The following is a 92,730-nucleotide window of genomic DNA, read 5'->3' as shown; positions in this document are numbered from 1 at the left end:
CCGCGACCCCCGGCGTGACAGGCCGGTATTCTAACCAACTGAACTACCGCTCCGCGTAGCTGCCTGAGCTGTCTTGCGACTGCTCTGTGACAACGAGGGCGCATTATAAAGAGGCCCTCGTTTATGTCAACGATTTTCCCAAACTTTTTTCAGATTTGCCTGAATCGCCACTTACATGGCATCAACCATTGCATCCTTGCCCTGGGCGGTCTTGCGGTATTCAATCGGTGTCATGCCAGACCAGCGCTTGAACGCCCGATAAAACGTACTGGGTTCTGAAAAGCCGGTCAGGTAGACAATTTCATCAATGGATTCATCGGTGGTGGCCAGTAGCTGCCGTGCAAGACGGTAGCGGAAATCCGCCAATACCTGATTAAAACTGGTTTCGGCTTCGGTCAGCCGGGTTCGCAGGGTCCGGGGCTTGATCCCCAAACGCTCAGCCACGGCATCAAGCGTGACTTCGCCGCTATCGAGCAATTCCGCGATGATGCGCTCCACCTGGCCAACAATATCCTTCTTCTCGAGCCGGGCCACCTGCTCACTGGCGAATCGTTCATGCAGGGCCAACAGTTCGGGTTCCGCATGAGGCGATGCATGGGACAGCAATTCGGCGGGGAAATAAAGCCGGTTCTCCTCAGCACCGAACACCACCTCACACCCCAACACCTCACGAACATGGTCCTGACCCTGCTCCCGATCATGCTCGAACTCAATCCGGGATGGGTAGAAATTGCCGTCGGTAATGGATTTGAAAAAGGTTATCAGGCCTTGAACAAAACACTCATTGAAGTGCTTGAGACGGCGAACATCGTCTGAGGCGGTGTCCAGAACCATACAGGCTTCATCGCCAGCCACGAAAAAATCCGTGTTGGCGGCATCGCTGAGCAAGCGCTGATAATTCTGGGCGCGGCGCAAGCCCTCGCCGAACGTCGGACTGCTCAGGAACAGGTATTCCAGTACCTGCCCCTTGTAGGCGGGGAGCAATGGCCCAAGGTGCAAACCAACATCGGGGTCACCGGATACATCCTCCACCGCCTGCCAGAAATAGAGCTGGGCGCTGTGGGGAGTCCTTAGCTGATCCGTGTATACGTACTGCTCGTTAACGCCAAGGCGGCTGAAGATGGCGTCGGTATCAATACCTCTTCGCTTCATCGCCTCGTATATCAGGCGCAGCATCACGCCTGCATCACGTAGTTCCTGCATAGTATCCCGCTTTTTTATTTATTGGTTACTACTTTGACCCGCCGGACAGGGCCCGGAGCACGCCAGGTCAATGCCAGATCTGGCCGGGTTTGCCAGACTTTCGTCGTACATTAGAGCATATCAGGCCACATACGCACAGTTGTACCAGAAATTGGCAACGCCCAATATAAAATCACATTGCCATCAAGACATGCACATGGATGCCGGCCCCGGGGCCGACCAAGGAGAACGCTACGATGTCCGCGCCACTGGTTTATCACCACACGCCCCCTGCCCTCTTGCCTCTGTACGGTAAGGCACTGCTGCCGAAATCCGGAAAGAACGACCCGGAAGCGGTGCAGATTCCGAGGCTGGAGGCCAGTCTTCTGGGCGTTACAACGGACATTCCCGCACTCCGCGATTATATGAAAGTCTGCAGTTTTCAGCCGGGAACCCGCCTGCCAGTGACCTGGCCACATATCCTGGCGTTCCCCCTGCAGCTTAAACTGCTCACCGAACCCGCATTCCCGCTGCCGTTGCTGGGGTTGGTCCATCTGCGAAACAGCATCACCCAGCATCGCCCTCTGGCCTCAGGCGAAAATCTGGATCTCAAGGTTATCCTCGACAACCAGAAACGCACCGACCGGGGCCTGGAATTTGACCTGGTTACGGAAGCGAGAGCCTCAGGACGCCTGATCTGGGAGGAAGTCAGTACCAACCTGTTCCGGATAACCAACGGCCCTGGTAAAACCAGCACCAAACCGAAACCGGAGCTGGAAACCTACCCATTCTCCGAAGCGATCAAGGCCCCGGAAAACCTGGGCCGGCAATACGCCAAAGTCTCGGGGGATCGAAACCCGATCCACATGCACGCCCTGAGCGCCAGAGCCTTCGGCTTTCCACGGGCCATTGCCCATGGCATGTGGAGCAAAGCACGGGCATTGGCGCTGCTGGAGAATCAGAAGGGCTGGAAGGATGGCCCTGTGCGGGCCAGTTGCCAGTTCAAGAAACCCCTGCTGCTGCCGGGAAACGCGATGCTGAACTGGCAGACAGGAGAGGATGGCTGGGATTTCCAGTTACTGAATGCGAAAGGCGATGCCCCGCATCTGACCGGGCGCATCGACTGGCTGTAGCGCTTATTCCTCCGGAGCGCAGAGCCCTCCTTCGGCTCCGGAAACAGGCAGGGTGAACCAGAAACAAGCGCCGCCGTCGTCCGGTCGTTCGTATCCGATTTCGCCGCCCTGGGCCTGAATCAGGGAGCGGCAGGTGGCCAATCCGATACCCATACCCTCGTCCTTGGTGGTATGAAACGGATGAAACAGTTTCTCTTCGGCCTCTTCGGCGACTCCGATGCCATGGTCCCGCACCTGAACCCGGACACAGTGGTCGCCACAACGGCGGGCACTCACTTCAACCGGCGTTGCCGCGCCGGCACTGCGGGTGGCTTCCAGGGCATTGCGTATCAGGTTCAGGGCGACCTGCTGCACCTGTATGGGGTCGGCCAGCACATCCGGCAGCGAATCCTCTACCTGTACCTCGATGCCACCTTCGTTGTTGCGCATGTCGACTTCGGCAAACTGGCGGGTATCCTCCAGCAAACCGGGAACCGAGAGTATTTCCTTACCGGTGGCGGGTTTTTTCATGAATCGCCGGATCCGGCGGATGATTTCGCTGGCGCGATGGGACTGAGCCTCGACCTTGTCCAGGGTTTCCTGCAGCAAACCCAGGTCGGGTTGCTCCTTGCCCATCATACGCTTGGCCACTCGGGCGTAATTGGTGATTGCCGTCAGTGGCTGATTGACTTCATGGGCAAATCCCGCCGCCATCTCGCCCATGGTGCTCAAACGGGAGGTGTGGGCCAGCTGATCCCGCTGCTCCTGAACCATGGCCCGGGCATCCTCCAGTGCCTGCTCGTTTTCCAGCTCGGTGGTGATATCCCGGAACACCACCACCGCGCCGTGGAGTTCTTCGTCATCCAGCTTTGGCGTTGAGCGATACTCCGCGGGGAAACCGGAACCGTCGGCCCGTAGCATACGGATATCGCGCTGGTTCTCGGCCACGCCTTGCCGGCAGGTAGCCATTACCGGCAGGTTGTCTTCCGAATCTGACGCGGTGGAAAAATGCAGATCAAAAAAGCTCTTGCCGATCAGGTCTTCAACCGGGCAGCCCATGATCATGCCCGCAGCGGGATTGGCGAATTCAATGATGCCATTCTCGTCGAGGCCGTAGATGCCCTCGCTGATGGAATTGAGAATCCGGGCCTGATCACCCTGGAGTTCGCGGTTCCGGGCCTGCAATTCACGCTCAAGGCGAATCACCTGGGCATGGGTTTTCACCCGCGCAATCACTTCCTGGGACTGAAACGGCTTGGAAATGTAATCCGCGCCGCCAAGAGAAAAACCTTTTACCTTGGCCTGCAGATCATCCAGTGCCGACAGAAACACCACCGCACAGTCGGCCGTTTGCGGGTCGGCTTTCAGGCGCTCGCAAACCTCATAGCCATCCATTTCCGGCATCATGATATCCAGAAGGATGACTTCAGGGTGGTGCCGGTGGGCAAGGTCCAGTGCTTTCTCGCCTTCGTTGGCGATCAGCAAACGGTAGCCTTTGTCTTTCAGGGTCTCGTAGAGGACCTTCAGGTTCTGCGGGTTGTCGTCCACCAACAGAACCGTCACCTCGGAGTTCTCACTGACAGTTTCAGTCATAGAAATACGGCCGGTTAAAAACGTTCGGACATGATGACGGTGCCGGCCGTCCTAGTCGATAAGGTCCTTTACGGACAGGACCATACGTACCAGATGGGCCAGGGAATGAGTGCCCATTTTGTGCATTACGCGGGAACGGTGAATCTCCACGGTACGCTGGCTGATTTCCAGCTCAATGGCAATGACCTTGTTGGCCTGGCCGGCAATCATGCGGTCCATGATTTCCCGCTCGCGGGGCGTCAGGCTCTTCACCCGGCGGATGATTTCCTGTTTTTCGTCCAGGGATTTACGCTGTTCCTGATCCTGCTCCAGGGCCGCCTCGATCTTCTCCAGCAGGGCCTCTTCACGGTAGGGCTTCTGGATGAAATCCACGGCGCCCTCTTTCATGGCGTCCACCGCCATCGGCACATCGCCATGGCCGGTCACAAAGATGATGGGCAGGATCGAATGCTTGTCGTTAAGCTTCTTCTGAAGCTCCATGCCATCCATCCCGGGCATACGGATATCCAGCACGATGCAGCCGGCCATCTTGTCGGAATAGTCCTTCAGAAAGGCATTGGCGCTTTCGTAGGTTTTCACCGGCTTGCTATCGGATTTCAGCAACAACTCCAGTGAATCACGAACGGCTTCATCGTCCTCTACCACGTACACAGTTTGCTGGATCTCAGTCATGGATCTGTACTCTCCTGTCCGTTTTATTATGGTGCCGGTCAGTGAATGGACGGATCTTTATGATCGTCCCGGGCGTGCTCCTGACGCTCATGCTCGCGCATTTTTTCGAGCCGTTGCTGAATAATGCCAAAAACACTCTGCTTGGGGTACCTGCCTTTCTCATCGGCTTTGCCCGCCGGCTTGCCCAGCAACAGTGTAATCGCCTCTTCCACCCGGGCAACCGGGTACACGGCAAACCGCCCTGCCCGGGCCGCCTGCACCACTTCGCTGTCCAACATCAGGTTCTGGACATTGGTGGTTGGAATGATGACACCCTGGCTGCCGGTCAGACCACCTTTAAGCTCACAGGTGGCATAGAAGCCTTCCACCTTTTCGTTCACACCACCAATCGGCTGAACCTCGCCAAACTGATTAACAGAGCCGGTAATGGCCAGATCCTGCCGCACCGGAATGCCGGACAAGGCCGAAATCAGCGCACAGAGTTCCGCCAATGAGGCACTGTCGCCATCCACCTCGCCATAGTTTTGCTCAAAGGTCAGGCTGGCAGACAGGTGCATGGGATCGTTCACGGCAAAATGAGAGGCCAGCCAGGAACTCAGAATCATCACGCCCTTGGAGTGGATATTGCCGCCCAGCTTCACATCGCGCTCAATGTCCATAACTCCGCCATCTCCATAGTAGCAGCTTGCGGTCACACGATTGGACAAACCAAACTCGAAGCCACCGGTGGACAATACCGAAAGCGCGTTTACCTGACCTACGCAGGTGCCCGTGGTGGTCACCAGAGTGGAACCGTCCCGGATGGAATCATAGAACTGATCACGGATGCGACTGCTGCGGTAACGGGCGCTCTCCAGCGCACGTTCCACATGTACCTCAGAAATCAGCTTGGCACCAGCCTGGCGGGCCCAGAAATCCGACTCTCGCAACAGGTTGGCAATGTCGGCGGCATGCAACGACAGCCTGTCCTGATGGTCGGCCATGCGGGCACTATGCTCGATAATGCGAGCCACCGCCTTGTTGGTGCAATGCAACAGCTTCTTCTCGACCACAAGGCTGGAGATGAACTTGGCGTACAGCAACTGGCTCTCTTCGGTGCGGTACATCTCGTTTTCGAAATCCGCCGTTACCCGGAACAGCTCGGCAAACTCGGAATCGTATTCCTGCAGCAGCATCCAGGTTTCCCGATCGCCGAACAACACAATCTTGACGTTCAGGGGAACCGCCTCCGGCTCGATGGAAATGGTGCCGGAGAGGGTCAGCTCCCGCTCCAGGGAGTTGATCTGGATCGATTTTGATCGCAATGCGCGCTTCAGACCATCCCATACGAACGGCTGCTCCAGCACCTTGATGGCGTCCATCAGCAGATAGCCACCGTTGGCCCTGTGCAGGCTTCCGGCCCGAATCAGAGAGAAGTCGGTAAAGACCGTGCCCTTGTAGGTCACGTTTTCCACATAGCCGAACAGATTGTGATAGGTGGGATTATCTTCCACCACCACCGGTACTTCATTGGTTTTCTGATGCACCAGCACATTGATGAGGTAGCGCCGGGGCATTCTCTTGTCCAGTGCGGCCCAGGCAATGGCCGCCTGCTCCTCGTCGTCTTCCAGGAAGATATCCAGGTTATCCACCAGGTCTTTGCGAACGGCCTCCAGGTAAGTAACCACATCGGGCTGTTCACGATATTTCTCTACCAGCTCGTCAATCTGATGGCCGGAAATACCCTCCAGGGTCTCCTGGTTCAGAGCCTGCTGTTTGTCGGCATATTCCTGTTCCCAGTCCGCCATCTTCCGCAACGCCTGGCGCAGCTTCTTCTCGAGCTTGTTGATCGAGTCCTCAAACTTGTCCCGCTGCTCCTCGGTCAGAGCCTGGAAGCTTTCCGCGGTGTGAGGCTCGTCGCCATTCATGGCGACCAGGCGATAGCCACCGGGGGTGGTTACCGTCAGGCTTACCTTTTTCCGCTTGGCCTGGGCAGCCACTTTGGCCAGCTCATCTTCCTGCCTCTTGCCGTAATCATTCTTCAACTGCTCCGAGCGTTCCAGAAAGCTGTCGCTGTCAAAAGTCTGGGGGATCGTTTTCACCAGCCGGGTCATCAGCTTTTCCATGTCCTGCTTCAGCTGGGTCCCCATACCTCCCGGCAGCTGCAACAGCTTGGGATTACGCGGTTCCTCGAAGTTGGCGACATAACACCAGTCATGGCTTTGCTGCAGCGTGTCCACATGATGCTCAAGGTAACGCAGCATCATCGTTCGCTTGCCCAGCCCATTCCGACCCACGGCATAGACGTTGTAGCCGCCATGGGGCATGGCCAGGGCAAAGCGCACGGCCTCCTGGGCACGGTTCTGGCCCACGATTTCGGCCAGGGGCTCAAGTTGCCTTGTGGTCTTGAATGGCAGGTCTTTGAGGACGCAGGCTTTATACAGCTGATGCAGGGGCAGAGACTTCAAATTGGCTTCCCGTAACGGTCAGTTTTGTCGGATTTCAGGCCCGCCATTGTAGTGCCTGGGGCCGGGTCTGTCGCGTACCTCGTCCGGTTTTATCGAAAGGGGCCAGAGCCGACCGCAAGTGCCAACTTGGTCACAAATCCGGCCGTGGTCATTTTTCATGCAAGCCGTCGATTACTACACTTCATCTCCCGGACGGAATCCGGCCACAACAAGTACAAGACACGTGATGACTGAAAACATGACGAATAATTCCGCAGATCGCCGCATCAAGGATCGTTTTCCGGCGTCCTGCCTGAGGGTTCAACTGCGTGAGCGCGGTTTCTTCGGCCGTGGCAAACAGCCTGTGGCAGTTACCTGCCTGGACATGAACCGCTATGGTATGGCGGTTCTCTGCCCACGACCGGTGGATGTAGGTGTGCGACTGTTTCTTGATATCGAGGGCAAGTACATCAGTGAATCCCGGGTCGGCGCCCGGGTTATCGCCTGCCAGCCCTACCAGGCGGGATATCGGGTCAGTCTGCAGTTTGCCTATTGCCTGGACAAAAATGCCTACTCACGAACGATGGACAACGCACTGTCCCGTATTGAAGGCTTCTACAACCGCTACGCCAGTTGATCAAATCAGGCCGGCGTCAAGACTGGCCGCCACTGCCATACCCAACTCGTAACACTGCTCTTCAAACTCGGGCCGGAATTCACCCCGGCATACCAGTGCATCCTGCACCAGCTTCCAGCGCAGCCCTGTGGTTATGGTCTCAATAGCTCGGCGGGTCCCGGTACCATCATGGCCGGCACGGATATAAAAGGCAAAAGGCAGGCCCTGGGTTTTCTCCAGGCAGGGATAGTAGCTGCGGTCGAAAAAGTCTTTCAGGGCGCCAGACATGTAGCCGAGGTTTTCCGTGGTGCCCAGGATGATGGCGTCGCATGCGAGGATGTCTTCGGGGCCAGCTTCGAGAGGCGCCTTTACCACCACCTCTACCGCTTCGATGTCCGGATTACGAGCGCCATTTTCGATGGCGCTCCGTAATCTCAGGGTATTCGGAGACGGGGCATGAGCCACAATCAGCAGTCGCTTCATGTCACGCCTCCCTATCTTTCTCTTTTTAGAATTTATAGCAGTTCGCCATTGGCTTCAGCAGGAGCCTCCGCCGTCTCTTTCTTGACCGGCTTGGGCATCAGCTTGTCACGCACTTTAGCCTCGATTTCATTGGCGATATCCAGGTTCTCTTCCAGGAACTTACAAGCGTTTGCTTTGCCCTGGCCGATCTTGTCGCCGTTATAGGCGTACCAGGCGCCGGATTTGTCCACAAAGCCTTCTTTCACGCCCATGTCGAGCACTTCCGCCATGTGGTAGATGCCCTTGCCGTACATGATCTGGAACTCCGCCTGCCGGAACGGAGGCGACACCTTGTTCTTGACGACTTTTACGCGGGTTTCGTTGCCCACCACCTCGTCGCCGTCTTTCACCGAACCGATACGGCGAATATCCAGACGCACAGAGGAATAGAATTTCAGGGCGTTACCACCGGTGGTGGTCTCGGGGCTACCGAACATAACACCAATCTTCATACGGATCTGGTTGATGAACACCATCAGGCAATTGGCGTGCTTCACATTACCGGTAAGCTTGCGCAGTGCCTGTGACATCAGGCGAGCCTGAAGACCCACGTGGCTGTCGCCCATCTCGCCTTCGATTTCCGCTTTCGGGGTCAGGGCCGCTACCGAATCGACTATGATCACGTCCACCGCGTTCGAGCGCACGAGCATGTCGGCAATTTCCAGCGCCTGCTCACCGGTATCCGGCTGGGAAACCAGCAGCTCATCAACGTTAACACCCAGCTTTTCCGCATAAACCGGGTCCAGTGCGTGCTCGGCATCCACAAAGGCACAGGTTTTACCCTGTTTTTGCGCTTCCGCGATAACCTGCAGAGTCAGCGTGGTTTTACCGGAGCTCTCCGGGCCGTAAATCTCAACGATCCGGCCGTAAGGAAGACCACCAATGCCCAGAGCAACATCCAGCCCAAGGGAGCCGGTGGATACGGCAGGAATCGCCTCACGGGGCTGGTCGCCCATCTTCATTACAGCACCTTTACCGAACTGACGTTCGATCTGGCTCAACGCTGCGCCGAGTGCTTTCTTGCGGTTATCTTCCATTCTTGCAAACCCTCGTTACCAGGGCCGCTCAACCTTGTTGGCCAAAGCGGCAGAATCCGGAGAAAACCTGAATAGCCATCCAGTGTTTTCCTGTATATTTGAACAGTATTAAAACATATGGCCAGAAGGAGACCAACCCCCGGAAAGGTGAAAATCCTCACAGGGTTTCGACAAATCCGGTAACTCCTTCTAATACATACAAAACCGACTGCCGGCGCACCTGATCCCGATCGCCATCGAAATGCGCTACCCGGGCTTCGGTGTTGTCAGCCCGGCTGCCCCAGGCAAACCAGACCGTACCAACCGGCTTGTCTGCACTACCCCCACCCGGCCCGGCAACACCGCTGATAGCGACGGCAATATCCACGCCTGTGGCACGTATGGCACCTGTCACCATCTGTCGCACCACCGGTTCACTGACCGCCCCGCACTGCTCCAGAGTATCAGCCTGTACGCCAAGGATGGCCTGCTTCGCGGCGTTACTGTAGGTCACCAGACCCGCCATAACATAGGCGGACGAACCCGCCCGGTCAGTCAGCACCTTGGCCACCCAGCCACCGGTGCAGCTTTCAGCGGTAGCGATGGTCATCCGCCTGCGCTCAAGCGCCGCCGCCAGCGCGTCACCAGCCTTGGCCAATTGTCCGTCGGTCACATTCATACGGTTCTCCCGTTTCCTGTAATGCCCGTCGCCATTCTCAGGCTCCGGGAAAACTGTCAACAAATCCGCGATCAATGCGGTCTTTCCACTTCCAGACCCAGGCGCCCGAAAACGTCAAGGGGCCATAACTACCAATCGCCGTGCAGTCTCCCGCCGCCAACAGGTACAACGAAAACCTGCGCGGATAGAAACGCACCAACGGTTTACCCGATATCGCAGCCGCAAGATTGCGGGCCAGTATCGGCCCGGCACGAACCGCGTGTACCCCGGAACGGTCCAGCCGTTGGTCAACCCGGCTACAGGCATCTCCGGCCACAAACACATTGTGGTGAGACGTGCTGCGATGGCTGGCGTCTACCCTGACAAAACCGGCTTCGTCTACGGCCAGGCCGCTGGCTTCCAGAAAGGGCAGAGCCCTGCCACCGGTAGATACCAGAACCGCATCGGCCCGCATTCGTCGCCCACCAGCCAACCGGACCCCATCAACCACCGGTTCGCCATACTCCTCAACAATCTCGACACCGCAGCGCATCAGCGCCCGCCGCACCAGGCGGCGAAAGCGGGGACGAAAGCCCGGCACTACACCATTGCTGCCGGCCACCAGAACAACGCCCGCCTGGTCGCAGTCCGCTGATCGCCGGGCCAGGGCCATAGCGATCTCCGCACCTCCAGCGCCTCCACCAAGAACAACAATGCGCGGGCGCGCTCTGGCGCGCAGGGATCTTTCGGTTGCCGGCCAGTCTTCAGCAAATCGTTCGACGGGCTTAACACCGAGGATCATGCTGTCCGGCTCGTTCAGCACGGCACTGTCACTGGCCGATCCAACATCGACAGAGAGCAGATCGTAGGGCACCCGTTCACCACTTGCCAACACGACCTCCTGCTCGGCTGCCCGCAATTCAACAGCCCGATCGAGCACCAGCCTGCCACCGGCGGCGATCACCGTGGGCTCGACCAGGACACGACACTGATCGAGGCGATAGTGCCCGGCCAGCCAGCCCGGGATCATCCCGGAGTAGTACTGCCACCGGGACGGTGACACCACCACCAGCTCCGTTTCCGGCAACGGCTCGCGCGCGAACTGACGCAACGCCACCATGTGAGCGTGGCCGGCACCCAGCAAAACCAGTCGTTTCATAACCTCATCTCCCGCCTGCCATGCTCACCACCCCGAGCTCTGATATGCTCCTCTCAGGAGGCCACCAAAACCCATGTTGCGACACCCAATACGCGAAGAAGATCCCCGGCTCGCAATCATCGTCCCCGTTCTCAACGAGATCGAGGGTATCGAACCGCTGCTGAGCCACCTGGAAACCTGGCGTCAGCGGGGCGCCGAAATCATTGTGGTGGATGGCGGCAGCGACGACAAATCGGACAGTCTCATTGAAGCAAGGGGGGTTCCCCTGATCCGCTCTGCCCGCGGACGCGCAACCCAGATGAATGCTGGAGCCCGCACCAGCCAATCGCCTTTCCTGATGTTCCTGCACGCGGACACCCGGCTGCCGGAGCATGCGGACACGCAAGTGATGACTCACCTGGCACGCTCAGAAACCAGCTGGGGCCGTTTTGATGTTTGTATCGACGGCCGCTCCGGCCTGTTGCCGATCGTTGGCGCCATGATGAACCTGCGCTCGAGACTGACCGGCATCGCCACCGGCGATCAGGCCCTGTTTATGACTCGAACCCTGTTCGAGCAGGTCGGAGGCTTTCCGGAACAACCACTGATGGAAGATGTGGAAATCTGCAAACGCCTGAAACACATCACGCCCCCGGTGTGTCTGAGGGACAGAGTGGTCACCTCCGGCCGGCGCTGGGACCAGCGCGGCGGCTGGCGGACGATCTTTTTAATGTGGCAGTTGCGCTGGGCCTATTGGCGCGGCGTTCCCGCAGACCAACTGGCAGCCCGTTACCGATGAACCAGACACGTATTATTGTTATCGCCAAAGAACCCCGGCCCGGGAAGGTAAAAACCCGCCTGATCCCGGCGCTGGGCGAGGCCGGTGCCGCCCGGCTGGCAGACCGCATGCTGCGGCACACTCTGGCGCAGGCCCTCGACGCCAATATCGGCCCGGTGGAGCTCTGTGTCAGCCCGGATCCTGCGGCAGATTACTGGCAACAGTTGGACCCTGGTGACCGAGCCATCCTGTCTTCCCAGGCCGAAGGTGACCTGGGCCATCGCATGGCGGAAGCCGCCAGACATGCCCTGACAGCCGGCTTACCGGTGATCCTGATCGGAACGGACTGCCCGGATCTTGACGCCAACCGACTGAGGCAAATGGCCGGCGACCTCCTGAACCACGATGCCTGCCTGTGCCCGGTCGCCGACGGCGGCTATGCCCTGCTGGGGCTCCGGCGTTTCAGCCCGGCCCTCTTCACGGATATACCCTGGAGTACCGAACAGGTGGCCGCCATCACCCGACAGCGTCTGGCGGCCCTGGGGTGGCGGCTGGCGGAGAGCGAAACCCTGAACGACGTCGACGAACCGGCTGACCTGCAAAGGCTGGCGACAGACTATCCCGGACTGATGATGCCCTGAGTGACTGACCGGCTGCCGACACCTCCGGACCGTGGTACCATCGCGGGTTTTGGTATCCCGAACGGCGTGCCACCACCCTTGCCGATGTTTACCCGGAAGAATTGAGGAACTATGACGGACCTGTCCAAGCACACCCCGATGATGCAGCAGTACCTGAAAATCAAGGGAGAACACCCGAACGAGATGGTGTTCTACCGCATGGGGGACTTCTACGAGCTGTTTTACGACGACGCTAAAAAAGCCGCAGAATTGCTGGACATTACCCTGACCGCACGTGGCCATTCCGGAGGTAATCCGATTCCCATGGCAGGGGTACCCTTCCATTCGGCCGAAGGCTACATTGCCCGCATGGTTCGCGCGGGCCAGTCCATCGCTATCTGCGAGCAGATTGGTGATCCTGCCACCAGCAAGGGCCCGGTGGAACGCAAGGTCGTGCGCATTGTCACTCCCGGTACGCTGAGTGACGAGGCCTTTCTGGAAGACCGCCGCGATAACCTGCTGGCAGCCATCTACCATCACAAAGAGCAGTTCGGTTTTGCCTCACTGGATATTTCCAGTGGCCGGTTCGCAGTGTCGGAACTGGAGAGCCTTGAAGCCCTGCAGGGTGAGCTTCAGCGCCTGCGACCCGCTGAAATCCTGATCAGCGAAGATTTTCCCTATACCGAGATCCTTGAGGGTTTCACCGGCGTACGCCGCCAGGGCCCCTGGCTGTTTGAATCGGACACCGCCCTCCGGGTGATCACCCAGCAGTTGCAGGTACGCGATCTCACCGGCTTTGGCTGCGAAGACCTGACCCTGGCCGTTTGCGCTGCCGGCTGCCTGTTGCAATACGCCAAGGAGACCCAGCGCACGGCGCTGCCACATATCCGCAAACTGACCCGCGAACGCCGGGAAGACGCCGTGATACTGGATGCCGCCAGCCGCCGGAATCTGGAAATCGACACCAACCTGATGGGTGGCCAACAACACACCCTGGCCTGGGTGATGGACCGCACCGCCACTGCCATGGGAGCCCGGGAGCTCCGACGCTGGCTGAATCGTCCACTTCGGGATGTTGAGCGCGTGCGCCAGCGCCAGCAGGCAGTATCTGCACTGCTGGACGGTTTCCACTACGAGCCAGTGCACGATCTACTGAAACGGGTGGGTGATATCGAACGGATTCTGGCCCGGGTTGCCCTGCGTTCTGCCCGCCCCAGGGACCTTGCGCGCCTGCGCGACGCTTTTCATGCCCTGCCAGAACTGCAGGAGGCACTGAAACCGGTCAACTCACACCATGTCGTGAAACTGGCCACCGTCATCGGTGAATACCCGGAACTGGCCAACCTGCTGGAACGCGCCATCATCGACAACCCGCCGGTGGTGATTCGTGATGGCGGCGTGATTGCCGAAGGCTTCGACGAAGAATTGGATGAACTCCGCAACATCAGTGAAAACGCCGGCCAGTATCTGCTGGATGTGGAAACCCGGGAGCGTGAACGCACCGGCATTTCCACCCTGAAAGTGGGTTACAACCGGGTGCACGGCTACTATATCGAGATCAGCCGGGCCCAGTCTGAGCAGGCGCCGGTGGACTATATCCGCCGCCAGACCCTGAAAAACGCCGAACGCTTCATCACCCCGGAACTGAAAGAGTTTGAGGACAAGGCACTGAGCGCCAAAAGCCGTGCCCTGGCCCGGGAAAAAGGCCTGTACGACGACGTCCTGGAAACCGTGGCCGAACAGTTGGCCCCGCTGCAGGACGCCGCCCAGGCCCTGGCCGAACTCGACGTACTGAGCAACTTCGCCGAACGAGCCACGTCCCTGCGCTTCACCGCGCCGGAATTTACCGACCAGCCAGGATTTGATGTGGAGGAAGGTCGGCACCCGGTGGTGGAGCAGCTGCTCGACGAGCCGTTTGTGCCCAACAACCTATTGATGGATACCAAACGCCGCATGCTGGTGATCACCGGCCCGAACATGGGCGGTAAGTCCACCTACATGCGCCAGGCCGCCCTGATTGCCCTGTTGGCCTACACCGGCAGTTTCGTGCCCGCCAACCGCGCCGTGCTTGGCCCGGTGGACAGGATCTTCACTCGCATGGGCTCCTCGGATGACATAGCCGGTGGCCGCTCCACCTTCATGGTGGAAATGACCGAAACCGCCAATATCCTGCACAATGCCACCGAACACAGCCTGGTGTTGATGGATGAAGTGGGCCGCGGCACCAGCACCTTCGATGGCCTTTCGCTGGCCTGGGCCACGGCCGAGCACCTGGCGAAGAACATCCGGTGTTATACCCTGTTCGCCACCCACTACTTCGAACTGACCCAGTTGGCCGATGACCTCGACCATGCGGTTAACGTGCACCTGACCGCCACCGAGCACGACGACTCCATCGTGTTTCTGCACAATGTGCACGATGGCCCGGCAAGCCAGAGTTACGGGCTGCAGGTGGCAAAACTGGCCGGTGTACCCCAGGATGTGATCCGCAACGCCAAAACCCAGCTGGCGCATCTGGAAGGTCTGGAAGCAGGCAGCAACCCGTCGCCGGCGCCCGTGAGCGTTAATGAGCCGAAACCGGCTACGCCATCTGCGGCTAAGACCGCCAGTGTGGATGCAGTGTACCAGGGCGACATGTTTGCCGTGGCCGAGCCGAGTGAAGTGGAACAGGCTCTGGAGAAGCTCGATCTGGACGGCATTACCCCAAGAGACGCCCTGAACCAGCTTTATGAACTCAAGGAGTTACTGGCAAAATAACAGCATTCTGCGCCAAACTTGATCTGGGTAATAACGATATAGCAGGCCAACGCTTGCGGCAGTGTGGGGGGCTCCCTACAATATCGCTCCAAATTATAAACGGGGCCGGGTAACTGACAGGCTCCTGATGAGACTGAATCTTCTACGAACCAGGGATCTGACTATGGCGTTTATCGTTACTGATAACTGCATCAAGTGTAAATACACCGACTGCGTGGAAGTCTGCCCCGTGGACTGCTTCTACGAAGGCCCCAACTTTCTGGTCATCGACCCGGACGAGTGCATTGACTGCGCCCTGTGCGAGCCAGAGTGCCCGGCCGAGGCCATCTTCTCGGAAGACGAGCTGCCGGCAGGCCAGGAAGCCTTTGTTGAAATCAACGCAGAGCTGGCCGGCAAGTGGCCCAACATCACTGAAAAGAAAGACCCGCTGCCAGATGCCGAAGAGTGGGACGGTAAGCCCGACAAACTCAAGTACCTGGAGCGCTGAGGCCAGGCCGCGCGCAAACGAAAAAGGCCGGAGGCATCACCTCCGGCCTTTTTTGATTGGCCCTGATGCGTTTCAGCCAGCGACCGCCAGCAGCTTTTTCGTCGCTGCCGAACGATAGAACGGTTCCAGCCTGCGCCGCAACAGCGCTTCCAGATAGCCCTCCTGCCGGAGCAGATCCACCAGCGGCAAGCCCACCGCTTCAAGTTCCGTGACAATCACTTCCCGCGTGACGCCGATATCCGCGAGCAGGTTCATCACTGGTTGGTTACCATAACGGGCATACAATCCCTCCACTACTGCCTGAACACAGCCCTCAAAATACGGTGTCTGGCGGAAATGCAGCCAGAAGTCATAGCCCAGCACCACAAATTCCTGCAGCTGAACATCACCCAGTCCGTCCTGCAGATCCTCGATGGTTCGGTCTTCGAGAGACACCCAGGCCGCCATGACTGTGTCACGCAGTTCGTCATCACTCAAAGCCTTGTGCAGGAACTGCTCACTTCGGGCAATCAGGCTCGGCAGGCTGTCCGAAAGCCAGGCCTTGATGCGGCGTTCAAAGGTCTCATCCAGTCCCGGCACGGCCTTGTTAGCCATTTTCTTGCCGAATTTCATCATCGAGCCCACCCCGGGTACTGAGCGGGTAATCAGATTATCCTCGTAGAGGTAGTTCACCAGGCCGTGATAGACCACATTCGACACCAGCTCCTGATAAACCGGGTGCGCCATAATCTCACTGATCACCCGTTCCCGCTGGTGGCGCAACTCCAGGGCTTCCTCAACAAACGCACTGGCCTGCTCCCGGGACAGAATATCGCCCAGCCTGGTCTGGCTCTGAACCGGGGCCTTCAACACTTCGGTTGCCAGGTCCGCTGCCAGCTCCGGAATGCCGGCATCCAGCTCCATGCTCACCACCACCCGCCGGATCAGGCCCATAATCTGCTCGGCACTAACCACACGCTCCAGGGTCACGCTATTGGCATACTCCAGCAGTTCGTCCACTTCCTGATGCAGGAACTTTTTCAGTTTGGCGCCTTTCAGGGCATTCAGCTCGTGCCGAACGTGGGCTTCAAGTAATTGGTCCGCCAGGGTTGAGGTGGTCTCGGTCATAAGCCTGTTTTCCTTTGCCAGGTTTTCTTGTCTGGCAAAGAGGCTAACACGTTCCGGCGTATGGCGGGTTTGCCCGAACTACACCATCAGGCGTGATACAGGGCCAGTCTGGCGACCGGCCCGTTCGATTTACTGAAAATCACTGAACTCGTGAGGCTCGGCGCCCAAAGCCAGGCAGATACTGCCCGGCCCCACATAAATGGCACTGGTAATACCCATCTGGGACAACAACAGCTCAACGCCGTTCTGCTCACACGCGTCCCGAAGGCGATTCAGGCCCGGCAGATCCTCGATCTCGGTCCAGCTCAGGCCACAGGAAAGGCTGACATACGGCGTCAGCAAACCCGCTTCCACCCGGGCGACCGCGTAATTCATCACCTTCTCCACAGCCATGTCGAAGTTACGGGTCTTGGCAACCGGTTTGCCTTCCACACCCTGCCCGAAAATCACCGGGATGATGTTCAGCGCCTTACCCAGGAAAGCCGCCACCGCAGACACGCTTTTGTCACCTCGGCGCCGGGCGCGTTCACGGATGTAATGCAGATCCCGGGGAATGACACAGGTGTAGATTTTGTCGGTGAAGGTTTCCACTTCATGGCGAAGCGCATTCTTCGATACTTTCTGCCCAATCAGCTTCAGCGTGTGAGCCGCCAGCAGCCCCTGGCCGGCAAATATCTGTTTGCTGTCGATCACCCGCATGGAAAATTTGCCATCCCGGCCTGCAGCCTTGCGCGCCTCTTCATAATGCGCCATCACAGAGTTCATGGCTTCAGATGCGTTCTGGTAAATCAGGCTCCGGCTGCGGGTAACAGTTTCGCAGATGGCGACATCAAATTCGGTGACAATTTTTTCCATGAAAAGATCATGAATCTGCTCGGCGCTGAACGCCTCCGTTTCCGCCTGGTGCCCCTTATCGAGCAGGCCGCTCTGATAGAACTCCTGGGTACGGACAGGATCGTGGTTATCGATGTAGGTCTGGCCATCAATTATGGCCGTGACGGGCAGCACAAACAGGTCGTGTTTGCGGGCGAATTCATAGGGTAGATCACAGGCGCTATCAACGATCAGACCAACTCGCATGCTGAATGTCTCCGGGTTCGGGCGCGTCCTCTGGCGGGTACGCCCTTTCTTATGATTATTTTGCAGCGCCCCAGTGTTACACAGGCTGATGAAAATTTCAGCAACCCGGGAACCGGATCAGGCTTCCAGCTCCCTCAGATTGGCTTCCAGCAAACCGCGATTGTCCTGCTGCCACGGATGAAAATCCCGCCGGAAATAGGCCAGAAAATCCGGCAGGCACTTGCGCAGAACCCCCGGCTTGCCCCACAGGAAATTCAGCCCGCCCAACCAGGTTCTCAGGCTCCAGAGCTTGCCGTCGGTTTTCAGAAGGCTGCAGGTATTAAGGAAGGTGTAGCGGAAGAAATTCCAGGTTACGAACAGGAACACGATCCGGCGAAGCTTGTCGTTGCCAATACAGGCACGGTATACGTCGAAAGCCACCGACTTGTGTTCGGTTTCCTCAATGGCATGCCAGCGCCACAGCCTCTTCATGGTTGGAGTCGCCCCTTCCATCCACTCCGGGTGACTGAGAATTGCGTTGGCCAGAACGGCCGTGTAGTGCTCAGCACCACAAGTCCCGGCCAGCTGCCGACTCGGCGGCAGGCGCCCGACCCACTCCATATGTTTGCGGAACCGTTCGTCCAGGGCATCAATATCGTAGCCCCGGGCTTTCAGAGCCTCGTTGTATTCCTTGTGCTCGCGGCTATGCAGAGCCTCCTGGCCGATAAAGCCCTTGATCTCCTCCTTCAACTTGGGATCGGTAATCTGATCCCGGTAGAGCCGGACTGCGTTGATAAACTGTTGCTCGCCATCCGGAAACTGCAGGGACAAGGCATTGAAAAAGGCCGTTCGAAAGGCATCGTTACCATGCCAGAGCGTTCTCAGTTCGGTACGAACATCAAACCGCAGGTGCCGGGGTTTGACCGTGACACCATCGGGGGTGGAGCTGATCGTCATGGCAGCCTCCTGTGGTCTGTTTGTTGTTATCGGGAGTTTGACTGCGGATGATTTTTAATCAACGGGATCAGTTTACCCCCACGTAACTGCAAACCGGAAGGCATACCTCAAGAAAAAAAGACGCTTTGTCACAATATGACAACTTGTCAGAAATCCGAACAGAAACAAAAAAGGGAGGCGCTCAGGCCTCCCAAGGACACACAGTGGGTAGATGCCGCCGCCGAACACAGCGGCATCAGGTTCAGTGCTCTTTAACCGGCTCCACGCCCGGTGCTTCCGGGTCTGGGGTAAAGCCGAGAATGTGAGTACGCTCAATCAGGAAGTACAACACCGCACCGGTGGCCAGGCCCCAGCCTGCGCCGTAGACCGCAAGTACCACACCCATGGTACCGGCGATACCGCGCTCGGTGTTGTTCTCCAGCTGTTCCAGACCCACCATCAGGCAGATATAGCCGGTCAGCAGCAGTGTCAGCGACAGCGCAATCGGCAGCACCGGCTGGAAGAAGCTCACCAGCGGCAGCACAAACAGTGCGATAAAGCCTGTAATCCAGAAGGTGCCACCACCGCTGTAGATGGAATCCATGGCATTACGGCCGTACTTGTAGCGCTCGGCCATGGTGGCGGTCACCGCCGTCCAGATCGGGCCAGCCAGGCCAGGGTATGGCGCGAAGAATGCGTGGCCGCCGTTACGGATAGCGGTCACCAGGTGCACACGGTCCACGCTGTTGTCGATGTCTTCGTCTTTGCGCAGGTGGTCGACACGATTCATCAGGGACTGACCCACCACGATGTCACCGAAGGCAATGACGTAGGCAATGACTGCGGTCGGAATCGCATACAGAAATACATTCAGATCCGGGAAACCAACGCTAAACGGCAGGTAGTTCCACAACTGGTCGAACGCCGGCTTGGTGATCCCCCACTCCACGTTCGGCACATCGTATTCGCCGGTGGCAAAGCCCACCAGAATGGCCACCACCATGCCCGGCACCATGCCGTAGTTGGCAATCTTGCGGGCCAGCACGTTCTTGTCGACAAAGCCTTTGAACGAGACCGAGAACATCAGATACAGACACACCAGACCACCCACGATCAGGGAGATCGGCGTGTTGGCCAGGCGGCCGCCGGCCTCGATTTCACCCATCAATGCCGCAATACCGGCACCAATAATGATACCGCCCTTCATCGAGCGCGGAATCCAGTTAACCAGTTTGCTGCCCAGACGGGTCACGCCCAGAATCAGAAAGATCAGGAACACCAGGAACTGCAATGCAAACAGCGCCTGGATGGCCTCAGGGCCGGGTTCATAATCGGAAAGGAACAGCAGCACCACCGGAATACCCGGGGTAATCCAGCCGGGCACCAGAGGCACACCCAGCAAGGCTGGCAGCATAAAGCCGATACCGCAGATCACCACGTAAGCCAGGGCCACGTCGTAGGGAACACCGAGATATTTTTCCAGCAGCGGAATCATGGCCAGACTGACCACAAACATGATCAACGCCTGCACCATCTCCGCGAATTCCCAGCGGTAATGGACAAACGGCAGTCGGACTTTAAAGGGACCAGCAGGCCAGTACGGCTGCTCTTCACCATTCTTTCTGTGGAACATTTGCATAACGATACCTCCAGACACCGTATTTCAGATGCCAGCCTGTGTTGTTTTTGTGGAGAGGTTGGCTGCGCCAGCGGCGCAGCCGTTCAAGGAATCAGTTCAGCTCTTTGGCCTGGTCCCTCAGTACGAACTTCTGGATTTTGCCCGTTGAGGTCTTTGGCAGGTCGGTGAAGACCACGGTCTTCGGCACCTTGAACCGGGCCAGATGCTCCCGGCAAAAGTTGATGATGTCTTCCTCGGAGACATCGCCGGCCTCCGGTTTCAGGGTAACGAAGGCACAGGGTGTTTCGCCCCATTTTTCGTCCGGACGGGCCACCACCGCCGCTTCCATCACCGCCGGGTGACGATACAGCGTGTCTTCCACTTCGATGGTGGAAATGTTCTCACCCCCGGAAATAATGATGTCTTTCAGACGATCCTTGATTTCCATGTAACCGTCTTCGTGCCAGACCGCCAGGTCTCCGGTGTGGAACCAGCCGCCCCGGAAGGCTTCTTCGGTGGCTTTGGGATTCTTCAGGTAGCCCTTCATTACGGTGTTGCCGCGCAGGAAGATCTCACCGATGGTTTTACCGTCTTTGGGGACCGGCTGCATGGTGTTGGGATCCGCCACCATGGTGCCGCCCAGCGTGTGGTAACGCACACCCTGGCGGGCCTTGATCTTGGCGCGATCATGCAGGGGCAGTTCGTCCCACTCGGATTTCCAGGCACACACGGTGACCGGGCCATAGACTTCGGTCAGGCCATACACGTGAGTGACCTTGATGCCCATCTCTTCAATGGAACCAATCACCTGGGCGGGGGGCGCCGCGCCGGCAGTCATGGATTTCACTTCGTGGTCGATGCCCGCCTTGGCTTCCGGTGAGGCATTCAGCAAGGCATTGAGGACGATCGGGGCACCACACATGTGGGTAACCTGATGGTCACGAATCAGCTGCAGGATTTTCTCCGGGTCTACCCGGCGCAGGCACACGTGGGTACCGGCCATGGCGGTAATGGTCCAGGGGAAACACCAGCCATTGCAGTGGAACATCGGCAGCGTCCACAGGTACACCGGGTGCATGTCCATGGACCACACCGTCTGGTTGCCCAGCGCGTTGATGTAGGCACCGCGGTGGTGGTACACCACGCCTTTGGGATTACCGGTGGTGCCGGAAGTGTAGTTCAGGGAAATGGCATCCCACTCATTTTCCGGGAAACTCCACTGGAACTGCGGGTCCCCTTCCTGCAGGAAGGCCTCGTAATCCAGGTCGCTGACCTGAACGCCCTCACCATATTCCGGGTCATCCACGTCAATCACCAGCGGCTTGTGCTCCAGATGGCGCACCGCATCCTTGATCACCTGACCGAACTCCCGGTCAGCAATCACCACCTTGGCTTCGCCATGCTCCAGCATGAAGGCGATGGCTTCGGCATCCAGGCGAACGTTCAGGGTATTGAGCACGGCACCGATCATAGGGATGCCGAAATGGCACTCCACCATGGCCGGAATGTTCGGCAGCATCACGGCAACGGTGTCGCCCCGGCCGATTCCACGGCCTTTCAGGGCCGATGCCAGGCGCAGACAGCGGTCGTAGGTTTCAGCCCAGGTGCGGCGGATAGCTCCGTGAATGATGGCCGGGTAATCCGGATACACACTGGCCGTGCGCTCGATAAAATCTATGGGGGATTGAACAGCGTAGTTCGCGTCCCGGGGCTCTAGGCCCTGGTCAAAAATCGACGTCATTGGCGTGGTCCTCTAACTCGGATGTTGTTCTTATGGCGTATTCAGAAGAATCGCTAAAGCAGCTATACTCAGCATTGCCGAAAATGGTAGACCACAGCAAAACTACTAGAAACTCTACCATGGTATTATGGGAATACTTCTATAAAACATGACAGATCCCAACAATTCTCGACAAATCAATCTCCTACTGGACAGCGACCCGCAACCCACGCTGATTCTGGCAGCCGACGCAACGGTATCCGACTGCAACCGTACCACCCGTGAGTTGCTCACTATCAGTAAAGCACCTACACCAGATGCTTTGTTACCGGTAAACACTCAGGCGCTGGTGCAGGCGGCCATCGGCCAGGGCCGGGCCATTGAGGATGTGGAGTCACGGTTCAGTGATCGAATCGTTCTGTGGAGCTTTATTCCCCTGCCAGAGGGCACGCAGGTTCTGGTGCGCGGGCGCGATGCCACCAACGACATTCGGGATCAGGAGCAGGCGGTCCGCTCCAACCGGCTTTACCGCCTGATCACTGAAAACACCACCGACCTGATCTCTCGCCATGCCCCGGATGGCCGTTTTATCGACGCCACGCCCGCTTCCTGGCGGCTGCTGGGATACTGGCCCGAAGAGCTGCGCGGCAAAGCCCTGGAAGACGTTTTCCAGGGGGAGAATCTGGCCGAAGAGCTGGCACAAACCCGCCACCGCCTGCGGGAAGACGGCTACGCCACCCTCACTCTGGAACTCCATCACCGGGACGGCAGCCACCGCTGGTTCGAGATTGCCAGCCGAGCCATCCGCGAGACATACACCGGTGCCGTAGTTGAAGTGATCAGTGTCTCCCGTGATATTACCGCCCGGGTAGAATCGGAAGAGCAGAACCGACGTCTGGCAGACGAGCTGGCCCATACCGCGCGCCTGGCCACCCTGGGCGAGCTCGCCTCGAGCATTGCTCATGAGATGAACCAGCCGCTGGCCTCCATCGTCAATTTCGCCAGCGCCAGCCAGCGTTTTCTCAAGGAAGCCGATAAACACCCGGACCGTCTCCTGAAAGTGGACGATGGTCTGCAGAAGATCGTGCATCATGCCAACCGGGCCTCAGAGGTCATCAAACGGCTGCGAGCTTTCCTGCGCAAGGGCCAGAAGCGCATGGCACCGGTCTCGCTCAATGCCGTTATCAGCGACGTAGTGAAACAGTGCCAGTGGGAAGCTGAGAAAAACGGGGTCCGGTTACAGGAGTATCTGGCCGCCGATTCTCCCGTGATTACCGCAGACCCGGTTCTGCTGGAGCAAGTGTTGATCAACCTGGTCCGTAACGGCATAGAAGCCAATGTCGAAGCCCGTGGCGAAACCGGCCGGCTGTCCTATATCGTGGTGACCACCTGCATAAACGATCAGCGCGAAACCCTGATCCAGGTCACCGACGAGGGCACGGGCCTGGATGACGAAGGCATACGCCAGATGTTTCAGCCGTTTTTCACCAGCAAACCCAAAGGCCTGGGGCTCGGGCTTTCCATGAGCCGTTCGATTATCGAAGGTTTTGGCGGCTTTCTCGACGCCATACCCGCCGAAACCGGCGGGCTGTCATTGATCTGTCGATTCCCGCCTAACCAGCACCGACTCGCCCCAAATCGCACCGCAGATTTCGCACATCCGCCAGGAGAAAAACCCTGATGCCAGACACGCACAACACGGTCTACGTGGTCGACGACGACGCCGGCATGCTTGAATCCACCCAGTGGCTACTGGAATCAGTGGGGCTGAAGGTGAAAGCCTACAGCGATGGCCGCCAGTTTCTGGATGCGGTGGAAGACCAGCGCCCTGGCTGCGTGGTTCTGGATATCCGTATGCCGGGGCTGGGGGGGTTGAACGTACAGGAAGAGTTGCAGAAACGAGGCCTGGACGTGCCGATCATCTTTGTTTCCGGCCACGCCGACGTGCCCATTGTGGTACGGGCCTTCAAGTCCGGGGCTTTTGACTTCATCGAAAAACCATTCAACGAACAATTGTTGCTGGACAGTGTGCAACAAGCCCTTCAGGACGCCGACGATCCTGTACCAAACGCAACGCCTGCTGCCAGTACCGAAGCATTGATTGCCAGCATGACCCGCCGGGAAAAGGATGTATTCCTGCCCCTGGCCCAGGGTTACACCAGCAAGGAAATTGCCGAGCAACTGGATGTCAGCGTCAAGACCATCGACCTGTACCGGGCCCGGGTGATGAAGCGCCTTGGTGCAGAGCGTCTGCCAGACGTGACCGGCCTGGCCATTGCCGCGGGTCTGTTGAACCCGCTCGAACTCAGGCAGCCCGCTCAGCCAGAATGACGCTGGACTTCGTGGGCCAGGGAGCCAAGTCGTATCACCGCGGTCTCCAGCCGGTCTGTCCAGGGATTGCCACCGTTCAGTCGCAGGCAGTTCTCGAACTTGTTGGTGGTTGAGAACATCAGCCCCGGTGCCACGTTGATGTTTTCGGCCCGGGCGCGCCGATACACTTCAGTACCGGACACACCGTCCGGCAGCTGCACCCAGAGCACAAACCCTCCCTGTGGCCGGCTGACCGCCGTGCCCTCCGGGAACGACCGGGCCACGGACGAACGCAGCCGTTCGGTCGCCTCACGGTAGTGTTGGCGGGCAGCGCGCAAATAACGATCGTAACCACCCTGCTCCAGAAAATGCGCCACCGCCAGCTGAGGAATGGACGAGGTTGCCAGGTTGACAAAATATTTGTGCTGGCGGGCACTGGCCATGTGTCGGCCGGGGATCATCCAGCCCAGTCTCAGGCCCGGTGAAATGGTTTTGGAGAAGGAACTGCAGTAGATCACGTTGTCTGCACGATCAAAAGCCTTGGCCGGCCGCGGGCGCTCACCCGTGTGGTACAGATCGCCATAGATATCGTCTTCAATCAACGGCACATTGGCGGCCGCCAGCATGGCCACCAGTTGTTGCTTGCGCTCGTCCGTCATCCTGGCACCCATAGGATTACTGTGATTCGGCACCACCACGCAGGCTTTCAGAGGCCACTGCTCCAGGGCCAGCTGAAGCCCCTCCAGGCTGATACCATCGGAGGGATGGGTCGGAATCTCAATCACCCGGAGCCCCACCACTTCCAGCGCCTGCAGGATTCCCGGAAAGGAAGGCGATTCCACGGCCACAATGTCGCCGGGCTGGGTGACCGCTCGCAGGGCCAGGATGATGGCCTCCTGGGCACCGTTGGTGGCTAGTACATCGTCTGGCGAGATCGGCACGCCGAGGCTCGCCATGCGCTGGGCAATCTGCCGGCGAAAGGATTCCTTGCCGGGGAAGGCGTAGTCCAGGGTTTCCAGGCCCCGCCGGGCAGCCCACAGGGTGCTCTGCTGGATCTGCCGCAGCGGCAGGTAATCCGGGTGTGGTATGGCGGTTGCCAACGGCACCATGCGCTTCTGCTCGTCCGCGCACAGATCCAGTGTCATTTCCCGGGCAGACACCGGCAGCGGCTGGCTGCGTTGTTCCGACATTCTGGGTTCCGGCACGTCCCTGGCAGGCAACCTTACGAAATAGCCACTACGCTCCCTGGCCTGCAGATAGCCACGGGCTTCCAGCGTCTGGTGGGCCTGAAGCACCGTGGAAATGCTGACACCAAACTGACGGCTGAGCACCCGAACCCCGGGCAAACGCTCACCCTCCCGGTAAACGCCATCACGGATCAGCCCCTGCAGCTGATCTGCTACCTGGTTATAAAGCACACCCATGGTCTTCTCCCTGTTTGCAGTGGCCAATCGAGGTCTATTGCAGCAGATCCGGCGCCAATTCAGGCAGTACAGATTGGCTACTTTTCGGCCAGCACAGTTCAGATTATAGATCATCTGTACCGATTCAATGCCTGGTTAACTGAATCTGTTATGGCAACACGGATAAGCGAACAATAGAGCCATCCACTGAAGAAGGAGTTTCACCATGGCACAGGTACAGAAAACCGACGAGCGCTTTAAACAACAACCGGATAGATCCAGAGCCAGTCAGAAAGACCTGTTCAACCTTGCCGGAGCAGGCGCTACGACAGGCAACGGTCATCACCTCAAAACCATACAAGGCCTGGCCCGGGATGGCATCCGGGTAATCCCGGCCGGCCACAACCACTGGATTCTCACCGGCAACCGCCCGCTGCCGGAAGTCCACTGCTACAGTGAGCAGGAATTACAGCGCTTCGCCCGTTCGCGAGCCAGACATTATCTGACCAACTCCAACAGGGAGAACCTATGAACACCACACCGATTTATCAGGTCGATGCCTTTACCAACACCCTGTTCGGCGGTAATCCGGCAGCCGTTATGCCGCTGGACCAATGGCTGCCAGACGAGCGGATGCAGGCAATCGCACTGGAGAACAACCTGTCGGAAACCGCGTTTCTGGTGCCGTTGCCAGAGTCTGACCCGGCGGATTTCCACATCCGCTGGTTCACCCCTGCGGTGGAAGTACCGCTGTGCGGCCATGCCACACTGGCCTCGGCGTGGGTGGTGTTCAACCGGCTGAGCTGGTCGGCCGACACCGTGCATTTTCACTCCAGAAGTGGTCCATTGGCCGTTACCCGCCGGGCAGAAGGCTGGCTGGAACTGGATTTCCCGAATCTGCCTTTCGAGCACAGGCCAACGCCGGCGCTGATTCTGGAGGCTTTGCCCGGGGCGCCGGCCGAGTCTTTCTACGTGCCTAACGACACCAATGACATGGTGGTGCTGGGCTCCGAAGACGAGGTGCGGACCGCAACTCCGGATAACCGCAAACTGGCCGAGCTGGGCAACCAGGGCCTGATTGTGACCGCCCCGGGAACGGACTGCGATTTTGTCAGCCGCTATTTCGCTCCCGGCGCCGGTATCGACGAGGACCCCGTGACCGGCTCCATCCACAGTGTGTTGGTGCCCTACTGGGCTGAGAAGCTTGGTAAAACCGAACTCAGGGCTCGCCAGGTTTCTGCCCGCGGCGGCGAACTGCGCTGCGAGCTCCGGGGCGAGCGGGTGGCCATTTCTGGCCAGGCAGCCTTCTACATGGAAGGCTCCGTTCACCTGCCGTGAGGCTGGTATACTGCCCGGCGTTCTTCACCAACGGCGGGTAGTATCATGGCAGGTTCATCCTCAGCGTATGACGTAATCATCATCGGCGCCGGCGCAGCAGGGCTGATGTGTGCGGCAACCGCCGGCTACCGGGGCCGGCGTGTGCTGGTACTGGACCATGCCAACAAACCGGGCAAGAAGATCCTGATGTCCGGCGGCGGGCGCTGCAATTTCACCAACCTGAACAGCACACCCACCAACTTCCTCTCGGATAATCCCCATTACTGTATCTCGGCGTTGAAGCGGTACACGCCCCAGGATTTCCTCGAACTGGTGGATCGACACGGCGTCGAGTACGAGGAGAAAGCGCCCGGTCAGTTGTTCTGCCGGGACAGCGCCAGAGACGTCCTCAATGTTCTGCTGACCGAATGTGAATGGGCGGGCGCGGAGATCCGGCTGAAGACCCAGATTCAGAAGGTACGGGAAGCGAACGGTGGCTATCAGGTTATGACTGGCAGCGGCGTGCTGAGCTGCGAATCTCTTGTGGTTGCCTGCGGCGGCCTGTCCATTCCCACCATGGGCGCGACCGGATTCGGCTATGAGCTTGCCAGAACATTCGGGTTGAACATTCTGCCGACCCGGGCCGGGCTGGTGCCCTTTACCCTGCAACCGGAGCTGAAACAGCAACTGGCACCACTCTCGGGCATCAGTTGCCCGGTGGATGCCCACTGCCACAACCAGCACTTCCGCGAGCCCATGCTGGTGACGCACCGGGGACTGAGTGGCCCGGCCATGTTGCAGGTGTCCAGTTACTGGAGGCCGGGGGATGAGGTGCACATCAACCTGTTACCCGACCAACCAATTCGGGAGGACCTGCTGGCACTTCGAAAGCAAAAGCCGCAATCCACTCTGGCGCAGTATCTCAACCAGCATCTGCCCAAACGTTTCGCCCAGGCATTTAATGAACTTCAGGGCTGGCAGGGCCCACTGCAAGGCTGCAGCAATCAGGACATCGAGCAGATTGCCGACACTCTGGGCAACTGGACGGTGAAACCGGCCGGCACCGAGGGTTATCGAACCGCAGAAGTGACCTTGGGCGGAGTTGATACACGCCAACTCTCTTCCAAAACCATGGCGGTTCTGGATCGGCCGAATCTGTTCTTTATTGGCGAAGTGGTGGACGTGACCGGGCACCTGGGTGGTCACAATTTCCAGTGGGCCTGGGCGTCTGGTGTCACTGCCGGCAACGAGGCCTGAGCGCCGCTACAGGTACTTCTCGATAGGCAGCCAAGACAGCATCCGCGACATGGCCCGGCGCCAGAAACCCACCTCCGGCTCGTGCTGCACCTCCTGCCCTTCTGACCGCCAGACCAGCTCATCCTGGCCATTCAGCTCAACCCCCCAGCTGTTCCGGGGCTCCATAGCGTAACGGATATCGTCCGCCACGGCACCGGCGAGCTCCGGGCTTTTGATCACCAGCACCGTCTCGCCATTGAGATAAATGGAACGCAGATTCACGTTAAAGGACCCGATAAACAGGGTTTCCCGATCAAACACCACCGCTTTGGAATGAAGGCTTACCTCACCGCCTTCACAGGCTGCACTGGCGGCCACCCAACGTTGGCATGCAGGGGCATCCGGTCGTAATTCGTGTAGCTCAATACCCTGCTCCAACATCGCCCGGCGCCACCGTGCGTATCCGGAGTGGTTGGTAACCAGATCATTGGTGGCCAGCGAATTGGTCAGGGCGGCAACCTGTAAACGACCTCTGCCAATGTCGCTCATGGCACTGAGCTGATGGTCAGTCAGGATCAGATACGCCGATTCAATAAGGATCTCGGACCGGGCACCGTCCACCAGGTCATACAGGGTTTGCGCGGTTCGCTGGGGAGCCTCTGCGGGGGCATCCGGGTCTTCGGGAGGCGGATCAAACACCAGTTCGGCGGGTGCGGAAACGGTGTTGGCAAACAAGGTCTCCAGATAGGTTCTTGCCGTTTGCCGGTTTCCTGGGGGCTCGATCTGGTAATGCCGCGAGGCGGCAGATTCAATCAGGACGCTGAGCTTCGGTTGTGCCTGTTCAGGCTTGGGATAAAGCTCTACCAGCGGCAAGGTCCAGGGACTGTCCCAGTAGGCCTCAAAATTGGCGGTCATGTCCTCCGCCAACGGCCCCAGCACCAGAACATCGCGGTCCCGGAAGTTCAGTGTCGGATGCTGATCGAAGTACTCATCCCCGATGTTCCTGCCCCCGGCAATACCCACAAGACCATCCACCACAAAGGTTTTGTTGTGCATGCGCCGGTTGATGCGATCAAAGTCAGTGATAAACGAGAGCCAGCGACCGAATCCATCCCGGGACCGGGATGGATTGAATATACGCACACGGATATTGGCATGGGCATCCAGCAGGGCGAACAGGGATTCCTTGCCAGCAACATTAATGTCATCCAGCAGCAGGCGAATCACCACTCCGCGATCCGCGGCCGCAACCAAGCGGCTGGCCAGGTAGCGGCCGCTGTCATCGTCGTTCCAGATGTAATACTGGGCGTCGATGCGCTGGCTGGCAGTCTCGATCAGTGCGGCCCGGGCCAGAAAGGCATCCTGGCCTGTGTTCAGCAGTTTTACCGCCGGCAACCCGGCGCCGACCCGCTCTTCGCTCTGTGCCTGCAGAAAAGCGTCTGGCTCCGAGGCGACCGGTATTGCCGGCCCGTGTTCCATCGGCTTGATCCCTCCTGCACAGCCAGCAAGGACAACCAGGGATATCAGGGTCAATAACCTTCTGATCATCGGGTTCCCTTCTCGGCTGCCTTTGAGCAATGGTTGCTCCTTATCTGAGAATAACCAGCGGCTTGTGCGCGGTTTTCAGCATGGTGGTTGTTGTACTGCCCACCAGAAACTGGCGGATTCGCGAGTGGCCGTAAGCGCCCATCACCAGAATGTCGATGCCGTGCTCTTCCTGATAGGCGTGCAGCGTGGGCTCCACATCGCCAGCGCGGATAGCCAGCGTGATCTCAACACCGAGGCCTTCCAGCATTTTTTCCGCTTTTTTCAGTTGCTCCCAACGATCGGCCGTGTCGGCTCCAACCATCACCAGGTGCAAAGGCATGCCCCGTAACACCGGGCTGGCCGCAATCATCTCAATGCCCTTGAAGGCGGTCGCGGAACCATCAAAGGCCACCATGGCACTTTTCGGCTCGCGGTATTCATCTGGCACCAGTAGAATCGGACGATGCACACTACGGATCACGGTCTCAAGCTGGCTACCGATGTGCACATCGCGATCGGAACTGCTTTCACCGTGCAACCCCATCACAAATAGCCGGGTTTCTTTTTCCAGCGCGGTCAGAGCCTCGGCCAGGTTGTCATGGCGCTGGCGCTTGACCGTCTCGCCAATACCCGCAGTTTTTACCCTGGCCTCTGCTTCGTCCAGCATGTGGTGGCCATGCTCCAGGGCAAGCTTGGAGCGCTTACGGTCCAGCTCCGCCAGCTCATCCAGCAAATGCTCGCGGCTGCCAAGACCGATGCTGCCAGCCAGATCCGGCTCGGCCGGATACCGTTCTTCATCCAGAACATGCAGCAGCATCAGCGGCGTGTCCATGTGGCGGCTGGCCCAGGCGGCAAAGTCGCACACCGCGGGGGCAGCCCGTGAACCGTCAATACACGCCACAATTCTCAACTTGTCTGCCGTCATAGCTGCCTCGCCTTGCGCCTGATTCTGGCTGTTATTATTGCTGCGAATGTCAGAGTTTTCTTTGGTCTGAGTCATATCAGTGCCCCATCAGCTGGTCAACGGCGTCGGGCTTGTCGTGCACCCCGAAGCGGTCAACGATGGTGGCACTGGCCTCATTCAGGCCAATCACTTCCACATCCGCACCCTCACGGCGGAACTTGATCACTGCCTTGTCCAACGCGCCAACGGCGGTAATGTCCCAGAAGTGCGCGCGGCTGAGGTCTATCACAACATTGTCCACCGCTTCCTTGAAGTCAAAGGATTCCAGGAATTTTTCCGAGGAACTGAAAAACACCTGGCCCACCACGGTATAGCGACGGGTGTCTGTTGCCTCGTCCAGCTCGGAGGTCACCAGCATGTAATGGCCAACCTTGTTGGCGAAGAACAGAGCCGCCAGCAGCACACCGGCCAGTACGCCGAAAGCCAGGTTATGGGTGGCGACCACCACAATGACCGTAACCAGCATCACGATATTGGTGGACAATGGGTGCTCCCTGAGATTACGGATGGAATCCCAGCTAAAAGTACCGATGGAGACCATAATCATCACGGCCACCAGGGCGGCCATCGGAATCTGCACCAGCCACTTGTCGAGCACCAGAACCAGAATCAGCAGAAAGACACCGGCCGTGAGCGTGGATAAACGTGTGCGACCACCGGATTTCACGTTGATGATGGACTGACCGATCATCGCGCAGCCTGCCATGCCGCCCAGCAAGCCGGAACCGATATTGGCAATGCCCTGGCCCTTGCACTCGCGGTTACGGTCGCTGGTCGTGTCCGTAAGATCATCGACAATCGTCGCCGTCATCAAGGATTCCAGCAGCCCTACCACGGCAAGACCGAGTGAATAGGGCAGGATGATCATCAGGGTTTCCAGCGTCAGCGGTACGTCTGGCCACAGAAAAATCGGCAAGGTATCCGGCAACTCACCCATATCACCTACGGTACGAATATCCAGCCCCATAACCATGGAGACAATGGTCAAACCGACGATGCAAACCAGCGGAGACGGAATCAACTTGCCCACAGTGGGTATCAGCGGGAAGAGATAGATAATAGCCAGACCAGCGGCGGTCATGGCGTAGACATGCCAGGTCACATTGGTGAGTTCCGGCAACTGGGCCATAAAAATCAGGATGGCCAGAGCGTTCACGAAACCGGTCACCACTGAACGGGATACAAACCGCATCAAGCCGCCCAGTTTCAGGTAGCCGGCGGCAATCTGGATCACACCGGTCAGCAGGGTTGCCGCCAGCAGGTATTGTAGGCCATGCTCTTTGACCAGCGTCACCATCAGCAGCGCCATGGCGCCGGTGGCCGCCGAGATCATTCCCGGGCGGCCACCGACAAAGGCAATAATCACGGCAATACAGAAGGAGGCATACAAGCCCACTTTCGGGTCAACCCCGGCAATGATAGAGAAGGCAATCGCCTCCGGAATCAGTGCCAGCGCAACCACGGTTCCGGCGAGCAAGTCGCCGCGGATGTTCGAAAACCAGTTCTGCTTGAGTGCGTTTGTCATGGTCAGGGGTGTCGCTTTCAATTCCTGGGGATATCAGATCGGGGCCGCGAAGGGTACCAGAAACCGTCCTGAAAGTATGGCCAGACTGGCCATCCCGACAGACCGGGGGTGCCGCCGGGGCCGCTAATTGCCTAGAATGCGTTTAAATAATCTTTTTGGTGACAAGTACATGGATGATGTAGCAAGCCAGTTCCTAAACGCCAACCAGACCACCATCAATCTGGCCGTGGCCTTGCTGCTCGGAGCCATCATTGGCCTGGAGCGGGGCTGGGATGCCCGGGAGCAGAAATCCGGGGAACGCATTGCCGGTATCCGCACCTTCTCACTGGTCGGGCTGTTGGGCGGCATTGCCGCCGTATTGTCGGAGCAGATTACCCCCTGGGCCTTTCCGGTATTGCTACTCAGTGTAGTGGCCATGGGGCTGGTGGCCTACAGCGAGCGCCTGGAACACATCCGCAATTTCAGCATTACCGGCATGGTCGGCATGTTGCTGACCTTCTGTTTCGGCGCTGTTGCCGTGGCGGTGGATCCGGTGATCGCCACCGCTGCTGCGGTGGTCACCGCCATCATTCTGGACAACAAGGAAGAAATCCACGGCTGGGTGCACAAGCTTCAGGCCAGCGAACTCGACGCTGCCCTTAAACTGCTTTTGATCTCGGTGGTGATGCTGCCTCTGCTGCCAAACGAGGCCATGGGACCGGGTGGCGTGCTCAACCCCCGGGAAATCTGGTGGATGGTGGTGATGATCGCCTCCATCTCATTTGTCGGTTACTTTGCCATCCGGGTGGCTGGAGCCCGCAAAGGTATTCTGTTCACCAGTCTTTTTGCCGGATTGAGTTCATCTACCGCCCTGAGCCTGCACTTCGCCCGGCAATCGGCGAAGAATCCCGACTTCAGCCCGCAGTTTGCTGCCGGCATCCTGATTGCCTGCGGCACCATGTTCCCTCGGATTCTGGTTTATTGCCTGGTCATCAACAAGGCACTGCTACCCAGCCTGATCTGGCCGGTCGCCATGATGACCGCCCTCCTCTACGTGCCCGCGCTGATCATTTGGCGCCGCAACGCCCGGCAACTGCAGGTGAGCCAGCCCACCATGAACCAGAACCCGCTGGATCTCTCTTCCGCACTGGTGTTCGGTTTCTTGCTGACCGCCATTCTGTTACTGGGGGAATTCCTCAAGAATGCCTTCGGCGATGTCGGCATTTACGCCCTGGCCGCGACCTCTGGCGTTGCGGATGTCGATGCCATCACCCTGTCTCTTACCCGGATGTCCAACGATGGCCTGGGCATGGATGCAGCCGTGCTGGGGATTGTCATCGCGGCAGCGGTGAATAATCTGGTGAAATCGGGCATCGCCTGGAGTATCGGCAACCGACAAACCGGTCTGCTGGTGGCTGGCCCGATGGTGTTATCTCTGGCCGCAGGCCTGTTGGTGGCCTGGCTGCAATAAGGTATCAGCCAGCCTTACGGAAGGTCAGATTGTAGCGGGCCGAGCCGGTCACCGGGTGTTCACCGGCTTTCAGAGTCAGAACGCCGTGGTAACGCAAACGGGCCGGGCCGCCCCAGACCACCACATCACCATGTTCCAGCAGAATACGCGCGGGGCGGTCGCTGCGCTTGAGTCCACCAAACTGAAACACAATGGGCAGGCCCAGAGACACCGACACAATGGGCCAGGCAAAGTCTTTTTCGTCCTTATCCTGATGCAGTCCCATTTTGGCCCCAGGCTGATAGCGATTAATCAGGCAGGCATCCGGGTCAAAGCCGGGAAATCCCGCTTCCCGGGCTGACTTGCAGGCCAATGAGACAAAGCTTTCGGGCATGGCCGGCCACGGAAGCCCGGATAAGGGATCCTGAGGCTGGTAGCGATACCCTGTCTCGTCAGTCACCCATCCCAGGGGGCCGCAACAGGTCATGGCGGCCGACATCTGATGGCCACCCGGCGTTTTCATGTGGCGAAACGGCGCCTGTCGCGCCACCTGTTCTATATCTCGCATCAAGGCTTGCTGGTGCTTCACGGCATGGCGCCGTAGCACAACCACGCCCTCGTCAAAGGCTTCCATTGTCGGTTGATCGTTCAACCCGGAAAACAGATCTGGCGTCATAAGCCACCCGTTTATCTTCTGAAATCAGAATAACGCCCGCAGAGCGTCTACACTTAGAGAACCCTTCATCCGTCGTTGGATCCCGACGCTGTGAGACAGACAAAACCGCCACACAACAAACAGTCCGCCCGGGTATCACTGGCATTCCTGATAGCCTCTGCCATCACCCTGGGAATGCTGATACTGGCCATCACACTGGTGGCCCAGAGTTATCGGGGCATGGAACAGGCCAAGGTCACCGCTGCCGCCGCCACTGCCCGACAGCTGGCTCTAAGCGTGGACGATCGTATCAATGCCATTACCCAACCGCCGGCTACGGCGCTGGCCTTGTTGCGGCACGACCCACTCACCCAGAGTTCCACCCTTGAGCAACGACTGCAACGCCTGCCGGTGATTGCCGATGTGCTCACCAGCAGCGATATTGTCAGTGCGGTATACGCAGGCTATGACAATGGCGATTTTTTCCTGTTCCGTAAGATTCGCAGTTCGGGCTCACTCCAGTTTCCGGACGCCCCCGCAACCAGTCGCTATCTGCTGCAAAGCCTGGAATACCAGGGCAATCTGCGCGAGGGTATCTGGCAATTCTATAACAGCGACCTGGAACTGCTCGAACGCCGCTCGCTGCCGGATTACGACTATGATCCCCGCCAGCGCCCCTGGTATCAGGCAGCCAGGGCCGGAGATTCGCTCCAGCTATCAGCGCCTTATGTGTTTTTCACCACCCAGGAAACCGGGCTGACCCTGTCTCAGAGGGCCGCCAGTATCCCGGGTACCGTGCTGGGTATTGATGTCACCGTGACCGACCTGGGCTCGCAACTGGCGGAGCTGAAACAGACCGCAGGAAGCCGGCTGGCCATTGTCAGCGCTTCCGGGGAACTCCTTGCAGACGCCGACGGTAACACCGAACCCGATGCCGTGATCCGCCAGGTGCTTGAGCCGGGCACCAACCGGGAAATCCGCCGCTTTCATCAGCAGGGCCGGGACTGGTATGGCATGGCCGAGCAACTTGGAACCCTGCCCGATGAAGCACTCTCCGTAGTTGTCGCCATTCCCTCGGATGAACTGCTGGCCGATGTCTGGGCTGCCCTTGCCCGCCAGACCGCGATCGCCGGCGCCATAGCGCTTCTGCTGTTGATACTTGGCTGGTTTATGGGGCGCCAGGTGGGCAAACCCCTTGAACGCCTGACCGACCGGGTCAGCAGCCTCTCCCGCTTCCGCTTTGACACGCCAATCCGCTCGGAGTCCCATATCCGGGAAGCCTCGGAACTCAGCATTGCCCTGGATGACATGGCCCGCACCATCCGAAGCTTCCAGAACATCGCCACGGTGCTCAACCGGGGCCAGGATCTGAACCAGTTGTTACGCGACATTCTTGATCAGATCATCGCCATCGTCAGCCAGGAACGGGGCGCGATTTACCTGTACAGCAGCCATGAACATAAGCTCGACCTGGCTGTTAACCGCGGACTTGAACTGCCCGCCAGCCTGCCAGCCATCAACCAGGCGGCAGACGATAACGAGATCATTCGCCAGCTCAGAAACCACATATCCGGCCACCCGGTGTTTGCCATCCTGCGTAATCGACGCAAGAAACTCATTGGTGCATTGATCATCGAAATGGAAGTGGGCGACCACACCCATCTCAGTGATGACCTGATTGTTTTCGTGGATGAAATTGCCGGCTCCGCCGCAGTTGCCATCGAAACCCGTGAACTGATCGAAAGCCAGCAGGCCCTGCTCGATGGGTTTATCCGCCTGGTGGCCAGCGCCATTGATGCCAAGTCGCCCTACACCGGTGGTCATTGCGAGCGGGTACCCAAGCTCGCCCAGATGATCACGGAGGTGGCAGAGCAGGCATCGGAAGGGCCTTTTGCCCATTTCCGCATGAACGAAGACGAACGTTACGAATTTCACCTGGCGGCCTGGTTGCACGACTGCGGCAAGATCACCAGCCCGGAATATGTGGTCGACAAAGCCGTAAAGCTGGAAACCATCTACAACCGCATCCACGAAATCCGGGCCCGCTTTGAAATCCTGCACCGGGATGCCGAGGTCCGTTACCTTCAAGCCTGCCTGAATGGAGAAGACCCGACCGAGGCTGCCCGTTACAGAGATGAGGCCCAGGCAAAACTTCAGGCTGACTTTGGCTTCCTGGCAGACGCCAATGTGGGCAGTGAGTCCATGTCGGACGAGGATGTAGCGCGCATTCGCCAGATCGGAGCCCAGACCTGGCAACGCCATTTCAGTGACCGGCTGGGCCTCTCCGGGGATGAGCAGCAAGCCCTGGCGGATTCTCCGGAAGCGGCACTGCCCGCCACCGAGCCACTGCTGGCAGACAAACCCTGGCATATTCGCACCTGGGGCGACCGGGTGCCTCCGGTCCAGCGGGACGACCCGCGCAATCTCTGGGGCTTTGACATGAAGCTGCCTGAGTATGCCTACAACCGGGGAGAACTCCACAATCTGACCATCCAGTACGGCACCCTGACGGAAGAAGAACGCTTCCGTATCAACGAACACATCGTGCAGACCATCTGCATGCTGGATGCCCTGCCCCTGCCAGACCGTCTGGCCCGTGTGCCCCGGCTGGCCGGCACCCACCACGAGCGTGTGGACGGCAAGGGCTACCCCTTCGGCCTGAGCGGTGAGGACATGAGCATTCCCGAGAAAATCATGGCCGTGGCTGACATCTTCGAGGCGCTGACCGCCGTGGATCGCCCTTACAAGCAGGGCAAGACACTGTCTGAAGCGCTGAACATCATGGATAACATGACCAGACAGGGCCATATAGACCGGGAGGTATTCCTGCTCTTCGTGCGCTCCGGAACCTATCGGCGCTACGGTGCCCAGCACCTGAAGGCCGAGCAGATTGATGCCGTGGATGAAAGCCTGTTCATGAAGCCCTGACCAAAAACACGTATATTCTCAGGACTGTTTACTCAACGAAGGATAGAGAATGCTGTTCGCAATCATTTTTGGCGGTCTGATCGGTTATGCCTTTGGTCGATTCCCCGGCTTTCTGGTTGGCGCAGCCATTGGTGCGTTCCTGTTCCAGCGCATGAAAAGCCGACTGCTGGGCAAGCTTCAGGGGCTGCAGGCCGGTTTCATTGAATCCGTGTTCGCGGTGATGGGCGCCCTGTGCAAGGCCGATGGTGTGGTCTCACGGGATGAAATCCAGATGGCAGAGGCCATGTTCGTTCGCTTTCGCCTGAACGAATCCCAGAAAGCCATGGCCAAGGAAGCGTTCAACCGGGGTAAAGCATCGGACTTCGACCTGGACGCCGAACTCCAGCGCTTCATGCAGGCTTCCGGCCGCCAGCCGGTGCTGTTGCAGATGTTTCTGCAGGTACAGGTGTCTGCGGTTGCCGCAGACGGGCAGGTACATCCGGCCGAGCACGAAATGCTGGTTCGTATCGCCCGTGGGCTGGGGCTGCCGGAAAGTCAGGTCGACCAGCTCGAAGCTATGCTGCGTGGTGCCCATGCCGGCCAGGCGGGCGGTACCCGCAATTATTCCAGCAGCCAGCAGATCGATGATGCCTACAAGGTTCTTGGCGTCTCGCCAGAGGCCTCAGACGCCGAGATCAAGCGCGCTTACCGCAAGCTGATGAGTGAAAACCACCCGGACAAACTCGCCGGACGCGGCTTGCCCGAAAGTATGCGGGAAATGGCGGAAGAGCGAACCCGTGAAATCAGCCACGCTTACGACGTGATCAAGGAAGCGCGGAACAAAGCGTCCTGAGCCCGACAGTCAGAACCAGCGGGGCACCCGTTTGCAATAGGCCTCGTACTGTTCATCAAAACGCCTGGCCAGGGCTTTCTCTTCCTCCCTGGCCTGGCGCATGATCACCAGCACGCCAGTCACCAGGCACACCAGCGAAAACACGCTGGGCAACGCCAGAAAGAACCCCAACTGCCCCGTCATCACCGCCAGAAACAGCGGGTTCCGGCTGCGACCAAAAGGTCCATCGGTCAGAAGGTGCCCACTGCCATGCTGGTCATCAATGCCGGAACGCCAGTCCTCATGCATGTAGGCCTGCAGATAGTTCACGGCAGTGTAGGAAACCAGCAGAAGCACAGCCCCGGCCAGTAACACCGGCCAGTGGTACAGCAGGGGGAAAACGCCCAACCAGGCGTCCAGATCAACCCAGATCCTGGCCAGGCAAACCAGCAGAATCGCAGCCCGGAACAGGTTAAAGGTGTGGCGATGCCACCAGGTAGCCGTACCGACCCTGCCATAATTGATGTGAGAGAAGCCCAATCGTGAATACAGGCCGAGCGTACGGGCCGCAAACTGCAGGCCAATCATCAGGAAAAAAACGCCGAGAAAAACCCGGACAGCTGGCTCGATCAGATCCATTATTCATTCTGGTTCAGTAGGTTGGCAAACAGCTTACTGTGCTTGAGGCTTCATTGAAAGAGACACAGATCAATCCTTTGCTGCCATATTTTGCACCCATTTTGTGACGCCATACCTGAAATGACATATCGTCACGTTTAAGCCTGAGTTATGTTAGTAAGCCTCTGTTTTTGCTTTCAGGAGCCGCCATGAATCAGCCACCCAGTACCCGCTTCCATTGTTTCCGCAACGACGCGATGGCCGACAACGACGCTACTGCACTTGCTGAACGGATTCGTTCAGGCGAGGTTTCGGCGCAGGAAGTGACGGCGGCGGCGATAGAGCGGGCACAGCTGGCGGCGCCGGTGATCAATGGTGTGGTGGCTGAACGTTATCAGCCAGCGCTGACACAGAGCCAGCGACCGGGCGCCCAGACTGGCCCCTTTGCCGGTGTACCTACTTATATCAAGGACAACACAGACGTTGAGGGTTTGCCCACCGGGCACGGGTCACAGGCGGTCACGCCCCGGGTGGCGAAAAGAACCAGCCCTTTTGCCGAACAGATGCTGTCCCAGGGCTATATTTGCCTGGGCAAGTCCACACTGCCGGAATTCGGTTTTAACGCCTCAACTGAGCCCGCCCAGGGAGACCCGACACGCAACCCATGGAACCTGGACTATTCCTGTGGCGCTTCCTCCGGCGGTGCTGCCGCCCTGGTCGCAGCCGGCGTGGTGCCCATCGCCCACGCCAATGACGGTGGCGGCTCTATCCGCATACCGGCTGCCTGTTGCGGGCTGGTAGGCCTGAAACCTACACGAGGCCGAGTGGTGGATAACGATGCCGCCCGGGATTTGCCCGTCAACATCATCAGTGATGGTGTCGTCACGCGTTCAGTGCGCGATACCGCCGGCTTCCTGGCGTACGCCGAGTCCTGGTTCAAGAACCGGAATCTACCCGCCATCGGGCATGTGCAGGGCCCCTCTGGCCGACAATTGCGCATTGGCCTGGTGCTGGACTCCATCAACGGCCACCCCACCGACCCGGAAACCCGGCTAGCCGTGGAGCAGACGGCCCGCTACCTGGAAAAGCTGGGGCACATTATCGAGCCCATGGATGTGCCGGTCGCCAGCTCATTTCCGGATGACTTTGCGCTTTACTGGGGGATGCTCGCGTTCGGTGTAAAAGCCCGCGGTAAGAAGCTCTATCACCCGGATTTCGACAAATCCCGAGTGGACGGCCTGACCAATGGCCTGGACAAAATGTTCCGCCGCCAGTTCTGGCGCCTGCCCGCTGTCATCTGGCGGCTGAAACGCTCCTGGCACGACTATCAGAGGCACATGAATGATTATGACGCGGTGCTGACCCCCGTCCTGGGACATACCACACCGCCACTGGGCCATCTGAACCCCGGTGTACCTTTCGATACCCTGTTCGAACGGCTGACCCGCTATGTGAGTTTTACGCCGCTGGCCAACGCCACAGGTGCTCCGGGTATCGCCTTGCCTATGGGGGAAAGCAGCCAGCACCTGCCCATTTCGGTGCAGTTTATGGGTCGGCATGGCGATGAGCGAACGCTACTTGAAATTGCCTACGCGCTGGAAGCCAACCACCCCTGGCCCACTCTAAGCCAGGCAGCCCGGTCAAATCAGGCCTGACAGACTGCCTGGTCCTGCCCGGCCTGGGTATTTGCAATTACCCGGTTGCGGCCCTCCGCCTTGGCCTGGTAAAGCGCGTCATCGGCGCAGGCAAACAACGCTTTGGTAGCGTCCGCCCGGGCGGGCGCGCAGCTGCAAACACCGATACTGACGGTCAGATGAAGTACCTGATCGGAGACCCGGAAAGCTGTTTTCTGAATCTCCTCGCGGATTCTCTCGGCGACCCGAACGGCGCCCGCTTCCGGAGTGTCTGGCAACAGGACAACAAACTCCTCGCCGCCGTATCGCGCGGCCAGATCCTGCGGCCGGGTGACGTGACGTTTGATGCAGTCGGCGACCATTTTCAGACAATCATCGCCAACGAGATGTCCGTAGGTATCGTTAAAGCTCTTGAAGTGATCAATATCTACCACCAGCAGCGACAGCGTCTCCTCAAACCGATAGGCATGGACCACGTCAGCCTGAAATTTTTTGTCAAAGTGCCCCCGGTTTTTGAGTCCGGTAAGGGGATCCGTCGCACTCAGTTCCAGTAGTTGTTCGTTCAGGGATTCCAGGTCGCGGGTCCGCTCCTGCACCCTCTCTTCCAACAGGGCATTAGCCTCTTGCTGAACACGCAACGATTTTTCCTGGGCCAGTCGAGCTTTGCGTTCTTCACGCAATAGCTTCTGCTGGGCCGCAAATGACTTCTTCTTCTCCCGGTTCAGCCTGTCGGCCAGCGCAAGCGATAACAGAATCACGCCAAGGGCCGAGCCAACCTGAGTGGCATTCTCAGTCAGCAGGTTCCTGGGCAGCATGGTAAATTTGCTCAGCGCCAATACGATGCCCCCGAACAGCATAAAAACCCAGGCCACCGTGTAATACCGGGCAGCTGGGTCACGCTTCAACCAGCGCACCACACTCAGCATAAGCATGGTGGAGCATCCCACAAAGGCAACCACAATGGTCGGAAGAATCATCAGCCTGTAGGGAATCAGAAGGCCCGCCAGGGCAAGCAGACCGGCCGTCATGATCATCGCCATCGTCCACCGGTTCAGCCACAGGTGGTTTTTCCTTGTCACACTGATGAAGCGAATGCTGAAGGCTCCCCCGAACAGCACCACCAGATTCAGGAACACAATAATGGATTGGTCGTTCCACCAGGTCGCTTCGGGCCAGAGATACTGAAACGCCACACCGTGCAGTGACGCCAGAAAAAGTGGCATCGCCGCAATATAGCCCACGTAGTAGAGAAAACTGCGCTCTCCCACGGCCATGAAGACGAAAAGGTTGTAAAGCATCATCACCAGAACAATACCGTAGTAAATGCCCTCAAACAGGCTCCGGGCCTGCTCCGCCGAGTAGAAGGCATCCTGATCCCAGAGCGTCATGGGCACCTGCATGGAGCTGGTAGTGTCCACCCGAAGATAAACCGTTGTGGACGATTCCGGGGGCAGCACCAGCGGGACAATGAAATTGCGGTGGTGAATCGGGCGATCATAGAAGGGACGTTTGTCGCCCAGCAGCAAGGGCTCCTGCATTCGGCCGTCGACTTCCCGGTAGACTTCAACGTGGTCCAGAACCGGGTAGCCAATTTCCAGAAAATTACCGGCTTCGGATTTCAGAGTATTGGTCAGTTCAACGCGGAACCAGTAGATGTCGTCGCCATAGCCAAGACTGACGCTGTCGCTCCCGTTCCGGGTCCAGGCCTGCGCCGGCAAACCACGAACGTCTTCGATCGACCGGGCGCCCTCTTCCTTCCAGTAGTCGACGAAACGGGAGAGCTCCAGTCGCTTGGAGAACGGGCCCCATTCCACCGATTCGGCACTCGACAGCGACGGTGCCAACAAGCAACACAGCAGACTGAGTAAGACAAAGAGCCTTGGCATATGGGTCTCTGGCGTCAAGCGCCTTAGTTATTGGTTATAAGCCTACAAAGGAGTATGCACCAAGTTGAACGAAGCGTCTGCCGAGGGTACTATTTGTCGCAAATTGACATAAAAAGCTACACAAGTTGGCCTGTTCGGAAACGCTCCGCTATTGCGGCAGTGGAAGGTCGTCCCCGTCAAAAATTGCCAAAACCTGCAAGAAACTGCGCTCAGGGTGGGCCTTCAGACACAGAGGCTCATCGGTTACCGGATGTTTCAGCCGCAACTCCGTCGCCGCCAGCATCAGGCGCCCCTGACCGAAGCGCTCGGCGAAATACCGGTTGTGCCTGCCCCGACCATGGTTGGCATCACCAATGATCGGGTGGTTGATGTGTTTCATATGTCGGCGCAGCTGATGTTTCCGGCCGGTCTCCGGCTTCAGCTCCACCAGGCTGTATCGACTCGTGGGGTAACGCTCAATCGCCACCGGCAATTCGGTCGTCGCCAGCCGGCGATACCGGGTGAGCGCCTCACGAACCGGCTGCTCCTGACCTTTGAGACGTCGGTCTTCCGGCTCATCCCGGAGCGGGTGGTCGACCACCCCCTGCTCCGGTGCCCAGCCCCTGACCATCGCCAGATAGGTTTTGCTCACCCCCCCGGCCATCATCGCCAGACCAAGCGTACGCGCCGTCTCCGGATCCCGGGCAAACAACAAGACACCCGAGGTGGGACGATCCAGCCGGTGCACGGGGTAGACATGCTCACCGCCGTTCATAGCCCGGGCATACTGCAGGGCAAATTCGGTTTCGTGCTTGTCGATGGGACTGCGATGCACCAGCAATCCGGCCGGCTTGTGCACGGCCAGCAGCCAGTCGTCCCGATAAATTTCAGTAAGCGGGTTCAGCATGTAAGATAGCGGCCGATAAACAAACCAGGAGCGCTCAGCGGCCTCCTGCGGTTCGTTATTCTACTCTCACCCTCCGGATTAAAACAGGAACCCCACCCATGAACTGGTACTTCAAAAGTATCCTTAACCGGATCCTTACCATTATTGTGGTGTCCAACCTCGTGATTGCCGTTGTTGCAGGCATCTACTTTAACCGTTCTCTGGCCACCCAGAATGAGTATGATCATCTGGTGAGCAAGGAAATGGTCCAGGCACTTCAGGCCCAAGACATTCTCAGCGACTTCAAAACCCAGGTTCAGGAATGGAAAAACGTGCTGATCCGGGGCGCCGATACCGGCCAGCGTGAAAAATACTGGCAGCGTTTCCAGGCGGTGGAAGCGAATATCCAGCAACAACTGGGCGCATTGATTCCTGAACTGAATGACAACCAGGCAAAAACCCTGATGACGCAGTTCCGAACCGCTCACCAGCGTATGGGCGAAGCCTATCGCAAAGGGTTCCGTGATTTTGTCTCCTCGGGTTACGACCACAACGCAGGCGATCAGGCCGTTTCCGGCATTGACCGGGAACCATCCAAACTGATTGAAGAGGCATCCGCCAGAATCCGGGACACCGCCGTGGCTCATTCCGCCGAGCTTCGTGACGAAGCCACCAGCACCACCTGGCTGATGGGAGGATTTCTACTGGCAGCCATTATTCTCGGCACACTGGCGTGCTTGAGCGTGCTGGTTCGCTCTGTGGTTCGACCAACCCAGGAACTGATCGGCAAGCTGGATCGCATCGGCAAAGGCGATCTGACCGATCCGGTCACTCTGAAGCGCCCGGATGAGTTGGGCAAGCTGGCAGACACCGCCCGCGCCTTGCACCGGTTCCTGCAGGAAACCGGCGAAATGATGAAACACAACGCCGAAAAACTGGCAGACACCGGCGCCATGATCCGGACCAACGCCGATGCCGTGTCGTCCCACTCTGATCGGGCTCATCAGCGTATCGACCAGATCGCAACCGCCATGAACGAGATGTCCGCCACCGCTCAGGATGTTGCTCAGCATGCGGCCTCAGTGGCCAGCCAGGTCGATGAGACCACGAACCAGACCCGCCATGCCGACGAACAGATCAACGATGCCGTCAGCAGCATGAATCGCCTGACAGATCAGATCCTTAGCTCGGCCACCACAGTGGCGGAACTGGCCAAGAGTGGTCAGCGCGTGGGTGATGTGATGCGAGTCATTCGCGAGATTGCCGATCAGACCAACCTGCTGGCGCTGAACGCAGCCATCGAAGCTGCTCGGGCAGGCGAAGCCGGCCGAGGCTTTGCGGTGGTGGCCGATGAAGTGCGCAACCTGGCTGCGAAGACCCAGGAGGCCACTGTCGAGATTGATGAGATTATTGCCAGCATTCAGGGCGGCTCCCGGGATGCCACGGAATACATGCAGGCATCAGAAGTGGTGGCCCGGGAAAGCAGTGAATCGGTGGATGCCGTTCGCAAAACCCTGGAGGACATTACCCGGCGGATGGTCAGCGTGAATGATGCCACCACCCAGGTGGCCACGGCCGCCGAGGAGCAGACCAGTGTGAGCGAAGACATCAATCGCAACGTTACCGAAGTCGCTGAAATTTCCGAAGCCATGCACAGCGCTGCCGAGGATAACCTGCGCACGGTGCCGGAACTTGAAGCTATGGCCAGCAAGGCCAAAGACCTGGCGGAACGAATCCGCTACTGATTGCGCCTCGCAATGCGCCCGGCCAGCGCCCTGACCCACTGGCCGGTGCGCTCTCCCAGAACCAGCAGAGCGGGCGTCAGCAGCAATGTCAGCAGAGTCGCAAAGGCAAGGCCCCCGGCGATGGCACTGGACAGCTGGGTCCACCATTGGGTGGATGGTGCCCCCAGACCCAATGACGGCTCCAGCAGATTGACATTCACCCCCAACACCATGGGCATCAGGCCAAGAATCGTGGTGACTGCCGTCAGCAATACGGGCCGGAAACGCAGACATCCGGTCTCCAGGGCGGCCTCGTAGGCGGCTTTGCCCTCCCGCTTCATCTGGTTGAAGGTATCGATCAGGATGATGTTGTTGTTCACCACAATACCCGCCAGCGCAATAATGCCCATGCCCACCATCACTACGCCGAAAGACTGACCGGAAAACAGCAAGCCCAGCAGCACTCCGGCGGTGGACAATACAATCGCCGACAGGATCAGAAGGGTCTGGTAAAGAGAATTGAACTGGGTCACCAGAATCAGCAACATCAGGCCAACCGCAACCAGAAAAGCGGAGGTCAGGAAGTTGGCGGCCTGCTGCTGATCCTCGTTTTCGCCGGCGAAGCGCACGCTCACCCCTTCCGGTGGCTCAGGCATCTCAGCCTGCAGGGTCCGCAGCAGCTCGTCCATTCGCCTGCCCGGCGCAATATCCGATTTGATGGTGATCGTGCGCTGGCCATCAACCCGAACGATTGAGCCGGTCTTGTCGCCTGGCTCCAGGTCCACGAATTCCGACAGCGGCACCTGACCGCGAGGGGTGTTCAGTGTCTGGCGCTCCAGGTGATCCAGCTCCCGCCAGTTGTTGGGCACCCGCACCGCAATGTCCACCTCATCGCGAACATCTTCCGGCCGGTAGGTGGCCAGCACCAGGCCATTGGTTACCAGCCGAACCGCACTGCCGATGCTCAACACATCGGTACCGAATCGAGCGGCCGCCTCACGATCCACATTCAGGCGCCACTCGATCCCGGGCAAGCTCCGGTCGTCTTCAATATCGACAAAACCACCGAGTTCGCGCATGCGGTTCTCAATGCTGTCGACATAGCCATCCAGCTGTGTGCTGTCCATACTGCTGACCTGCAGCTCGATGGGCTTGCCTTCAGCCGGGCCGCCCTCCTGCTTGCGGAACTCCAGTTCAATACCGGCGATATCTGCCGTACGTTCCCGAAAGTCTTCCAGAATATCCGTGGCCGTGCGGCGGGTGTACCAGTCCGTGAACTGGAACTGCAGAACGCCGATCACATCCGGAGCCATCTGGGAGCTGGTGGTCACCATGGAGCGCGCATACAGGGCCTTTACCTCCGGCATATTCTGCAGCCGAGACTCCACTTCACGCACAATGGCATCCCGTTCCCACACCGAAAGATCGCCACGAGCCCGCACCTGAACCTGGGCCGACTCGGGCTCGACACTCGGGAAAAACTCGACACCATGGTTAAAGCGCCCATAGGCGGCGTAGATCACAACAATCACCATCAGGGTGCCGAGCAAGGTCAGGCCCGGGCGCTGCAGAAGAGCGGCCAGCACCTGTCGGTAGCCCCGCATGAAACGCCCTTCACTGGCATCCTTGTGGTGCCGGCGACCACCGCTCACGCCACCCAAAACCGGGAGAAAAACCAGCGCCATGGCCAGCGAAGCAATCAGGCAGATCAACACGGTCATCGGCAGGTATTTCATGAATTCGCCCACCACTCCGGGCCAGAACAGCAGCGGCACGAAGACCGCAAGCGTCGTCGCCGTGGAGGCAATAACCGGCCAGGCCATGCGCGAGGCTGCTTCCACCCAGGCGGCTTTGACCGGCTGCCCGTCCGACAGATTCCGGTCTGCCAGCTCAGACACCACAATGGCGCCATCCACCAGCATGCCCGCCACGAGGATCAGGCTGAACAGCACGACGATATTGAGCGTCAGGCCCATGCTCCAGATCACCAGGATGCCGGTCAGAAACGCCCCGGGGATGGTGAGCCCCACCAGCACAGCTGAGCGTGGGCCCATGGCCGCGATCACCACGATGATTACCAGCACAATGGCAGTCAGCACGTTGTTGAGCAGATCCGAGAGGATATCGCGCACTTCCTCGGACTGGTCCATGATGAAGCGGATATCGAGGGTCTCCGGCAACCGGGGCCGGGCCTCATCAATCAGGGTGCGAATCTGCTCAATGGTTTCAATAATGTTGGCGCCCGAGCGCTTGGAAACTTCCAGTACCAAGGCTGGCTCCCCGTTGATGCGGGCGAAGCCGGTCGGGTCTTTGAAGGTACGCTGCAGCATGGCCACATCACCGAAGGTAACCACAGTGTCGCCGTCTACCTTAACAGGCATCGACATCACATCTTCGATGGTTTCGATTACTCCCGGCACTTTCAGCGCCATCCGACCATTACCCGTGTCGAGTGAGCCGGCAGCCACCAGCTGGTTGTTCCGGGTAACCAGGGAGGCCAACTGATCAAAATCGATGCCGTAGCTTTCCAGCACCTGGGGATCCACCACGATCTCCAGCAGATCCTCCCTGTCGCCACCAATTTCCACCTCCAGCACTTCGGGAATGGCTTCGATGGCATCCTGAAGTCGGCGCGCAATGGTGATCAGCTCGCGTTCCGACAGCGGACCGGACAAGCCTACCGACAACACCGGAAACAGCGACACGTTGATTTCATTGACCCGGGGTTCGTCGGCTTCCTGGGGTAGCTTGCTGCGGGCGGTATCCACCTTCTCCCGGACATCCTGCAGCGCCTTGTCCGGATCGAAACCGGCGTCGAATTCAAGCATTACCGAGGCATGGCCTTCTGAGGCGGTACCCCGCATTTCCTTGATGCCTTCCAGCGAGCGCAGCTCCTGCTCCATGGGCCGGACCAGCAGGCGCTCACCGTCTTCCGGGCTGATGCCTTCAAGCGTCATCGAGACATAGATCATCGGGATGGTGACGTCCGGATTGGATTCCTTGGGAATCGCCTGGTAGGCCGCCATACCGCCCAACAGCAGGAACAGGAACAACAACAGCGTGGTGCGGCTTCGGTCCATGGCCGCGGCAATCAATGCTCGCATGACGGTCAGCCCCGCTGGTCTGAGGTGTCGACAGGGCGCACCTGTTCACCCGGCGAGACAAATCCGGCCCCTCGGGTAATCAGGCGAATCTCAGGCGGCAAGCCGGCAACCCAGGCACCGTCGGTCGAGACGCTTAGCAGCCGCACGGTCTCAAACACCACTCGATTATCGGCATCGACATACTTCACGCCGGGCCGGCCATCGTCATCCAGCCCCAGATAAGCCGGCGATATGAAGGTGGCCTGTTGTTCCGGCAGTTGAATACTCAGGCTGGCAGAGCCGCCCGCAGCCCGCTTCAATTCAGGATTCTCCACCACCACTTCCACCGCAAAACTTCGGGTGTCCGAATTGGCAGCGCTGGCCACAAAACTGACAACGCCGGCCAGCCGGGAGCCGTCCAGCAGTTGTATATCGACTGCCTGCCCCGGTTGAACCAGCGCCGCCGATTGTTGGGGGATCTGTCCGGTGGCTTTCAGGCGGTCTATCTGTACCAGCTCAAACAGGGGCGTTCCCACCTGCACCAGACTGCCTTCGTCCACTTCGCGACGATTCACAGTGGCATCAAACGGTGCGATGGGCTTGAGGTGATTCAGCGCCAGTTCAGCCGCAGCGAGTTCTGCTCGAGCCGCGGCGAGTTCACTCTGCAGACGCAATATTTCAGTTTCGGCGGCCAGATTGCTGGAACGCAGCTTCCGGGCGGCGGCCAGATCCGCTTCCAACTTGCGAATACTGGCCTGCCAGCGCTGTACCACCGTGTCCCGACCATCCATCGACAAGGTCGCAAGCACCGTACCCGCTTTCACCTGTTGCCCCAGCTGAACGTTCAGTTGCTCAACGGTGCCGTCCACCCGGGCACTGACCTGAACCGACTGCCAGGGCTCCAGCTGGCCCTGAAGTTTGAGGGCTGGCTGATAAGTCCGGGCGCTGACCGGTGTTACCTCTACCCGAGTTATGGCTACCTGTTCGGAGGCCGGCTCCTCCGGCGCCTCATCACTGGCAACTTTTACCTCACCCGTTGCCATCCAGATAACCAATAACACGATGACCAGAAGGGATAATCCCAGGGAGCTCCATTTTGCTCTTGTCATGCACCACTCGCCGTGAACAGATTCGGTTTGAGAAAGCGGAAAAACCGGCACCGGTTGAATTTCCGGAAATAAGCCCTTGCATCCGCCTGAAAACGTGGGTTAGATTCTACACACATTGTTCAACTCTATTCAGAGCAGATTGTCGATTCCATGAATCTCAACGCAGTTATGGTCCTTGTGAAGCTAGTCTTGGTGGTCGTGGTACCGTCCGGGGGCTTTTGCGTGGACAAGCGGGTGAGATAGCGACAACCTGACAACGACACCAGAAACCCCCGGCACCGCAAGGTCCCGGGGGTTTCTTTTTTGCGGCAAAGAAAAAGGGAAAAACGACCATGAACGGCTCACAGCACATTCTTGCAGCGTTCCACCGCCATAACATCAGCACGGTTTTCGGGTATCCGGGTGGCTGCATCATGCCCCTGTACGACGCGCTGGTGGATGACGTGGGTGTGGAGCATGTGCTGTGCCGCCACGAACAGGCCTGTGCCCTGGCGGCAGACGGTTACGCCCGGGCCAGTGGCCAACTGGGAGTTTGTATTGCCACCTCCGGCCCCGGCGCCACCAACCTGATCACTGGCGTTGCCAATGCCTACATGGATTCCATCCCCCTGCTGGTGATCACCGGGCAGGTCCCCTCCGGATTGATTGGTACCGACGCCTTTCAGGAAACCGACATCCTTGGCATGACCCTGGGCATCGTCAAACACAGCTACCTGGTGGATGACCCCGAAGACCTGCCGGGCATTCTGGAGGAAGCCATCGACCTGGCCCAGGCTGGCCGCCCCGGGCCGGTGTGGATTGATATTCCCAAAGATATTCTGTTGTCCGAGATTGAGGCTCCAGCCCCGGCCTGCACCGAGGCACCGCCAGCGCATTGCCCGGAGATCGGCCCGGCCCTGGCCATGCTGAGATCAGCCAGGCGGCCCCTGCTCTACAGCGGTGGTGGTGTGTCTCTGGCCGGAGCCGAAGACCGTTTTCGTACCTTTGCCGAAGTCTCGGGGCTGCCGGGCGTCGTTACCCTCAAAGGCATAGGCAACGCCGGCCGAAACAACCCGAATGATCTGGGCATGCTCGGCATGCACGGTTCCCGGGCGGCCAACAAGGCGGTTGACGAGTGCGACCTTCTGGTCGTGATCGGCGCCCGGCTGGATGACCGTGCCACCGGCAAGCTGGACGGGTTCGCGCCCAATGCCAGGATGATCCACGTTGATGCCGATGCCGCCGAGATCAACAAACTGCGGCCGGCAGACCTGTCTCTGCGTGGTGACCTGAACGCCATCCTGGCGGCATTAACCGATGCCATTGCGGCTGAGCCACTGGCCATCGACGCCTGGCAGAAACAATGCCGCACCTGGCATACCACCGGAGGCTTTCGCGCCGCAGATAACGAGGAACCGTTGGCCTCCATTACCGGCCCCGCATTCATTCGTCAGCTTTCCGGCATTACCGGCGACAACACCATCATCGCCTGCGATGTTGGCCAGCACCAGATGTGGGTTGCCCAGTACTACCAGTTCGCCCATCCACGCCACCACCTGACCAGTGGTGGTCTGGGCACCATGGGCTTCGGGCTTCCGGCGGCCATCGGCGCCCAGTTCTCGGACCGAACACGAACCGTCATCAACGTGACCGGTGATGGTTCGTTCATGATGAACGCACAGGAACTGGCCACCATACGGCGCTACAACCTGCCGTTGAAGCTGATCATTCTGGACAACCAGTGCCTGGGCATGGTTCGTCAGCAACAGGAACTGTTCTACAACAACCGCGAAAGCCAGATCGATCTGGATGACAATCCGGACTTTGTCGCCATGGCCCGGGCGTTCGATATCCCGGCCCTGCACATTGAGCGGACCGACCAGATCCGCCGCGGCATCGAAACCATTCTGGCTTACAACGGCCCGATGCTGCTGCACGTTGCCATCAGTCGTGAAGAGAACGTCTGGCCCATCGTCAAAGCCGGCGCCAGCAACAAGGAAATGATTGACGAACCCCGTAAAACGAACAGCCGCAAGGAGCAGGTAGCATGAAGCCGAATCATGAAAGCGCCAGTCAACGATATACCCTGAATTGCCGCATGAACCAGGAAGCGGCAGCTCTGGAGCGGCTGTGCCGGGTGGTGCGGGTACGCGGCTTCCGGATTTCCAGGATGGCCATGGAATCAACTGGCGACACCCTCGACATTGCCCTCACACTGGAGGGTTCCCGGCCAGTTGCTATGCTTCAATCTCAGCTGGAGAAACTGCATACCGTTGCCGGAGTTGAACTGGTCTCCGATACCATGGCACGGTCGCGATCAGCTTGAAACGACGGAGAGGGATAACGCATGACAACCGATAAACGACGCCGACACTCGGCACCGGTGGTAGACGGTATCAACAAGTCCGCCAGCCGGGCCATGCTCCGGGCGGTAGGTTTTACCGACGAGGATTTCCGCAAACCCCAGATTGGCATTGCCTCCACCTGGAGCAATCTCACCCCCTGCAACATGCACATTGACGGCCTGGCCCGGGAGGCCGCCAAGGGTGCCGACGGAGCCGGGGGCAAGAGCCTGATCTTCAACACCATCACTATCTCTGATGGCATCGCCAACGGCACCGAGGGCATGAAATATTCTCTGGTGTCGCGCGAGGTGATTGCCGATTCCATTGAGACCGTGGCCGGTTGTGAGGGCTTCGACGGACTGGTCGCCATCGGTGGCTGCGACAAGAACATGCCCGGCTGCATGATGGGCCTGGCCCGGCTGAACCGGCCCTCGGTCTTCGTTTACGGCGGCACCATCATGCCCGGCGAGAACCATACCGACATCATCTCCGTGTTTGAGGCGGTGGGCGCCCATGCCCGCGGTAACATGGAGCTGATCGAAGTCAAACAGATCGAGGAAACCGCGATTCCCGGGCCAGGCTCCTGCGGCGGCATGTACACCGCCAACACCATGGCCTCCGCCATTGAGGCCATGGGTATGAGCCTGCCAGGCAGCTCGGCCCAGAACGCCGTTTCCGACAGCAAACTGGCGGATTGCGAAGCCGCGGGCGCCGCGGTACTGAAACTGCTGGAAGCCGATATCAAGCCCTCCGACATCATGACCCGGGAAGCCTTCGAGAACGCCATCACCGTGGTGATCGCGCTGGGCGGTTCCACCAACGCCGTGCTTCACCTTCTGGGTATGGCCAGTACCGTGGGAGTGGAGCTGTCACTGGACGATTTCGTACGCATCGGCAAACAGGTACCGGTCCTGGCAGACCTTCGCCCCTCCGGCCACTACATGATGTCCGAGCTGGTGGCCATTGGTGGCATTCAACCGCTAATGAAGATGCTGCTAGACCGGGGGCTGCTGCATGGGGACTGCCTCACGGTGACCGGCAAGACCCTGGCAGAGAACCTCGAGACCGTGGTGCCCTACCCCGAAGACCAGCAGATCATCCATGCCTTCGACAACCCGATCAAAGCCGACAGCCATTTGCGCATTCTCTACGGCAACCTGGCTCCGGAAGGCTCGGTGGCGAAGATTACCGGTAAGGAAGGCACGCATTTTTCCGGTCGAGCCCGAGTGTTTCACTCTGAAGAGGAAGCCCAGGCGCGCATCCTGGACGGCACCGTGGTGGCCGGCGACGTGCTGGTGATTCGATACGAAGGCCCCAAGGGCGGGCCCGGCATGCGGGAAATGCTCAGCCCCACCTCGGCGATTATGGGTAAAGGCCTGGGCAGCGATGTAGCCTTGATTACCGACGGCCGCTTCTCCGGTGGCAGCCATGGTTTTGTGGTTGGCCATATCACACCAGAGGCCGCCGTGGGCGGGCCAATTGCGATGGTGGAAGACGGCGACACCATCACCATTGATGCCGTGAGCAACTCGATTGTGCTGGAAATCTCTGACGCGGAAATGGAAAAACGGCGCAAAGCCTGGACGCCGCCGGAACCCCGATTTACCCGGGGCGTGCTGGCCAAGTATGCCCGTGTGGTGAGTTCCGCATCTACGGGGGCCGTTACCGACTTGCCGTAGTTAGGGTTGGGCTCGCAGCCTTGTTGTTATGGGGCAGGTACGGCGGGTATGGGGTATTTTTCTTCGGGAAAAAGAACTCGCTTCGCTCAGACACCTTTTTCCTGTCAGAAAAATACCCCATACCCCCCTACCGACGTGCAGAACAGATATAGCCTTTTTGAAAGACATCACTGCGTTACCCGTAGTGCCCGTCGGCGCGGGGTGGTTGGTGGGTTTTTCGCCGGAAAAAGGTGTCTGAGCGAAGCGAGTTCTTTTTCCAAGAAAAATCCACCGGCCACCCCGCAAGCCCGCCCCGCAGCCAGAAGGCTAGGAACGAGGCAAACTCAAAGTCCGACGACTACCAGGCCTTATAAGGCAGGAACTTCCCATTCATGGTAACCACCACCCGGTCGCCCTTCGGATTCTCTTCCTTCTCAATGTCCATGGTGAAGTCAATGGCACTCATGATGCCATCCCCGAACTTCTCGTGAATCAGCGCTTTCATGGTATCGCCATACACGCCTACCACTTCATACAGGCGATAGATCAGCGGGTCTTGGGGAACAGCGCCATCCCACGCTTTTTTGGGGCAGACCTGCAGGGCTTCGGCTACCGGCTTGTCGAGGCCGAGGGTTTCGCAGAGGGCGAAAGCCTTGTCCTCGGTGAGGCTATTCATCCCGAGAGCCGCAGAGGTGGTGAACACCGGCGACAGCCCCACTGCCTCGGCAATCGCTTCCCAGGTCATGCCCTTGGCAACTTTGGCTTCAAGGATTTTTGCGGTCATCAGTTCTTTGTTCATCATGGTTGGTTCCTCTCTTCATTTTTTACGTCAGGCATTCACCGCACGAGCGGCAGTTTCGGATTTGGTTTCAGGTTCGGCCGCCGCCGGTTCCGGCTGAGCGATACCTTTGGCAGGCTCGACAACTTTCGGGCTGCCGTCTTGTTCCGGCAGGGCCGAGCCGCTTCGGTTGACCAGGAAGTCAACCAGGTAGTCCCGGGTCTTGTGGTAAGCCGGGTTCTGGAAAATGGTGGCCCGCGCCCGCGGATGCGGGATGTCCACTTTCACACTCTCGGCGATGCGAGCATTGGGGCCGTTGGACATCAGAAAGATGCGGTCGGACAGGAGAATGGCTTCATCGACATCGTGGGTGATCATGAACACGGTCTGGCGGGTTTCTTCCCAGATCTTCACCAGTTCATCCTGAATCACTCCTCGCGTAAGGGCATCCAGCGCGCCGAAGGGTTCATCCAGCAGCAGGAGTTCCGGCTGGGTAGCGAAGGCCCGGGCGATGCTCACCCGTTGGCGCATGCCACCTGAGAGCTGCGAGGGCTTGCGGTTCATGGCGTGCTCCAGGCCCACCATTTTCAGGTAGCGCTCGCTATGCTCCCTCACCTTTTCCTTGGACCAGCCGGGCCAACGGGCTTTCACCGCAAATACGATGTTGTTCAGGGCGGTTTTCCAGGGCAGCAGGCTGTAGTTCTGAAACACCACGCCGCGCTCCAGGCCCGGGCCCTTTACTTCCTTGCCGTTCATCACCACGTTGCCGGCGCTGGCTTCGTCCAGGCCAGCCAGCACGTTCAGGATGGTGGATTTGCCGCAGCCGGAGTGGCCGATGATGCAGACGAACTCGCCTTTTTCCAGGGCAAAGCGGATATCCTCGAAGACGGTCAGCTCACCGCCCTGGCCATCCGGATAGACTTTGGACAGACCATCTACTTCCAGGAATGGTTTACTCATAACAGGTCTCCGTTCGGAGGGTTGAGGCCGGCATCGGCGGCCGGTGCCGGGCCGCTCATTCTTTGTACTCCACCAGTTTCTGGGCCTTGCCCAGGGCCAGGTCCAGCAGCATTCCCACCACCCCGATCATCAGGATGGAGAAGATCACACTGGCCAGATCCAGGTTGTTCCACTCGTTCCACACGTAGTAGCCAATGCCGGTGCCGCCCACGAGCATTTCCGCCGCCACGATGACCAGCCAGGCAATACCGATGGAGATGCGCATGCCGGTCAGGATGGTGGGCGCGGCCGCCGGCAGAATCACGGTTAACGCGGTTTTGATCGGCCCCAGTTCGTGGGTTCGGGCCACATTCACCCAATCCTGCCGGACATTGGCCACACCAAAGGCGGTGTTAAGCAGCATCGGCCAGATCGAGCAGATGAAGATCACGAAGATGGCCGAGGCGTCCGAGTCCTGGATGATGAACAGGGCCAGGGGCATCCAGGCCAGCGGCGAAATCGGCCGCAAAACCTGGATGTAGGGGTTCAGGGCCTTGTACATCAGCGGAGACATACCGATCAGGAACCCCAGCGGCAAGGCGATGGCCATGGCCGCCAGGTAGCCGGTAAGTACCCGGTACACCGAATAGGCCAGCTGGATGCCGATACCCTTGTCGTTGGCGCCGGCGTCGTAGAACGGATTCGACAGCTCGGCCCAGGCCAGCTTGATCACCGCTGATGGGGGCGGTACGCGGGATTCCTGGTCAGCGCCACCCATGAGCATTTCGTATTCGCTCATTCCGGTCTGGGCTTCCGGCGGCTGGGTTGCCATTTCCCACAGCCCCAGGGCCACAATCAGGAACGACACCGACAGCAACGCCGCCCGTATGTTCAGGGAAGCCATGGTTACACCCTCCCGATCGCAAAGCTGCGGGCATACTCTTCCGCGCTGTCCGGATCAAAAGTCTTGCCCATGATGATGTGGGTCTTGTAGGTCTTGTCCGGCGCGCTGTAGCCCATCTCCTCCATGAGCTTGCCGGTTTCTCCAGCCAGGTAGACCTGCTCGGCGATGCCCTTGTAATCCACGTCGCCCTCGATGTAGCCCCAGCGCTTCATCTGGGTGAGGATCCACACACCCATGGAATGCCAGGGGAACGGATCGAAATCGATGCGATCCGGCACATTCTTCACCTCGCCCAGGCCGTCCGCGTAGTACCCGGTCAGCACCTGCTGTATTACCGGGACCGGCTGGTTCAGGTAGTTCTTGGGCGCGATGGCTTCGGAAATTTCCTTTCGGTTTTCAGGGTTGTTGGAGTATTGGGTGGCATCAATGATGGCGCGCAGCAGGGCTCCATAGGTATTCGGATTCTGAGTCGCAAACTGCTGGCTGCAGGCGAAGGCGCAGCAGGGGTGACCTTCCCAGATATCCTTGGTAAGCATGTGAATGAAGCCCACCTTCTCCCACACGGCACGCTGGTTGAACGGGTCCGGTGACAGGTAGCCATCGAGGTTACCGGCACGCAGGTTGGCCACCATCTCGGGTGGCGGAACCACTCGGATCTGCACGTCCTTGTCCGGGTCGATACCGTTCTCGGCCAGGTAGTAACGCAGCAGGAAGTTGTGCATGGAGTATTCGAACGGCACGCCGAACTTGAAGCCCTTCCACTGCTTGGGATCGCGTTTGTCCTTGTGGTCCACGTGCAGCACGATGGCCTGGCCGTTGATGTTCTCCACGGCCGGCATGATGAACGGCTCCGGTGTGGAACCGGCACCCATGGTCATGGCCAGGGGCATTGGGGTGAGCATATGGGACGCGTCGTATTCACCGGCCAGGGACTTGTCCCGGGCCACGGCCCAGCCCGCAGTCTTGGTCACGGTCACGTCCAGGCCGTAGCGCTCATAGAAGCCCATGGGGTGAGCCATAATGATCGGCGTGGCACAGGTAATGGGTACAAAGCCGACGTTCAGTTTGGTCTTCTCAAGCTTGCCGAGGGATTCCTTAACCGCAGCCTTGGCCTTGTCCATGGGGAACACGCTGCCCAGCAGCGCGGCGGCGGTGCCCGCACCCATCATTTTCATGAAGCTGCGGCGGCTGTGGTCGTTGTGGCCGAATACGGAGCGGACAACGGCGCTCTCGATGGCTCGGTCCATCATCTCTTCTGAATTCAGTGGCGCCTCCGATGCATCCTGCCTGCTGACGGAAGATTTTAGGTCCAGCGAAATTGCCGGGGCGTCCTGGCCGGGCTTACAGTCCGGGCAGCCACAGGTTTTGGCGTGGATCAGCGATTTGTCTCCATCAAACGGATTACCAAGGCTCTTTGTCGTCATGGGGCACTCTCCTGAAGTACGGGTCGTTTATGCACTCTTGCGGTGCAGTAAAGTGGTGGCTCGGCTCCCGGAGAGAATCTGCTCCCGGGCCGACAACACGTTCTGGAGGAGATATCGCAGGGTTTGTGCCAACCCCAAAAAAATATTTAACACCTTGTTTTATATTGCTTTTATTTTTCTTCGGTGCTTCCTGCCAATTACGAACTTTCGTAATTAACGATATTTCGTAGCCTCCACTACGAAATTTCAGAGTTGGCACAAGGTTTGTTCTGTCTCTGTCAGGCCAGAGAAAGGACAACCCGATGACAATCAAAGCCGCGATAACATCCACCAGTACCACCAGCTGGATTGACCACCTGCCGGAGGCGGCGCTGCTGGTGGATGCCGGGCGCGATCTCATCATCGCTGCCAACAGCGCCATGGGGCGGCTGGTCGGAACCGACAGACAGTCTCTGATTGGTACTCCCTGTACCCACCTGTTCACCGACCAGCGGCCTCAGCTCATCGCCTTTACCGAGGAAACCCTGTTTCGCAGTCATGGCTGGAGCCGGGATTTCATCCTGCAGCATCGGGATGGGCGCAACGTGGAGCTGGAGATTTCTTCCTCACGGGTGGGTGAAGCCGAATCCCAGAGCCTCCTGCTACTGCTTCGGGACCGGCGCCAGCTGCGCACCTTGCGGGAACGACACGACGCCAACCACTACCACCGGGGTGGCCTGCTGGAATGGCGGCGGGTAGAAGAACTGTTCAAGGACATGGAGCGGGAAAACCAGTTGATCCTGCACGCGGTGGGCGAAGGCATTTACGGGGTGGATGCCGAGGGACGGACGACCTTTGCCAACCCGGCAGCGGAACGCATGCTGGGCTGGCGCATTGACGAACTGATGGGAAGGGTGATTCACCGGGTGGTGCACCACTCCCACGAAGACGGCAGCATCTTCCCCCTGAAAGAATGCCCTATCTATGCCGCGTTTCGGGACGCCAGTGTAAAACGGGTTGGCGAGGACTGGTTCTGGCGCAAGGATGGCACCGGCTTTCCGGTGGAATACACCAGTACGCCCATTATAGACAATGGCCACCCGGTTGGTGCCGTGGTGGTGTTTCGCGATATCTCTGCCCGGCTTGAGACTCAGAAGGAATTGCAAAAAGCACTGGAGGAAGTGGAAACCCTGAAACACCGCCTGGAAATGGAAAACGCCTACCTTCAGGAAGAACTCAGTGCGGAATACCACTTTCACGAAATTTTAGGCCAGAGCGATGCTATCAAAGCCATCGTGCGCAGAATCGGAATGGTCGCCCCAACCGATGCCAACGTGTTGATCACCGGGGAATCCGGTACCGGCAAGGAACTCATTGCCCGGGCCATTCATCAGTCAAGCAGCCGGAGGGATCGCCCCCTGATCCGGGTAAACTGCGCAGCGATTCCCAAGGATCTGTTTGAGAGTGAGTTCTTTGGCCATGTAAAGGGTGCCTTTACCGGAGCCGTCAGTGACCGGGTTGGTCGCTTCGAGCTCGCCGATGGGGGTACCCTTTTTCTGGATGAAGTGGGCGAGATCCCACTGGAGCTCCAGGGCAAGCTGCTGCGGGTCTTGCAGGATCAACAGTTCGAACGCGTGGGGGAAAACCACACCCGAGCCGTGGACGTTCGTGTCATTGCCGCCACCAACCGCGACCTGAAAACCGAGGTCCGGGACAAAAACTTCCGGGAGGATCTGTACTTTCGCCTGAATGTGTTCCCTATTGAGTCGGTGCCGTTGCGCCGACGTATCGAGGACATTCCCATTCTCGCCCAGGAGTTTCTGAACCGGGCGTGCCAGAAATTCAACCGGCCACCGCTGGCACTCCGGGAGCGGGACGTGGAAACGCTCAAAGCTTACCCGTGGCCAGGCAATGTTCGGGAGCTGGAAAACGTTATTGAACGTCAGGTAATCACAGCCGATGGCCGGCTGGATCTGGACCTGCAGGGTCCGGATTCTGCCGCCAGACACACGCTGGAACCCATGCCGCCAGCCAGGCATTTCGACGGTGAACTGATGACAGAGCACGAACTCAGGGAGCTTGAGACAAACAACCTGAGACGAGCCCTGAAAATCAGTGGCGGCCGGGTGTTCGGCGACGATGGCGCCGCTGCGCTGCTGGGTGTCAAACCGACCACCCTGTCCTCACGCCTGAAAAAGCTGAAAATCGAACCGCGACAATTCCAGGAACGGGATCTTTAACCCGGCCACCCCGCAAGCCGCCCCAGAGCTGACAGGCTACAGGGAATATAAGCCGATCAGATCAGCTCAATAGCCACAGCCGTGGCTTCACCACCACCGATGCAGAGCGAGGCTACACCACGCTTAAGCCCACGCTGTTTCAGCGCATTGATCAGGGTGACGATGATCCGGGAGCCGGACGAGCCGATCGGATGCCCCAGCGCGCAGGCACCGCCGTGCACGTTGACCTTCTCCGCAGGAAGCTTCAGCTCATTGATCGCAGCCAGGGTGACCACGGCAAAGGCTTCGTTGATCTCGAACAGATCCACATCATCCACACTCCAGCCTGCTTTCTTCAGCACCTTTTCGATGGAACCGATAGGCGCGAGGGTGAATTCAGCCGGTAAACGGGCGTGAGTCGCATGCGCCACGATGCGGGCCTGCGGGGTCAGGCCCCGGGCATCGGCTTCGGCGGCGGAGGCCAGTACCAGCGCGGAAGCTCCATCACTGATGGAGCTGGAGTTGGCGGCGGTGACAGAACCGTCCCTGGCGAACGCGGGTTTGAGATGTGGAATTTTCTCCGGTTTGGCGTTGCCCGGCTGTTCATCGGTATCCACTTCGGTGTCACCGCCCCGGCCCGGGACCGTTACCGATACGATTTCGTCCCGGAACCAGCCGTTTTCGATGGCCGCCAGGGATTTCTGCAGGGAGCCGATGGCGAATTCATCCATGGCCTGGCGGGTGATGTCGAATTTGTCAGCCGTGCGCTGCGCGAAGACGCCCATCAGCCCACCCTCGTAGGCATCCTCCAGACCGTCCAGGAACATGCTGTCGAGTACCTGGCCATGGCCCATGCGCATGCCGGCGCGGGCTTTCGGCAACAGGTACGGTGCCTGGCTCATGTTTTCCATGCCGCCGGCGATCATGATGTTATTGGTGCCAGCTTTGATCTGGTCGTGAGCCATGATGACGGCCTGCATGCCGGAGCCGCACATTTTGTTGATGGTGGTACAACCTGAGCTGTCCGGGATACCAGAGGCCCTTGAGGCCTGGCGAGCTGGTGCCTGGCCCAGACCGCCGGGCAATACGCAGCCCATGATCACTTCCTGGATGTCTGCCGGCTGAAGGCCAGAGCGCTCAATGGCGGCCTTTATGGCGACGGCGCCCAGGTCCGGTGAACGTACCGAGCTCAGGGAGCCCATCATTCCGCCCATGGGGGTTCGGGCGGAGCCTGCTATAACGATGTCATTGTTGTTCATTGAATCTGGTCTCCATGTTGGGAGTCAGGTTCGATCAGGGGGATACCTTTCCGAGACACGCTGTGAATACATCCCTGTACGCTCGACAAAAGCCATCCATGGCTTTTGACGGTCCCGGAAAGGTATCCCCCTGCTCGAACCCCATACATTTCAGTCGCCTTCAAAAAGAATTAGCGCTGGATTCAGGAGGTACTATCTTCCGAGTACCGACCGGGCAATGATTTCCTTCATTACTTCCGACGTGCCGCCATAAATCCGCTGCACCCGGGCATCAATAAAGTTCCTGGAAATCGGGTACTCCGTGGTGTAGCCATAGCCGCCAAACAGCTGCAAACAGCCATCAGCAACACGACACTGCATCTCGGTAGCGCTGTACTTGGCCATGGACGCCGTGGGGGCATCCAATTTGCCCTCTTCGTATTCCCGGATGCACTGGTCCACAAACGCTTTGTTGATGCGGTAATCCGTTTCCATGCGGGCAATTTCGAAGCGTGTGTTCTGCAACTGGCTGAGCTTCTGGCCAAACAGCTCACGCTCCTGGGCATACTGGATGGTCATGTCCAGCGAGCCCCGGGCCGCTGCCACCCCCAGCGCTCCGATCACCAGTCGCTCACGGGGCAGTTCGCGCATCAGGTAAACGAAACCCTGTCCTTCCTCGCCCAGCAACGCCGAGGCAGGTACGCGCATGTCGGAGAAAAACAGCTCGGAGGTATCGCCAGAGTGCTGGCCAATCTTGTCCAGGTTCCGGCCTTTGCTGAATCCTGGCAGCGACGTATCCACCAGGAACAGGCTGATCCCCTTGGCTCCGGCTTTGGGGTCGGTTTTGGCGGCGACAATGACCATATCGGCGTGTTGGCCGTTGGTGATGAAAGTCTTGGAGCCGTTTAGGATGTAGTCGTCACCGTCTTTCACAGCGCTGGTGCGCATGGCCTGCAAGTCGCTGCCGGCGCCCGGCTCGGTCATGGCAATGGCGCCCACCGCCTCACCTGATACCATCTTCGGCAGCCACTGCTGTTTCTGCTGTTCATTGCCGATATGGCTGAGATAGGGCGCGACAATGTCGGAATGCACCATCACGTTGGTGGAAAGCGCACCGAATCCCAGCCGGGCAAGCTCCTCACCCACCACGACCGAGTACTGGAAGGGTGCACCGCAGCCGCCACAGTCTTCCGGCACATCGACGCACAGCATGCCTGCATCGCCCAGAGTGTTCCAAAGCTCCCGTGGCACAATGCCGCTTTTTTCCCAAGCTTCGTAATGCGGGGCCACTTCGGTTTCCAGAGCCTTGATCACAGACTCCCGGAAAAGAGCCAGTTCTTCCTGATCGACAGGGTTAGTCATATCACTCACCTGTGGTTCCCGGTTCGCTTTTGGCGAACGCCATTACAGAAACCCGCTTTTGGCAGGTTGTTTCAATGTCACTTTGGCGCCATCCGCAGGGCACAATCAAGCCGGATGACTTCGCCATTCAGAATCGGGTTGCGCACCATCTGGTCCACCATCATCCCGAACTCTTCAGGTTTACCGAGGCGTTTCGGGAAAGGCAACGTGGCTGCAAGGCTGTCCTGCACTTCCTCGGGCATACCCGCCAGCATTGGTGTCATAAACAGGCCAGGAGCAATGGTATTCACCCGAATCCCTTCACGGGCCAGCTCACGGGCCGCCTGCAGGGTCAGGGAAACCACACCACCTTTGGATGCGCTGTAAGCCGCCTGGCCAATCTGGCCTTCGTAGGCAGCAACCGAAGCGGTATTGATGATGACACCGCGCTCGCCGTCATCGTTGGGTTCCCGTTGCGCCATGTCGGCTGCCGCCAGCCGCAGAATATTGAAGGTACCAATCAGGTTGACCTGGACCACCTTACTAAAACTCTCCAGTGGCATGACGCCTTCCCGGCCCAGAATCTTCGCCGCTGGCGCAATACCCGCGCAGTTCACGGCGACACCGCAGGGGCCATGAGCCTCTCGCGCAGCAGTGACAGCAGCCTCAGCACTGTCAGCCGAGGTCACATCGCAATGCAGGAAGATGCCGCCGAGCTCAGCCGCAACCTTCTCGCCCTGTTCCTTGTTCACATCAAGAATCGCAACCTTGCAGCCAGCCGCCGCCAGAGCACGGGCAGCGCCCTCACCCAGACCGGAGGCACCGCCTGTTACAATTGCCGGCACATTCTGGAATTCCATCGGGTACTCCTTATTAACAATGATCGAAGTCTGATCCGCGGGTATCCATTCGGACCACAAAAACACTTTACGTTTACGTAAACTTTAACTAACCTTGGTGAAAAAAGGAAATCCGTCATGAGCGAAAAACGAACTTTCAGCATCAGCGAGCTTTCCCAGGAGTTCGACGTAACCACACGAAGCATCCGCTTCTACGAAGACCAGGGGCTTCTGAACCCCACCCGGCGCGGGCAGACCCGCATCTTCAGCAACAAAGACCGGGTACGCCTGAAGCTGATCCTGCGCGGCAAGCGCATGGGTTTTTCCCTGGCCCAGACCAAGGAGCTGTTCGACCTTTGGGATGAAACCCTCACCGGCAACGAAAAGCAGCTGTTGAAAATGCTCGAAATCCTGGGCGACCGGCGCGCGCACCTTGAACAACAGAAAGACGACATCGCGCAGGCGGAGATGGAAATAGACACCGCAGAAACCCGATGCCGCGAAGCCCTGGAAGAACTTCAGAAAAAGAAAGAACAACAAAGCCTGGCCACCGACTAAGGCAACAACCGGCAGCGGGCCGCTTAACGACACGCACTAGCAAGAACAAAAAAGGCAGCACACCATGAAATCCCAATACAGCGAACTCAACTTCGGCCTGGGCGAAACCCTCGACAGCCTGCGTGAACAGGTCAACCGCTTCGCCGCCGATGAAATCGCTCCCCGGGCCGAGGAAATCGACCGCACCAACGAATTCCCCATGGACCTGTGGCGCAAACTGGGCGACATGGGCCTGCTGGGTATCACCGTGAGTGAAGAATACGGCGGCTCCGACATGGGCTACCTGGCACACGTCATCGCCATGGAAGAAATCAGCCGCGCCTCCGCCAGCGTTGGCTTATCTTACGGCGCCCACTCCAACCTGTGCGTGAACCAGATCAACCGCAATGGTACCGAAGAGCAGAAACAGAAATACCTTCCCAAACTCATCACTGGCGAGCACATCGGCGCCCTGGCCATGTCTGAACCCAACGCCGGCTCCGACGTCATCTCCATGAAACTCCACGCCCGGGATGAAGGCGACCACTACGTCCTCAACGGCAACAAAATGTGGATCACCAACGGGCCAGACGCCAACACCTACGTAATCTACGCCAAAACCGACCCGCAAGGCGGCTCCAAAGGCGTCACCGCCTTCATCGTAGAACGCGACTACCCCGGCTTCAGCCGCCACCAGAAACTCGACAAACTCGGCATGCGCGGCTCCAACACCTGCGAACTGGTGTTTGAAGACTGCAAGGTTCCCAAAGAAAACGTCCTCGGTGGCGTAGGCAACGGCGCCAAAGTACTGATGAGCGGCCTCGACTACGAACGCATCGTCCTATCCGGCGGCCCCCTCGGCCTCATGCAAGCCGCCATGGACGTGGTCATCCCCTACATCCGCGAGCGTAAACAATTCGGCCAGGCCATCGGTGAATTCGAACTGGTACAGGGCAAAGTCGCCGACATGTACACCTGGATGAACACCGCGAAATCCTACGTCTACATGGTGGCCCAGTCCGCCGACCGCGGCGAAACCACCCGCAAAGACGCCGCCGGCGCCATCCTCTACTCCGCCGAAATGGCCACCAAACTGGCCCTGGACGCCATCCAGCTGCTGGGCGGCAACGGCTACATCAACGAATACCCGACCGGCCGCCTGCTGCGGGACGCGAAACTCTACGAAATCGGCGCTGGAACGTCTGAAATCCGACGGATGCTGATCGGTCGCGAGCTGTTCCTGAACAAGTAACGACGCACAGAATCCAGCTCCAATTGTACGACTAGGGACTGGAGGGGTGTCGTTCCGAAAATTTCGGAGGCCATGGATGGCCGGAGAGAAGCGCACATGGATGTGCTCGTAGCGGTTTTCGGAACGACACCCCTCCAGGCCCGTGCCCCCAACCCGAGGGACCACGGAACATGACGATACTCCAAAGCAAAATCAACCCAAGGTCCGACGAATTCCAGGCCAACCACCAGGCCATGCAACAAGCCGTCGCCGACCTCCGGGAAAAAGTCGAAAAGATCCACCAGGGCGGCGGCCCCGACTACCAGAAGCGCCACACCGACCGAGGCAAACTCCTGCCCCGCGAGCGCATCAACACCCTCATCGACGAAGGCTCCCCCTTCCTCGAAATCGGCCAGTTCGCCGCCTACAACGTCTACGACGAAGACGTCCACGCCGCCGGCGTGGTCGCCGGCATCGGCCGGGTCAGCGGTACCGAATGCATGATCATCGCCAACGACGCCACCGTAAAAGGCGGAAGCTACTACCCGCTCACCGTCAAAAAACACCTGCGGGCCCAGGAAATCGCCGAAACCAACCGCCTGCCCTGCATCTACCTGGTCGACTCCGGCGGCGCCAACCTGCCACGACAGGATGAAGTCTTCCCCGACCGGGACCACTTCGGGCGCATTTTCTACAACCAGGCCCGAATGTCTGCCGATGGTATCCCCCAGATCGCCGTCGTTATGGGCCTGTGCACCGCCGGCGGCGCCTACGTACCCGCCATGGCCGACGAATCCATCATCGTGCGCAACCAGGGCACCATCTTCCTGGCCGGCCCGCCACTGGTCAAAGCCGCCACCGGCGAAGTGGTCAGCGCCGAAGACCTGGGCGGAGCCGATGTCCATTGCAAAACCTCCGGCGTGGCCGATCACTATGCCGAAAACGACGCCCACGCCCTCGAGATCACCCGGCGCTGCATCGCCAACCTCAACCGCCGCAAACCCGTACCCGTGGAAATCCGCGAACCCAGGGCACCGCTGTATAACCCGGACGAAATCTACGGCATCGTGGGCACCGATTTGCGCAAACAGTTCGACGTACGCGACGTGATTGCCCGTATCGTCGACGGCTCCGAATTTGACGAATTCAAGCGCTACTACGGCTCCACCCTGGTGACCGGCTTCGCCCATATCCACGGCTACCCCGTGGGCATCATCGCCAACAACGGCATCCTGTTCAGCGAATCCGCCCAGAAAGGCGCGCACTTTATTGAACTGTGCTGCCAGCGCAACATCCCGCTGCTGTTCCTGCAGAACATCACCGGCTTTATGGTGGGCCAGAAATACGAAGCCGAAGGCATCGCCAAGCACGGCGCCAAGATGGTCATGGCCGTGGCCTGCGCCAACGTGCCCAAGATCACCGTGCTGATTGGCGGCAGCTACGGTGCCGGCAACTACGGCATGTGCGGCCGGGCCTACAGCCCGGACTTCCTGTGGATGTGGCCGAATGCCCGCATCTCGGTGATGGGCGGCGAACAGGCCGCCAACGTACTCGCCACAGTCAAACGTGAAGGCATGGAACGCAAAGGCCAGGACTGGAGTGCCGAAGAAGAAGCCGAATTCAAGAAACCCATTGCGAATAAATACGAACAACAGGGCCACCCCTACTACGCCAGCGCCCGCCTGTGGGACGACGGCGTGATCGACCCGGCCCAGACCCGGGAAGTGGTTGCCCTCAGCCTGTCTGCCACCCTGAACCGACCCGCCAAGCCGACGCGCTTTGGCGTGTTCCGCATGTAACCGGAGAGAACGCCATGACTAAACAGACCTCTGCCGTTCTGCTCAACTACCTGGAAGGTGGTGTTTCCGAAATCGTGCTGAACCGGCCAGACAAGCGCAACGCCTTCGACGACGCGATCATCCAGCAACTGATCAAGGCGCTGGAAGTCACGGAACGAGACGACCAAACCCGCGTTGTCCTCCTGCGCTCCGAAGGCAAACACTTCTCCGCCGGTGCCGACCTTGGCTGGATGCGCCGCATGGCAGACAACGACCACGCCGAGAACCTGAACGACTCCCGGGAACTGGCCAGGCTGATGAGCACCCTCAACCACCTGTCCAAGCCGGTGATCGGCCTGGTTCAGGGCGCAGCCTACGGTGGCGCAGTCGGCCTGGCAGCCTGCTGCGACATCGTACTGGCCACCGCAAACGCCAGCTTCTGCCTGAGTGAAGTGAAACTCGGCCTGGTTCCCGCCGTTATCAGCCCCTACGTGGTGCGGGCAATCGGCGAGCGTCAGGCCCGGCGCTATTTCATCTCCGCCGAAGTCTTCAGCGCAAAACAGGCTTGCGAATACGGGCTGGTGCACATCGTCTGTGACGACGAAGCTTCCATGCACGCCCGCTGCAACGAGCTGCTGCTACAACTGGCCGGCAATGGCCCGCAAGCCATGAGTGCCGCCAAGGACCTGGTGTTTGCTGTCAGCCACAAGCCCATCAGCGCCGATGTCATCGAAGACACCGCCCAACGCATCGCCGACATCCGTGCGGGTGAGGAAGGCCAGGAAGGGCTCAGCGCTTTCCTGAACAAACGCAAGGCCAGCTGGGTTCCGGGAGATAACACATAATGTTCAACAAAATCCTGATCGCCAACCGCGGCGAAATCGCCTGCCGGATTATCCAGACCGCCCACCGCATGGGTATCCGCTGCGTGGCAGTCTACTCAGACGCTGACGCCAACGCTCGTCATGTCGCCATGGCAGACGAGGCCTTCAACATCGGCCCGGCCGCCAGCGCTGACAGCTACCTGAAAGCCGACACCATTATCGACATTGCCAGGCAGAGTGGCGCCCAGGCCATTCACCCCGGCTACGGCTTCCTGTCTGAAAACACCGGCTTTGCCGAAGCCTGCGAAGCCAACGGCATCGTATTCATCGGCCCGCCCTCTTCGGCCATCGCCGCCATGGGCTCCAAGTCCGCCGCCAAGGCGATTATGGAAAAAGCCGGTGTGCCTCTGGTGCCGGGCTACCACGGCAAAGACCAGTCGCCGGAGCTGCTGCGGGCCGAGGCTGAGAAATGCGGCTTCCCGCTGCTGCTGAAAGCCGTTGCCGGTGGTGGTGGTAAAGGCATGCGGGTGGTGGAAACAATGGCCGACTTTGATGACGCCCTGGCCGCCGCCCAGCGGGAAGCGAGGAACGCTTTCGGCAACCCGGACATGCTGATCGAACGCTACCTGACCCAGCCACGGCATGTGGAAATCCAGGTGTTCTGCGACCATCAGGGCAGCGGCATCTACCTGGCCGAGCGGGATTGCTCGGTGCAGCGTCGCCACCAGAAAGTACTGGAAGAAGCGCCCGCACCGGGGCTGAGCGAGGCCACCCGTAAAGCCATGGGCGAGGCCGCCGTGAAAGCCGCGCAAGCCATTAACTACGTGGGCGCCGGCACCGTCGAGTTCCTGTACGACGTAGACGGCTCGTTCTTCTTCATGGAAATGAACACCCGCCTGCAGGTGGAACACCCGGTTACCGAAATGGTCACCGGGCAAGACCTGGTGGAATGGCAGCTGAAAGTGGCCTGGGGTGAGCCCCTGCCGCTGGCCCAGGAACAGGTGAAAACCCGCGGCCACGCCCTGGAAGCGCGCATCTACGCCGAAGATCCGGACCAGGACTTCCTGCCTGCCACCGGCACCCTGCGTTACCTGCGCACCCCGGAAGAATCCGCCCACGTGCGGGTGGATACCGGCGTTACCGAAGGGGACGAGATCAGCATCCACTACGACCCGATGATCGCCAAGCTCATCGTGTGGGACGAAACCCGGGAACAGGCCATCAACCGCATGGTGCAGGCCCTGGAGCAGTACCGCATTGCCGGGGTAAAAACCAACATCCGCTTCCTGCACGCCCTGGCCGATGCCGAACCCTTTCGCCAGGCCGAGCTGACCACCGGTTTCATTGATGACCACCGCGAGCTGCTGTTTCCCGCTTCCGGCCCGGATACCGGCAAGGTTCTTGTGTTGGCTGCCGGCTTTCTCCTGGAACACCGCAAGTCCCGTGAAGTGGTCAGCACAGACCCCTGGTCGCCCTTCGGCCGGCAGAACAGCTGGCGCTTGAATTCCGACTACGCCGAACCCCTGGCCCTGCAGGTGGGCGAGGAGGTGGTTGAACTAAGGGTTCTTGAGCAGGATCACGGCTATCAGATAACCCTCGGCGACAACCGCTATACCCTGCAGGCCAGCCTGCAGGACGATTACCTGCAAGCGGTCATCAATGGCCACCGCCTGTGCGTGTACGGCAACCTGCACAACGACGAACTGGTGTTGTTCCACGAAGGCAACAGCATCACCTGCAAGCTCTACCGTGAACGCTGGGAAACCGAAGACCTGGCCGGCGACGGCAGCCTCTCTGCCCCCATGAACGGTGCCATTGTGGCGGTGCAGGTGCAGGCTGGCGATAAGGTCACCGCCGGCCAGACTCTCGTAATCATGGAAGCCATGAAGATGGAGCACGCCATCAAAGCCCCGGCCGATGGCACCGTCAGCGAGGTGTTCTTTGCCCAGGGCGACCAGGTATCCGAAGGGGCGGAGTTGATCGCCATCGAGATTGAGGAGACTGAGTAATGGCCTTCCCGAAACGTGTCCGACTGGTGGAAATGAGCCCCCGGGACGGCCTGCAGAACGAACCCGGCCCGGTGATTGCTACCAGCATCAAAACCGGGCTGATCGACCGGCTGGCCGACTGCGGCCTTACCCACATCGAAGCCGCCAGCTTTGTCTCCCCCAAATGGGTGCCACAAATGGGTGATGCCGCCGAGGTCATGGCCGGCATCACTCGAAAGGCCGGCGTGCGCTACTCTGCCCTCACCCCCAACCTCAAAGGCTTCGAAAATGCCCTGGCGGCCGGAGCCTACGAAGTTGCGGTGTTCGGCGCCGCCTCCGAAAGCTTTACCCAAAAGAACATCAACTGCAGTATCGCCGAAAGCCTGGACCGCTTCGCTCCCGTGGTGGAAGCAGCCCGCAAGCACGGCATTCCGGTGCGCGGCTACGTGTCGACGGTGATGGGTTGCCCCTATGAGGGTGACATTGAGCCAGGGCAGGTCGCCAGCGTCGCCAAGGCCCTGTACGACATGGGCTGCCATGAGATTTCCCTGGGCGACACCATCGGCGTAGGCACACCGCTGAAAGCCAGGCGCATGCTGGAGGCCGTAGCCGCCCATATTCCTATGAATAAGCTGGCGGCCCACTTCCACGACACCTACGGCCAGGCCCTGGCCAATCTGTATGCGGTACTGGAAGAAGGCGTCAGCGTAATCGATGCCTCGGTGGCAGGCCTGGGCGGTTGTCCTTATGCGAAGGGCGCCTCCGGCAATGTGGCCACTGAAGACGTGCTCTACCTGTTAAATGGGCTGGGTATAGAAACCGGTGTCGACCTGGAGAAACTGGTGGCGACCGGCGGCTGGATCTGCGGCCAGCTCAAACGCCACAACGGCTCTAAAGTGGGACAGGCCATGAGCGGTTGAACGTTAAGGGCCCCGCTGCGAACCTTGCGACTAATATCGCCGATACCAGAACCATTCTGCTCCACTAAACCCGGGATCTACGCAATGCATCTTCCATTCTGGCTGACCACGGCTGTGCTCTTTCCGGTGTTGCTGTATCAGGGTATGCGCACTCGTCAAACCACGCCACGGCTGCCGGAGGCCTCCGGATCTCCGTTCGGGCAATATGGTGAGGGCGAGCCCGCCCGGTGCATCCTGGTGATTGGCGAATCCACCGCAGCCGGCGTGGGCGCCCAAACCCACGATCAGGGCCTGGCCAGCCAGCTGGCACGGGAGCTTCATAAGGGAACCGGGCAAACCATCGCCTGGCACACCTTCGGGGTTAACGGTATTCGTTTGAATGCCCTGAACCGGGCGCTGGAACAAACAGACTTACCGGAAGCCGATGTAGTTATCCTGAGCATGGGGGTAAACGACACCACCGGTTTTACACCCCGGAAACGATTCCGCCAGCAACTGCTGGACCTGAGAGAGTTGCTCCAAGCGCGGTATCCGGCACCCCTGATGCTGCTGAGTGTGCCGCCCATGCACCTGTTTACTGCCCTGCCCGCACCCTTGCGCTACGTGATGGGGTGGCGGGCCAGGCTTCTGGACAACATCTACCGGCAACTGGCCAGCGAGATGCCGCAGAACTTCCGCTACACCCGTTACCCGGTTATTGACGATACCGGGTTGTTGGCCAGCGACGGCTACCACCCCGGCATCAAAGGCTATCGGTACATTGCCGAAGCTCTCGCGCCGGAGCTGAGCCGGGGCCTCAGGGCCGATGCTTCTCCGGAGGAATAGAGTACGTCATAGTGGCATGGGCCACCGGCTCCTCCATGCCAGTGGAATAGATCGACACCTCACCCACCGCCATCGTGCGCCCTACTTTAAGCAAGGTAGCGCGGGCCCACACCGCAGCGTGGGCGGCGGGCTTGCGCATGAAGTTGATGTTGAAGTTGGTGGTCACCGCCAGTGGCACCAGGCCGATTTTGCCCAGCAGGGCGGCATACATGGCCACGTCTGCCAGCCCCATCATAACCGGGCCAGACACGGTTCCACCGGGGCGCAGATGGTCGTCGTTCACCTCCAGCTTCATCTCGGCCCAGCCATCCCCCAGTTCCTCCAGGGTGCCGTAGGCGGTACCCTGGGGAAAGTGATCTTCAAGGAAAGCCTTCAGCTCCCCGAATGTTACTTGCATGGCTCTACTGCTCAGTCCGGTTTGTAAAGCCTCAGGATACTCGAAAAGTCCAGCTGACCGTTACCCTGCCCGGCGTGCAGCTGGAACAGGTTTCGGGCCAGGGAACCCATGGGGATGGAGGCCTGGTTGGCGACCGCGTTATCAAACGCCAGCCCCAGGTCTTTGGTCATCAGGTTCACCAGGAAACCGCCCTGGTAATCCCGGGATGCCGGCACCCCTTCCATCACACCCGGCCACGGGTTGTACAGGTTCAGGGCCCAGTTGCCGCCGGAGCTCTGCTTCATGATTTCCGACAGTACCGCAGGGTCCAGGCCATTTTTGACGCCCAGAGCCAGGGCTTCGCTGGTGCCGGCCATCAGGATGGCCAGCATCATGTTGTTGCAGATCTTGGCGACCTGCCCCGCACCGTGGGGTCCCGCGTGGAAGATGTTCTTGCCCATGGCTTCCAGAACCGGCCGTGCCTTGTTGTAGGTGGCCACTTCGCCGCCGCAAATGAAGGTCAGCGTACCGGCCGTGGCACCACCTACGCCGCCGGATACCGGCGCGTCGATAAAGGCCAGGTCTTTTGCCGCGGCGGCTTCTGCCACCGCCCGGGAGGTTTCCGGGGCAATGGTGGAGGAGTCAATCACCAGGGTGCCCGCCGGCAGGGCTGCCAGCAGACCGTCTTCGCCCAGGTACACCGCTTCCACATGCTTGCCCGCCGGCAGCATGGTGATCACGCACTCGGCGCCCTGTGTCGCCGCTTTAGCGGAATCCGCAGTGCTGGCCCCTTCGGCCACCAATGCCTCGACCGCCGGTTTGGACAGGTCGAAAACCGTGACCTCATGCCCCGCCTTCAGCAGGTTGGAGGCCATGGGCCCGCCCATGTTGCCCAGACCAATAAAAGTTACCTTCGCCATCTTGCTTCTCCTTGTTTTTGTAGCAGTGCGCCGGGATTTATCAGTGCCCGGGCGCCTGGCTGAAAAATGCTTCAATCCACTCGTTGTCCAGTTCCGCCAGCGAGGCATAACGCCAGCTGGGCTGCATGTCTTTGTCGATCAGCAATGCCCGGATGCCTTCGGCAAACTCGCCCTTCTTCAGGCAGTTCACCGACATCACCAGCTCGTTATCCAGCACCTGTTTCAGGCTGTCCCGCTGGCTGCGCTGCAGGTGTTTCCAGGTCAGGGCCAGTGACGTGGGTGAGGCGCTCGCCAATCCCTTCACAGCCTTCCCCAGCCAACCCTCTCGGCCGCCCAGATCTTTCAGCTGCGCTACCACCTGCTCAAGGGAATCGCCATCGGTGGCCTGCTGGATATCATCAAAGTGATCACGAACCGGAGACGCCGGCAGCGCCTCCCGGCTTTGCTGTTCGTACTGGCGCAGTACCGAGCTGACAACACTATGGGCGCTGGAACCCTGCCAGTTGGCGGAGGCCAGGGCATCAATCACCTGCCCTTTGAGTTCGTGGCTGACGAACCGGTCTGCCATGCCCACAAACAGCGCATCGGCTGGGTTCATGCGGGTGCCGGTCAGCCCCAGAAACATTCCGGTACGCCCGGGCATGCGGTTCAGGAACCAGCCGGCGCCGATATCCGGGTACAGGCCGATGCTCACTTCCGGCATAGCCAGCTTCGAGTGCTCGGTAACCACCCGGTGGGAGGCTCCGACCATCAGGCCAATACCGCCGCCCATCACAATGCCATTGCCCCAGCACACGATGGGTTTGGGGTAGGTGTGAATCTGGTAGTCCAGCTCGTATTCTTCGGTGAAGAACCGCTCGCCTTCAGCCAGCTTTCCCGGCTCGGTCATGCTGCGGTACAGGGACACGATATCGCCACCGGCGCAGAAGGCCTTGTCGCCCTCAGCTTCCAGCCAGACCGCGCATACGCTGTCATCGTCGGCCCAGCGTTGCAGCTGCGGCTTGAGCAGGCGGATCATGTCCATAGACAGCGAATTCAGGTTACGCGGGCTGTTCAGCCTGGCGACCGCAATCCGGCCACCGCCGTTTGTGGTCCATTCTTCAAATACCATCGGTTGATCGCTCATAGCAGCCCCGGGCTTATCGGTTTTTCCATTCCGGCTTGCGCTTCTCGAGGAACGCATTCACGCCTTCTTTCTGGTCTTCGGTGTGGAACAGCTCTACGAACAGTTCCCGCTCCATGCGCCAGCCATCAGTGTGGCTGCGGCCATCACGGGCGCTCATCACCAGCTGCTTGCAGCGGGCAATGGAAGACGGGCTCTGCTTGCAGGCGCCTTCGGCTAGCTTCAGGGCGGCTTCCAGGCCTTGACCGGACGGCACCACTTCTTCCACCAGGCCAATCTGCAGCGCCTTGCTGGCATCTACCCGCTCGCCGCACAGAATCATGCGCTTGGCCCAGCCCTCGCCTACCAGCCAGGGCAGGTTTTGCGTACCGCCGGCGCAGGGCAGCAGGCCAACACCGGCTTCCGGCAGCGCCATCTGGGCGTGCTCTTCGGCAATGCGGATATCGCAGGACAACGCACATTCCAGGCCACCGCCCATGGCGTAGCCGTTAATGGCGGCAATCGACACACCCCGGAAGGCGGTCAGCGTGGCGAAGGCCTGGCCGAACTTTTGGGCCATCTCGTTGGCCCGGGCACGGTCACCGTCGGCAAAGGTTTTCAGGTCCGCCCCGGCGGAGAAGAATTTCTCACCCTGGCCGGTGACCACCAGCGCGAAGATGTTGCGGTCTGCGTTGAGGTCTTCAATGGTGGCTTCCAGAGCCGCCAGGGAGTCTGCCGTCCAGGTGTTGGCCGGGGGGTTGGCGATGGTCAGGATCGCAATGTGATCGCGCTTTTCCAGTTGAATCAGTTCGCTCATGGTAAATTCCTTTGGTTGTTCCGGTGCTGATGATTGGGGCCGGTTACTGGATGGCTTCGGCAACGCCGTCTTCCAGCATGCGGCGGGCAATAATCAGGCGCATGATTTCGTTGGTGCCCTCGAGAATCTGGTGTACCCGAAGGTCCCGCACATAGCGCTCCAGCGGGTATTCCCGAATGTAGCCGTAGCCGCCGTGCAGCTGCAGGGCTTCGTTGGCCACCTCGAAACAGGCATCGGTGGCGAAGCGCTTGGCCATGGCGCAATGCAGGGTGGCTTCCGGGTCGCCGGCATCCAGCTTGAAGGCACCCAGGCGCACCATTTGCCGGGCCGCCACCAGGTTGGTGGCCATATCCGCCAGCTTGAATTGAAGCGCCTGGAAGGCTGCCAGTGGTTTGCCGAACTGCTGGCGCTCGTGCAGGTAATTGCGCGCCCGCAGCAGCGCCGCCTGGGCGCCGCCAAGGGAGCAGGTGGCGATGTTCAGGCGACCGCCGTCCAGCCCTTTCATGGCGATGGCAAAGCCGTCACCTTCCTCACCAACGCGGTTACTGGCGGGAATGCGCACGTCTTCCAGGGTCACCATGCGGGTTGGCTGACTGTGCCACCCCATCTTTTCCTCGTTCTTACCGTAGGAAACACCCTCGGCATTGGCGGGGATCACGAAGGTGGAAATCCCCTTGGCGCCACTGTCGGCATCACCGGTGCGGGCCATCAGTACCAGCACATCGGTGGCGCCGGCGCCTGAGATAAACATCTTGCTGCCGTTGATCACATAGCTGTCGCCGTCACGAACCGCCCTGGTACGCAGGCTGGCGGCATCGGAGCCGGCCCCGGGTTCGGTCAGGCAGTAGGAGGCCAGCCATTCACCACTGGCCAGCCTGGGCACAAATTCCTGCTTCAGGTCGTCCGAGGCAAAGCTGGCCACCATCCAGGTGGCCATGTTGTGAATGGTGATGAAGGCAGCCGTGGATGGGCAGGCCATGGCCAGCTCTTCCACAATCACCGAGGTGTCCAGGCGGGACAAGCCCATGCCGCCCAGGGCTTCCGGGGTATAAATCCCCATAAAGCCCATCTCGCCGGCTTCTTTCATCACTTCCACCGGGAAGGTGTGATCCACATCCCACTGGCCGGCAAAGGGCGCCATGGTTTTCTCGGCAAAGGCCCGGGCCGCATCCCGGAACGCCAGCTGGTCTTCCGTCAGGTTGAAATCCATCGTTCAGCTCCCTTTCTCACCCTTAACGCAGTTGGATGGAGAAGTTGGCTTCAGAAGACGTTGCCTCAGAGCTGAACCAGCGGGAGGTCACGGTCTTGGTTTCGGTGTAGAAACGTACTGCCTGCTTGCCGTAAGCGTGCTGGTCGCCGTAGAAAGAACCCTTCCAGCCGGTGAAAGAGAAAAACGGCAGGGGCACCGGAATGGGAATGTTCACTCCCACCTGGCCCACATCGATCTCGTGCTGGAAGCGGCGGGCGGCGCCACCGTGGTTGGTGAAGATGGAGGTGCCGTTGCCATAGGGGCTGTTGTTGATCAGCTCAATGGCTTCGCCAAGGTCGTTCGCGTTCATGCAAGTGAGCACTGGCCCGAAAATTTCTTCTTTATAGATATCCATTTCCGGCGTCACCTCGCTGAACAGCGTGGGCCCTACCCAGTTACCGTCCGGCAGGCCATCCACGGTGCAGCCGCGACCATCCAGCATCAGTTTCGCACCCTGCGCTTCACCAGTGGCAATCAGGGCTTCGATACGCTCCTTGGCCTTACCGCTGATAACGGGGCCATAGCTGGCACCGGAGTCGTTCCAGGCACCCGGGCGCACCTTCGCCATGGCTTCCTTCAGTTCCGGGATCCACTCTTGCGCCGCGCCGACAAACACCGCCACGGAGATAGCCATGCAACGCTGACCGGCGGCACCCACAGAGGCACCCACCAGGGCATTGATCACCTGCTGCTTGTCGGCATCCGGCATGATCACCATGTGGTTCTTGGCGCCAGCAAAGCTCTGTACGCGCTTCATGTTGCGGGTACCGGTTTCGTAGATATAACGGCCGACCGGTACCGAACCCACAAAGGAAATGGCCTTGATGGCCGGATCGTTCAACAGGGTATCCACCTGCTCCTTGGCACCGTGCACCACCTGCAGAACGCCCTTGGGCGCACCGGCTTCTTCGAACAGTTCCGCCAGGCGCATCGGGGTGAGCGGATCCTGCTCGGACGGTTTCAGTACAAAGGTGTTACCGCAGGCGATGGCCATGGGGAACATCCACAGGGGAATCATGGCCGGGAAGTTGAACGGGGTAATGCCGGCGCAAACGCCCAACGGCTGGATCCACGAGTGGGTATCCACTTCCCGCGCGACGTTTTCAACGGTCTCGCCCATCATCATGGACGCCACGTTGGCGGCATGCTCTACCACTTCGATGCCGCGCCAGACATCGCCCTTGGCGTCGTCAAAGGTCTTGCCGGTTTCCTGGGACAGGATTTCGGCAATCTCGTCGTGGTGCTCTTTCAGCAGTGCCTGGTAACGCAGCATGACCCGGGCCCGCTCGGATACCGGCGTTTCCTTCCAGCTTTTGAACACTTCGCCAGCGTTGTCGATGGCCTTGCGCATTTCGTCTGCCGTGGCGCAGGGCACCTGGGCGATGACTTCGTTCGTGGCTGGGTTGGTCACGTCGATCCAGTTCTGGGTCTGGCTCTGAACAAATTCACCAGCAATAAACTGAGGTACTTTTTTCATGAGGATGGTCCCTGTTTGTTGTTGTCCGGGAGTGCCGTGGCCCGCTGAATAACGAAACGGACCTGGCGATGATTTTCCAAAAGACTAGCACGCTCCTTGCCGCCTGATGATTGACTAAGTTTCGCCCATGATGGATTATTTTTCGATGACCAGTCATCAAGACACCAAGCCATCCGCGCAAACCTCCCAGTGGCCTGTTCCTACGGACAGCGTTCGCTATGTGATTCCGGAGCCCATCGTCCGCCAACTGGCGCACCACCCACTAACCCGAGAGCTGTACCCGCTGGCCTTCGGCCATTACCGGCGGGCGGCGGGCCATCACATGCATCGGGAACACCATCGTGACAATCTTTTGATCTATTGCACCGATGGCAAGGCTTTTCTGAACGTTGCAGGCGAGCCCTATACCGTGACCGCCGGCGACCTTTTGCTGCTGCCGGCCGGCGTCAGTCACCGCTACACGGCGGACCCGGACAATCCATGGACCATTCACTGGGTGCACTACACCGGCCCGCTGGCCGAAGACTTCGGTCAGTACATGGGCTTTGATGACAGCACCCGCATCCGGCATCTGGGCAGACAGCCCCGGTTACTGGTGGATTTCAACGGCCTGCTGTCGGTACGGCAGACGGGCTTCCGGGCCCGTGGGTTGATCCACGCCAGCAATCGGCTACGACAGTTGCTGGCCGCCGTGCCCATCAACGCCGACGAAACCAGCCAGGCCCGGCAGGCCGAGCTGGACTCCCTGCACAGCTTCATGCGGGAGCATCTGGAGGAACGCCTGACCCTGAATCAGCTGGCCGAGCTTTCCGGCCTGTCGCCGGCTCACTTCGCCACCCGGTACCGGGAGCAGACCGGCACCTCGCCAATCCAGCACTTCCTGCATCTCAAAGTGGAACGGGCCTGTGAGTTGCTGGATACCACCAGCCAGAGCTTCGCCGATATCAGCAGGCAACTGGGCTATGACGATGCCTATTACTTTTCTCGACTGTTCAAAAAAGTGATGGGGAAGTCGCCCACGGATTACCGCCACACAGCGCGGCACTGAGCATCAGCGACAAGGATACGCACAAGCACCCACTCCATCCGGTAAAAATTTTGTAGCGCAGACCGTATTCTCATGATAAATATCGCGCGAATACGGTCGGATTCCCCACCACCGTTTCCAGGATAAGCCCTAAGGAGCCTCTGACGCACTCCGAATTATCTCTGCGAGCTCTAAGGGCTTCAGATGCAAGGCGCAGTTCGCAGCCAATGGCCGAAGCCCTTGGCAAGAGCTGCAACACCGCAGATGAAGCCCTTAGAGCCCGCCCTTCGGGGCCTGCAGAGCGATCCACACTCCGCGTTGCGACTTTTTGAAAGGCAACCAGCCTTCCTGCAAAGTCGCGCCTTGATTGTGAACCGCTCTGAAGGCCAGAGATAATCCGGAGTGCGCCAGAGGCTCCTTTGAGGAGTCAAAAGGCGGCACCCCGGTGTTTTCGCAAACACCTGCCACCTCCGGCCACCCTCAGCAGACCTGCACAACACCGCGTGCGTCCTGCACGTTTTGTATCCATCCCTTTTAAGTGAGGGACACCATCCAATGTTGAAGTTGTGTAAGCCACAGGCGCTTGCCGCCGCTGTTGCTATGTCTCTGGGTGCCTCTTCGGTTTTTGCAGCCGAGGAAGTGCGTGTCTACAACTGGTCTGACTACATCGCCGAGGACACCCTGGCGAAGTTCACCGAAGAAACCGGCATCAAGGTTGTCTACGACGTATATGACAGCAACGAGGTGCTGGAAGCGGCCCTGTTGTCTGGCCGTTCCGGTTATGACCTGGTGGTGCCCTCCAACCACTACGTAGCCAAGCAGATTTCTGCCAAGGCGTTCGTAGCGCTGGACCACAGCAAGCTGCCGAACATGGCCAACCTGAACCCGGATCTGATGGACGATCTGGAAAAGATTGACCCGGGCAGCCAGTTCTCCCTGCCGTACCTGTGGGGCACCAACGGCTATGGCTACAACGAAGGCCGCATCCAGGAAATCCTGGGCGACAGCGCCCCTACCGACTCCTGGGCCCTGGTGTTTGATCCGGAAGTGACCGGCAAACTGGCCGCGGGTGGCTGTGGCATTGCCATGCTGGATTCCGGCGAAGAGATGGTTCGTGCTGCAATGGCCTACATCGGCCTGGACCCGAACAGCAACAACGCCGACGACATCAAGAAAGGCGGTGAAGTGATCAAGGCCGTGCGCCCGAATATCACCTACTTCCATTCTTCCCGCTACATTGGCGACCTGGCCAACGGTGACCTGTGCGTGGCCGCCGGCTATTCCGGCGACATCCTGCAGGCCGCTGCCCGTGCTGAAGAAGCCGAAAACGGCAACGTGATCCGCTACACCATCCCCAAAGAGGGTGCGGTGCTGTGGTTTGACATGATGACCATTCCGGCCGGCGCACCGAATGTGGAAAATGCCCACAAGCTGATGAACTTCCTGATGCGCCCGGAAATCATCGCGGACGTCACCAACTACGTGTGGTACGCCAACCCGAACAAGGCGGCTGACGAGTTCGTCGACCCGGAAATCCTGAGTGACACCAGCATTTATCCCACCGAGGAAGTGCTGAAGAAACTGTACGTGATGGAAGGTCGGCCACAGGACGCCCAGCGCCTGATGACTCGCACCTGGACCAGCGTGAAATCCGGTCGCTGACGGTGGCCGTAACCAACAACACCTCCGCGCAAGCGGAGGTGCTCCTCAGCATCAAAGGCATTTCCAAGAGCTTCGACAGCACCTTGGCGGTCGACGACGTCAGCCTGGACATCCACAAGGGCGAGATCTTTGCTCTTCTGGGTGGCTCCGGCTCTGGCAAATCCACCCTGCTGCGCATGCTGGCGGGCTTCGAGACCCCGGATTCCGGCCGCATTGTGCTGGATGGTCAGGACATCACGGCCCTGCCGCCGTACCTGCGACCCACCAACATGATGTTCCAGTCCTATGCCCTGTTCCCGCACATGACCGTGGAGCAGAACATTGCTATGGGTCTGAAACAGGACAAGCTGCCGAAGAACGAAATCACCGACCGTGTGGCCGCCATGCTCAAGCTGGTGAAGATGGAGCCCTACGCGAGGCGCAAGCCGCAGCAGCTCTCAGGTGGCCAGCAGCAGCGTGTGGCCCTGGCCCGCTCGCTGGCCAAGCGCCCGAAGCTGTTGTTGCTGGACGAGCCCATGGGCGCGCTGGACAAAAAACTGCGCACGGAAATGCAGTTGGAGCTGGTAGATATCCTGGAGAAAGTGGGCGTAACCTGCCTGATGGTGACCCACGACCAGGAAGAAGCCATGACCATGGCCAGCCGCATTGCCATCATGTCTTACGGCCGGATTGCCCAGGTGGGCTCGCCGATTGATATCTACGAGAGCCCTAACAGCCGCATGACGGCGGAGTTTATCGGCTCCGTGAACATCTTTGAGGCGAACATTCTGGAAGACAATTCCGACAGCCTGTCTTTGGCCAGCGAGCTTCTGGACGCACCGGTGTTTATTGACCGGGGTGTAACCACGCCGGCGGAAACCACGGAAACCCTGATCGCCCTGCGCCCGGAGAAGATCTACCTGACGACCGAGAAGCCCGAAGGCGATAGCAACTGGAGCTGCGGCACGGTGGACAACATTGCTTACCTGGGGGACATCACGTCTTACTACGTGAAGCTCGCCAGCGGCAAGCGGGTGCAGGCCACCATGGCCAACGTGGAGCGCCGGGGCGAGCGGCCCACCTGGGGTGACCGGGTGTATGTGTCCTGGGAAGCTTCCAGTCCTATCCTGCTCTGGAACTGACGCCATGACCACAGAAACCTCCGACAAGGCCCCTGCTGCGGCGAAGGGCAGCGTTGCGCGGTGCTCGCAAACTCGCCTACCAAGAAGGTATGTCTCCTTTGCTGCGCTCCGTGCGCCTCGCCCTTCATCCACATCAGGAACCTTGTCAGAGGTTCCTGGAAAATTGATAACCCCCTTCGCCGAGCGGGTGCGGGCAGTGGTATTCCATCGGCGAGTTGTGTTCGGGGTACCCTTCGCCTGGTTGCTGCTGTTCTTCCTGCTGCCGTTTGCGCTGGTGCTGAAGATCAGCCTGACCTCGGCGGTGATGGCTATTCCGCCCTACGAGCCGGTGTTCCGATGGGTGGAGAATACCCTGTCGGTGGTGGTGAACTTTGGCAATTACCTGTTCCTGGCCTCCGACAGCCTCTACATTGCCGCCTATTGGGGCTCGGTGAAAACCGCGTTTCTGGCCACCTTGTTCTGCCTGCTGATCGGCTACCCCATGGCCTATGCCATGGCCCGCGCGCCGAAGCACTGGCAACTGGTGTTCCTGCTGATGGTGATGCTGCCGTCCTGGACCTCGTTCCTGATTCGGGTTTATGCCTGGATGGGCATACTCGGTAACCAGGGCCTGCTCAACAGCTTCCTGCTGTGGCTGGGCGTAATCGAATCGCCGCTGAAAATGCTGAACACCAACTTCGCGGTGATTCTGGGAATCGTCTATGCCTACCTGCCGTTCATGATCCTGCCCATCTACACCAATCTGGTGAAGCTGGACATACGCCTGCTGGAAGCGGCGTCGGATCTGGGCTGCCGCAGCCTGACCACCTTCTGGTCCGTTACCCTGCCGTTGTCCAGGGCCGGAATCCTGGCCGGCTCCATGCTGGTGTTCATTCCAGCCGTGGGCGAATTCGTGATTCCGGAACTGCTGGGTGGTCCGGATACCCTGATGATCGGAAAGGTGCTCTGGGAAGAGTTCTTCAACAACCGAGACTGGCCGGTGGCCTCTGCGCTGGCAATCGTGATGCTGGCGCTGCTGCTGGTACCCATTGTGTTGTTCCACCGCTTCCAGGCCCGGGAGATGGAAAAGAATGGTTAGGTTAAAAGCCCCCGGTTTCTCGAAGACCATGCTGATGCTGGGCATGCTGTTCCTGTATCTGCCCATGGTGGTGCTGATCGTATACTCGTTCAACGCCTCACGGTTGGTATCGGTATGGGCCGGGTTCTCCACCAAATGGTACGGCGCCCTGCTCGCCAACGAACAGATCCTGTCGGCGGTGTGGATGAGCCTGCGCATTGCCTTCTATTCCGCCAGCATGGCGGTGTGTTTGGGCACCCTGTGCGCGTTCGTGATCACCCGGTTCAAAAAGATGCGCGGGCGCACGTTGCTGTCCAGCATGATCACCGCCCCTCTGGTAATGCCAGAGGTGATCACCGGCCTGTCATTGTTGCTGCTGTTTGTGCAAATGGCCCAACTGATCGGCTGGCCGACGGATCGTGGCATGGCCACCATCTGGATTGCCCATACCACCTTCTGCAGCGCCTACGTGGCTGTGGTGGTGAGTGCCCGCCTGAGAGAAGTGGATCGTTCCATTGAGGAAGCCGCCATGGATCTGGGCTGCACGCCGCTGAAAACCTTCTTTGTGATCACGTTGCCGGTGATTGCGCCGGCGCTGGTTTCGGGCTGGTTGCTGGCGTTTACCCTGTCGCTGGACGACCTGGTAATTGCCAGCTTTGTGTCTGGCCCGGGAGCCACCACCTTGCCGATGGTGGTGTTCTCCTCCGTTCGGATGGGAGTGTCACCGGAGATCAACGCGCTGGCGACTCTGATTATCGCGGCGGTGTCTGTGATTGCGTTTATCGCCTGGCTCTGGATGCGACGGGCAGAGAAACGAAGACTCAGACCACGCTAGATTTGTGGCGACTCGATAGTATGTGGTGCAACCCATCACACTCCACCATCGGGTCGTCACAGTTCACCACAATGTCGGAACGGGCAATCACATAACCCCTGCCAGTGATACTGTTTTTGACCACCTGATACTCGCCCTCGGTTTCTACCGTGGTGAATTCACCGATAAAACCGGTGTCTCGAAGGGAAACGGTTTCCAGTTTATCGCCCGGCTGGATTCGGCCTTCGTAGTTCATCAACGCAAGCCTGGCCGAGGTGCCGGTACCGGTAGTACTACGACAGATCACGCCGGGATGGACGTAGGTGGCCGATCGTGAGCGGAAATAGCCATCGGCCACTTTTTCTTCCGGCCCCATAAAGTGCAGAAATGGCAAAGGCCCGACATCACCCAGGGTGTAGTGGGAAAATCCACGGGCAGCCTGAATGGCCTCGACAATGGCATGCGCGGTGCGGGCCAGCTCCCGTTCCTCGTCAAGGGTCAGGTCAAAGCCCAGCGATTTTGCATCCACCAGGGCGTAGAAACCGCCACTATAGGCCACACTGTAGCCAACCTCGCCAATGCCCGGCACGTTAATACTGGCATTGTAGGTGTGGATGTAGCTCGGCAAGCCCTCGCAGGTGACCGCTTCTACCACGCCGTCATGAACAATAGCCTCAATGTTCACGAGACCCGCCGGCGATTCCAGCATGAAATGTTGCTTGCCCTCCTGCTTTGGCACTATGCCAGCCTCGAGGACCGCCGTCGCCGTACATATGGTGTTGGAACCCGAATAGATGGGATATCCCATCACCTCCATAATAATGTATCCAGCCGCCGCCCTGGGATCGGTGGCGGGGACCAGCAAATCCACGGACATTTCGGGAATGCCATAGGGCTCCTCCAGCAGGAGTTTGCGCAAGCCGTCAGCATCGTCCCGGAGGTACTCCATCTGCGCCCGCACGGTGTCGCCGGGCAACAGGTCAATGCCGCCGGTAACAATGCGGCTGAAATCACCACCGGCGTGAGTGTCCATCAACTGAATGGTCAGTTCCGGTTTCATCAGTCCGCCTCCACCTCGTAGGGTTGCCCGTGCTCCTGCCACTGGGCATCGGGAACAATCACGATTTTTCCCAGGTAATTACTGCCTCGGTTCACGAAGTACTCCTCCGCGCGGTGCAACTCAGACAGCCGGAAAGCACCGTGCAACACAGGCTTTAAATCACCACTCCGGATCCATCTCATCAGCTGCTCTGCCTCTTCCCGGGTACCATGGGACACACCGAAAATCTGCACCTGGTACAGATAGATGCGGGTCCAGAGAATTTCGCTGATGTTGCCGCCACTGGCCCCGGCAATACTCAGCCTCGGATAGGTGCTCCGGACATTCATGTCAAAAATCATGGCGTCGATGAAACGGTCCGTCATGTCGCCGCCCACCAGGTCCATGACCGCGTCCAGCGGCTTGCCTCCGGTTTCCGCCTTCACCCGATCGACAAAGCTATCCATGTCGGTTCTGTCGAGAACGGCCTCGGCGCCAAGCTCCAGCAATGGATCAGCCTTGTCCTTCTGGCTCAGGGCATAGGGAATGGCACCAATAATCCGGCAGAGCTGAATCAGCGCCGTACCCACGCCACCGCTGGCACCGGTAACCAGCACGCGTTCACCAGCCTGAATATTGGCGGAGGTAAGCATGTGGTAGGCAGTCTGATAGGAACACATGCCCATGGATGCGAGCTCGGCGTCGGCCAGGTCCGGATTGGGAATGTGATGGAACTGATCGGACGGTAAAGCGACATACTCGGCGTATCCGCCATCTGCGCCATGCCCGTAATAATCCGGCGTGAGATTGATGTCTGTGCGGTTGTCCGCATAGATGTTGAAGTCCAACAAGCCGCGTTCGCCGATACGCTGTTCACTGACACCCGCGCCCACAGCAACAATACGACCGACAATATCGGCCCCCTGAATGCGCGGGAACGTGAGCGTAGGCTTGCCGCCCATCTGGAACGACGTCATTTCCCCTTTTTTAGTGGGATATAGCCCCTCACGGGCTTTGCGGTCTGTGTTGTTCTTGGCGGTGGCAGTTACCTGAACCAGCACCTCGCCTTCCCTCGGCTGAGGTACCGGTACATCCTGATACATGAGCTGATCAATTCCGCCATGGCCTTTCAGAACCATCGCCTTCATTGAGGACGGGATCATCGGCAACAGACCCTCCTGTTCTGGTGAATAAACTACCCAGACAGAATAGGAAAGATCACCGGGTGTGTCAGGGCCTGTTACGGATATCCATTAGACTCAACCGGTTTACCGAGCGATTACCCGATAAACCGGCCTTAATCGCGGAATCTGCTTGAGGACCACCTGGATAACCGTCATCAAGGGCACAGCAAGGAGAACCCCCACTGGCCCCCACAACCAGCCCCAGAAGAAGATCGAAACAAAGATGATCACGGGGTTGATGGCCATCCGGAAACCATGAATCCAGGGCTCAAGGAAAAATCCGACAATCGTGGTGAGCACAATGAAGCTGATCGGCGCAAGCACCATCATCCAGAGCACGTCCAGGGAAATGGCGGAGACTATGGCCAACAGGGTGATGGTAAGCATGTTACCAAGGTACGGAATAAACCGGGCAAGGCCTGCAATCAGGCCCCAGACGGCCGGGTCTGGCAGGCCGATGGCCCAACAGATCAGGCCGGTCAACACGCCGACAGACGTATTGGACAACCCCAGTACCGCCAGATACTGCGCTATCTGATGCTGGGAATCGTGGGTGATCCTCAGCACTGTCTTGCGCTGGGACCGGGGCAACTGCTTGACGAAGTTGCGAATCAACCGGTCGCCACTGACCAAAAGGAAATAGGTTAATGCCAGTGCCAGCGCCAGCCCGGCAATGCCGTTCCGAGCCTTGGACATCAACTGACTGCGCCAGGAGTCGGTTTGCAATACCACCGTGGTGGGTTTGGTGCCCTGATCTTTGGAAAGCTCCTCAACCGATTTTTCGACCTGCTCGGCAGACTGACTGACCTTGTCGATCTGGCGCATGATCTCACTTTCCCCCACCAACAGGCGAGACAGCCCCTCCGGTGCTTTCTGGGCCCACTCCAGAGCTGGCGTGGCGACCGCGGCACCCAGCCCCAGTATTCCGGCAAGGACCGCCAGCACCAGAACCAATGCGGATACCACACGCGGTATGCGCCAGCGCAAGTAAGCCTTTTTAACCAGAGGCGCCAGTAACAGGCTGGTCAGTACCGCCAGGATGATCGGGAGAACAATCTGATGAGCAATATACAGGGTGTATAGAATACCAAGGATGAACAACCCGTAGATTGGCGTGGAGAGATCCGCGAACGATCGCGAACCTGTGCCATTCGTTTGCGGGGATTCTGTCTTCTGGTCATCCATGGGCTGTTTTACCTTGTCGGAGTGCCGCTCAGGACACAGGAGTTTCGCCAGCTCAACAATCTGGCGATGAGCAACACAGTGTAGCGTTTACAGGAAGCACCCGCATTATCAAACAATTACCAAGTGCATTTGAGGAAATTGAACCATCCACGCACAGCACACCGTATACCTCCAGAATAACTAGCTGACAGCGGAGAACCCATGGCACCGCGCTACGATACCCTGTTCTACGATGGCTCCTGCCCCCTGTGCGCGCGTGAGATACGCACCCTGCGAAGACTGCAGACCGGCAACCTGATCTTTGCGGATATTCACGAACAAAACCCGAGCAACCAGCAACTCCCTTCCCGGGAGCAACTGCTTCGGCGATTGCATCTGATGAGCTGGACCGGGGAGTGGGTAACGGGATTGCACGCCAATGTGCGAGCCTGGTCGCACACCCGTTTTGGCTGGTTGTTCAAGCCACTGTTATGGCCGGTGATTCACCCGATTGCCAGCCGGATTTATGAAACCTGGGCCGACAAACGGTATGAGCGTAAATACGCTTGTGCGATGGGCCACGAAAACTCGTACCCACCGGGAACCTGAGGCAAATAGGCTGCTAGCTGGCCAGCTTGGGCAGGAATGAGGTATCCACCCAATAGCGCTTGAGATTGGCCTCATCGACCAGCACGGGCACTGTTTCCTGTTGAATATGATTGCTCGGATCGAACCACAGGTTATCGCTTCGGAATACGTGAAGCTCACCGGTTTGCGGGTGCTGCCACTGGCAGACAATGCGGAACGGGTTACGACCGTTCACGGTCAGACTGGTGTTTTGCTCAACCGACGAAAATATTGCGAGCACCTCGGTGCCGTGATCTTTCAGGTAAGCCTGTGAGCGGCTCTTCTTCCAACCAAACAACAGCATCCCGCCGCCAATGGCGCCAAACACGAGCCCCATACCTCCAAGAATCATGGGCAGCCCCCACAGGGAGAAGAAACTGTTGATTCGAGCACTCTCCGGAGCCGACGGCTCGTAAAACACAGACACACGCTCGCCGCGACTGAACGACGGCGGATTTGAGCCGGAGCGCGACCGGAACTCGATCTCCCGACCACGGATATCCTCGAAAACGACCACCGGATAATAGGTTGTCGAATCGCTGGAGCGAGAGCGCTCCAGATCAATGACCGTGCCCGTGGCTTCCGTAGCTCGCTCGATAAATGACACTGTACTGCTGTAACTCATCACCGCACCAACAAGCATACCGGCGCCAATGAGTGTGAAGACGTATTTGAGGATATTCAGGGTTTTCAATGGTTCAATCCTTGTGTTTTGGGGTCTCTTTCCTTAAGCCAGCTGACCAATTTCGGCGCCTTCGGGAACGAGAGAAGGCATTTGGGGCTCACGCCCCTTCAAGATATTTGCCAAACGCCGCTCTCGTACCTTGTGAACGGAGGGATCAAACCTGAGTACCTTGAGGGGCACCGGGTCACCCTCCCGCAACTTGTCGAATGTTGCCAGCTTACTCAGATAGAAGGCCCCGCTGTGATTTTGGCCATCAAACTGAAAATCAAACTCAATCAGAAGGTTACACTGATAATGCCCTTCCCCCTGTGGCTCATTTCGATGGTCGTATTCCTGATGAAACTGACAATCCGCTTCTTTTTTGGTCAGTACGCCGTCCACCTCTACACCGTGCTTCCGTAGCAAGGCCTGGCCGTATAGGTAGCTGGTACCCGAGTAAGTCATGACGATAGCAAGCAGAAACAACCCAGCGCCCATCAATGCGAAGAAACCTCCCGCAATCATGGCCCCCCAGTCGCCAAAATCGACGTAGAAAATGCCACCACCCACAGCAGTGGTGATTATTCCTACGCACAGCATCGTTAGCATAGTGCCGAGGTCAGTTTTTATTGCTGACCACAGGAGCGGCCAATCAATGTGGTTTTTTCTGAGCACTTTTCTGGCTCTGAGAGGTTAGTTAATGGGTTGAAGCTGGTTATCAACGCAGCGAACGATTGGCTCTTCTGAGACAAGACCTACCGGGGAAGAGTTTTGCGCATTCTTTCATGAAGCTCGTCCAGCTCCTTCTGTTTTTGCGCCATGTAGTCTTCTTCGATATCGATCAGTCGGGATGTTGGGCCGTTAGGATCCAGGCGTTCTTGGACGACTTCAGGCCAATGTTTCCTTGACCTCTTTCGATCAACCCTTTGTATGAATTCCATACCCAATGCAACCGGAAACAAAAGATAGGAACCAATCCATTCGATAACCGTGCTTCCCGAAATTCCATTGCCTTCCTTTCTCTCCTGGCCTAAAAAAGTTCTCGAATCCAGAATCAAATCGAGAAATGAAATTTGCCCAGATTCCAACGTTTCCTCAATGAACCGGCTCCTGGATTCCGTCCTTCGTCCGGTCTCATCAAACCAAGGGCCAATGGTCATGAAACAACGCAGATATTCCCATATACCAACCAGCGTTGACAGCCGCTTACCTGCAGAAATACCCGACAGGTTCAGTGCAACTCGGTTGCGGGGATCTCCAAATTTTTGAAGAATAATCTCCAGGTTTCCATGGACAATAGATCCGGAGTATTGATTAACCATTCTATATTCATAGGCAACGGCCTCTATGCCTTCCCATACTGCATGGTAAAGCTCTCCTTTAAGATCATAATAGATCTCCTGTGTGCGCCTATTGAATACTATTGGTAGCGACGGCGGGCGAGTGCACTCCCAAGCCGCCGGCATTAGTATCCCCAGAATTGAACACAGCAAAAGCCACCAATCTGAACTCAAAGCGTTTCCAAACCCAATGATCAGGAGAAAAAGTACTACACCGTACCCACCTACAAGAAAACCAAAGCCAGTGAGCATGCCTTTACTCTCGGCACTGCCCGTTCTCAAAGCCAGATAGATCTCATTTTGCGCCTCAATAAGACTCGGCTTGGATGGCGAATGACCACTGCTAGCACCACTGTTTAATACCCGAGCACTCGATGAGCTCCCTATCTTATTAACTATCGAATCAAATAGTTTTTTTGCATCCTCAATCACCAGATATCAACCTCTATCGGAGGCATTTCAAGACCAGGCTGAGGGCGGTATATCAATTGTCCTTCCAGCCCAAATATCTGATCATCGTTGTGGTAGATACGCCTATAAGTAGCGGTTGAAGCCGCATTGTGAATTCTCGTGCCCTCATGAATTGAAAAATCAGCACCTGACCACACAACGGCTTTTCGATTCGGCTGTAAAATTCGTTCCTTTTCCTCTGAATCAAATACTGTTCTCAGTTTCTCCTCCAGCCATGCCAAGGATCGGTATCCAACACCATTTCTTAACTCATTTCCTGTAAATTCGATCATGTCGGGCTCGAGTCTTTTCTGTCCAACCAACTCCAATATCAACCAACAATCCTGAATATGCGTTTCATGCGGGTTTAACCGAGGCACTCTCTCAAGCCTGAATTTAACCGGAAAAACAACCACATACAGCCGCCCCATTTCGTTCCTGTAATTACCAGCCCAAGCAGCAGGTTTTACACCAAAACGAGTATTTGCTAGCCAACGTTCGATCGGTGTGTTTTCAAGATGATAGCGCGCAACCAATCCACCAATTAAAGATGCGGTTAAACCAAGTGACAATGCAGTAAACCATCCTCCCAGTCTAGACAATCCTCTAACTGCAGAAGCAGTTTGCAGACCTAACGCTACAGCTCTAGCTTCTCTATATGCCCTGAAAGCTCGTACCCCTAACGCCAGCTGTCCTGAAGAAATACCAACCAAACCAACTTCAACGGCGGCGGTATCAAAATCTCCGGCGCGATAAGACTCAACCGCCTGCACGCCAAAAATAACAATATCGAAGGCTGCGGTAAGAGCAGAAGCAAATGCCGCGGCAGCTCCAACACCATGACTTAGTGCCTCGGGATTAATAGATCTTGACAATCCCTCCCTCCAATTCAGCTCTGCAATCTTATGTTGCAGCGACATAAACGCTGCGGCAAAGCCGGTTACACCACCAAACGCTCTAGCAAAACCTTGCAAATCACGGTCGGCACCAACACCCAAGGCACTGTTTGCAGAGACCATGTTAATTCCAGTCAAAACAACCAAAACTGATCGCAACGGGGCCTTGACCAATCCATCCATCAGACCATAGGGATTACCGTTATAGTATTTTCCCGAATTGGCAGCAATTGCCCGAATAACAGGTACGCTAGGCACCTCAGCATGCAATTGACTGCGAGGTATGTTGCTATTTACTCCTTCTCGCGCCGCCTCACTCAGCCACTGATTCGATTGAACAGCACTTACACTTTCCACCGCCAAGGACTGCCCTGTTCGTGCCAATCCAGACACCAAAAAACCACTGCCTAAAAGTGAGATTCGGTGCGGGAATCCTCTCAATTCAACTGCGGCTGCAGGCGAAATTGCGTTGAAAAGTATTTGTGTCGGCACAGCCGATGGAATTGGTGCCCGCCCCACTAAACCCGACACCTTAGAGTTTATGGCGGCAACGACAGCCGTGGCAGCTTTGGATAGGTCTTCAACAGAATCGTTAGCCATATCGCCAATTGATACTAGCTTCTCGACGTCGCCGAGTGATACACGCTCTCTTATCCCAAGCAACGCATTCCAGAACCAGCGAGTCCCCTCCCCCTGAACTGCGGCTAGGCGGCCGATAGCCCCGGCCCCTTTACTAAAATAAGATGGACCAAGCAAAGCAAGTCCGAATTTTTCCTGCAGAATGGTGTGATGATCTTCTTTAGCCAGATCCAGGCTCTCGCATGAACTTGCGAGGGTTTCAGGGCCATTCGCACATTCGAGGGTATCCATCCATAGGACCCAGGAATCAAGGAGCCCAGCAACAACGTCTTCAAAATGTGACTGAGACTCATCCGATTCCCGCCACACTCTCTGTAATTTCGGCAGATCTACAAGTTCAGGAAGTTTCGCTTCAAGCTGGCGATCAGTCTCATAAAGGTCCTTGATCGTCTTCGCCAAACTCCACTCTCCACCGAATCTGGCTCTTAACCTCTCCTGATTATCGTGAGTCAGACGAACCAATGCGGCCAGATCTTCGGTAACGCCCCATGGATCGTCCACTATCCCCATCACGCGCTGGTCAAATCGCCGGGTAGAACGCTCCAACCGAGGCCAGTGGGGAATGGTTGGGGCCAGGCCAGTCCAGTCAAACTCCTCAATGGAGGTAACTTCTGGCAAGGCATAAAAGGTCTTTTCATCAAGCAACTGAGTGTTCGGTGAACCTCCTGGCACAATCCTGCGCATAAACTTGCTGCGCTGACCCGGTTCATTCACAATCATTTCGAAATGAGCGTCAGACCATTGATTCTCACTCCAGGCGACATCAGCAGGTTCACCAGAGGGTAAAGACAAGTAGACATTGCCGCGATTATCAACAACCTCTCCACCTCGGGTCGTCTCCTGAAGCAGGGAATCATTAACCGAATACTCGATTAACCTCCCTTCGAACTCGCTCCAGACATACAGCCAGCCATCTCTCAGAAATCGAGGAACGAGCCCAAGATTCCGATCCTGAAGATCAGTATAGCGATCAATATTAGGAAACAGGTCCGGCAAATCGGGCAATTCCAGCCCAGCTAAGAGCTCCCCCTCATAGCGCATAGGGCCAATGGCGTATCGAAGGGGTAGAAAAGCCGTCATGAGTGGGCAAGTTGCGCAATAAGTCATAACACGTCCCTGTGTTGGTGATCCGCAGAAGAATCCAGAGCGGCCAGCAAATCCAAGCTAAATTGAAAACATGGGGCCACCAGATTAGACGCGAATTGTCCTTCCTTTTGTTCGTCACTCGTTCTGGAAGGTGAAGGGCGATACTGAGTCATCGATCCATCACTTGAACGGAAAAAGATGCTGTTAATGCCAGACCAAAAATGAGCGGGTAAACGGCCGTCAACTCCAGCTAGTCTCGACACTACCTTGGCATCACCAATCCTTAGCCAGACAGCGTGCCCCTCCGGCATCGTCACCTGAACCCGAAACCGCATAAAGTCCAACAATGCTGACTCATCATAAGACGTATGCAACACCGAAGCCCTCGCGACTAAGGGATGGTTCTTTGCCCACAGCTCTTTAAGCACTATGCTCGCTCCAAAATCAGCAATCATAGGCCCTAATGCTGATACGCCATCGAAAACGCCGTCTTTGAGTACCATTAAAGGGCATACATCCAGGCTCTCTTCATACAAACTTCGCAGGCCACCCGCGATCGCTCCATCAAACAACATGAACATTTTTTTGTCGGACGGAGACAGACTTCCTTGAATGTTCGAACTCTGCAGCGTCATGAAGAAATCCCTTGGTCCGATCTCACAGAGCAAACCTCCGAAAAAGTTTCTTCGTTTCTCGCTGCATTTCTGAAACTTGCGGCCTGTTTCAGGTCAGCCTCAATCGGTCGCAGCTGGTCCGCGTTTACAAACTGAGTATCACCGGAATGCCGTGTCTCGGTATGGGGAAGTGTTGAGACTGGCTGCTCAGATAAAGCATCATGAGTCACCACATTTGGCAACAACGGCCCCTTCACCCCAACCCCACTACCACTCCCCGGCCCACCCCCGGAGTTCAACCGCACCAGCGGCCCAGACACCGTCACCCCACTCGGGTCCACCTTCACAAAGCTGCCCCCCGCCGTCAGAGTCACCTCAGCACCGGCCTCGATCACAATCTTCATACCGGCCTTGTGGTGAATCTCCGTACCGGCTTCCACCAGCTGGTTTTTGCCCTGCTTACTGTAGTGGCTGCCGTTGACGGTCAGGCTGTAGTCGGCACCGATGCTCTCGCGATGTTCGCCATCTGTGGTGTGGTGGCTGTTGCCTTTGGTGTGGCTGAAGCGGTTGTTCTCCACCGTCAGGTGGCTGTCGTTCTTGATGACTTCGGTGCGGTTG

General features: G+C 58.5%; 78 protein-coding genes. 33 read left to right on the top strand and 45 right to left on the bottom strand.

The features are described from left to right. Window positions 1-171: 171 nt before the first annotated feature. Entirely contained in the window at window positions 172-1,203 is a 1,032-nt protein-coding gene (locus ARC85_RS14170; protein WP_014420974.1) for an AraC family transcriptional regulator, read from the bottom strand. Between the two features lie 236 nt (window positions 1,204-1,439). Here ARC85_RS14170 and ARC85_RS14165 point away from each other — a divergent pair, with 236 nt between their 5' ends. Beyond that, the gene (locus ARC85_RS14165) at window positions 1,440-2,315 is read left to right on the top strand and encodes a MaoC family dehydratase (protein WP_113878884.1); all 876 of its coding nucleotides are present in this window, start codon (window positions 1,440-1,442) and stop codon (window positions 2,313-2,315) included. A gap of 3 nt (window positions 2,316-2,318) precedes the next feature. Here ARC85_RS14165 and ARC85_RS14160 read toward each other — a convergent pair whose 3' ends face one another. From ARC85_RS14160 to ARC85_RS14150, 3 genes are read right to left on the bottom strand one after another with little or no spacing between them, the layout of a single operon-like run. Then, window positions 2,319-3,887: an ATP-binding response regulator gene (locus ARC85_RS14160; protein ID WP_113878883.1), complete on the bottom strand. Its 1,569-nt coding sequence runs from the start codon at window positions 3,885-3,887 to the stop codon at window positions 2,319-2,321. 51 nt (window positions 3,888-3,938) lie between these two features. Beyond that, window positions 3,939-4,559 carry a response regulator FixJ gene (gene fixJ, locus ARC85_RS14155; RefSeq protein ID WP_014420970.1) on the bottom strand — a complete coding sequence of 207 codons (621 nt, stop codon included), beginning with the start codon at window positions 4,557-4,559 and terminating at the stop codon, window positions 3,939-3,941. A 38-nt stretch (window positions 4,560-4,597) separates the two neighbouring features. Next, window positions 4,598-7,006 carry a Lon protease family protein gene (locus ARC85_RS14150; protein ID WP_011785551.1) on the bottom strand — a complete coding sequence of 803 codons (2,409 nt, stop codon included), beginning with the start codon at window positions 7,004-7,006 and terminating at the stop codon, window positions 4,598-4,600. 238 nt (window positions 7,007-7,244) lie between these two features. Between ARC85_RS14150 and ARC85_RS14145 the strand changes: the two genes are divergently transcribed. After that, a complete protein-coding gene (locus ARC85_RS14145) occupies window positions 7,245-7,622 on the top strand; it encodes a PilZ domain-containing protein (protein WP_031210250.1) in 378 nt (125 codons plus the stop codon). Here the strand turns inward: ARC85_RS14145 and ARC85_RS14140 are convergent, their stop codons facing one another. The 4 genes from ARC85_RS14140 to ARC85_RS14125 form a co-directional block, all read right to left on the bottom strand. Next, window positions 7,623-8,084: a flavodoxin family protein gene (locus ARC85_RS14140; protein WP_014420968.1), complete on the bottom strand. Its 462-nt coding sequence runs from the start codon at window positions 8,082-8,084 to the stop codon at window positions 7,623-7,625. A gap of 32 nt (window positions 8,085-8,116) precedes the next feature. Continuing rightward, window positions 8,117-9,160 carry a recombinase RecA gene (gene recA, locus ARC85_RS14135; protein ID WP_011785554.1) on the bottom strand — a complete coding sequence of 348 codons (1,044 nt, stop codon included), beginning with the start codon at window positions 9,158-9,160 and terminating at the stop codon, window positions 8,117-8,119. 157 nt (window positions 9,161-9,317) lie between these two features. After that, window positions 9,318-9,818 (bottom strand): CinA family protein, encoded by a 501-nt coding sequence (locus ARC85_RS14130; RefSeq protein WP_286715201.1) that lies wholly within the window; start codon window positions 9,816-9,818, stop codon window positions 9,318-9,320. Between the two features lie 37 nt (window positions 9,819-9,855). Next, entirely contained in the window at window positions 9,856-10,956 is a 1,101-nt protein-coding gene (locus ARC85_RS14125) for an FAD-dependent oxidoreductase (protein ID WP_286715199.1), read from the bottom strand. Between the two features lie 73 nt (window positions 10,957-11,029). On the opposite strand from ARC85_RS14125, the gene ARC85_RS14120 reads away from it, so the two are divergent. The 4 genes from ARC85_RS14120 (at window position 11,030) to fdxA (ending at window position 15,577) form a co-directional block, all read left to right on the top strand. Then, window positions 11,030-11,734 carry a TIGR04283 family arsenosugar biosynthesis glycosyltransferase gene (locus ARC85_RS14120; protein WP_286715197.1) on the top strand — a complete coding sequence of 235 codons (705 nt, stop codon included), beginning with the start codon at window positions 11,030-11,032 and terminating at the stop codon, window positions 11,732-11,734. Next, on the top strand, window positions 11,731-12,354 hold the full coding sequence (locus ARC85_RS14115) for a TIGR04282 family arsenosugar biosynthesis glycosyltransferase (protein ID WP_286715195.1): 624 nt from the start codon (window positions 11,731-11,733) through the stop codon (window positions 12,352-12,354). The genes ARC85_RS14120 and ARC85_RS14115 overlap by 4 nt, the downstream gene beginning before the upstream one ends. Window positions 12,355-12,465: 111 nt before the next feature. Continuing rightward, window positions 12,466-15,090 carry a DNA mismatch repair protein MutS gene (gene mutS, locus ARC85_RS14110; RefSeq protein ID WP_286715193.1) on the top strand — a complete coding sequence of 875 codons (2,625 nt, stop codon included), beginning with the start codon at window positions 12,466-12,468 and terminating at the stop codon, window positions 15,088-15,090. Between the two features lie 163 nt (window positions 15,091-15,253). After that, window positions 15,254-15,577, top strand: coding sequence for a ferredoxin FdxA (gene fdxA / locus ARC85_RS14105; RefSeq protein WP_011785560.1), 324 nt, complete (start codon window positions 15,254-15,256; stop codon window positions 15,575-15,577). A 72-nt stretch (window positions 15,578-15,649) separates the two neighbouring features. Here fdxA and ARC85_RS14100 read toward each other — a convergent pair whose 3' ends face one another. The 5 genes from ARC85_RS14100 to ARC85_RS14080 form a co-directional block, all read right to left on the bottom strand. Continuing rightward, window positions 15,650-16,684 carry a hypothetical protein gene (locus ARC85_RS14100; RefSeq protein WP_286715190.1) on the bottom strand — a complete coding sequence of 345 codons (1,035 nt, stop codon included), beginning with the start codon at window positions 16,682-16,684 and terminating at the stop codon, window positions 15,650-15,652. A gap of 129 nt (window positions 16,685-16,813) precedes the next feature. After that, a complete protein-coding gene (locus ARC85_RS14095; RefSeq protein ID WP_286715187.1) occupies window positions 16,814-17,764 on the bottom strand; it encodes a DegV family protein in 951 nt (316 codons plus the stop codon). Window positions 17,765-17,881: 117 nt separating this feature from the next. Then, window positions 17,882-18,700 (bottom strand): metal-dependent hydrolase, encoded by an 819-nt coding sequence (locus ARC85_RS14090; RefSeq protein WP_011785563.1) that lies wholly within the window; start codon window positions 18,698-18,700, stop codon window positions 17,882-17,884. A gap of 241 nt (window positions 18,701-18,941) precedes the next feature. Then, window positions 18,942-20,318 carry a solute carrier family 23 protein gene (locus tag ARC85_RS14085; RefSeq protein ID WP_022990961.1) on the bottom strand — a complete coding sequence of 459 codons (1,377 nt, stop codon included), beginning with the start codon at window positions 20,316-20,318 and terminating at the stop codon, window positions 18,942-18,944. 91 nt (window positions 20,319-20,409) lie between these two features. After that, a complete protein-coding gene (locus ARC85_RS14080) occupies window positions 20,410-22,038 on the bottom strand; it encodes an acyl-CoA synthetase (protein WP_286715184.1) in 1,629 nt (542 codons plus the stop codon). 148 nt (window positions 22,039-22,186) lie between these two features. Between ARC85_RS14080 and ARC85_RS14075 the strand changes: the two genes are divergently transcribed. Together ARC85_RS14075 and ARC85_RS14070 are read left to right on the top strand one after the other, a co-directional pair. After that, on the top strand, window positions 22,187-23,698 hold the full coding sequence (locus ARC85_RS14075) for a PAS domain-containing sensor histidine kinase (RefSeq protein WP_286715183.1): 1,512 nt from the start codon (window positions 22,187-22,189) through the stop codon (window positions 23,696-23,698). Next, complete coding sequence (locus ARC85_RS14070) at window positions 23,698-24,348, top strand: response regulator transcription factor (protein WP_014420959.1); 651 nt, start codon at window positions 23,698-23,700, stop codon at window positions 24,346-24,348. Before ARC85_RS14075 ends, ARC85_RS14070 begins: the two co-directional genes overlap by 1 nt. Here ARC85_RS14070 and ARC85_RS14065 read toward each other — a convergent pair. Continuing rightward, window positions 24,336-25,751, bottom strand: coding sequence for an aminotransferase-like domain-containing protein (locus tag ARC85_RS14065; protein WP_023009334.1), 1,416 nt, complete (start codon window positions 25,749-25,751; stop codon window positions 24,336-24,338). The two genes, ARC85_RS14070 and ARC85_RS14065, sit on opposite strands and share 13 nt — an antisense overlap. Window positions 25,752-25,956: 205 nt before the next feature. Here ARC85_RS14065 and ARC85_RS14060 point away from each other — a divergent pair, with 205 nt between their 5' ends. From ARC85_RS14060 to ARC85_RS14050, 3 genes are read left to right on the top strand one after another with little or no spacing between them, the layout of a single operon-like run. Beyond that, window positions 25,957-26,262, top strand: coding sequence for a hypothetical protein (locus tag ARC85_RS14060; RefSeq protein WP_226611025.1), 306 nt, complete (start codon window positions 25,957-25,959; stop codon window positions 26,260-26,262). Continuing rightward, the gene (locus ARC85_RS14055; RefSeq protein ID WP_286715181.1) at window positions 26,259-27,068 is read left to right on the top strand and encodes a PhzF family phenazine biosynthesis protein; all 810 of its coding nucleotides are present in this window, start codon (window positions 26,259-26,261) and stop codon (window positions 27,066-27,068) included. The genes ARC85_RS14060 and ARC85_RS14055 overlap by 4 nt, the downstream gene beginning before the upstream one ends. Before the next feature lie 45 nt (window positions 27,069-27,113). Then, a complete protein-coding gene (locus ARC85_RS14050) occupies window positions 27,114-28,304 on the top strand; it encodes a BaiN/RdsA family NAD(P)/FAD-dependent oxidoreductase (RefSeq protein ID WP_286715178.1) in 1,191 nt (396 codons plus the stop codon). 6 nt (window positions 28,305-28,310) lie between these two features. Here the strand turns inward: ARC85_RS14050 and ARC85_RS14045 are convergent, their stop codons facing one another. The 3 genes from ARC85_RS14045 to ARC85_RS14035 all read right to left on the bottom strand — a co-directional run bounded on the left by ARC85_RS14045 (window position 28,311) and on the right by ARC85_RS14035 (window position 32,299). Beyond that, complete coding sequence (locus ARC85_RS14045) at window positions 28,311-29,762, bottom strand: phospholipase D family protein (protein ID WP_286715175.1); 1,452 nt, start codon at window positions 29,760-29,762, stop codon at window positions 28,311-28,313. 109 nt (window positions 29,763-29,871) lie between these two features. Beyond that, a complete protein-coding gene (locus tag ARC85_RS14040; RefSeq protein WP_222179936.1) occupies window positions 29,872-30,810 on the bottom strand; it encodes a universal stress protein in 939 nt (312 codons plus the stop codon). Window position 30,811: 1 nt separating this feature from the next. Further along, window positions 30,812-32,299 carry a SulP family inorganic anion transporter gene (locus ARC85_RS14035; RefSeq protein WP_011785574.1) on the bottom strand — a complete coding sequence of 496 codons (1,488 nt, stop codon included), beginning with the start codon at window positions 32,297-32,299 and terminating at the stop codon, window positions 30,812-30,814. Between the two features lie 169 nt (window positions 32,300-32,468). On the opposite strand from ARC85_RS14035, the gene ARC85_RS14030 reads away from it, so the two are divergent. Continuing rightward, complete coding sequence (locus ARC85_RS14030) at window positions 32,469-33,749, top strand: MgtC/SapB family protein (RefSeq protein ID WP_022990968.1); 1,281 nt, start codon at window positions 32,469-32,471, stop codon at window positions 33,747-33,749. Window positions 33,750-33,753: 4 nt separating this feature from the next. Here ARC85_RS14030 and alkB read toward each other — a convergent pair whose 3' ends face one another. After that, entirely contained in the window at window positions 33,754-34,404 is a 651-nt protein-coding gene (gene alkB / locus ARC85_RS14025) for a DNA oxidative demethylase AlkB (RefSeq protein ID WP_011785576.1), read from the bottom strand. A 90-nt stretch (window positions 34,405-34,494) separates the two neighbouring features. On the opposite strand from alkB, the gene ARC85_RS14020 reads away from it, so the two are divergent. Both ARC85_RS14020 and djlA read left to right on the top strand, forming a co-directional pair. Then, window positions 34,495-37,311 carry an HD domain-containing phosphohydrolase gene (locus ARC85_RS14020; RefSeq protein ID WP_286715172.1) on the top strand — a complete coding sequence of 939 codons (2,817 nt, stop codon included), beginning with the start codon at window positions 34,495-34,497 and terminating at the stop codon, window positions 37,309-37,311. A 49-nt stretch (window positions 37,312-37,360) separates the two neighbouring features. Beyond that, a complete protein-coding gene (gene djlA, locus ARC85_RS14015) occupies window positions 37,361-38,143 on the top strand; it encodes a co-chaperone DjlA (protein ID WP_011785578.1) in 783 nt (260 codons plus the stop codon). A 9-nt stretch (window positions 38,144-38,152) separates the two neighbouring features. Here djlA and ARC85_RS14010 read toward each other — a convergent pair whose 3' ends face one another. Beyond that, entirely contained in the window at window positions 38,153-38,761 is a 609-nt protein-coding gene (locus ARC85_RS14010) for a methyltransferase family protein (protein ID WP_228223236.1), read from the bottom strand. Between the two features lie 188 nt (window positions 38,762-38,949). On the opposite strand from ARC85_RS14010, the gene ARC85_RS14005 reads away from it, so the two are divergent. Next, window positions 38,950-40,395 (top strand): amidase, encoded by a 1,446-nt coding sequence (locus ARC85_RS14005; protein WP_286715169.1) that lies wholly within the window; start codon window positions 38,950-38,952, stop codon window positions 40,393-40,395. On the opposite strand, the gene ARC85_RS14000 is transcribed toward ARC85_RS14005, so the two are convergent. Together ARC85_RS14000 and ARC85_RS13995 are read right to left on the bottom strand one after the other, a co-directional pair. Further along, entirely contained in the window at window positions 40,386-42,260 is a 1,875-nt protein-coding gene (locus ARC85_RS14000) for a sensor domain-containing diguanylate cyclase (RefSeq protein ID WP_286715167.1), read from the bottom strand. The genes ARC85_RS14005 and ARC85_RS14000 overlap by 10 nt on opposite strands. 148 nt (window positions 42,261-42,408) lie before the next feature. After that, window positions 42,409-43,146 carry a pseudouridine synthase gene (locus tag ARC85_RS13995; protein ID WP_153741355.1) on the bottom strand — a complete coding sequence of 246 codons (738 nt, stop codon included), beginning with the start codon at window positions 43,144-43,146 and terminating at the stop codon, window positions 42,409-42,411. A 98-nt stretch (window positions 43,147-43,244) separates the two neighbouring features. On the opposite strand from ARC85_RS13995, the gene ARC85_RS13990 reads away from it, so the two are divergent. Next, window positions 43,245-44,870 carry a methyl-accepting chemotaxis protein gene (locus ARC85_RS13990; RefSeq protein WP_286715164.1) on the top strand — a complete coding sequence of 542 codons (1,626 nt, stop codon included), beginning with the start codon at window positions 43,245-43,247 and terminating at the stop codon, window positions 44,868-44,870. Here ARC85_RS13990 and ARC85_RS13985 read toward each other — a convergent pair. Further along, entirely contained in the window at window positions 44,864-47,953 is a 3,090-nt protein-coding gene (locus ARC85_RS13985) for an efflux RND transporter permease subunit (RefSeq protein ID WP_286715161.1), read from the bottom strand. The two genes, ARC85_RS13990 and ARC85_RS13985, sit on opposite strands and share 7 nt — an antisense overlap. 5 nt (window positions 47,954-47,958) lie before the next feature. Further along, a complete protein-coding gene (locus ARC85_RS13980) occupies window positions 47,959-49,041 on the bottom strand; it encodes an efflux RND transporter periplasmic adaptor subunit (RefSeq protein ID WP_286715159.1) in 1,083 nt (360 codons plus the stop codon). Window positions 49,042-49,373: 332 nt separating this feature from the next. On the opposite strand from ARC85_RS13980, the gene ilvG reads away from it, so the two are divergent. From ilvG to ilvD, 3 genes are read left to right on the top strand one after another with little or no spacing between them, the layout of a single operon-like run. Further along, the gene (gene ilvG, locus ARC85_RS13975; RefSeq protein ID WP_286715157.1) at window positions 49,374-51,071 is read left to right on the top strand and encodes an acetolactate synthase 2 catalytic subunit; all 1,698 of its coding nucleotides are present in this window, start codon (window positions 49,374-49,376) and stop codon (window positions 51,069-51,071) included. Then, a complete protein-coding gene (locus tag ARC85_RS13970; RefSeq protein ID WP_011785586.1) occupies window positions 51,068-51,346 on the top strand; it encodes an ACT domain-containing protein in 279 nt (92 codons plus the stop codon). Before ilvG ends, ARC85_RS13970 begins: the two co-directional genes overlap by 4 nt. Window positions 51,347-51,367: 21 nt before the next feature. Continuing rightward, window positions 51,368-53,044: a dihydroxy-acid dehydratase gene (ilvD, locus tag ARC85_RS13965; RefSeq protein ID WP_141067555.1), complete on the top strand. Its 1,677-nt coding sequence runs from the start codon at window positions 51,368-51,370 to the stop codon at window positions 53,042-53,044. Window positions 53,045-53,381: 337 nt separating this feature from the next. Here ilvD and cynS read toward each other — a convergent pair whose 3' ends face one another. Genes cynS through ARC85_RS13945 form a run of 4 tightly spaced genes read right to left on the bottom strand, consistent with a single transcriptional unit; the run spans window position 53,382 to window position 57,068 of the window. Continuing rightward, a complete protein-coding gene (gene cynS / locus ARC85_RS13960) occupies window positions 53,382-53,825 on the bottom strand; it encodes a cyanase (RefSeq protein ID WP_014420938.1) in 444 nt (147 codons plus the stop codon). Between the two features lie 27 nt (window positions 53,826-53,852). Next, window positions 53,853-54,761, bottom strand: a complete 909-nt coding sequence (locus ARC85_RS13955) for an ABC transporter ATP-binding protein (protein WP_141067554.1) — start codon at window positions 54,759-54,761, stop codon at window positions 53,853-53,855. Between the two features lie 55 nt (window positions 54,762-54,816). Then, the gene (gene ntrB, locus ARC85_RS13950) at window positions 54,817-55,644 is read right to left on the bottom strand and encodes a nitrate ABC transporter permease (protein WP_014420936.1); all 828 of its coding nucleotides are present in this window, start codon (window positions 55,642-55,644) and stop codon (window positions 54,817-54,819) included. Between the two features lie 2 nt (window positions 55,645-55,646). Beyond that, entirely contained in the window at window positions 55,647-57,068 is a 1,422-nt protein-coding gene (locus tag ARC85_RS13945) for an ABC transporter substrate-binding protein (RefSeq protein ID WP_286715154.1), read from the bottom strand. Window positions 57,069-57,370: 302 nt separating this feature from the next. Between ARC85_RS13945 and ARC85_RS13940 the strand changes: the two genes are divergently transcribed. After that, the gene (locus ARC85_RS13940; protein WP_014420934.1) at window positions 57,371-59,287 is read left to right on the top strand and encodes a sigma 54-interacting transcriptional regulator; all 1,917 of its coding nucleotides are present in this window, start codon (window positions 57,371-57,373) and stop codon (window positions 59,285-59,287) included. A 56-nt stretch (window positions 59,288-59,343) separates the two neighbouring features. Here the strand turns inward: ARC85_RS13940 and ARC85_RS13935 are convergent, their stop codons facing one another. The 3 genes from ARC85_RS13935 to ARC85_RS13925 all read right to left on the bottom strand — a co-directional run bounded on the left by ARC85_RS13935 (window position 59,344) and on the right by ARC85_RS13925 (window position 62,705). Further along, complete coding sequence (locus tag ARC85_RS13935) at window positions 59,344-60,525, bottom strand: acetyl-CoA C-acyltransferase (RefSeq protein ID WP_206851246.1); 1,182 nt, start codon at window positions 60,523-60,525, stop codon at window positions 59,344-59,346. Window positions 60,526-60,717: 192 nt separating this feature from the next. Further along, the gene (locus tag ARC85_RS13930; RefSeq protein ID WP_011785589.1) at window positions 60,718-61,866 is read right to left on the bottom strand and encodes an acyl-CoA dehydrogenase family protein; all 1,149 of its coding nucleotides are present in this window, start codon (window positions 61,864-61,866) and stop codon (window positions 60,718-60,720) included. A 77-nt stretch (window positions 61,867-61,943) separates the two neighbouring features. After that, complete coding sequence (locus ARC85_RS13925) at window positions 61,944-62,705, bottom strand: 3-hydroxyacyl-CoA dehydrogenase (protein WP_011785590.1); 762 nt, start codon at window positions 62,703-62,705, stop codon at window positions 61,944-61,946. A 117-nt stretch (window positions 62,706-62,822) separates the two neighbouring features. Here ARC85_RS13925 and ARC85_RS13920 point away from each other — a divergent pair, with 117 nt between their 5' ends. The 7 genes from ARC85_RS13920 to ARC85_RS13890 all read left to right on the top strand — a co-directional run bounded on the left by ARC85_RS13920 (window position 62,823) and on the right by ARC85_RS13890 (window position 70,787). After that, window positions 62,823-63,242 (top strand): MerR family transcriptional regulator, encoded by a 420-nt coding sequence (locus ARC85_RS13920; protein WP_114433516.1) that lies wholly within the window; start codon window positions 62,823-62,825, stop codon window positions 63,240-63,242. A 64-nt stretch (window positions 63,243-63,306) separates the two neighbouring features. Next, window positions 63,307-64,473 carry an isovaleryl-CoA dehydrogenase gene (locus tag ARC85_RS13915; RefSeq protein WP_286715151.1) on the top strand — a complete coding sequence of 389 codons (1,167 nt, stop codon included), beginning with the start codon at window positions 63,307-63,309 and terminating at the stop codon, window positions 64,471-64,473. A gap of 170 nt (window positions 64,474-64,643) precedes the next feature. Continuing rightward, window positions 64,644-66,251, top strand: coding sequence for a carboxyl transferase domain-containing protein (locus ARC85_RS13910; protein ID WP_011785594.1), 1,608 nt, complete (start codon window positions 64,644-64,646; stop codon window positions 66,249-66,251). Between the two features lie 14 nt (window positions 66,252-66,265). Next, window positions 66,266-67,075, top strand: a complete 810-nt coding sequence (locus ARC85_RS13905; protein ID WP_286715148.1) for an enoyl-CoA hydratase-related protein — start codon at window positions 66,266-66,268, stop codon at window positions 67,073-67,075. Beyond that, window positions 67,075-69,063, top strand: coding sequence for an acetyl/propionyl/methylcrotonyl-CoA carboxylase subunit alpha (locus ARC85_RS13900; RefSeq protein ID WP_011785596.1), 1,989 nt, complete (start codon window positions 67,075-67,077; stop codon window positions 69,061-69,063). The genes ARC85_RS13905 and ARC85_RS13900 overlap by 1 nt, the downstream gene beginning before the upstream one ends. Then, on the top strand, window positions 69,063-69,962 hold the full coding sequence (locus ARC85_RS13895; RefSeq protein WP_011785597.1) for a hydroxymethylglutaryl-CoA lyase: 900 nt from the start codon (window positions 69,063-69,065) through the stop codon (window positions 69,960-69,962). Before ARC85_RS13900 ends, ARC85_RS13895 begins: the two co-directional genes overlap by 1 nt. 84 nt (window positions 69,963-70,046) lie before the next feature. Then, a complete protein-coding gene (locus ARC85_RS13890; RefSeq protein WP_011785598.1) occupies window positions 70,047-70,787 on the top strand; it encodes an SGNH/GDSL hydrolase family protein in 741 nt (246 codons plus the stop codon). Here ARC85_RS13890 and ARC85_RS13885 read toward each other — a convergent pair. Genes ARC85_RS13885 through ARC85_RS13860 form a run of 6 tightly spaced genes read right to left on the bottom strand, consistent with a single transcriptional unit; the run spans window position 70,759 to window position 76,728 of the window. Beyond that, on the bottom strand, window positions 70,759-71,184 hold the full coding sequence (locus ARC85_RS13885; RefSeq protein ID WP_011785599.1) for a PaaI family thioesterase: 426 nt from the start codon (window positions 71,182-71,184) through the stop codon (window positions 70,759-70,761). The two genes, ARC85_RS13890 and ARC85_RS13885, sit on opposite strands and share 29 nt — an antisense overlap. An 11-nt stretch (window positions 71,185-71,195) precedes the next feature. Then, window positions 71,196-72,083: a 3-hydroxyisobutyrate dehydrogenase gene (mmsB, locus tag ARC85_RS13880; RefSeq protein ID WP_011785600.1), complete on the bottom strand. Its 888-nt coding sequence runs from the start codon at window positions 72,081-72,083 to the stop codon at window positions 71,196-71,198. A gap of 40 nt (window positions 72,084-72,123) precedes the next feature. After that, on the bottom strand, window positions 72,124-73,209 hold the full coding sequence (locus ARC85_RS13875; RefSeq protein ID WP_286715146.1) for an enoyl-CoA hydratase/isomerase family protein: 1,086 nt from the start codon (window positions 73,207-73,209) through the stop codon (window positions 72,124-72,126). A 13-nt stretch (window positions 73,210-73,222) separates the two neighbouring features. Continuing rightward, window positions 73,223-74,002 carry an enoyl-CoA hydratase gene (locus tag ARC85_RS13870; protein ID WP_011785602.1) on the bottom strand — a complete coding sequence of 260 codons (780 nt, stop codon included), beginning with the start codon at window positions 74,000-74,002 and terminating at the stop codon, window positions 73,223-73,225. Between the two features lie 43 nt (window positions 74,003-74,045). Continuing rightward, window positions 74,046-75,212 carry an acyl-CoA dehydrogenase family protein gene (locus ARC85_RS13865; protein WP_011785603.1) on the bottom strand — a complete coding sequence of 389 codons (1,167 nt, stop codon included), beginning with the start codon at window positions 75,210-75,212 and terminating at the stop codon, window positions 74,046-74,048. A gap of 22 nt (window positions 75,213-75,234) precedes the next feature. Then, window positions 75,235-76,728, bottom strand: a complete 1,494-nt coding sequence (locus tag ARC85_RS13860; protein ID WP_011785604.1) for a CoA-acylating methylmalonate-semialdehyde dehydrogenase — start codon at window positions 76,726-76,728, stop codon at window positions 75,235-75,237. Window positions 76,729-76,855: 127 nt separating this feature from the next. On the opposite strand from ARC85_RS13860, the gene ARC85_RS13855 reads away from it, so the two are divergent. The 5 genes from ARC85_RS13855 (at window position 76,856) to ARC85_RS13835 (ending at window position 82,430) form a co-directional block, all read left to right on the top strand. Next, window positions 76,856-77,776: an AraC family transcriptional regulator gene (locus tag ARC85_RS13855; protein WP_011785605.1), complete on the top strand. Its 921-nt coding sequence runs from the start codon at window positions 76,856-76,858 to the stop codon at window positions 77,774-77,776. 534 nt (window positions 77,777-78,310) lie between these two features. Then, window positions 78,311-79,417, top strand: a complete 1,107-nt coding sequence (locus tag ARC85_RS13850; RefSeq protein ID WP_011785606.1) for a polyamine ABC transporter substrate-binding protein — start codon at window positions 78,311-78,313, stop codon at window positions 79,415-79,417. Window positions 79,418-79,455: 38 nt separating this feature from the next. After that, a complete protein-coding gene (gene potA, locus ARC85_RS13845) occupies window positions 79,456-80,538 on the top strand; it encodes a polyamine ABC transporter ATP-binding protein (RefSeq protein WP_431607185.1) in 1,083 nt (360 codons plus the stop codon). Window positions 80,539-80,701: 163 nt separating this feature from the next. Beyond that, window positions 80,702-81,616 (top strand): ABC transporter permease subunit, encoded by a 915-nt coding sequence (locus tag ARC85_RS13840; RefSeq protein WP_412768674.1) that lies wholly within the window; start codon window positions 80,702-80,704, stop codon window positions 81,614-81,616. Further along, window positions 81,609-82,430: an ABC transporter permease subunit gene (locus ARC85_RS13835; RefSeq protein ID WP_226598027.1), complete on the top strand. Its 822-nt coding sequence runs from the start codon at window positions 81,609-81,611 to the stop codon at window positions 82,428-82,430. Before ARC85_RS13840 ends, ARC85_RS13835 begins: the two co-directional genes overlap by 8 nt. On the opposite strand, the gene ARC85_RS13830 is transcribed toward ARC85_RS13835, so the two are convergent. The 3 genes from ARC85_RS13830 to ARC85_RS13820 form a co-directional block, all read right to left on the bottom strand. Continuing rightward, the gene (locus tag ARC85_RS13830) at window positions 82,417-83,469 is read right to left on the bottom strand and encodes a proline racemase family protein (RefSeq protein WP_286715143.1); all 1,053 of its coding nucleotides are present in this window, start codon (window positions 83,467-83,469) and stop codon (window positions 82,417-82,419) included. The genes ARC85_RS13835 and ARC85_RS13830 overlap by 14 nt on opposite strands. Next, window positions 83,469-84,611, bottom strand: a complete 1,143-nt coding sequence (locus tag ARC85_RS13825) for a zinc-binding dehydrogenase (RefSeq protein WP_114433536.1) — start codon at window positions 84,609-84,611, stop codon at window positions 83,469-83,471. The genes ARC85_RS13830 and ARC85_RS13825 overlap by 1 nt, the downstream gene beginning before the upstream one ends. Before the next feature lie 105 nt (window positions 84,612-84,716). Continuing rightward, window positions 84,717-85,817 carry an AI-2E family transporter gene (locus ARC85_RS13820; protein WP_011785614.1) on the bottom strand — a complete coding sequence of 367 codons (1,101 nt, stop codon included), beginning with the start codon at window positions 85,815-85,817 and terminating at the stop codon, window positions 84,717-84,719. Window positions 85,818-86,018: 201 nt separating this feature from the next. Between ARC85_RS13820 and ARC85_RS13815 the strand changes: the two genes are divergently transcribed. Further along, window positions 86,019-86,405, top strand: a complete 387-nt coding sequence (locus ARC85_RS13815; protein ID WP_114433538.1) for a thiol-disulfide oxidoreductase DCC family protein — start codon at window positions 86,019-86,021, stop codon at window positions 86,403-86,405. A 13-nt stretch (window positions 86,406-86,418) separates the two neighbouring features. Here ARC85_RS13815 and ARC85_RS13810 read toward each other — a convergent pair whose 3' ends face one another. From ARC85_RS13810 to ARC85_RS13785, 6 genes are all read right to left on the bottom strand, one after another. Next, a complete protein-coding gene (locus ARC85_RS13810) occupies window positions 86,419-87,117 on the bottom strand; it encodes a DUF3592 domain-containing protein (RefSeq protein ID WP_286715141.1) in 699 nt (232 codons plus the stop codon). Window positions 87,118-87,150: 33 nt separating this feature from the next. Further along, entirely contained in the window at window positions 87,151-87,762 is a 612-nt protein-coding gene (locus tag ARC85_RS13805; RefSeq protein WP_286715139.1) for a DUF3592 domain-containing protein, read from the bottom strand. Between the two features lie 80 nt (window positions 87,763-87,842). Next, window positions 87,843-88,859 carry a hypothetical protein gene (locus tag ARC85_RS13800; RefSeq protein WP_286715137.1) on the bottom strand — a complete coding sequence of 339 codons (1,017 nt, stop codon included), beginning with the start codon at window positions 88,857-88,859 and terminating at the stop codon, window positions 87,843-87,845. After that, window positions 88,856-91,492: a toxin VasX gene (locus ARC85_RS13795; protein WP_474271590.1), complete on the bottom strand. Its 2,637-nt coding sequence runs from the start codon at window positions 91,490-91,492 to the stop codon at window positions 88,856-88,858. The genes ARC85_RS13800 and ARC85_RS13795 overlap by 4 nt, the downstream gene beginning before the upstream one ends. Before the next feature lie 23 nt (window positions 91,493-91,515). Next, window positions 91,516-92,133, bottom strand: a complete 618-nt coding sequence (locus tag ARC85_RS13790) for a DUF4123 domain-containing protein (protein WP_286715135.1) — start codon at window positions 92,131-92,133, stop codon at window positions 91,516-91,518. Further along, a partial coding sequence (locus tag ARC85_RS13785) for a bacteriophage T4 gp5 trimerization domain-containing protein (protein ID WP_502688018.1) occupies window positions 92,130-92,730 on the bottom strand: 601 nt, incomplete at its 5' end. The genes ARC85_RS13785 and ARC85_RS13790, both read right to left, overlap by 4 nt.

This window comes from Marinobacter sp. tcs-11, assembly GCF_002049515.1.
In the GTDB taxonomy this organism is placed as follows: Bacteria; Pseudomonadota; Gammaproteobacteria; order Pseudomonadales; family Oleiphilaceae; genus Marinobacter; species Marinobacter nauticus.
Note: the sequence above shows the minus strand (reverse complement) of the source record. Positions and strands in the feature narration are given on the sequence as shown.

What these genes read in the sequence shown, in the direction of transcription:
- ARC85_RS14145 (WP_031210250.1), top strand. Translation starts at nt 7,245, where the DNA reads ATGACGAATAATTCCGCAGATCGCCGCATCAAGGATCGTTTTCCGGCG.
- ARC85_RS13955 (WP_141067554.1), bottom strand. Translation starts at nt 54,761, where the DNA reads ATGAGTAAACCATTCCTGGAAGTAGATGGTCTGTCCAAAGTCTATCCG.
- ARC85_RS14040 (WP_222179936.1), bottom strand. Translation starts at nt 30,810, where the DNA reads ATGACTCAGACCAAAGAAAACTCTGACATTCGCAGCAATAATAACAGC.
- ARC85_RS13980 (WP_286715159.1), bottom strand. Translation starts at nt 49,041, where the DNA reads ATGACAAGAGCAAAATGGAGCTCCCTGGGATTATCCCTTCTGGTCATC.
- ARC85_RS14050 (WP_286715178.1), top strand. Translation starts at nt 27,114, where the DNA reads ATGGCAGGTTCATCCTCAGCGTATGACGTAATCATCATCGGCGCCGGC.
- ARC85_RS13825 (WP_114433536.1), bottom strand. Translation starts at nt 84,611, where the DNA reads ATGATCCCGTCCTCAATGAAGGCGATGGTTCTGAAAGGCCATGGCGGA.
- ARC85_RS13860 (WP_011785604.1), bottom strand. Translation starts at nt 76,728, where the DNA reads ATGAAAAAAGTACCTCAGTTTATTGCTGGTGAATTTGTTCAGAGCCAG.
- ARC85_RS13910 (WP_011785594.1), top strand. Translation starts at nt 64,644, where the DNA reads ATGACGATACTCCAAAGCAAAATCAACCCAAGGTCCGACGAATTCCAG.
- ARC85_RS13830 (WP_286715143.1), bottom strand. Translation starts at nt 83,469, where the DNA reads ATGAAACCGGAACTGACCATTCAGTTGATGGACACTCACGCCGGTGGT.
- ntrB (WP_014420936.1), bottom strand. Translation starts at nt 55,644, where the DNA reads ATGGCTTCCCTGAACATACGGGCGGCGTTGCTGTCGGTGTCGTTCCTG.
- ARC85_RS13820 (WP_011785614.1), bottom strand. Translation starts at nt 85,817, where the DNA reads ATGGATGACCAGAAGACAGAATCCCCGCAAACGAATGGCACAGGTTCG.
- ARC85_RS14085 (WP_022990961.1), bottom strand. Translation starts at nt 20,318, where the DNA reads ATGCAAATGTTCCACAGAAAGAATGGTGAAGAGCAGCCGTACTGGCCT.
- ARC85_RS13900 (WP_011785596.1), top strand. Translation starts at nt 67,075, where the DNA reads ATGTTCAACAAAATCCTGATCGCCAACCGCGGCGAAATCGCCTGCCGG.
- ARC85_RS13795 (WP_474271590.1), bottom strand. Translation starts at nt 91,492, where the DNA reads ATGACGGCTTTTCTACCCCTTCGATACGCCATTGGCCCTATGCGCTAT.
- ARC85_RS14120 (WP_286715197.1), top strand. Translation starts at nt 11,030, where the DNA reads ATGTTGCGACACCCAATACGCGAAGAAGATCCCCGGCTCGCAATCATC.
- ARC85_RS13930 (WP_011785589.1), bottom strand. Translation starts at nt 61,866, where the DNA reads ATGACTAACCCTGTCGATCAGGAAGAACTGGCTCTTTTCCGGGAGTCT.
- ARC85_RS13885 (WP_011785599.1), bottom strand. Translation starts at nt 71,184, where the DNA reads ATGCAAGTAACATTCGGGGAGCTGAAGGCTTTCCTTGAAGATCACTTT.
- ARC85_RS13905 (WP_286715148.1), top strand. Translation starts at nt 66,266, where the DNA reads ATGACTAAACAGACCTCTGCCGTTCTGCTCAACTACCTGGAAGGTGGT.
- ARC85_RS13985 (WP_286715161.1), bottom strand. Translation starts at nt 47,953, where the DNA reads ATGCGAGCATTGATTGCCGCGGCCATGGACCGAAGCCGCACCACGCTG.
- ARC85_RS14000 (WP_286715167.1), bottom strand. Translation starts at nt 42,260, where the DNA reads ATGCCAAGGCTCTTTGTCTTACTCAGTCTGCTGTGTTGCTTGTTGGCA.
- ilvD (WP_141067555.1), top strand. Translation starts at nt 51,368, where the DNA reads ATGACAACCGATAAACGACGCCGACACTCGGCACCGGTGGTAGACGGT.
- ARC85_RS13865 (WP_011785603.1), bottom strand. Translation starts at nt 75,212, where the DNA reads ATGGATTTCAACCTGACGGAAGACCAGCTGGCGTTCCGGGATGCGGCC.
- ARC85_RS13790 (WP_286715135.1), bottom strand. Translation starts at nt 92,133, where the DNA reads ATGACGCTGCAGAGTTCGAACATTCAAGGAAGTCTGTCTCCGTCCGAC.
- ARC85_RS13970 (WP_011785586.1), top strand. Translation starts at nt 51,068, where the DNA reads ATGAAGCCGAATCATGAAAGCGCCAGTCAACGATATACCCTGAATTGC.
- ARC85_RS13890 (WP_011785598.1), top strand. Translation starts at nt 70,047, where the DNA reads ATGCATCTTCCATTCTGGCTGACCACGGCTGTGCTCTTTCCGGTGTTG.
- ARC85_RS14170 (WP_014420974.1), bottom strand. Translation starts at nt 1,203, where the DNA reads ATGCAGGAACTACGTGATGCAGGCGTGATGCTGCGCCTGATATACGAG.
- ARC85_RS14045 (WP_286715175.1), bottom strand. Translation starts at nt 29,762, where the DNA reads ATGGAACACGGGCCGGCAATACCGGTCGCCTCGGAGCCAGACGCTTTT.
- ARC85_RS14160 (WP_113878883.1), bottom strand. Translation starts at nt 3,887, where the DNA reads ATGACTGAAACTGTCAGTGAGAACTCCGAGGTGACGGTTCTGTTGGTG.
- ARC85_RS13895 (WP_011785597.1), top strand. Translation starts at nt 69,063, where the DNA reads ATGGCCTTCCCGAAACGTGTCCGACTGGTGGAAATGAGCCCCCGGGAC.
- ARC85_RS14140 (WP_014420968.1), bottom strand. Translation starts at nt 8,084, where the DNA reads ATGAAGCGACTGCTGATTGTGGCTCATGCCCCGTCTCCGAATACCCTG.
- ARC85_RS14115 (WP_286715195.1), top strand. Translation starts at nt 11,731, where the DNA reads ATGAACCAGACACGTATTATTGTTATCGCCAAAGAACCCCGGCCCGGG.
- ARC85_RS13925 (WP_011785590.1), bottom strand. Translation starts at nt 62,705, where the DNA reads ATGGAATTCCAGAATGTGCCGGCAATTGTAACAGGCGGTGCCTCCGGT.
- ARC85_RS14060 (WP_226611025.1), top strand. Translation starts at nt 25,957, where the DNA reads ATGGCACAGGTACAGAAAACCGACGAGCGCTTTAAACAACAACCGGAT.
- ARC85_RS14070 (WP_014420959.1), top strand. Translation starts at nt 23,698, where the DNA reads ATGCCAGACACGCACAACACGGTCTACGTGGTCGACGACGACGCCGGC.
- ARC85_RS14165 (WP_113878884.1), top strand. Translation starts at nt 1,440, where the DNA reads ATGTCCGCGCCACTGGTTTATCACCACACGCCCCCTGCCCTCTTGCCT.
- ARC85_RS13915 (WP_286715151.1), top strand. Translation starts at nt 63,307, where the DNA reads ATGAAATCCCAATACAGCGAACTCAACTTCGGCCTGGGCGAAACCCTC.
- djlA (WP_011785578.1), top strand. Translation starts at nt 37,361, where the DNA reads ATGCTGTTCGCAATCATTTTTGGCGGTCTGATCGGTTATGCCTTTGGT.
- recA (WP_011785554.1), bottom strand. Translation starts at nt 9,160, where the DNA reads ATGGAAGATAACCGCAAGAAAGCACTCGGCGCAGCGTTGAGCCAGATC.
- ARC85_RS13920 (WP_114433516.1), top strand. Translation starts at nt 62,823, where the DNA reads ATGAGCGAAAAACGAACTTTCAGCATCAGCGAGCTTTCCCAGGAGTTC.
- mmsB (WP_011785600.1), bottom strand. Translation starts at nt 72,083, where the DNA reads ATGGCGAAGGTAACTTTTATTGGTCTGGGCAACATGGGCGGGCCCATG.
- ARC85_RS14030 (WP_022990968.1), top strand. Translation starts at nt 32,469, where the DNA reads ATGGATGATGTAGCAAGCCAGTTCCTAAACGCCAACCAGACCACCATC.
- alkB (WP_011785576.1), bottom strand. Translation starts at nt 34,404, where the DNA reads ATGACGCCAGATCTGTTTTCCGGGTTGAACGATCAACCGACAATGGAA.
- ARC85_RS13835 (WP_226598027.1), top strand. Translation starts at nt 81,609, where the DNA reads ATGGTTAGGTTAAAAGCCCCCGGTTTCTCGAAGACCATGCTGATGCTG.
- ARC85_RS13935 (WP_206851246.1), bottom strand. Translation starts at nt 60,525, where the DNA reads ATGAACAACAATGACATCGTTATAGCAGGCTCCGCCCGAACCCCCATG.
- ARC85_RS14035 (WP_011785574.1), bottom strand. Translation starts at nt 32,299, where the DNA reads ATGACAAACGCACTCAAGCAGAACTGGTTTTCGAACATCCGCGGCGAC.
- cynS (WP_014420938.1), bottom strand. Translation starts at nt 53,825, where the DNA reads ATGATGAACAAAGAACTGATGACCGCAAAAATCCTTGAAGCCAAAGTT.
- ARC85_RS14090 (WP_011785563.1), bottom strand. Translation starts at nt 18,700, where the DNA reads ATGACGATCAGCTCCACCCCCGATGGTGTCACGGTCAAACCCCGGCAC.
- ARC85_RS13870 (WP_011785602.1), bottom strand. Translation starts at nt 74,002, where the DNA reads ATGAGCGAACTGATTCAACTGGAAAAGCGCGATCACATTGCGATCCTG.
- ARC85_RS13945 (WP_286715154.1), bottom strand. Translation starts at nt 57,068, where the DNA reads ATGACGACAAAGAGCCTTGGTAATCCGTTTGATGGAGACAAATCGCTG.
- fixJ (WP_014420970.1), bottom strand. Translation starts at nt 4,559, where the DNA reads ATGACTGAGATCCAGCAAACTGTGTACGTGGTAGAGGACGATGAAGCC.
- ARC85_RS13940 (WP_014420934.1), top strand. Translation starts at nt 57,371, where the DNA reads ATGACAATCAAAGCCGCGATAACATCCACCAGTACCACCAGCTGGATT.
- ARC85_RS13990 (WP_286715164.1), top strand. Translation starts at nt 43,245, where the DNA reads ATGAACTGGTACTTCAAAAGTATCCTTAACCGGATCCTTACCATTATT.
- ARC85_RS14075 (WP_286715183.1), top strand. Translation starts at nt 22,187, where the DNA reads ATGACAGATCCCAACAATTCTCGACAAATCAATCTCCTACTGGACAGC.
- ARC85_RS14125 (WP_286715199.1), bottom strand. Translation starts at nt 10,956, where the DNA reads ATGAAACGACTGGTTTTGCTGGGTGCCGGCCACGCTCACATGGTGGCG.
- ARC85_RS13855 (WP_011785605.1), top strand. Translation starts at nt 76,856, where the DNA reads ATGATGGATTATTTTTCGATGACCAGTCATCAAGACACCAAGCCATCC.
- ARC85_RS13850 (WP_011785606.1), top strand. Translation starts at nt 78,311, where the DNA reads ATGTTGAAGTTGTGTAAGCCACAGGCGCTTGCCGCCGCTGTTGCTATG.
- ARC85_RS14100 (WP_286715190.1), bottom strand. Translation starts at nt 16,684, where the DNA reads ATGACCGAGACCACCTCAACCCTGGCGGACCAATTACTTGAAGCCCAC.
- ARC85_RS13875 (WP_286715146.1), bottom strand. Translation starts at nt 73,209, where the DNA reads ATGAGCGATCAACCGATGGTATTTGAAGAATGGACCACAAACGGCGGT.
- ARC85_RS13995 (WP_153741355.1), bottom strand. Translation starts at nt 43,146, where the DNA reads ATGCTGAACCCGCTTACTGAAATTTATCGGGACGACTGGCTGCTGGCC.
- ARC85_RS14055 (WP_286715181.1), top strand. Translation starts at nt 26,259, where the DNA reads ATGAACACCACACCGATTTATCAGGTCGATGCCTTTACCAACACCCTG.
- ARC85_RS14095 (WP_286715187.1), bottom strand. Translation starts at nt 17,764, where the DNA reads ATGCGAGTTGGTCTGATCGTTGATAGCGCCTGTGATCTACCCTATGAA.
- ARC85_RS14005 (WP_286715169.1), top strand. Translation starts at nt 38,950, where the DNA reads ATGAATCAGCCACCCAGTACCCGCTTCCATTGTTTCCGCAACGACGCG.
- ARC85_RS14065 (WP_023009334.1), bottom strand. Translation starts at nt 25,751, where the DNA reads ATGGGTGTGCTTTATAACCAGGTAGCAGATCAGCTGCAGGGGCTGATC.
- ARC85_RS14080 (WP_286715184.1), bottom strand. Translation starts at nt 22,038, where the DNA reads ATGACGTCGATTTTTGACCAGGGCCTAGAGCCCCGGGACGCGAACTAC.
- ilvG (WP_286715157.1), top strand. Translation starts at nt 49,374, where the DNA reads ATGAACGGCTCACAGCACATTCTTGCAGCGTTCCACCGCCATAACATC.
- ARC85_RS14130 (WP_286715201.1), bottom strand. Translation starts at nt 9,818, where the DNA reads ATGAATGTGACCGACGGACAATTGGCCAAGGCTGGTGACGCGCTGGCG.
- ARC85_RS13815 (WP_114433538.1), top strand. Translation starts at nt 86,019, where the DNA reads ATGGCACCGCGCTACGATACCCTGTTCTACGATGGCTCCTGCCCCCTG.
- ARC85_RS14010 (WP_228223236.1), bottom strand. Translation starts at nt 38,761, where the DNA reads ATGGATCTGATCGAGCCAGCTGTCCGGGTTTTTCTCGGCGTTTTTTTC.
- fdxA (WP_011785560.1), top strand. Translation starts at nt 15,254, where the DNA reads ATGGCGTTTATCGTTACTGATAACTGCATCAAGTGTAAATACACCGAC.
- mutS (WP_286715193.1), top strand. Translation starts at nt 12,466, where the DNA reads ATGACGGACCTGTCCAAGCACACCCCGATGATGCAGCAGTACCTGAAA.